Source organism: Flavobacterium sharifuzzamanii (assembly GCF_003254585.1).
In the GTDB taxonomy this organism is placed as follows: domain Bacteria; phylum Bacteroidota; class Bacteroidia; order Flavobacteriales; family Flavobacteriaceae; genus Flavobacterium; species Flavobacterium sharifuzzamanii.
Genome location: NZ_QJGZ01000039.1, coordinates 230,685 through 346,027 on the forward strand (window position 1 = coordinate 230,685; position 115,343 = coordinate 346,027).

84 protein-coding genes (2 of these 84 cut by a window edge) are annotated in these 115,343 nt (G+C 34.2%); 40 read left to right on the forward strand and 44 right to left on the reverse strand.

Annotated elements, in window-relative coordinates; genetic code table 11:
* A protein-coding gene (locus DMA14_RS13865; RefSeq protein WP_111425213.1) for a BatD family protein crosses the window boundary here: on the forward strand, positions 1-1,614 show its 3' portion. It extends 132 nt beyond the left edge of the window; only the last 1,614 of its 1,746 coding nucleotides appear in the window; its start codon lies beyond the left edge, outside the window; its stop codon occupies positions 1,612-1,614.
* Positions 1,615-1,671: 57 nt separating this feature from the next.
* A complete protein-coding gene (locus DMA14_RS13870; RefSeq protein ID WP_111425214.1) occupies positions 1,672-2,418 on the forward strand; it encodes a tetratricopeptide repeat protein in 747 nt (248 codons plus the stop codon).
* An 83-nt stretch (positions 2,419-2,501) separates the two neighbouring features.
* On the opposite strand, the gene DMA14_RS13875 is transcribed toward DMA14_RS13870, so the two are convergent.
* The 3 genes from DMA14_RS13875 to DMA14_RS13885 all read right to left on the reverse strand — a co-directional run bounded on the left by DMA14_RS13875 (position 2,502) and on the right by DMA14_RS13885 (position 6,056).
* Positions 2,502-4,055 carry a vWA domain-containing protein gene (locus DMA14_RS13875; protein WP_111425215.1) on the reverse strand — a complete coding sequence of 518 codons (1,554 nt, stop codon included), beginning with the start codon at positions 4,053-4,055 and terminating at the stop codon, positions 2,502-2,504.
* 464 nt (positions 4,056-4,519) lie between these two features.
* The gene (locus DMA14_RS13880) at positions 4,520-5,092 is read right to left on the reverse strand and encodes a 5-formyltetrahydrofolate cyclo-ligase (protein ID WP_111425216.1); all 573 of its coding nucleotides are present in this window, start codon (positions 5,090-5,092) and stop codon (positions 4,520-4,522) included.
* Positions 5,079-6,056 carry a succinylglutamate desuccinylase/aspartoacylase family protein gene (locus DMA14_RS13885; protein WP_111377522.1) on the reverse strand — a complete coding sequence of 326 codons (978 nt, stop codon included), beginning with the start codon at positions 6,054-6,056 and terminating at the stop codon, positions 5,079-5,081. The genes DMA14_RS13880 and DMA14_RS13885 overlap by 14 nt, the downstream gene beginning before the upstream one ends.
* Positions 6,057-6,161: 105 nt before the next feature.
* Here DMA14_RS13885 and DMA14_RS13890 point away from each other — a divergent pair, with 105 nt between their 5' ends.
* The 10 genes from DMA14_RS13890 to DMA14_RS13935 all read left to right on the forward strand — a co-directional run bounded on the left by DMA14_RS13890 (position 6,162) and on the right by DMA14_RS13935 (position 18,299).
* Positions 6,162-6,689 (forward strand): hypothetical protein, encoded by a 528-nt coding sequence (locus tag DMA14_RS13890; protein ID WP_157957708.1) that lies wholly within the window; start codon positions 6,162-6,164, stop codon positions 6,687-6,689.
* A gap of 106 nt (positions 6,690-6,795) precedes the next feature.
* The gene (uvrC, locus tag DMA14_RS13895; protein WP_162536288.1) at positions 6,796-8,592 is read left to right on the forward strand and encodes an excinuclease ABC subunit UvrC; all 1,797 of its coding nucleotides are present in this window, start codon (positions 6,796-6,798) and stop codon (positions 8,590-8,592) included.
* Between the two features lie 2 nt (positions 8,593-8,594).
* The gene (locus DMA14_RS13900; RefSeq protein WP_111425219.1) at positions 8,595-9,110 is read left to right on the forward strand and encodes an XAC2610-related protein; all 516 of its coding nucleotides are present in this window, start codon (positions 8,595-8,597) and stop codon (positions 9,108-9,110) included.
* Positions 9,111-9,334: 224 nt separating this feature from the next.
* Positions 9,335-11,527 (forward strand): patatin-like phospholipase family protein, encoded by a 2,193-nt coding sequence (locus DMA14_RS13905; RefSeq protein ID WP_394336016.1) that lies wholly within the window; start codon positions 9,335-9,337, stop codon positions 11,525-11,527.
* A gap of 318 nt (positions 11,528-11,845) precedes the next feature.
* Positions 11,846-13,003 (forward strand): homogentisate 1,2-dioxygenase, encoded by a 1,158-nt coding sequence (locus DMA14_RS13910; RefSeq protein WP_111425221.1) that lies wholly within the window; start codon positions 11,846-11,848, stop codon positions 13,001-13,003.
* A gap of 223 nt (positions 13,004-13,226) precedes the next feature.
* Positions 13,227-14,387 (forward strand): 4-hydroxyphenylpyruvate dioxygenase, encoded by a 1,161-nt coding sequence (hppD, locus tag DMA14_RS13915; RefSeq protein WP_111425222.1) that lies wholly within the window; start codon positions 13,227-13,229, stop codon positions 14,385-14,387.
* 298 nt (positions 14,388-14,685) lie between these two features.
* Positions 14,686-15,456 (forward strand): DUF3108 domain-containing protein, encoded by a 771-nt coding sequence (locus DMA14_RS13920; protein WP_111425223.1) that lies wholly within the window; start codon positions 14,686-14,688, stop codon positions 15,454-15,456.
* On the forward strand, positions 15,456-16,397 hold the full coding sequence (locus DMA14_RS13925; protein WP_111425224.1) for a tryptophan 2,3-dioxygenase family protein: 942 nt from the start codon (positions 15,456-15,458) through the stop codon (positions 16,395-16,397). Before DMA14_RS13920 ends, DMA14_RS13925 begins: the two co-directional genes overlap by 1 nt.
* 25 nt (positions 16,398-16,422) lie before the next feature.
* Complete coding sequence (locus DMA14_RS13930; RefSeq protein WP_111425225.1) at positions 16,423-17,643, forward strand: peptidoglycan DD-metalloendopeptidase family protein; 1,221 nt, start codon at positions 16,423-16,425, stop codon at positions 17,641-17,643.
* Positions 17,644-17,678: 35 nt separating this feature from the next.
* A complete protein-coding gene (locus DMA14_RS13935) occupies positions 17,679-18,299 on the forward strand; it encodes a hypothetical protein (protein WP_111425226.1) in 621 nt (206 codons plus the stop codon).
* 16 nt (positions 18,300-18,315) lie between these two features.
* Here DMA14_RS13935 and DMA14_RS13940 read toward each other — a convergent pair whose 3' ends face one another.
* The gene (locus tag DMA14_RS13940) at positions 18,316-19,158 is read right to left on the reverse strand and encodes an AraC family transcriptional regulator (protein WP_111425227.1); all 843 of its coding nucleotides are present in this window, start codon (positions 19,156-19,158) and stop codon (positions 18,316-18,318) included.
* Between the two features lie 95 nt (positions 19,159-19,253).
* On the opposite strand from DMA14_RS13940, the gene DMA14_RS13945 reads away from it, so the two are divergent.
* From DMA14_RS13945 to DMA14_RS13970, 6 genes are all read left to right on the forward strand, one after another.
* A complete protein-coding gene (locus DMA14_RS13945) occupies positions 19,254-19,814 on the forward strand; it encodes a short chain dehydrogenase (RefSeq protein ID WP_111425228.1) in 561 nt (186 codons plus the stop codon).
* 10 nt (positions 19,815-19,824) lie between these two features.
* Positions 19,825-20,310, forward strand: coding sequence for a lipocalin-like domain-containing protein (locus tag DMA14_RS13950; protein WP_111425229.1), 486 nt, complete (start codon positions 19,825-19,827; stop codon positions 20,308-20,310).
* 117 nt (positions 20,311-20,427) lie between these two features.
* Complete coding sequence (gene pgi / locus DMA14_RS13955; protein WP_111425230.1) at positions 20,428-22,071, forward strand: glucose-6-phosphate isomerase; 1,644 nt, start codon at positions 20,428-20,430, stop codon at positions 22,069-22,071.
* A gap of 330 nt (positions 22,072-22,401) precedes the next feature.
* Positions 22,402-25,191: a TonB-dependent receptor gene (locus DMA14_RS13960; protein WP_317047258.1), complete on the forward strand. Its 2,790-nt coding sequence runs from the start codon at positions 22,402-22,404 to the stop codon at positions 25,189-25,191.
* Between the two features lie 107 nt (positions 25,192-25,298).
* On the forward strand, positions 25,299-25,721 hold the full coding sequence (locus DMA14_RS13965; RefSeq protein ID WP_111365605.1) for a hypothetical protein: 423 nt from the start codon (positions 25,299-25,301) through the stop codon (positions 25,719-25,721).
* A gap of 91 nt (positions 25,722-25,812) precedes the next feature.
* Positions 25,813-26,301 (forward strand): septal ring lytic transglycosylase RlpA family protein, encoded by a 489-nt coding sequence (locus DMA14_RS13970; RefSeq protein WP_111425232.1) that lies wholly within the window; start codon positions 25,813-25,815, stop codon positions 26,299-26,301.
* A gap of 31 nt (positions 26,302-26,332) precedes the next feature.
* Here DMA14_RS13970 and DMA14_RS13975 read toward each other — a convergent pair whose 3' ends face one another.
* Entirely contained in the window at positions 26,333-26,788 is a 456-nt protein-coding gene (locus DMA14_RS13975) for a DinB family protein (RefSeq protein WP_111425233.1), read from the reverse strand.
* A gap of 79 nt (positions 26,789-26,867) precedes the next feature.
* Here DMA14_RS13975 and DMA14_RS13980 point away from each other — a divergent pair, with 79 nt between their 5' ends.
* The 4 genes from DMA14_RS13980 (at position 26,868) to nadD (ending at position 29,538) form a co-directional block, all read left to right on the forward strand.
* A complete protein-coding gene (locus DMA14_RS13980; RefSeq protein WP_111425234.1) occupies positions 26,868-27,215 on the forward strand; it encodes an arsenate reductase family protein in 348 nt (115 codons plus the stop codon).
* 104 nt (positions 27,216-27,319) lie between these two features.
* Complete coding sequence (locus tag DMA14_RS13985) at positions 27,320-28,180, forward strand: YicC/YloC family endoribonuclease (protein ID WP_111425235.1); 861 nt, start codon at positions 27,320-27,322, stop codon at positions 28,178-28,180.
* Between the two features lie 94 nt (positions 28,181-28,274).
* Entirely contained in the window at positions 28,275-28,847 is a 573-nt protein-coding gene (gene gmk, locus DMA14_RS13990) for a guanylate kinase (protein WP_111425236.1), read from the forward strand.
* Positions 28,848-28,956: 109 nt separating this feature from the next.
* A complete protein-coding gene (gene nadD, locus DMA14_RS13995) occupies positions 28,957-29,538 on the forward strand; it encodes a nicotinate (nicotinamide) nucleotide adenylyltransferase (RefSeq protein ID WP_111425237.1) in 582 nt (193 codons plus the stop codon).
* 247 nt (positions 29,539-29,785) lie between these two features.
* Here the strand turns inward: nadD and DMA14_RS14000 are convergent, their stop codons facing one another.
* The 12 genes from DMA14_RS14000 to DMA14_RS14055 form a co-directional block, all read right to left on the reverse strand.
* Positions 29,786-31,255: a nicotinate phosphoribosyltransferase gene (locus tag DMA14_RS14000; protein WP_111425238.1), complete on the reverse strand. Its 1,470-nt coding sequence runs from the start codon at positions 31,253-31,255 to the stop codon at positions 29,786-29,788.
* Positions 31,256-31,266: 11 nt separating this feature from the next.
* Positions 31,267-32,205: an ADP-ribosylglycohydrolase family protein gene (locus DMA14_RS14005; RefSeq protein WP_394336017.1), complete on the reverse strand. Its 939-nt coding sequence runs from the start codon at positions 32,203-32,205 to the stop codon at positions 31,267-31,269.
* A gap of 1 nt (position 32,206) precedes the next feature.
* Complete coding sequence (locus DMA14_RS14010) at positions 32,207-32,938, reverse strand: metallophosphoesterase family protein (RefSeq protein WP_111425239.1); 732 nt, start codon at positions 32,936-32,938, stop codon at positions 32,207-32,209.
* Positions 32,939-32,940: 2 nt separating this feature from the next.
* Entirely contained in the window at positions 32,941-33,780 is an 840-nt protein-coding gene (locus DMA14_RS14015; RefSeq protein WP_111425240.1) for an ADP-ribosylglycohydrolase family protein, read from the reverse strand.
* 19 nt (positions 33,781-33,799) lie between these two features.
* Entirely contained in the window at positions 33,800-34,348 is a 549-nt protein-coding gene (locus tag DMA14_RS14020) for an RNA 2'-phosphotransferase (protein WP_111425241.1), read from the reverse strand.
* Positions 34,341-34,988 carry a DUF4291 domain-containing protein gene (locus DMA14_RS14025; protein ID WP_111425242.1) on the reverse strand — a complete coding sequence of 216 codons (648 nt, stop codon included), beginning with the start codon at positions 34,986-34,988 and terminating at the stop codon, positions 34,341-34,343. Before DMA14_RS14025 ends, DMA14_RS14020 begins: the two co-directional genes overlap by 8 nt.
* Before the next feature lie 55 nt (positions 34,989-35,043).
* Positions 35,044-35,514: a macro domain-containing protein gene (locus DMA14_RS14030; RefSeq protein ID WP_111425243.1), complete on the reverse strand. Its 471-nt coding sequence runs from the start codon at positions 35,512-35,514 to the stop codon at positions 35,044-35,046.
* A 94-nt stretch (positions 35,515-35,608) separates the two neighbouring features.
* Positions 35,609-36,139, reverse strand: coding sequence for an NADAR family protein (locus DMA14_RS14035; protein ID WP_111425244.1), 531 nt, complete (start codon positions 36,137-36,139; stop codon positions 35,609-35,611).
* A 138-nt stretch (positions 36,140-36,277) separates the two neighbouring features.
* On the reverse strand, positions 36,278-37,165 hold the full coding sequence (prs, locus tag DMA14_RS14040; protein ID WP_111425245.1) for a ribose-phosphate diphosphokinase: 888 nt from the start codon (positions 37,163-37,165) through the stop codon (positions 36,278-36,280).
* 73 nt (positions 37,166-37,238) lie between these two features.
* Positions 37,239-37,931 (reverse strand): NUDIX hydrolase, encoded by a 693-nt coding sequence (locus tag DMA14_RS14045; protein WP_111425246.1) that lies wholly within the window; start codon positions 37,929-37,931, stop codon positions 37,239-37,241.
* A 107-nt stretch (positions 37,932-38,038) separates the two neighbouring features.
* Positions 38,039-38,395: a PKD domain-containing protein gene (locus DMA14_RS14050; RefSeq protein WP_111425247.1), complete on the reverse strand. Its 357-nt coding sequence runs from the start codon at positions 38,393-38,395 to the stop codon at positions 38,039-38,041.
* Between the two features lie 67 nt (positions 38,396-38,462).
* Positions 38,463-39,368 carry a LysR family transcriptional regulator gene (locus DMA14_RS14055; RefSeq protein WP_111425248.1) on the reverse strand — a complete coding sequence of 302 codons (906 nt, stop codon included), beginning with the start codon at positions 39,366-39,368 and terminating at the stop codon, positions 38,463-38,465.
* Between the two features lie 86 nt (positions 39,369-39,454).
* On the opposite strand from DMA14_RS14055, the gene DMA14_RS14060 reads away from it, so the two are divergent.
* From DMA14_RS14060 to DMA14_RS14070, 3 genes are all read left to right on the forward strand, one after another.
* On the forward strand, positions 39,455-40,216 hold the full coding sequence (locus DMA14_RS14060; protein WP_162536289.1) for a type 1 glutamine amidotransferase domain-containing protein: 762 nt from the start codon (positions 39,455-39,457) through the stop codon (positions 40,214-40,216).
* Positions 40,217-40,395: 179 nt separating this feature from the next.
* On the forward strand, positions 40,396-41,553 hold the full coding sequence (locus DMA14_RS14065) for an iron-containing alcohol dehydrogenase (RefSeq protein ID WP_111425249.1): 1,158 nt from the start codon (positions 40,396-40,398) through the stop codon (positions 41,551-41,553).
* A 346-nt stretch (positions 41,554-41,899) separates the two neighbouring features.
* Positions 41,900-42,895 carry an NAD(P)H-dependent glycerol-3-phosphate dehydrogenase gene (locus tag DMA14_RS14070; protein WP_008465393.1) on the forward strand — a complete coding sequence of 332 codons (996 nt, stop codon included), beginning with the start codon at positions 41,900-41,902 and terminating at the stop codon, positions 42,893-42,895.
* A 144-nt stretch (positions 42,896-43,039) separates the two neighbouring features.
* Here DMA14_RS14070 and DMA14_RS14075 read toward each other — a convergent pair whose 3' ends face one another.
* The 4 genes from DMA14_RS14075 to DMA14_RS14090 all read right to left on the reverse strand — a co-directional run bounded on the left by DMA14_RS14075 (position 43,040) and on the right by DMA14_RS14090 (position 45,636).
* Positions 43,040-43,447, reverse strand: a complete 408-nt coding sequence (locus DMA14_RS14075) for a hypothetical protein (protein WP_008465394.1) — start codon at positions 43,445-43,447, stop codon at positions 43,040-43,042.
* A 92-nt stretch (positions 43,448-43,539) separates the two neighbouring features.
* Complete coding sequence (locus DMA14_RS14080; RefSeq protein ID WP_111377554.1) at positions 43,540-44,559, reverse strand: phenylalanine--tRNA ligase subunit alpha; 1,020 nt, start codon at positions 44,557-44,559, stop codon at positions 43,540-43,542.
* Positions 44,560-44,643: 84 nt separating this feature from the next.
* Complete coding sequence (locus DMA14_RS14085; protein ID WP_238989975.1) at positions 44,644-45,093, reverse strand: hypothetical protein; 450 nt, start codon at positions 45,091-45,093, stop codon at positions 44,644-44,646.
* 186 nt (positions 45,094-45,279) lie between these two features.
* Entirely contained in the window at positions 45,280-45,636 is a 357-nt protein-coding gene (locus DMA14_RS14090; protein ID WP_111377556.1) for a hypothetical protein, read from the reverse strand.
* A 241-nt stretch (positions 45,637-45,877) separates the two neighbouring features.
* Here DMA14_RS14090 and DMA14_RS14095 point away from each other — a divergent pair, with 241 nt between their 5' ends.
* Positions 45,878-46,423 (forward strand): CvpA family protein, encoded by a 546-nt coding sequence (locus DMA14_RS14095; RefSeq protein ID WP_111425251.1) that lies wholly within the window; start codon positions 45,878-45,880, stop codon positions 46,421-46,423.
* A gap of 271 nt (positions 46,424-46,694) precedes the next feature.
* On the opposite strand, the gene DMA14_RS14100 is transcribed toward DMA14_RS14095, so the two are convergent.
* The 12 genes from DMA14_RS14100 to DMA14_RS14155 form a co-directional block, all read right to left on the reverse strand.
* Positions 46,695-49,091 carry a glycoside hydrolase family 95 protein gene (locus DMA14_RS14100; RefSeq protein WP_111425252.1) on the reverse strand — a complete coding sequence of 799 codons (2,397 nt, stop codon included), beginning with the start codon at positions 49,089-49,091 and terminating at the stop codon, positions 46,695-46,697.
* A 265-nt stretch (positions 49,092-49,356) separates the two neighbouring features.
* Entirely contained in the window at positions 49,357-51,303 is a 1,947-nt protein-coding gene (locus DMA14_RS14105) for a sialate O-acetylesterase (protein ID WP_111425253.1), read from the reverse strand.
* Between the two features lie 114 nt (positions 51,304-51,417).
* Entirely contained in the window at positions 51,418-52,917 is a 1,500-nt protein-coding gene (locus DMA14_RS14110) for a cellulase family glycosylhydrolase (RefSeq protein WP_203418306.1), read from the reverse strand.
* A gap of 95 nt (positions 52,918-53,012) precedes the next feature.
* Complete coding sequence (locus tag DMA14_RS14115; protein ID WP_111425254.1) at positions 53,013-55,250, reverse strand: glycoside hydrolase family 3 C-terminal domain-containing protein; 2,238 nt, start codon at positions 55,248-55,250, stop codon at positions 53,013-53,015.
* 98 nt (positions 55,251-55,348) lie between these two features.
* A complete protein-coding gene (locus DMA14_RS14120; RefSeq protein WP_111425450.1) occupies positions 55,349-56,914 on the reverse strand; it encodes a GH39 family glycosyl hydrolase in 1,566 nt (521 codons plus the stop codon).
* A gap of 258 nt (positions 56,915-57,172) precedes the next feature.
* Positions 57,173-59,179 carry a glycoside hydrolase family 97 protein gene (locus DMA14_RS14125; protein WP_111425255.1) on the reverse strand — a complete coding sequence of 669 codons (2,007 nt, stop codon included), beginning with the start codon at positions 59,177-59,179 and terminating at the stop codon, positions 57,173-57,175.
* 215 nt (positions 59,180-59,394) lie between these two features.
* On the reverse strand, positions 59,395-61,794 hold the full coding sequence (locus DMA14_RS14130; protein WP_111425256.1) for a glycoside hydrolase family 31 protein: 2,400 nt from the start codon (positions 61,792-61,794) through the stop codon (positions 59,395-59,397).
* Between the two features lie 131 nt (positions 61,795-61,925).
* Positions 61,926-64,412 carry a glycoside hydrolase family 2 TIM barrel-domain containing protein gene (locus DMA14_RS14135; protein ID WP_111425257.1) on the reverse strand — a complete coding sequence of 829 codons (2,487 nt, stop codon included), beginning with the start codon at positions 64,410-64,412 and terminating at the stop codon, positions 61,926-61,928.
* Between the two features lie 137 nt (positions 64,413-64,549).
* Positions 64,550-65,404, reverse strand: coding sequence for a hypothetical protein (locus DMA14_RS14140; protein WP_111425258.1), 855 nt, complete (start codon positions 65,402-65,404; stop codon positions 64,550-64,552).
* 17 nt (positions 65,405-65,421) lie between these two features.
* Positions 65,422-67,002, reverse strand: coding sequence for a RagB/SusD family nutrient uptake outer membrane protein (locus tag DMA14_RS14145; protein WP_111425259.1), 1,581 nt, complete (start codon positions 67,000-67,002; stop codon positions 65,422-65,424).
* A gap of 12 nt (positions 67,003-67,014) precedes the next feature.
* Complete coding sequence (locus DMA14_RS14150) at positions 67,015-70,104, reverse strand: SusC/RagA family TonB-linked outer membrane protein (RefSeq protein ID WP_111425260.1); 3,090 nt, start codon at positions 70,102-70,104, stop codon at positions 67,015-67,017.
* A 44-nt stretch (positions 70,105-70,148) separates the two neighbouring features.
* Positions 70,149-70,316, reverse strand: a complete 168-nt coding sequence (locus DMA14_RS14155; protein ID WP_157957709.1) for a hypothetical protein — start codon at positions 70,314-70,316, stop codon at positions 70,149-70,151.
* A 427-nt stretch (positions 70,317-70,743) separates the two neighbouring features.
* Here DMA14_RS14155 and DMA14_RS14160 point away from each other — a divergent pair, with 427 nt between their 5' ends.
* The 5 genes from DMA14_RS14160 to DMA14_RS14180 all read left to right on the forward strand — a co-directional run bounded on the left by DMA14_RS14160 (position 70,744) and on the right by DMA14_RS14180 (position 76,094).
* Positions 70,744-71,460 carry an NUDIX hydrolase gene (locus tag DMA14_RS14160; RefSeq protein ID WP_111425262.1) on the forward strand — a complete coding sequence of 239 codons (717 nt, stop codon included), beginning with the start codon at positions 70,744-70,746 and terminating at the stop codon, positions 71,458-71,460.
* 35 nt (positions 71,461-71,495) lie between these two features.
* On the forward strand, positions 71,496-72,197 hold the full coding sequence (locus tag DMA14_RS14165) for an NUDIX hydrolase (RefSeq protein WP_111425263.1): 702 nt from the start codon (positions 71,496-71,498) through the stop codon (positions 72,195-72,197).
* 163 nt (positions 72,198-72,360) lie between these two features.
* Positions 72,361-74,157, forward strand: coding sequence for a translation elongation factor 4 (gene lepA / locus DMA14_RS14170; protein ID WP_111425264.1), 1,797 nt, complete (start codon positions 72,361-72,363; stop codon positions 74,155-74,157).
* A 241-nt stretch (positions 74,158-74,398) separates the two neighbouring features.
* Positions 74,399-75,016, forward strand: a complete 618-nt coding sequence (locus DMA14_RS14175; protein WP_111425265.1) for an outer membrane beta-barrel protein — start codon at positions 74,399-74,401, stop codon at positions 75,014-75,016.
* A gap of 118 nt (positions 75,017-75,134) precedes the next feature.
* The gene (locus DMA14_RS14180) at positions 75,135-76,094 is read left to right on the forward strand and encodes a helix-turn-helix transcriptional regulator (protein ID WP_111425266.1); all 960 of its coding nucleotides are present in this window, start codon (positions 75,135-75,137) and stop codon (positions 76,092-76,094) included.
* 38 nt (positions 76,095-76,132) lie between these two features.
* Here the strand turns inward: DMA14_RS14180 and DMA14_RS14185 are convergent, their stop codons facing one another.
* The gene (locus DMA14_RS14185) at positions 76,133-76,630 is read right to left on the reverse strand and encodes a DinB family protein (protein WP_111425267.1); all 498 of its coding nucleotides are present in this window, start codon (positions 76,628-76,630) and stop codon (positions 76,133-76,135) included.
* 47 nt (positions 76,631-76,677) lie between these two features.
* A complete protein-coding gene (locus tag DMA14_RS14190) occupies positions 76,678-77,157 on the reverse strand; it encodes a DinB family protein (RefSeq protein WP_111425268.1) in 480 nt (159 codons plus the stop codon).
* Between the two features lie 427 nt (positions 77,158-77,584).
* Here DMA14_RS14190 and DMA14_RS14195 point away from each other — a divergent pair, with 427 nt between their 5' ends.
* From DMA14_RS14195 to thiL, 3 genes are all read left to right on the forward strand, one after another.
* A complete protein-coding gene (locus DMA14_RS14195) occupies positions 77,585-79,021 on the forward strand; it encodes an MBOAT family O-acyltransferase (protein WP_111425269.1) in 1,437 nt (478 codons plus the stop codon).
* A gap of 3 nt (positions 79,022-79,024) precedes the next feature.
* Complete coding sequence (locus tag DMA14_RS14200; RefSeq protein WP_111425270.1) at positions 79,025-79,972, forward strand: hypothetical protein; 948 nt, start codon at positions 79,025-79,027, stop codon at positions 79,970-79,972.
* Between the two features lie 140 nt (positions 79,973-80,112).
* On the forward strand, positions 80,113-81,159 hold the full coding sequence (thiL, locus tag DMA14_RS14205; RefSeq protein WP_111425271.1) for a thiamine-phosphate kinase: 1,047 nt from the start codon (positions 80,113-80,115) through the stop codon (positions 81,157-81,159).
* Positions 81,160-81,281: 122 nt separating this feature from the next.
* Here thiL and DMA14_RS14210 read toward each other — a convergent pair whose 3' ends face one another.
* The 5 genes from DMA14_RS14210 to DMA14_RS14230 all read right to left on the reverse strand — a co-directional run bounded on the left by DMA14_RS14210 (position 81,282) and on the right by DMA14_RS14230 (position 87,192).
* Positions 81,282-81,980 carry a response regulator gene (locus DMA14_RS14210; RefSeq protein WP_111425272.1) on the reverse strand — a complete coding sequence of 233 codons (699 nt, stop codon included), beginning with the start codon at positions 81,978-81,980 and terminating at the stop codon, positions 81,282-81,284.
* The gene (locus DMA14_RS14215; RefSeq protein ID WP_317047259.1) at positions 81,970-84,021 is read right to left on the reverse strand and encodes an ATP-binding protein; all 2,052 of its coding nucleotides are present in this window, start codon (positions 84,019-84,021) and stop codon (positions 81,970-81,972) included. Before DMA14_RS14215 ends, DMA14_RS14210 begins: the two co-directional genes overlap by 11 nt.
* Positions 84,022-84,115: 94 nt before the next feature.
* Positions 84,116-84,385, reverse strand: a complete 270-nt coding sequence (locus DMA14_RS14220; RefSeq protein WP_111425274.1) for a hypothetical protein — start codon at positions 84,383-84,385, stop codon at positions 84,116-84,118.
* Positions 84,386-84,562: 177 nt separating this feature from the next.
* Complete coding sequence (locus DMA14_RS14225) at positions 84,563-85,381, reverse strand: LytR/AlgR family response regulator transcription factor (protein ID WP_111425275.1); 819 nt, start codon at positions 85,379-85,381, stop codon at positions 84,563-84,565.
* A gap of 269 nt (positions 85,382-85,650) precedes the next feature.
* Entirely contained in the window at positions 85,651-87,192 is a 1,542-nt protein-coding gene (locus DMA14_RS14230) for a glycine--tRNA ligase (RefSeq protein ID WP_111425276.1), read from the reverse strand.
* Positions 87,193-87,290: 98 nt separating this feature from the next.
* On the opposite strand from DMA14_RS14230, the gene DMA14_RS14235 reads away from it, so the two are divergent.
* On the forward strand, positions 87,291-87,971 hold the full coding sequence (locus DMA14_RS14235) for a ComF family protein (RefSeq protein WP_238989976.1): 681 nt from the start codon (positions 87,291-87,293) through the stop codon (positions 87,969-87,971).
* Between the two features lie 17 nt (positions 87,972-87,988).
* Here DMA14_RS14235 and DMA14_RS14240 read toward each other — a convergent pair whose 3' ends face one another.
* Positions 87,989-90,658: a zinc-dependent metalloprotease gene (locus tag DMA14_RS14240; protein WP_111425278.1), complete on the reverse strand. Its 2,670-nt coding sequence runs from the start codon at positions 90,656-90,658 to the stop codon at positions 87,989-87,991.
* A gap of 193 nt (positions 90,659-90,851) precedes the next feature.
* On the opposite strand from DMA14_RS14240, the gene DMA14_RS14245 reads away from it, so the two are divergent.
* The 3 genes from DMA14_RS14245 to DMA14_RS14255 all read left to right on the forward strand — a co-directional run bounded on the left by DMA14_RS14245 (position 90,852) and on the right by DMA14_RS14255 (position 93,311).
* Positions 90,852-91,799, forward strand: a complete 948-nt coding sequence (locus DMA14_RS14245; protein ID WP_111425279.1) for a bifunctional riboflavin kinase/FAD synthetase — start codon at positions 90,852-90,854, stop codon at positions 91,797-91,799.
* A 98-nt stretch (positions 91,800-91,897) separates the two neighbouring features.
* Positions 91,898-92,335, forward strand: a complete 438-nt coding sequence (locus tag DMA14_RS14250) for a hypothetical protein (RefSeq protein ID WP_111365494.1) — start codon at positions 91,898-91,900, stop codon at positions 92,333-92,335.
* Between the two features lie 109 nt (positions 92,336-92,444).
* Positions 92,445-93,311, forward strand: coding sequence for a cupin-like domain-containing protein (locus DMA14_RS14255; protein ID WP_111425280.1), 867 nt, complete (start codon positions 92,445-92,447; stop codon positions 93,309-93,311).
* Between the two features lie 41 nt (positions 93,312-93,352).
* On the opposite strand, the gene DMA14_RS14260 is transcribed toward DMA14_RS14255, so the two are convergent.
* The 3 genes from DMA14_RS14260 to DMA14_RS14270 all read right to left on the reverse strand — a co-directional run bounded on the left by DMA14_RS14260 (position 93,353) and on the right by DMA14_RS14270 (position 110,671).
* Positions 93,353-100,216 (reverse strand): T9SS sorting signal type C domain-containing protein, encoded by a 6,864-nt coding sequence (locus DMA14_RS14260; protein ID WP_111425281.1) that lies wholly within the window; start codon positions 100,214-100,216, stop codon positions 93,353-93,355.
* A gap of 430 nt (positions 100,217-100,646) precedes the next feature.
* A complete protein-coding gene (locus tag DMA14_RS14265) occupies positions 100,647-104,459 on the reverse strand; it encodes a T9SS sorting signal type C domain-containing protein (RefSeq protein ID WP_238989977.1) in 3,813 nt (1,270 codons plus the stop codon).
* A 191-nt stretch (positions 104,460-104,650) separates the two neighbouring features.
* Positions 104,651-110,671, reverse strand: a complete 6,021-nt coding sequence (locus DMA14_RS14270; RefSeq protein WP_162536290.1) for a GEVED domain-containing protein — start codon at positions 110,669-110,671, stop codon at positions 104,651-104,653.
* Between the two features lie 285 nt (positions 110,672-110,956).
* On the opposite strand from DMA14_RS14270, the gene DMA14_RS14275 reads away from it, so the two are divergent.
* Both DMA14_RS14275 and DMA14_RS14280 read left to right on the forward strand, forming a co-directional pair.
* Positions 110,957-111,439 carry a regulatory protein RecX gene (locus DMA14_RS14275; protein WP_111425284.1) on the forward strand — a complete coding sequence of 161 codons (483 nt, stop codon included), beginning with the start codon at positions 110,957-110,959 and terminating at the stop codon, positions 111,437-111,439.
* A gap of 406 nt (positions 111,440-111,845) precedes the next feature.
* Positions 111,846-115,343 carry the 5' portion of an Ig-like domain-containing protein gene (locus DMA14_RS14280; RefSeq protein WP_111425285.1) on the forward strand. 768 nt of this gene lie beyond the right edge of the window, so 3,498 of the gene's 4,266 nt are visible here — the first part of the coding sequence; it begins with the start codon at positions 111,846-111,848; the stop codon falls past the right edge of the window.

A 115,343-nucleotide genomic window follows, 5' to 3' on the forward strand; every position in this document is an offset into this window, starting at 1 on the left:
GACGGAGATAATTTCGAGCAACCTTCTTTTGATGGATTTAAAATGGTTGCGGGACCAAGCCAACAGATTAGCCAGTCTTGGATAAATGGCCGTAGCTCTTTTCAAAAAATATATTCTTATATCATACAGCCTGAGCGAAAAGGATCCATTACAATCAAACAGGCGGCAATAGAATTTAATGGCCAGGTTTACAAAACCAATCCGATAAAAGTTACAGTAACCAATGCAGTTGCTCAGGAAAGAGATCCAAATGACAGACCTCAAGGATCTGGAAATGAATTATTGGAACTTGTTGCAGAAATCTCAAAAACAAATCCGTACTTAAACGAACCAATCACAGTCGTTTATAAATTGTATTTTAATAATATTGGTGTTAATGGTTTTAAAGAATTAGCAAAACCTAAATACAATGATTTCTGGAATCAGAATATTGATGTAAAACAACTTTCTGTACAACAAGGATCTTATCAAGGTCAACAGGCTTACTATGTAATCTTAAAAAAGACGATTTTATACCCTCAGAAATCAGGAAGACTTACTATTGATCCTCTTTCATTAGATATTGAAATAGAAATGGCTTCTAATCGTCGTGATATGTTTGGTCAAATGATTACGACACAAGGTAATAAAATAGTTACTGCTGGAGCTAAAGCAATCAATGTAAGACCGCTTCCTGAAAGCACTCAACCAGAAGGATTTACAGGCGCAGTTGGAAAATTAAATTTTACAGTTACTCCATCAAAAACAACGCTTAAAAATGGCGAAGGGCTTGATTTAATTGTAAGTGCACAAGGAACTGGAAACATGAAATTATTCACGCTTCCTAAACCAGTTGTTCCAAATGCATTAGAAATGTATGATCCTGTTCATGATGAAAGTGTAACGACTTCGCTTGCAGGAATGTCTGGAAGAATTACGGATAAATATACAATCGTTCCGCAATACAGAGGAAAATATGCCATCAAACCGATGCAATTTTCGTATTTCGATTTGAGTACTGGGACTTATAAAACCATCACTTCAAAAGAAATTATGATTGACGTTTTAGATGGTCCAACTCCTGCAGAAGCAAACACAGGAACGACATCTAAAAATGCAATGGCGCAAACGGATCATTTCAAAAACATTAAACCTAAAACAGCTTTAATTCCGATTGAGAAAAAAGATTTTTATGATTCAAATCTATATTTAGGATTACTGTTTGCACCATTTATCATTATTCCGATCATCATTTTAGCTAGAAAGAAAAAAGAGGCTATGGATAGTGATGTTACTGGAAACAGAATTAGAATGAACAATAAGCTGGCTAAAAAATATTTATCGCAAGCGAAGAAACATCTTAACAACAAAGAGCCTTTCTATATCGCACTTGAAAAAGCAATGCATAATTTCTTGAAAGCTAAACTGCATATTGAAACCTCAGAAATGAGTAAAGACAATATTAGAGAATTGCTATTATCTAGAAATGCAAATGCAGAAACGGTTCAGAATTTTATTGCTTTGACTGAAAACTGCGAGTTTGCACGTTATGCACCAGCATCAAGCGCTTCAATTCAGCAGGATTATGATAAAGCGGTTATGATTATTTCTGAATTAGAAAAACAAATTGTTTAAACGTAATAAAACAAACCTGACAGGTTTTGAAAACCTGTCAGGTTTAAACAAAATAAGATGAAAAACATACTATATCTCTTTTTATTCATCTCACAGGTTTTCTTTGCGCAAGGTCGTTTTGAATCGGCCAATGCATTGTACCAAAAAGGGCAATATAAAGAAGCAGCACAGGTTTATGAGAACATCATAAAGGAAGATAAATTACATTCTGCCGAAGTGTATTTTAATCTTGGAAATTGTTATTACAAACTAAATCAGGTTGCGCCTTCGATTTATAATTATGAAAAGGCTTTGGTGCTTAAACCAAATGATCCTGAGACTTTAAACAATTTAAAGTTTGCAAAAAAACTAACTATTGACGAAATCAAAGAAGTTCCGAAAGTAGGTTTTGCAAAACTGATTCAGAACTTTACTTCCATTTTTGATTATAATACTTGGGCTAAAATTTCTGTTGTACTTGGTTTTGTGTTTTTGTTGAGTTTTATTGGATATTATTTTTCGAGCGCTACAATTGCAAAAAGAATTTATTTTGTCGGAATGTTTATCATTTTGGTAGCTTTTGCTTTAAGCATTTCAGCTGGAATGTCTGAAAAAAGTCATTTTGAGAATGATCGTGTTGCCATTGTTTTTTCTGAATTAAGCCAAGTGAGACATGAACCTCAAAAATCTTCAAATGGAATTATTTTATTACACGAAGGAGCAAAAGTTTATGTTTTGGAAAGTGTTGCTGGCTGGAAAAAAATCGAACTAACAGATGGAACTCAAGGTTGGATTGACTCTTCAACCATCAAAGAAGTAAAATAAGATTTTAAAAATATTCAAATAAAAAATTCCAAATTCCAATTTTAAGTTGGAGTTTGGAATTTTTATTTTTTGGAATTTAATGATTAATTCACCGCATCAACCAATCTTACAAACTCAGATCTATAACCATCTTCGTCATTTGACAAACCAGATTTTGCTAATCTTTTAATATCAGAACTTGAACTGTTCGCAATATATTTTGATTCACGCAATTTTAATCCGAACCAAGAAACAGCTGTTGTAAATTTGAAATCTTGAGAGCTATTTTCTAAGTCAGTTTTCTTATCTGCTATAAAATTAACGATTTCAATACTTTTATTGCCATCAGGTTTTTTATATCTAAACTTTACAGTCGCCAACTCATCACTATGATTTTCAGTTACTTTTTGCGTTTTAGTATATTTTAAATCTGAAGGAACATAATCGCTTTCTACACCCACCGGAACAATCTCATACAAAGCCGTAACCGAATGTCCGCTACCTAATTCTCCCGCATCAATTTTATCATTTTTAAAATCTTCTGCATTCAGTTTTCGGTTTTCATAACCAATCAATCGATACGCTTGAACGTGATTTGGATTAAACTCAATTTGGATTTTTACATCTTTCGCGATAGCAAACATTGATCCTTTAAATTCTTTTCCAAGAAAACGATTTGCTTCTTGAATGTTGTCGATATAAGCGTAATTTCCATTTCCTTTGTCTGCTAAAATTTCCATTTTAGAATCTTTATAATTTCCCATTCCAAATCCAAGAACAGTTAAGAAAACTCCAGATTCTCTTTTTTGTTCAATCAATTTTAGCATATCATCATCAGAAGAAGCGCCAACATTAAAATCACCATCTGTAGCTATTACTACTCTATTATTTCCTTCTTTAATAAAATTTTGCTGTGCTAGTTTATAGGCTAATTCTATTCCTTCTCCACCTGCCGTGCTTCCGCCTGCATGTAAATCGTCAAAAGCATCCATAATTTCGTCTTTATTATCTCCAGAAGTTGGTTCTAAAACTACTCCTGCAGATCCCGCATAAACTACGATCGAAACTTTATCAATACTTCTTAGCTCTTTCACTAAAACCTTCATAGATTCTTTCAGCAATGGCAATTTATTTGGTTCATCCATAGAACCCGAAACATCCACTAAAAAAACTAGATTAGTAGCCGGCAAATTTGCCATTGGAATATTTTTTCCCTGCAAACCAATTTTTAGTAATCGGCTGTTTTTATTCCACGGACAGTCGCTATATTCCGTATTAATCGCAAACGGATGCTGTCCATCTGGCTGCGGATATTTGTATTTAAAGAAGTTTATCATTTCTTCCACACGAACTGCGTCTTTCGGAACTTTCTGTCCTTCGTTTATAAATCTACGGATATTGGTATACGATGCATTATCAACATCGATAGAAAAAGTAGATAAAGGTTCTTTTAGCGGAGATTCAAATGGATTTTCTTCTAATCCTGCGTAGCTTTCCGTATTGGTTTCAGGAATATAATTTTCCTCTTCAATTAAATCGGTCGTTGCTACCACAACTGCGGTAGAATCTGCAGACTCCGCAACAGCATAATCAGCTTTCTTACAGCCGAAAATAGTAAGTACGAGGAATGCCATCATAAAGAAATTAAGATTTCTCATAAAGTAAGTTTTTAAAAAATTAATAAAAGGTTATAGGCTTCAAATAAGGACTAGCATTCCGGATTTACTAGAGGCGATTATTTGCAATTTTTCGAGTATCAAAATCGTGCCAAATTTTTTACAAATATTTTTCTTACGTGAAAATAAAATGAGAAACCCTTATTTTTAAAGGGTTTTGGTGCGGAATATTTTTTGTGAAATGCAAATATTTTTTTGCCACAGATTAAAATGATTGAATGGATTATTTTCTTGTGGGATAATTTTTTTTATGCCTTTGAATTGTAGAAACGCACTGAACGTCTAACACAACGTTTGCCGATATACTAGACATAGACGCACTGCAATGCGTCTCTACAGAACATTGGGATGTAAAAATTAAATATTTTTATGCCACAGATTTTAATTATTAAATAGATTATTTTTTAGAAATCCTTTTTAATCCTTTTAATCTGTGGCATTAATTTTTATTTAAACTGATAAATTTTCTCTGGCGTTACGCAATAATCCAATTTGATATCCGATTCAAAAACGTCATCAATTTGGTTTACGGCTTCAAAAAAAGAAAGTCCGATTTTGATAGTTTCTGGTTTACATTCGGCAAGGAATTTATCATAAAAACCTTTTCCGTAACCTATTCGATTTCCATGAATATCAAAAGCTAAAAGCGGCACAAACACAACTTCAACTTTAGACGAAGGAACTTCGATTCCGTCAACTGGTTCTGGAATATTGTATTCGTTCTTTTTGATTTTAGTATTATCCGTTAAGAGAAAATGAGTCATTTTTCTGGTTTCAAAATCACTTTTCGAAATCAAGATTTCTTTGTCTTTTCCAGAAAGCAAATGCAGAACATATTCGGTATTGATTTCCTTATGCTCTTCAATTGGAAGAAAAACATGATAATAACTTTTATCCCAAATCGGCATTTGGATTAATTGGTTTGCAATTGCCAAACTTTTTTCTTCTATATCTTCAAAAGAAAGTGTTTTACGGAGATTTTTATATTCTGTGCGAAGTTCCTTTTTACTCGTCGGCATTGTCTGGAGTTTTAGATAAATGATAAATGGCATCGCCTTCGTAAACAATCGGCGAATGGTTTGCATTAATTACATAACCATCATGTGGCGCTTTAATTTTTTGTTCAAACTTCCCAAACGGATCCGTAATTATGGCTAAGATTGTGCCTTTGGTTACGAACTTTCCAACGAGATTAAAATCATGCAGCAGTCCAGAACATTTTGCACGAAGCCAAACTGATTGTTTAATATAAATTGAAGGTGTTAATGCAGGTTCCATAATTTGTTTAGAATCTAGCATTCCTAAATAATGAAGCAAACGTTTTGTTCCTAAAACACCTTGATTTGCAATTTCATTATTGATGTCTAATGATTTTCCGCCTTCAAAAAGCAGCATTTTCACATTGGCACTTTCAGAAGTTTTTCTAAAAGATCCATTTATATTTTTAGAATACAGCGTAAATGGCGCATTAAAAATATCGGCCAAAACTTTCAGTTCGGGATTGTTTTCGGTAATTCTAATTTGTGGCGCGTTAAAACGGCTTGCCCCTCCAGCATGAAAATCGACTGCATAATCTAAAATTGGCAAAATCTCTTCAACAATATGATAAGCAAATCGGCTGGCAAGCGAACCTTTTTTACTTCCTGGAAAAACGCGGTTTAAATCACGACCGTCTGGAAACTCTCGAGATTTGTTCACAAAACCGTACATGTTGATAACGGGAATGCAAATTATTGTGCCACGTGCAGGTCTGTTAATTTTTTTACTGATAATCTGGCGAACGATTTCAACTCCGTTAATTTCGTCACCATGAATTCCAGCAGAAAATAAAACAGTCGGTCCTTCGTGTTTTGAACGACGAACAATAACAGGAATATTCAACTTAGTTGTAGTATGCAGTCGGGCAATTTCGACGTTTATGGTTCTATGTTCTCCCGGCAAAATCGATTCGCCGAAAATAACCAATGGAGCATTATTTTTCATGTGAATTATAAAATCTAAATATAGAAATTATATTTTAAATTCATACTTTTGGATTTAATACACAAATTCCTATATAAACAAAATAATAACCTATTTACCAAAAGAATGAAAAAGACTTTAATATTACTTAGCGTGTTAACCCTTATGGTTTCATGCATGAGCAAGGAAGAAAAAATGAAAGAAGCAGAAGAAGATGGAAATGAAGTAATTGCTGTAAAATCTAAATTAATTGAAGGCGCAGGAAAAGCGCTTCAAGATGAAGGAAAAGCAGCTGCAAAAAGCGCTTCTAAAGGTATTGGAGATGTGATAAAAGGAATAAATTCTGGAGTGAATGAAAGCATAAATCAATCTGATGTAATTGCTGAAGCCTCTTTTAAAGCAAATTTTGAAGATTGCAAAGCCGAAAAAATTTATGCTTCTAGCGAAGACAAAGAAAAAAAAGTAACAATTTATTTAATAGCTAAAAATGACTTTAAAGGCGATCTAATTTTAAAAGCTTTCAATGCTGATAAAAAAGAAATAGGCAGAAGCCGATTAAAAGTAGACATTAAAAAAGATGATGCTAAATATGTAGATTTTACTTTTGACGAAAGAACACATTTACTGCAAACAGAATATTTTTCGATCAAATAAAATATGTTTTACAAAAGAGCCCTTTACAAAATAAAGGGCTCTTTTTTTTAAATAAGAAACTCAAAAGAATTTTAAACTTTAAGCTCAATAGCTTAATTTTGTAATTATGCAGAGTCCTCTTGAACTTCAAATTATTACCTTACCCGATAATCCTGGCGTTTATCAATATTATGATAAAGACGGGAAAATCTTGTATGTCGGAAAAGCCAAAAATTTAAAAAAAAGGGTTTCATCCTATTTCAATAAAATTCACGATACTGCCAAAACCAATGTTCTGGTAAAAAAAATCGTGACGATAAAACACATCGTAGTTCCAACCGAAACCGATGCGCTTTTATTAGAAAACAATTTAATTAAAACACTTCAGCCGAGATACAACGTTTTGCTTCGCGATGACAAAACGTATCCATGGATTTGTATTAAAAAAGAACCTTTTTCGAGAATATTTTCAACTCGAAACATGATTAAGGATGGCTCTGAATATTTTGGTCCATACACCAGTTTCAAAACAGTACATACTATTTTAGATTTAATTAAAGAATTATATCCGCTTCGAACTTGCAACTATGATTTGAGCGAATCGAATATTAATTCAGGAAAATTTAAAGTTTGTCTGGAATATCATATTGGCAATTGCAAAGGACCTTGCGAAGGTTTGGAACCTTTGGAAGAATACCAAAAACAAGTCAATGCAATTCGCGAAATCCTGAAAGGAAACTTCAAAGAAAGTTTAAAGGATTTCAAGAAATTGATGAATACTTATGCGCAGAATTTACAATTTGAAGAGGCGCAAAAAATAAAAGAGAAAATTGAGGTTTTAGAAAACTATCAATCAAAATCGACAATCATCAATCCGAAGATTACCAATATTGATGTTTTCTCTATTGTTTCCGATGAAAGTGCGGCTTTTGTCAACTTCCTTCAGATTTCTCACGGTTCGATTATTCGTTCGCACACTTTAGAAATGAAGAAAAAATTGGACGAAAGCGATGAAGAATTATTAGAATTAGCTATTGTAGAGCTTCGTGAACGTTTTCAATTATTATCAAAAGAAATTATTGTTCCTTTTGAAATGGATTTGGGCGAAAATATAAAAATCACTGTTCCGCAGCTTGGAGACAAAAAACAGATTTTAGATTTGTCAATTCGAAATGCGAAATTCTATCGAATCGAACAATTAAAACAATTGCAGATTGTAGATCCCGATCGTCATGTGAATAGAATTATGGCACAGATGCAGAAAGATTTACGTCTTCCGTCCGAACCTCGCCATATTGAATGTTTTGATAATTCGAACATTCAGGGAACAAATCCTGTTGCGGCTTGTGTAGTTTTTAAAGACGGAAAACCTAGCAAAAAAGATTATCGTCATTTTAATGTCAAAACCGTTGAAGGACCAAACGACTTTGCTTCGATGACCGAAATTGTGTATAGACGTTACAAAAGATTATTGGACGAAAAGGAACCGCTTCCGCAATTGATTATTATTGATGGAGGAAAAGGACAGCTTTCGGCAGCATTAAAAAGTATCGACGATTTAGGCTTACGCGGAAAAGTGGCTATTATCGGAATTGCAAAACGTTTGGAAGAACTTTTCTATCCTGGCGATTCGATTCCGTTATATCTCGACAAAAAATCAGAAACTTTAAAAGTGATTCAGCATTTAAGAAACGAAGCGCACAGATTCGGAATCACATTTCATAGAGATAAACGAAGCAAATCGGCACTTAATTCTTCGGTCGAAAGCATTCCTGGAATTGGCGAAAAGACCATGACAACATTAATACAACATTTCAAAAGTGTTAAAAGATTGAAATTGGCTACAGAAAAAGAAATTTCAGCCGTTGTAGGTGTTTCTAAAGCCAAAAAAATTGTCGACTTTTATCACAATAATCAATCTTAAGAATGAAAACAGCAATATTGTACATCCTTATTTTAGTTTCTGCAAATTGTTTCAGTCAAAAAAATATTGAGTTTTATCAAAAAGATCAAACAAAAATAAAAATAAATCTACCGAAAGATTCTGAAAAATTAGAAGTGCACACTTCTAAAAACAATAAGCCACAGGTTATACTTAACATCGAAATTTCAGGTTCGATTACAGGTAAAGAAACAAATATCGAAATAGAAGATTATAATTTTGATGGTTACAAAGATTTTTCCGTTTACCATACAGATGATGGAATGGGAGTTTACAGGGTTTACCAAATCTTTATTTACAATCCGACAAATGGTTTGTTTAAAGAAGCACAGATACCATCAGACTCTAGTCCTGAATGCAGTGAATTTTGTGATGTAGTAATAAATAAAAAAGATAAAACGTTTGAATCTACCTGCAGAGGCGCCGCAAGATGGCACACTGACAGATGGAAATTTGACAAAAACAATAAGTTAAAACTTCTAAAAAGTAAATCAGAGTAATACAACATATTAAAGTCAAAAAATTGCCGACTTTTACAAAAACAATTAGCTAATAGTTTATGCGCCTAAACCAGCTGTCCATTTCAAATACTCGGTCAAAAGGATTTTTTTCCAATCCCAAAAAAGGAGCTTCTTGGGTCGCTCTTTTTTGGCAGGAAAAAATAACCTTTTGTCTCTCGCAGTTTTCCATTTCCATCTGGGGCGTGTCAGCACTTATTTTCATAATGACATTTTTATTTTCGCAGGAAGCATTTTCGCAGGAAATGAAAAAAGATAGTGTTAAAAGACCTAAAATCGGATTGGTTCTAAGCGGTGGAGGCGCCAAAGGTTTTGCCCATATCGGAGTTTTAAAAGTTCTGGAAGAAGCCGGAATCAAAATTGATTATATTGGCGGAACCAGCATGGGTTCTGTAATTGGCGGACTTTACGCTTCTGGCTATAATGCCTCACAAATTGACTCGATTTTTAAAAAAACCAATTTTGACGAATTAATAAACGATTATATTCCGCGTTCATCCAAAAACTTCTACGGCAAAAAGAATGACGAATTATATGCGATTGTTTTACCGTTTAGTAATTTCAGAATCGGCATTCCTGAAGCTCTTTCAAAAGGAATGTACAATTATAATCTATTAAGCAGTTTGACTAGAAACGTTCGTCATGTTCGTGATTTCAACAAACTGCCAACTCCGTTTTTATGTATCGGAACCAATATTGAAACTGGCGAAGAAGTTTTATTAAACAAAGGAAATCTCGTTCAAGCCATGATGGCAAGTGCGGCTTTTCCTTCCCTATTTACTCCCGTAGAAATTGATGGGAATCTTTTGGTTGATGGCGGCGTGGTAAATAATTACCCAATACAGGAAGTTCGCAATCTTGGTGCTGATATTATCATTGGGGTTGACGTTCAGGACGACTTGCTGAAAAGAAAAAACCTGAAAAATGCCACGAGAATTTTGGTTCAGATTACCAATCTGCAATCTATCGAAAAAATGAAAAACAAAAGAAAAGATACCGATGTTTATATCAAACCAGATATTCGTGACTTTGGTGTTATTTCATTTGACCGAGGAGAAGAAATCATCAGAAAAGGAGAAGAAGCATCTTTTGCTGTTTATGAAAAACTCAAAACCTTGACAGATGAAAATAATTTCTACAAAAAACCAAAACTAAAACTGGCTTCAGATACTCTTCATATTCAAGATATAAATACTGACAAATTAGAAAATTACACCAAAGAATATATTCGAGGTAAACTTCGTTTTAAACCAGGAAGCACTATAACTTATGACGGTCTTAAGGCTGGAATAAACAACTTAAATGCAACACAAAACTTTAGTACAATCTCATATTGTCTTCAACCAGATGGCGATAAAGACGACTTGGATTTAGTTTTAAGAGAAAACCCAACTCAGACTTATTTAAAACTTGGACTTCATTATGATGGTCTTTACAAAAGTGCCGTTTTATTAAATCTAACGCATAAAAAGACTTTCTTAAAAAATGATGTTACTTCTCTCGATATCATTTTGGGTGATAATTTCAGATATGATTTTAACTATTATGTTGAAAATGGTTTTAACATCAGTTTTGGTTTCCGCTCGAGATTGAATCAATTTAATCGAAATGTAACTACTAGCTTGAGTGGCGTCCTCAAAGAGAATCCAAATGTTAACCTTATTAATGTTGACTTCATGGATATAACCAATCAGGCCTATTTCCAGACTATTTTTGTACAGAAATTTTTAATGGGTGGCGGTTTAGAATATAAATATTTAAAAATCAATTCGCCTACACTTGCCAACGAAGAGAATATAATTGAGAAAAGCAATTATTTTAGTGCCTTTGCTTATTTAAAATACGATTCGCTAGATGAAAAATACTACCCAAATTCTGGATTATATTTTTCTACAGATTTGCAAACCTATATGGCATCATCAGATTATACGAAACAATTTAAGCCTTTCTCAATTGCGAAAGCTGAAATATCAGTTGTAAGGCCGCTATTTAGAAAAGCAACTATAAAATTTGGAGCTGATGCTGGATTTAATATTGGCAGCGACAGTGTTCCGTTTTTTGATTTTATATTTGGAGGTTATGGCTACAACAAAATAAACAATTTCAATTATTTCTACGGATATGACTTTTTAAGCATTGCTGGCAATAGTTATATTAAAACTGATATCAATATTGATTATGAAATATTCAAAAAAAATCATATCAATGTATCAGCAAATTTTGCCAATTTGGGAGATGATATTTTTTCTTCCGTCGATTGGATTTCAATGCCAAAGTATACAGGATATGCAATTGGTTATGGCTTAGAAACTATCATAGGTCCTATCGAAGTAAAACAATCTTGGTCTCCAGAAATGTCAAAAAGCTTTACATGGTTTAGTATTGGGTTTCAATTTTAGTAGTATAAACGAGAATACTTCAATAAATTCTGCCTATTTTTTTACATCATAAAAATTATATCAAAAAAACTAAGTTATTTTATAGTTATAAATAATATAATTTTTATTTTTACTTCGAAAAAATTACGACATTTGTTATAATGAAAACAAATTGGACAGGTTTATTAGAGTATCTTCAATTCCTCATCAAGAGAAATCCTGAGTAATGGCTCTATCGAATTGAAATAATCAGTCAATTAAAAAAATTGAACTGATTATTATCTCTGCAATTCAAATTTTCGAATTATCTAATTTACTAATTATCTAATTGAAAAAGCCATGCCACTATATCATAAACTTGGGGATTTTCCTCAAAAGCGACACACCCAATTTGAAAAACCAAATGGAGGTTTTTACTACGAACAATTGTTTGGAACCGAAGGTTTTCACGGACATTCGTCGCTATCATATCATGTACACAGACCAACACAGGTTAAAGAAATTTTAAACTCTTATTCGGTTGAACCAAAAATTGCAATCGGAAAAAACATAAAATCACTTCTTTTTAAAGGTTTTGAATTAAAACCTGAAAATGATTTTCTAGACAGCCGAAAAGCAATGTTAGTTAATAAAGACTGTATTATTGGTTTGGCTGCGCCGAAAGAATCCCTTCGAAATTATTTCTATAAAAATGCCGATGCCGATGAAATGCTTTTCATCCATAGAGGGAAAGGGAAATTAAGAACCATGTTAGGAAATATTCCGTTTGAATATGGCGATTATTTGATTATTCCACGCGGCATTATTTATCAGATTGATTTCGAAACAGAAGACAACCGATTATTTTATGTAGAATCATATTCTCCTTTTTACACTCCTAAACGTTATAAAAATCAGTCAGGACAGCATTTAGAACATTCTCCATTTTGCGAGCGTGATTTTATTCTGCCAAACGAATTGGAAACACATGACGAAAAAGGTGATTTTTTAATTAAAATCAAAAAAGAAGGCATGATGCACGAAGTGGTTTATGCCACACATCCGTTTGACGTTGTAGGCTGGGACGGCTACAATTTTCCATACGGATTTTCAATTCATAATTTCGAACCTATAACTGGACGTGTTCACCAACCGCCACCAGTACACCAAACTTTTGAAACAGCAACTTTTGTTGTTTGTTCATTCTGCCCAAGACTTTACGATTATCACCCAAAAGCTATTCCAGCACCGTACAATCATAGCAATATAGATTCTGACGAAGTACTGTATTATGTTGATGGTGATTTTATGAGTCGTAATAATATCGAGCAAGGTCATATCACTTTACACCCAAAAGGAATTCCGCACGGACCAGCGCCTGGCGCAATGGAACGCAGTATCGGTCACAAAGAAACTCAAGAATTAGCCGTTATGGTGGATACTTTCCGCCCATTAATGGTTACTGAAGAAGCGATGGGTCTGGATGACGGGAAATATTATAAATCTTGGACGGAGTAACTAATCGAATTTAACCGCAAAGTTCACAAAGGATTTTTCGCAAAGTTCACAAAGTTTTTTTTTGAGAAAGTTTTATCAAACAAGTTCACGAAGCTTTGCGTTCTTAGCGATTTTACAAAATCTAACTTAAAAAAATCTTTGCGCTCTTTGCGGTAAAAAAAAACTTAAACACAACATTTCGGAAAATCAATTAAACGATTAACCGATTAAACAAATAAACATCATGTCAAAAGAAGTAAAATCAGTAGAATACGGATTAGAAAAAATATTTGAAGGAGCACAAGATTTCCTTCCATTATTAGGAACAGATTATGTAGAATTTTATGTAGGTAATGCAAAGCAAGCAGCACATTATTATAAATCTGCATTCGGATATCAGTCATTAGCTTACGCCGGATTAGAAACTGGAGTAAGAGATAGAGCATCTTATGTTTTGAAGCAAGACAAAATCAGAATTGTTTTGACAACGCCTTTAACAGCAGATTCTCCAATCAACGAGCATTTGAAAAAACATGGCGACGGAGTAAAAGTTGCAGCACTTTGGGTTGAAGATGCTACAAAATCTTACGAAGAAACTATGAAACGTGGCGCGCGTTCTTTTATGGAACCAACGATTGAAGAAGATGAATTTGGTCAGGTAGTTCGTTCTGGAATTTACACTTACGGAGAAACCGTTCACATTTTCGTTGAAAGAAAAAACTATAATGGCGTTTTCTTGCCAGGTTACAGAGAATGGAAATCTGATTTTAACCCAGAATCAACTGGTTTAAAATATATCGACCACATGGTTGGAAATGTAGGTTGGAATGAAATGAATACTTGGGTAAAATTCTACGAAGAAGTTATGGGATTTGTGAATTTCCTATCTTTTGATGACAAACAAATTACCACAGAGTATTCTGCTTTGATGAGTAAAGTAATGTCAAACGGAAACGGAAGAATTAAATTCCCAATCAACGAACCAGCCGAAGGAAAGAAAAAATCTCAAATTGAAGAATATTTAGACTTCTATGGTGGACCTGGAATTCAGCATATCGCTATCGCTACAGATGATATTATTAAAACAGTATCTCAATTGAGAGCACGTGGTGTTGAATTTTTATCTGCTCCTCCTCATACTTATTACCAAGCAATTCCTGAAAGATTAGGTGTTCATATGGACATGATGAAGGAAGATTTAAATGAAATCGAAAAATTAGCGATCATGGTTGATGCCGACGAAGATGGCTACTTATTGCAAATTTTTACTAAGCCAGTTCAAGACAGACCGACGCTTTTCTTCGAAATTATTCAAAGAATGGGAGCAAAAGGGTTTGGTGCAGGTAACTTTAAAGCACTTTTTGAGTCTATCGAAAGAGAGCAAGAATTGAGAGGAACATTGTAAATTGTTAATTTTCATATAGAAAACCGCATAATTCTCCAAAAAACGATGCTTTTTTTGCAAATGTTATGTTAAACTTGACTTTCGCTATTTGATTTTTGAACTTTCTATCTATCTTTGCACTCGCAAATCAGGAAGGGGTGGTTTCCTTCCGAATTGATATAAATTTCATAATTTATAGTTTTTTGGTTAGTTAATAGCATAAAAACTCAGTCATCTTTGACTGAGTTTTTTTGTTTTGGTACATTTGGAATAAAATTTGCATTTATCTACCTTTATAATTAAATGTAAAGATTGTACTATGAAAAAGCTCATCCTCATTATATTAGCACTAACCCTATTTGCTTTCAGCCCTCAAAAAGAAGATGCTTTCGACACAGGAGAATATTTCAAATTTAGAATACATTACGGATTTGTAAATGCCGGATACGCAACACTTGAAGTTAAAGATGCCACTATCAACAACAAAAAGGTATATCATTCTGTTGGAAAAGGTTACACAACCGGAATGTCCAAATTTTTCTTTAAAGTAGAAGATTTATATGAAAGTTATTTTGACAAAGAAACAGGAAAACCATACCGATATGTTAGAAAAATTGATGAAGGCGGTTACACCAAAAATCAAGAAGGTTTTTTTAATCAAGCAGAAAATAAAGTTTTAGTAAAAGACTACAAACGCAAATCAGAAAAAACTATCATGGTTTCAGAAGAAGTGCAGGATATTGTTTCTGCATTTTATTTTCTGAGAAACCACCCAAATATCGACAAACTTAAATCGGGTGAAGCCATTACAATTGACATGTTTTTTGATGATGAAATCACAAAATTTAAGTTAAAATATGTAGGTCGTCAAGATATTACGACTAAATTTGGGACGGTTTCTACGATGGTCTTCAAACCATTGGTGCAGACAGGCAGAGTGTTTAAAGAAAAAGAAAGTTTAACACTCTGGATAACAGACGATGTAAACAAAGTTCCAATTAGAATTAAAGCAGATTTGGCGGTAGGATCTCTTAAAGCCGATCTCGATGAATATAAAGGATTAAAAAGTCCACTAAAAGCAAAAAAATAATGAACCCTACAGATCATTCTGAAGCAATTTTAAAAGAAATTGACCTAAAATTTCAAGCCATAAATCAAAAAACTGACGTTCAGTTAGAAGGATTGCTTTGGGCCAAACCAATTACTTATTGGGATTACATTCAAACAGATGCCTTATTAAATTTACAAATTCAGCGCACTACGCTTCCTGATGAAATGGTTTTTATCATGTACCATCAGGTAAACGAATTAATCTTTAAAATGATCTTGTGGGAAATTGACCAGATTGCTGAAACAGAAAACATTCAGGTTGATTTTTTCAGCGAAAGATTATCAAGAATCACCAGATATTTTGACATGCTTACCAATTCGTTTAGTATTATGGAAAACGGAATGGAAGTCGATCAATACATGAAATTCAGAAATACTCTTACTCCAGCAAGCGGATTCCAAAGCGCTCAATATAGAATGATCGAATTTGCTTCGACTGATGTTATCAATTTAACTGACAGAAGATACAAAGCAAACTTTGATGAAAATACCGATTTGGAAACCAGCTTCGAACACCTTTATTGGCAAGCTGCCGGAAAAGATTATCACACTGGCGAAAAATCATATTTATTAAATGAGTTTGAAAAGAAATATAAAGAGCAGTTTTTAAGACAAATGGCTTCGTTTAAAACGAAAAATATTTGGCAAAAATTCACTCAATTACCAATTGAAGATCAACAAAATACAGAACTGATCGCTGCTATGCGCCATTACGACAAAACGGTAAATATTACTTGGGTAATGCAACATCTTAATACTGCAAGAAAATACATCTTGGAAAGTGGAAAAGGAAACGGAGAAGCGACTGGCGGAAGCGACTGGCAAAAATATATGCATCCAAAATACCAAAGACGCATCTTTTTTCCTAAATTGTGGACCGAAGAAGAATTGTCCAATTGGGGAAATGAAACCGAAGTTTAATTTCACCACAAAAATTTTATAAAGTTTGAAAAAAGCAGTCGTAATTTTAATTGTCTTGTTTTCTATTTTTTCATGTAAAAAAGAAGAAGAAAAAATAGAAGCAAAAATTACTAAACCAGCAACCAAAAAAATAGAATTCGGTTTTAATTACGCAGACTTTAATATTGTTAATGATACTATTTCAAAAGGAGATTCTTTTGGCTCAATTTTGCAAAGCCAAAATATTGGAGACAAAAAAGTGCATGATATTGTTGAGCAAGTAAAAGATTCTTTCAATGTTAGAAGCATTCGTTACGGTAAACCTTTTACTTTACTTCGTGCCAAAAATAAAACCAACAATTTGGAGGTTTTTATTTATCAGCCAGATGCTTTAAGCTATTATGTTATTGATCTAAGAGACAGCATTGCCAAAGCATACAAAAAAATAAAGCCCGTCACTTTAAAAAGAAAAATGATTGGCGGCGTTTTAAAAAGTTCACTTTCTGAAACTTTAGGAAACGAAAGTGTCGAAACCGCTTTGGCCAGCAGAATTACAAAAGTCTTTTCTTGGTCTATTGACTTCTTCAAACTTAAAAAAGGAGATCGTTACGGATTAATTTTCAAAGAACGATTCATCAATGGAAAAACCTATGATGGTGTTGAAGAACTCGAAGCTGCATTTTTTGAATATAAAGGTAAAATCGTTTATGCTTTTCCTTTTGAAAGAGATACTACTTCTGGAAAGATTGAATATTATGACGATCAAGGAAAAACACTTAAAAATTTCTTCCTAAAAACTCCAATCAAATTTAGCCGAATCACTTCAAGATTCACGATGAATAGATTCCATCCTGTACAACATACTTGGAAAGCTCATAAAGGAACCGATTATGCTGCGCCAACAGGAACGCCAATTTCTACTACTGCTTCTGGAGTTGTTGAAACTACTGGATATACTGCAGGTAACGGAAATTTCGTAAAAGTAAAACACAACGGAACCTACTCTACTCAATATTTACATATGTCTAAAATCTTGGTTCGCCGCGGACAGCGCGTTACTCAAGGTCAGACAATTGGTTTGGTTGGAAGCACAGGTTTAGCTTCTGGCCCGCATGTTTGTTATCGTTTCTGGAAAAACGGCGTACAAGTAGATGCACTTCGATTAAATTTACCGACTGGAGAATCTTTGACAGGAAACGACAGAACTCGTTTTATGACACAGATTGAACCTCTGAAAAGAGAATTAGACAGCATTGGGAATTTGTAAACAATCCATTTTGCAATCTTTTTGAATTGAAAGTCATGAAAAATGAACGCCTCAAAACCATTTACCATGAAACTTTTTCTGGTCTAAAATTATTTTATAGGGACACAAATCTTCCTGAAAATCTAATTTTAAACTATAAAGTCGGACAGATTATTCAAGAAAAAGGATTTACCGACATGAGTTCGATTGGTGGAGGACTTTCGGGAAATTTGAGATATTTGATTGCAAGCGCGCACGCAAAAGATTTGTCAAAATTTAATCCTGATTCGGCAAAAATCGGACATTTTCTTTTAGACTCAATTGCGTATTTCAAAGTGTTGGACATTCAGAAAATTGGAGATAAAACACAAATTTTTCTTTTGAATATTCCAGACAATTCGATCTCCCTTTTTAAAAATTCGTCTTCAAACTTAGAAGAAGAAATTATAGAAAAAGCTCAAAAACGCTTTCGCGAAAAAATCGATACTGATTTAATTCCCGAATTACAAACTGAAAACTGGAAAGAAAGAACCAAACTTCCACTTGGAATGAGTGATAATGGCGAACTTTTTTTTGATGATTCTAAAATTAAAGCCGAATCTCCAAAAAGAATTGATGTCGATGTTTCGAAGAAAATCATAGAGATCAATAAAAAACCTTGGTGGAAATTTTGGTAATTAAATCTCTTAATTACTAAGAATATTTTTTTCTAAATTCCGAAGGATTCATTCCTTTATGTTTTTTAAAGACTTTATTTAAATGGCTTTCGTCAGAAAAGTTTAATTCATCTGCGATTTCATTAATTCGCATATCGCTGTTCAAAAGTCTAGCTTCAATTAATCTCAATTTGTAGTTTGCAATATATTCTTGCAGTGTTTCACCCGTTTGCTTTTTAAAATATTTACCTAAATAATTAAGCGTAATATTGAAATGTTCGCTTATTTTTTCTGATTTTAATTCTTTTGGATCGTAAATATTCTCTTGAATATAATGCAGAATTTCAAGAACCATTTCTCCAGTTGTTTCTTTAATATTCTTCGGGAGTTTCAAAGCAATATTTCTCGCCACAATTGTAATAATTGTATTTACAATCTGCTCAATAATCTTTTGATGGTAAATCTGCTGATTGTTTTGCTCACTGATTATATTTTCTATCAATGAAGCAATTAACGGTTTATCAATATGATTTTTCAAAATACAACCTGGTTGATGACTTGCATTTTGCAGAATATACTCCATTCGCAAAACTGCTTCAGATTGCCCATTTTGAGAACCTGCTTTTACGTAATATTCATTAAATCGAAGAAAAAAGAATTTTGTTGGTGTTATAATTTCAAACGAATGCACATCTTGCGGCGTCACCAAAAATAGATTTCCGTTTCGATATTGAAACTTATTGTCATTAATAACTTGAATTCCTGTTCCATCAACAATATAAATCAATTCAAAGAAATTGTTTTTCCGAACTGTTTTCGGAAACTGCTCCAGTTCTTTAAAATCAACTTCAAAAGGAAGATATAAATTCTTGTTTGTCATTATGTAAAAATACAATTTTAGTACCAATAAGTACAATTTTCGGCGAATGCTAACTTCTTAATTTTGTTTCAGATAACAAACTAAAAATCTGCAAAATGAAAATACTTTTAATTGGAGCAAATGGAGAAATTGGCAAAATACTGCATCCAGCTTTCGCAAAAAATCATGAAATAATTTCGGCTGGAAGAAACAGCGGAGATTTTAGAATCGACTTATCAGATTCAAATTCGATTGAAAAATTATTCGAAGAAGTCAAAAACATTGATGCTTGTATTTGTGTTGCGGGCGATTGCTACACAGGAGATTTACTTTCGCTTGACGAAAAAAAATTAAATATTGGCATTCAGAACAAATTACTTGGACAAGTTAATCTGGTTTTAATTGGACAAAAGTACTTAAACGATAACGGATCATTTACACTCACTTCAGGAAAAATGGGCGATAAACCTGTAAAAAACAATATAAGCAAAGCTATTGTAAATGGCGGAATCAACAGTTTTGTTCTTGCAACTTCGTTAGAACTAGATAGAGGAATCAGAATAAATGCTATTAGTCCAGCAAAAGTTGCAGATATTCCGACTGAAGATTTAATAAACGCTTATGCGAAGAGTATTGAAAAAACTTTAAATGGAGAAATTATTAAAGTAAACTATTAAATTTTAAAAGATGAAAAACGCAATTTTGATTATACTGCTTTTAATTTTAAATTCAATCAATGCTCAAAAAAAATCTGAATTTTCAGGTTCATGGACTTTGGTTTCGGTTGAAAACACCAATTCTGACGGAACAAAAAACCTTCCCTATGATGTAAATCCGAAAGGCTTTTTGTTATTTGATGAAAAAGGGAATTATGCAGTTCAGATTTATAAAGATAAAAGGGCAAGAATTGCTTCTGGAGATAAAAACAAATGTACGCCCGAGGAAAATGCTACAATTGTACAAGGAAGTAATTCGCATTTTGGTGAATATGAAATTGACGAAACAAATAAGACTATAACTTTTAAAATAAAAACGGCATCTTTTCCAAACTGGGAAGGAACAATTCAAAAGAGGTCGTACACTTTTGCAAACAACGAACTTAAATATGCTGTAACCAATACTACGCAAGGCGGAAAATCAGTAACAGCAGAAGTTGTCTGGAAAAAGTTATGATGAAGTTTTCATAAAACGTTTTCGTAACTAATTGTTATATAATTGCAAACCGCTCCCCTTTTAAAAGTTATTTCAGTATTTTTGTGTTTCAGAAAACAAACTCAATTATAGATAAAAATGGCTTTAAACACAACAAACCCAACTGGGACTGAAGCGTGGAAAAATCTACAAAACCACTATAACGCAATTCACGAAACCACAATACAAGAATTGTTTCAACAAGATAGTGCCCGTGCAGAAAAATTCAATTTACAATGGAATGATTTTTTAGTAGATTATTCTAAAAACAATATTAGTCAGGAAACGGTTTCTCTTTTACTAGAATTAGCAAACTCAATTGGATTGAAAGATGCAATTGCACAATATTTTGGAGGAGAATTAATCAATCAGACAGAAAACCGTGCAGTTCTACATACAGCATTACGTGCTCCAGAATCGGCAGTTATTAAAGTAGACGGAGAAAATGTAATTCCAGAAGTATTCGAAGTAAAAAACAAAATCAAAAATTTTACTGAAGAAGTAATCTCTGGACAAAGAAAAGGATATACTGGAAAAGCTTTTACAGATGTTGTAAATATTGGTATTGGTGGTTCTGACCTTGGTCCTGTTATGGCTGTTGAAGCTTTACAATTTTACAAAAATCACCTAAACACACATTTCGTTTCAAATGTTGACGGTGACCACGTAAATGAAGTCATCAAAAAACTAAATCCTGAAACGACACTTTTCGTGATTGTTTCTAAAACTTTTACTACTCAGGAAACACTTTCGAATTCAGAAACTATAAAAGAATGGTTTTTAAAATCGGCTTCTCAAGAAGACATTGCAAAACACTTCGTAGCGGTTTCTACAAATATTAAAAATGTAACAGAATTCGGAATTAATCCAGACAACGTTTTCCCGATGTGGGACTGGGTTGGAGGAAGATTTTCTCTTTGGAGTGCAGTTGGTTTAAGCATTGCTTTGGCTGTTGGATTTGATAATTATAATGATTTATTAAGTGGCGCCTATGAAATGGATGAACATTTCAAATCGGCAGAATTTGATGAAAACATTCCCGTTATTTTAGCTTTGTTAAGTGTTTGGTATAATAATTTTTATGGCGCTGAGAGCGAAGCTTTGATTCCATACACACAATATTTACACAAACTTGCTCCTTATTTACAGCAAGCTTTTATGGAAAGTAATGGAAAAAGTGTTGGTCGTGATGGAAAACCTGTTAACTATCAAACTGGAACAATCATTTGGGGAGAACCAGGAACAAACTCACAACATGCTTTCTTCCAATTAATTCACCAAGGAACAAAAAGAATCCCAACAGATTTTGTGGGATTTGTAAAACCTCTTTATGGCAACGAAGATCACCACAATAAATTGATGTCAAACTTCTTTGCTCAAACTGAAGCTTTAATGAATGGAAAAACAGAGGCACAAGTTCAAGCAGAGTTTGACAAACAAGGACTTTCTGCTGACAAAGCATCTTACTTAAGACCGTTTAAAGTTTTTACAGGAAACAAACCAACGAATACCATTTTGATTCAAAAACTTACACCAAAAAGCTTAGGATCATTAATTGCCTTATACGAGCATAAGATTTTTGTTCAAGGAGTTATCTGGAACATTTTCAGTTTTGATCAATGGGGAGTTGAGTTGGGTAAACAATTGGCAAATTCTATCTTAGACGAAATCAATTCTAAGACTGTTAAGAGTCATGATAGTTCAACTTCATTTTTGTTAAATCATTTCTTGAAAAACAAATAGAAACATTTATTTAAATATTCTATAACTTTTGAAACGTCCTAATTTCTAGTAAAATTAGGACGTTTTTTACATAAAATACCGACAAAAAGCAGAATTATTCGCCAATTTGCCTGTTTACACTTACAACGTTATTCAAATAATTACATTTTTAACAAAAAAGCTTCGCATAAATTCAAGAAAACAATATTTTTTTTAACGAAAAAAGAAATATTCATTTTAATGCGCAACACAAAAGACAAAACTGTTTTTTCTTAACATTTCGATAACATTATCTGAGTTATTTGTTATAATTTTGCCAAAAACAATAAACTCAATAACAAAATGAAGAAAATGAAAAATTGGTTACTGACTGGACTATTTTTTATGATAGTTTCGACCGTATTTTCTCAAGGAAAGGTTACTGGTAAAATTACCGACGGAACAGGCGGATTACCAGGAGCAAATGTAGTAATCAAAGGGTCTACTACAGGAACTTCAACAGACTTTGATGGTAATTTTTCCCTTACCTCAACATCAAGCACAGGAGAGATTGTAATCTCTTTTTTAGGTTATGACAACCAAACTGTAAAATTTACAGTAGCAAATGGCTCAACTGCAAACTTAGGAACTATCACTTTGGTAGCTTCAAATTCTAACGAATTAAGTGAAGTTGTAGTTACAAGCAGTATTATTGACGTTGCAAAGGACAGAAAAACTCCTGTTGCAGTTTCTACAATTAAAGCTGCTGAAATTCAAGCAAAATTAGGATCTCAGGAGTTTCCTGAAATCTTAAAAAGCACTCCATCTGTGTATGCTTCAAAAGCAGGTGGTGGATATGGAGATTCAAGAATTGCAATTCGTGGATTTGACCAAAAAAATATTGCCGTTATGATCAACGGTGTGCCAATCAATGATATGGAAAACAGCTCTGTTTACTGGAGTAACTGGGCAGGTATCTCTGATGTAACTTCTGCAATGCAAGTTCAAAGAGGTCTTGGAGCTTCTAAATTAGCTATTTCTTCTGTTGGAGGAACAATCAATATTGTTACAAAAACATCTGATATGAAAGAAGGTGGATCTGTTTCTTCAAGCTTTGGTAACAATAATTACTTAAAAACACAAGCTTCTTACAATACAGGAGTTATGAAAAACGGACTTTCAGCTTCTGTTTTATTTAGTAGAACAGCTGGAGACGGATACGTTAACGCTACTGAATTTGAAGGATACAATTATTTCATTGCTTTAGGTTACAAAGCTAGCGACAAACACAACTTCCAGTTCACATTTACAGGAGCTCCTCAATGGCACGACCAAAGATCTAACTCTCCTCTTTTAAGTGATTACTTAAAATACGGAAGTAATGGTACAGACCCAAACATTAAATACAACTCTGATTGGGGAATGAGAAATGGTGAGCAATATAATTTAAAAACAAATTATTACCACAAACCTGTAATGTCTCTTAACTGGGATTACGATATCAACTCTACAACAAAATTATCTACAGTTGGTTATGCTTCATGGGGACGTGGAGGAGGTACTACTACAAATGGTGGTATTAGAGGAAACAATCCTTACTCAACAAACAACTCTTTAAGAACAGCTGACGGTCTTGTTAACTTTGATTTAATTCAAAACTGGAATTCAGGTCAACCAACAACTTTAGGAACAAGAGTACCTGTAAATGGTAGATATGAAAACAGCTCTGACACAGGTAGTAACAGAGTTAATGGTGCAACAGTTATCAACAACATGTCAGGTATTTCTCAAATTGCTTCTGTAAACTCACACAACTGGTATGGTGCAGTAATCAATTTAGACAAAAAATTCTCTGAAAACCTTACATTCGATTTTGGAGTTGAAGGAAGAATGTACCAAGGTATCCACTTCCAAAACTTAATTGATTTACTTGGAGCGGATGTTTACAAAAACACTGCTGACGTAAATAACAATCCTGGTTATTTTAACACTACTTATGCTCCAAGACCAAATGGAAACCCATTTGTTAGCACAGACTACCAAGAGAGAATTAACTACTGGAATGACAGTAAAGTTAATTACTACGGAGCATTTACTCAATTAGAATATACTACTGGTAACTTTACTGCTTTCCTTCAAGGAGCTATTTCTCAACAAGCTTACCAAAGAATTGACCATTTCAAGTATACTTATGATAGCCCTCTTGCTAAAACAGGTTTCAAAACTATTACTGGTGGAGATATTAAAGCTGGAGCTAACTACAACATTAATGAGCACCATAATGTATTTGTAAATGGAGGTATATACTCAAAACAACCGTTTTTCAATGCAGTATACCCTAACAATGCTTCAATTGTTAACCCTAACCTTACAAACGAAAAAATCAAAGCAGTTGAAGTTGGTTACGGTTTCCGTTCTGGAATCTTCAATGCAAACTTAAATGCTTATTACACAACTTGGGATGACAGATTTACAACTGCAACAGATCAGGCAGCTACTAACCCAAGCGGATACTACACTTTCCAAGGTGTTAATGAAATACATAAAGGTGTAGAGTTAGATGTTACAGCTAAACCAATTGACAAGTTAAAATTAAACGGGATGATCTCTATTGGTGACTGGAAATACAGCGGAAATGCTACAAGTAGTCGTTTTGATGTTGCTAACAACCCAATTAGTGGAGACCAGCCTTTATACTTAGATGGAGTTAAAGTTGGAAACAATGCCCAAACTACAATGGCAATTGGAGCAGCTTACGAAATCATTAACGGTCTTAATGTTGATGCAAACCTTAACTACTCTGAGAAGTTGTATGGAAACATTGATGTATCTAAATTTTCGGCAGCAAACAACAAAGGAGCAATGGAATTGCCAGGTTTCGCAACTACAGATGCTGGTGTATCATACAAATGGAACATCTCTCCTAAGATCGGTGCATTAAACTTTAGATTAAATGTAAACAACGTTTTTGATAAAATTTTCATCAACGAATCATTTACAAACATTTTTACAAGTGATTACAAAACAGCTCCTACTACAGCAAACCCTGCTGGTGTAACTTATGCACAAGCTGGAGAAGTTTACAATGGAATTGCTACTGCAAACAAAGTTTACTTTGGTTACGGAAGAACTTGGAACTTTAGTTTACGTTACGATTTCTAAAATTTAGAATCTAAATAAATAATAAAAACGGCATTGACTTTTAAGTTTAATGCCGTTTTTTTATGGCCTTTTTTGTTATATTTGTTTTTGAACAAAAAACACCCCTTATGTATAATTTTCTACAAAAATTTCACTCTGGCTGGGCATACTTAGCGCTACTACTTTTAGTTGTTGCGGTTGTTAATGCCATCATTGGAGTAACTTCAAAAAAAGAATTTACAGCTAAAGATCGTAAAATTGCTTTATTTGCTTTAATTGGCACACACACTCAATTATTAATTGGCTTAATCTTATATTTTGTTTCTCCGCTTGGAAAAGCAGCGTTTGGACAAATGTCTAATGCAGAACTAAGATTAACATCATTAGAGCACCCTCTAATTAACATTATTGCTATCATCCTAATTACTATTGGATGGTCTAAACATAAAAAATTAGTTAATAGTGAAGCTAAATTTAAAACCTTTGCTATTTTTTACACATTAGGATTATTGCTTATTTTAAGTAGAATCCCATGGAACCTTTGGTTCTAAAAAATACCAATTAAAAGCCCTATATCAGGGCTTTTTTTATCTCGGCATATTATTTGTACAAACTCCCCCCAAGTCTGAAAAAGAATAACCCATGAGAAATAAAAAAAACATTTTATTCGCCACAATCGCCTTAACCTTAATTAGCGGCTTTACTTATGTGATAAGCCAGACCAAACCTACAACAGAACCTAAAATCATTCAAGATACTGTTAAAAATGTAAAACCAACTATTATCCCATTGCCGGATTCAGTTTTTACAGACAAAGGTTTAAAACTTAGACCATACAAGAAAAACGCTCATGCCTCCTACTATGCAGATCGTTTTAATGGAAAAAGAACCGCTAACGGAAGCCGATTCAACAACAACAGCTACACAGCAGCTCACAAAAAACTTCCTTTTGGAACTAGAGTAAAAGTAACCAATGAAGCTAATGGCAAATTTGTCATCGTAAAAATTACAGATCGCGGTCCATTTGTAAAAACCCGCGAAATCGATTTGTCTAAAAGAGCTTTTATGGACATTACAAAAAGTAAAGGTGCCGGAGCAATGAAGGTTACCATCGAAACCATAATCGAATAAAAAAAATCCCGCTTAAAGCGGGATTTTTTATTTAAACCAATTTTCGTAAAGCCATTGCAACTCCTGTATGAAGACCTTCGTGATAATTATTAAAATCTAAGGCTCCTTGAACATGACGAAGCGTAAAGCCTACGCTTGTAGTATACTCATTGTAGTCAACAAATAAACCACTTTCAAAATCATTTTTTGTTTTTTCTAGAGTTGTTGAAAGTAATGTTCTTATCTCATCAACCTCAGCTTGAGAAACATCTCCTTCTGGTTTGGTTCCTTTTCTGTATTTGTTAATGAACTCTTCAGAAACCATTGTTGGAAGACCTGATAGCTTGTAAACTAAAAGCTGTTGTGAAGAAATACAATGGCCTATATTCCAAATGATATTATTGTTAAAACCATCTGGAATTTTGTTTAATTGCTCTAATGAATGACTATCTAAGAGTTTCAAAAGAATTTCTCTAATTGTTTTTTGTACATCAAAAACTGAACTCATAATTTTATTTTTTTTCTAAAATTAGTCATTTTTAAGTTTCAAATGGATTTTCTTTGCATTCTAACAAATTCATAAAATAATGGACAAAATATATTATTTATCATCTTGCGATACTTGCAGAAAAATCATCAAAAGTTTACCTGAAAACAATCTTGTTTTTCAAGATATTAGACAAGACCCAATTACTGAGGAACAATTGGAAGAAATGCACAAACTTGCAGGTAGTTACGAAGCATTATTCAGCAGAAAAGCGCAATTATACAAATCGATGGGGTTAAAAGATCAATCTTTGACTGAAGCCGATTTTAAGAAATACATTTTGGAGCATTATACTTTTTTAAGTCGTCCTGTTTTTATTATTGATGGCAAAATTTACATCGGCAACAGCCAAAAAAATGTAGCTGAAGTGATAAATGCTTTGAGCTAAAGAGCTATTTTCTTTTCTGTTAAATTGAAAACTGCGACTGAACACTAATTTCCAATCAAATAGAGCAAACTTTTATTTATCTTTGCGCCTTTATACTCAATTATATGATACAATCTATGACAGGGTTTGGCAAAGCTTCTTTGCAATTGCCTACAAAAAAAATTACCGTTGAAGTAAAATCCCTAAACAGTAAAGGTTTAGATTTGAATGTAAGAATGCCATCTGTTTACCGCGAGATGGAACTTGGTTTACGAACTCTTATTTCGACTAAACTGGAAAGAGGTAAAATTGATTTTGCGATCTATGTAGAAAGCACTGCAGAACAGACTTCAACTAAAGTAAACGTACCTGTTGTAAAAAATTATATCGCACAGTTAAAAGAAGTAAATCCAGATGCCGATGAAACTGAATTAATGAAAATGGCCGTTCGTATGCCTGACACATTAAAAACAGAACGTGAGGAAATCGACGAAAATGATTGGGAGCAAATTCAGGTAATTATTGACGAAGCACTTCAAAATATTTTAAATTTCCGTAAAGACGAAGGAGAATCTCTTGAAAAAGAATTCAATTTAAGAATTGGAAACATTCGTCAATTCATGAACGACACATTGGCTCTTGATCCAGAACGCGTACAAGCTATTAAAGATCGTCTTCAGACTGCAATTTCAGAATTACAGGTTAATGTTGACGAAAACCGCTTTGAACAAGAATTAATCTATTATTTAGAGAAATTAGATATTACCGAAGAAAAAGTCCGTTTAGGCAATCACTTAGATTACTTTATAGAAACCCTAAATGGAACCGAAGCTAACGGAAGAAAACTTGGTTTTATCACTCAGGAAATGGGACGTGAAATCAATACAATGGGATCTAAATCAAATCACGCACAAATGCAGAAATTGGTCGTAATGATGAAGGATGAATTGGAGAAAATTAAAGAACAGGTTTTAAACGTTTTATAAGGCTATAAGCCTTAAGCAATAAGCTATAGGCAACAAAATACCGCACAAATATTAAAGCTTAAAGCATACTGCTTAAAGCCTAAAGCACAAACTAATGAACAAAGGAAAATTAATTGTTTTTTCGGCACCCTCAGGCTCAGGAAAAACAACTATCGTAAAGCATTTACTTGGGAAAGAAGATTTAAATTTAGAATTTTCGATCTCTGCAGCTTCACGCGACCCGCGCGGAGAAGAAGTCCACGGAAAAGATTATTATTTCATTTCGCTGGAACAATTCAAAAAACATATCAAAGCAGAGGAATTCTTGGAATGGGAAGAAGTTTACCGTGATAATTTCTATGGCACTTTAAAATCAGAAATAGAAAGAATCTGGGCTATGGGAAAAAACGTGATTTTTGATATTGATGTCGCTGGAGGATTACGTATTAAACATAAATTTCCAGAACAAACTTTAGCCGTTTTCGTAAAACCACCAAGTGTTGACGAACTAAAGCGCAGATTAAAACAGCGTTCTACAGAAAGCGATGATAAAATCAATATGCGTATTGCAAAAGCTTCGGTTGAATTGGCAACTGCACCTCAATTTGACACTATTATCAAAAACTACGATTTAGATACAGCTAAAGAAGAAGCTTACCAATTAGTAAAAGAGTTCATAAATAAGTAATCTTATTACACGGAGATTTACAAAGAAAAAACACAGAGATTCGCAAAAGGTTTTTTAAACTTTGCGAATCTTTGTGCTATCTTAGCGACTCTCGGTGAAACTGTAAAAAATGAAAATAGGTCTTTACTTCGGAACATATAACCCTATACATGTTGGTCATTTGATCATTGCCAATCATATGGCAGAGTTTGCAGATTTAGATCAGATTTGGATGGTTGTTACACCTCATAATCCGTTAAAAAAGAAATCGACATTATTAGATGATCAGCAGCGTTTGCAAATGGTTTATCTGGCAACAGAAGATTACACAAAGATAAAACCATCTGATATCGAATTTAAGCTACCTCAGCCGAGTTATACCATAATTACACTTGCTCATCTTAAAGAAAAATATCCAACTCATGAGTTCTCTTTAATTATGGGTGAAGACAATCTAAAAACGCTTCATAAGTGGAGAAACTATGAAGTAATTTTAGAAAATCATGATATTTATGTTTACCCAAGAATATCTGACGAACCTGAAAATGTCGAATTAAAATCGCATCCAAAAATTCATGTAATTGATGCGCCTATTGTTGAGATTTCTTCGACTTTTATTCGAAACAGCATTAAAGAAGGTAAAAATATCCAGCCTTTATTACCACCAAAGGTTTGGGAATATATTGATCATAATAATTTTTATAAAAAATAATGAATTTGAATTGCCTCCAGTTTTAACTGGAGGTTTTTTGTTTTACACAATCTTGTCATTTCGACGAAGGAGACTCGAGCGATAGCGAACAGGCGAAGCAAATCTTCACAACTAACTCCATATAGTAAATCAATCTTTGTAGAGTTTCTAACGAAGATTTCTCCTTCGTCGAAATGACAAACAGAACGTAAAAAACTCAAATCACAAAAAAAGCCTGAATTTAAAATTCAGGCTTTCGTTTTTATAATTAAGCTTCGATACTTACTTCGCTTTTTACTCTCGTTCTGATTTCACTCAGCGATTGATCTATCAAAAGTTTTCCATCTCTAAAAACTTCTTTCAATTCGCCTTGTTTTTCTTCTTCCCAAGAAACATTATCAGTTAAATGATACTTGCCATCAATTAAATCAATTTTCATTAATCCTTTAGCCGATTTTTTCGTTCCGTCGTCTGTAATCGGATCTTTGAAAATCGCTCTTCCCTCCCCATTTACTTCTCCGTAAGTTGCTTTCATCGCAAATCCGAAAGTATCTCTGGTGTTATATTGATAAGTAAAAGATCCAATTCCTAAAACAACATTCGTAGAAGCAAATCCTTTTTCTTTTAATCTTTCGCAGATTTGAGTTGCTCTGGCTACTGTAATACTATCTCCGTAAATAGCTCCGATTTGCGGAACCAATTCTTTGAATCCTTTCGCATTTGTTGTTCCACCAAAAACATCCCAAAGCAATTCGATAACACCTTTTTTCTCTTGTTCTGTTTTTCCGTTTGGATTTCCGCAGATAATATCAACTGGATCACCACTATCAGGACGAATTACGACCTTTCCTTCTCTTGAAACGATATCTTCTCTTAATCTTGGCAGATAATCCGTTAAAACCTTCCATAAATCCCAAGTATCAGAAACGATAGAAACAATTCCTTTTTGGTAAACTTCTGTAATTAATCTTTTGAAGGTTTCATACTCGCCTTCTGTAGTTCCCATACACATAACAGAATGTTCTGTTGCAGCAACTGAACCTGCAACCAATTCCTGATCTGAGTTGGCTTTGTAATATTCTTCTAAGAAATCAATCGCTGGAATCGTATCAGAACCTGTGAAGCTCAATAAGTGTCCTGATGCAGAAGTTAAAGCCGCTTCAATTCCACCCATTCCTCTCATTGAGAAATCGTGCGCTTGCCAATCTACAAATTCCGGAACAGATGAAGTCTGATCTGCATATTTATCTAAAACTTTTCTATACTCTTTTGCAATTGTTGCTGAATTGCAAGGAAGCCAGATTACAGCAGATAGTAAAGTTTCGAAATAATTGGTTAGCCAGAAAAACTCTGGAATGGTATTATACATTGTAAACATTGGCACTCTCAAGGGAACACTTGCCCCTTCTGGCAAAGCTTTAAAAACCATCGGAATGTAACCTAAATCATGTAAATCTTCAATATGCTTAGTTCCAACTTGATTTTCGTCTAAATAATTATTGATTCTGCGAGCGTACTTTGCAACAACTTCTTCTTTTGATTTTTTAAAAAAATACTCTTCAAAGTCATGAATAATATATTTTTTGATGAAATACTGTAATCCGAAGAACACAACTTCATCAACTTCTTCTAATCTAGATTTTCTTGGTGTCCAGTTAGAATATACTAATGTTGTTCCGTCTGGATATTGTCTTCTGTGGTCAACTTTGTAACCGTCGGTTAATAATAGTGGGTTCATATATTTTCTATTTATATTTTTTGTGATAATCGTATTGCTAAATCTTTAATATCATTAGATCTGACCAAATTGTCAATCCATTTTTGTGGCACGCTTTCAATTCTGTAATAAATTCCCGCCAAGCCTCCTGCAATTGCACCTGTTGTATCTGTATCTTCGCCTAAATTAACAGCTTTCAAAACAGTTCCCTCATAAGAATCGGAATTTAAAAAACACCAAAAGCTCGCTTCTAAACTATGAAGAACATAACCCGATGAATAAATTTCATTCTCTGGATATACAGAAATATCATTTTTCAAAATCCTATCAAACAATCCAATTTCCATCAGATTAAACTCTTTGCTTTCTAGAAATTTTGCAACAACAATTTGCATTTCTTTATAAGCTTCGAATTTATCTTTATCTTTTAGAATCTCCAAACAATAAATAACATAAATAAAACAGGCAAACACCGAACGGAAATGAGCATGCGTTATTGACGAAACTTCTTTTACTTTTTTATAAATGACTTCTATATCTTTCTCTTTCTGAAGATAAAAAACCAATGGCAAAATACGCATTAAGGAACCATTGCCATTATCGCTTTCAGAAAATCCTCCGCATAAATCTGGCTGATGCCCTTTCGCTATATTGTGAATCGCATGAGTAGTCGCTATTCCAATATCGAAAACTCGTCCATGCGGTGTCCACATTTCTGCGGAATACCATTTCACAAAATTCTTAGCGATATCAGTTAAATCATAACCCGAGCATAAACTTTCCGCTAGACAAAAGGCAAGTGAACTATCATCACTCCAAGTTCCAATTGGCTGATGATGTGTTCCAAAACCAAACATTTCAGTAACTGGATTTGCTTTTAAATAGGCTCTCGACTGAAATTCTACCGGAACGCCCAAAGCATCACCAACCGCTAATCCAAATAAACCTGATTCTATTTTACTTTTCATCATCTTATTTATTTCTTCCTTTTTCGTTTGAATAAAATGTCTGTACAGCATCACTCTGCCAAAAGACTTTTGTTTCAACATCCAAACAAGTTAATTTACCATAAAACCCAGCACCCGTATCAATATTCCAAACATTACAGCCCTGCATCGGAATCTCAACGTCATAATGCAATGTTGGTGTGTGACCAATATAAATTTCATTAAAAAGCAGTAATCGTTTCGGGTATGAAAGTGAATCTTTTTGAATTCTTTTATCCATTGTCAAAGCCATTTCCCATAACGTTCTATCCCATGAATAATTGGTTTTGTAATGTTCTTTTTCTGGACCGTGCATCGATGAAAAACCAGCGTGAATGAATAAATTGTTATTTTCATCGACAAAATAGTCTTTCATTTTATTGAAGAAATTACGATGCTTTTCTTTTTCAGAAATAGCAATATCTTCATAACTTTCTATAGTCGATTTTCCTCCGTGCAGAAACCAAATATCGTTTACGACATTTTCTTCCAGCCATTCCTGACACCAAGCATCATGATTTCCTTTTATAAAAATACATTCTTGTTTTTGAGATAACTCAATAAGAAAATCAATCAATTGTTTCGATTCACTCCAACCATCAACATAATCACCTAGAAAAATAAAACGATCATTTTCTGAATATTCAGTTCTTTCCAATAACTGAATTAATGCTTTTAATCCGCCGTGAATGTCTCCAAAAACTAAGGTTCTTTTCATGATTAACTAAACTTGTTATTCAGAGCTACATCCAGTTTCATGAGAAAATCTTTTCCGAATTTATCATTTTCCAACTCTTCATACAGAAACGACGGCAATGTCTTCTCACAATTCTGTTTCTGACTTAAAATTGCCATCGACAATGCTGCAACTGTATCAGTGTCTCCACCATAACCAATTCCTGTCTTTAGGCAATCTTTCATAGAAACAGCTTCAGAAACCATTTTAATTACAGCTTGTGTTGTTGGATATCCATGCATATCAATTGGAGAAGTAATTCTATAATTTTCATTCTCCTTTAAAGTCTGGTTCAAAAAATCTATCAAAGTAGATCCATCACCAAGATTATATTTAAAATAATGAACTGCCAGCGCAATACGTTTTGCACAACTTATTCCTTCAACCGTATTGTGCGAAGTCTTAGCCTGAATCTCACAGAACTCAAGTATTTGTTTGATATCTTTTAAATGTCCAATTGAATATGCTCTCATGGCAGAGCCATTTCCGCTGCTTCCATTATCAATTATTTTGATAAAATCAGAACCATTTTTACTGGCATCCAAAGCATTGTAAACTCTATCCGAATAACCGCGTCTTTTATCTCTGTGAAATACTTCTACAAATTTATCGGCAACTTTTATTTCGTTCCAATTATCATCTTCAAGCAGCAATTCCGAAATTGCAATTGCCATTTGAGTATCATCAGTATATCTTTTATAAATCTCTGTGTACATTCCGTGTTTATCATACTGAGTCAGATTATTGTTTTTAGAAATAAAATCTAAATCTCTAAATTCAAAACCCGCACCGTATGCATCACCTATTGCTGCTTCTAAAATCATAATTGTTGTTTTTGATTATTTAAGATTTAAACTCGATATACTTTGAAGGAACTTCATCTGTCAGCCAAACATTGTTTTCTGACAAATAAAATTTAAATCCGTCTCTGTACATAGCACCGCTTCTAACAGTTAAAATTTGCGGAACTCCTCTTCTGCTTCCCACTTTTGTTGCGGTTTCTTTGTCTTTGGAAAGATGCACATGCTGACGGCTCATTTTCTTTAAGCCCTCTTTCTGAATACTTTCCATGAATTTTCCAACAGTTCCGTGATACAGATATTCTAGAGGTTCTGTTTCTGCTAAATTTAATTCAACCGAAATCGAATGTCCCTGACTTGCACGGATTCTAGTTTTATCTTCGTTATAAGCAAAACGCTTTTTATCGTTATTTTCTACTACGTAATCTAAAAGTTCGGCATCGAGACGATTCCCTTTTTTAGTACATTTTTCTATCAATTCATTGACATCTGCCCAACCGTTTTCGTCTAATTTTAATCCGATTTTTTCTGGCGAATGTCTGAGCACTAAACTTAGAAATTTACTTACTGTTTTTGCTGTATTTTCATTCATGATTTCCAGAAATTTTTAGTTTTTTATTCAATTCCTCGTCTTGAAAAACTAGAGGCTTTTCGGCAGGAATCAAAAGGTTTTCCAATTGTCTTTTCTGCACAAACTCATATTGTTCTTGTACAAAATCCGAAATATCTTCAATCAACAGAATATCTTCTTTCGAAAATGATCTTGTAAATTCATCTCGTAAACCAATCTGAATGGCTCTTCTTTCTAATTTTGATCCGTAAGGGTCGTGATCCGGATCCCACTGTAATCTCACCGAAGATGTTTTTACTTCAATCTGCCATTCTTCATAGCTTTTTCCAAGTGAAGAATCGTGAGTAGAATAAACCGCATTTTGCAAATATTTTTGAAATGCTTCTCTTTTAAGATGAATTGCCAAAACAACTTCTTGTCCTTCTTTTGTTCCCCAGCCGTTTCTGTACATCATCCAAAGAAAATTAGGTTTGATCCACGTCATTCTTTCCAGACTAAATGCACCTCCAAAAAACTGATTTTTTACAGCAAATTCACCGATTTCTTTTCGATACGACTGATAAACAACTATTTTTTCATCGTCATATTGAGCCATTATATGATGACCAGATTTTGGCCATTCTTTTATTTGCTCGTTATATTTTTTTAATTCTATTTTCATTTTATAAATACACAATAGCTTGATTGTGTTTATTTTCTAATTATTTTTTTGTGATTTAAAAATCATAGACCACAGCTTCTATATTCTGATCAGACAGTGTTCTAAGAATAATTGGTTCAATCATTTCCCATTTTCCTCCAGCTAATCCGCAACCAATTCTAGGCATATGAACCGATGCATTGTTTGTTTTTGCGAAATCAGAAACAGTTTTTAACCCTTCTTCAATAGCATTATATCGAATTGGCGCACCTCCATTTTCATCTTTATTGATTTTATACTGACCAATTAAATTTGCCACCCATAAATCTTCTTCAACCTGAACAAACTGCACTTTTCCTAATTCAAAATCATTTTTAGATTTAAACCATTCACGATATTGCTTTTCTGGTGTTTTCCATTTTTTTGAAATTGCCATTACAAACCCTTTTCCCCATGCACCAATATCATTGCAAACGTGAACAATTATCTTATTTTCTGATCCTTCAGGAGATGTAGCATCGCCTTTTATATATTGAATATCTTTCATTTTTATATTTATTTTAATCAAACGTTCCTACGGAACGTAAATTCGATTAATCGATATTTTTTTCTACCGACCAAATGTTCCTAGCGGAACATCTTTAGGATTTTAATTCATCCCTAACCTCCATTAAAGCAAAACCTAAAAGATTCAAACCTTTCCACTTCTCAGGATTTGAAACATCTGTATGATCACTTGCCATTCCGATTCCCCAAATTGGATCAACAGGACTTGCTTCTACAATGACTCTGTCGTTTGTGCTTAACAGAAAGGTTTTCAAGTCGAGATTTTGGCTGAACTTATGAAAGTTCCCTTCTTTTACGATTTCAAATCGGTTTTCTAACCAGATTTTATCATCGTAGTTTCTTACTTTACGTCCTAATTTTTTAGCTTCAGCAGGCGAATTGCATTTTATAATCTTTTCTAAAATTTCCTGATCATTAAATAATTCAGCCTTTTTTGCCATCATCCAATGTTCGGCTGTTTTGTAAGTCACACCATTAACTTCGAAAGAACTTAACCACCACTGGCTGAAGCAGGTTTTAGTAATCGTTCCATCTTTACTTGGCTGATGTCCCCAGAAAAATAAAAATTTACTTTCTGGAGCTATATTGTCTATATTGTATTTCATTTTTTCTATTTTTTGTTTCAGGTTTAAAGTTTCAGGTTTTTCACTGAACTTGAAAACTGTTTTTAACTTGAAACAGTTAGCTTTTTTTGTTTCATGTTTACGTTACACAGAGAACTTGAAACCTGAAACTTGAAACATTTAAATTAATTGATCCAATCCAATTACCTGAACACTTTCTCCTTCAAAATCTTTAAAAGAATTTGTGGTAAAAATTCCGTCGAAGCAGTTTAAAACTTCAAAATCTTTAAAAGAATTTGTGGTAAAAATTCCGTCGAAGCAGTTTAAAACTTCAAAACCTTTATTAAAAATTCCGTGGCTTACCGCTAAGTATAATTTTCCGGCATTTTTCTTTTTTAGTTCTTCTGCTAATCCTACGAAAGTTCCTCCTCCATCGCATATATCATCCACAATTAAACAATCCATTCCGTTTAAATCATCCTCGTAAACTTTAAAGCCAGATAATTTTCCTGTTTTTACATCGCGACTTTTACTGCATTCTACCACTTCAACTCCGCCTAAAAACTCAGAAACTTTGTAGATCTTTTTTAAAGCGCCACCGTCTGGAGAAATCAATTTTACATTTTGACCAATTCTATTCAACACTTCTTTGATGAAAGTATAGTTTGGAATCACTGTACTATTATTCAACAAAGCCGGAGTAACCTCAGAGTGCGCATCAAAAACAAAAACTTTGTTCAATTGCATTGCATTTATAATATCAGCATATACTTTAACAGATAACGGTTCGCCAGGAATCATAACACGATCTTGTCTCGCTGCCGGGAAATACGGAATAAAGAGTTCAATGATTTTAACGTCCATTCTGCGTAACGCATCAACTGTAACACACAATAAACCTAAATCGTTGAAAGAGTTTAGTCTGTGTGTAATTGTCACTTTTCTGTTTACATCAAAATCTAGAGCAATTTTAATGTGTGGTTCTCCACCAGAAAATGTAAAACTTTGAAATTTGATTTCTTCCTGATTTTGAAATGGAGCAAATTTTGGGTCGAGATTTAGTATCATAGTTTTTATTTTGCGTTAATTATACGCAAATGTAGAATTAAATTTTAAATAAACAATTTATTTTGTGTAAAAATTACGCAAACTTTATTTCGAAGTGAAAGCCTTTCTGAATTAACTCATTATATTTCAACTTATTGAACTTAAAAAGTTTTGCTGGACGTCCCGTTTTAATTGGTGAAAATTTTTCAGTTTCTTCTAAAATACCATAACTGAGTATTTTTTTTCTGAAGTTTCTGCGGTCTATTTCTTTTTCTAAAATAGTGCAATAAAGGTTTTCAAGATCTGAGAACAAGAATTCTTCCGGAAGTAAATCGAAACCAATTGGTTCGTATGTCAATTTGGCTTTAAGCCTTTCTATTCCTTTCTTTAAGATTAAATTATGGTCAAAAGCCAAAGGCGGAATTTCATCTATCTTAAACCACTGTACTCGTTCAGCATCTGTATCAGCTTTAATCTCCAAATTCGAAGCGTCAACTAAAGCATAATACGCGACTGAAATCACACGATTTCTCGAATCTCTATGAATGTCATCGCCAAAAGTGTACAATTGTTCCATAAAAGTCAACTGCACATTTGTTTCTTCATGCAATTCACGTATTACTGCATCGCTAAGAGATTCATCATTCTGAACTAAACCTCCTGGTAATGCCCAATATTTATCTGCTGAGCCAAATTTCTGCTCAATCAACAGTGCATATAAACCATTGTTTTTATATCCAAAAACAATCGCATCTACAGCAATTCTAATATTTTGTAATTTTTCCATAATCCTCAATCCTATCAAACAAATATAACGAATGAGAGCCAACTTTATAATTTAATACAAAAGCTTAAATTATAAAATTGACTCTCATCAATATCTTTTAACTTTTCCTAGTTAACCGTAACGGTTCTTTTGGGAACAGAAGTACATTCTGCACCATCTTTTTTAACGGTAACTTCAGCCTTAGCTTCATATGTACCAGCAGCTGCGTAAGTATGCGTTACTGCAGTACCAGTTCCTGTAGTTCCATCACCAAATGTCCATTTCACTCCAACCAAAGTTCCTGTTCCTGTGTACTCAACCGAGTAGTTCATTAACTTCGGATTAGTCGCATCGGTTGAATTATGTAATTTAACAAAAATCGATTCTGCCAAACAATCTACTATCACTTCATCATCGTGTTTACTGCACGAATTGTTCAAAAATACAGTAACAATAAGGATTAACACTGTCGCAATCTTTTTCATTTTTGAAAATTTTAGTGGTTTCTTTATCAAAATTACTCTTTTATGCTACGTGAACAAATGATTGAAATCATAATCTATTTCCGAAAAACAGCTTTAATTCTTTTTCAATAATATCAAAAAAAGACTTTAAGTTATTATTCTTTGGAGTCAATAAATACACAAATTCTTCGGGAACATGAAAACTGTTCCAAACTAACTGCAGTTTATTTTCTTTAATATAATGTCTTGCATTGCAATTCCAAGTTGCAGCGATTCCTTCATTTTTAGCTAAAAGCCTCAACATTTCAGATTCTGATGGAATAATGTAATTCGGAACCATCGAAGGCCTTTTTTTATTAAAAGCATGCAACCAAAATAATTTTATATGCGGAATTCGAGCATCATGACTGTACCATTTTTGTGCATTAAGCCATTGCTCTATTTCATTATAATTATCTGCTTTCAATTTCTGGCGGAATTCTGTTATGTCCAAAGAGGTTGGAGCAACCAGAATCAATTTAATCTTCCCTACGATTTCGTAAGTTGTATCAAAAGTGTCAAATCTTTTTGTGGTAATAGCAAAATCTAATTTTTTAGCATCCACTAAAGCAAAAAGCTCATCATTTTCTGCAAAAGTAAAATCGATTAAATCAAACTTCGAAATCAAAAGATTTCCAATGCAGTCAAAAAGATGTTTTGAGACTCCAACAGAAATTAACCGAGTAGCATCTTCTGCCTTTGCACGAAAACCAGTTTCGACACTTTCCAGACGATCAAGCGCATCTATTATCAAATTATTCAGTAACTTAGCGTATTCGGTTGGCTCTACCCCTTTTGACTTCCGATTAAATAATTTATTTCCAACATGCGCTTCAAGCATTGAAATCTGCTGACTTACGGCAGGCTGACTCATAAACAATTCTTTTGCAGCGATCGAAAAATTACCATTTTTATAAACCGCTTTAAATGTTCTGTACCATTCTAGATTTACCATGATATAATTTTATTTATAACAAACATAGTTTATTTTATTTTTACTGATATCACTTTCGACGTAAATTTGTTCAAAATTTAATATTTATGAAGAAAATAGCATTACTCGCAATAGTTGCATTTACGGCTTTAGGCACATCTGCTGAAGCTCAAAAATCAAATAAAAAAGGGATGAAAAAAGTATTATTTGTTGTAACCAGTAATGATAAGCTGGGCAATACAGGAGAAAAAACAGGATTCTGGTCAGAAGAATTTGCTGCACCGTATTATGAATTATTAGATCAAGGAGTTGATATTACCATTGCTTCTCCACTTGGAGGCCAGCCGCCAATTGATCCAAAAAGTGCTGATCCGGCATCGGCAACTGAAGACACAAAACGTTTTGACGCCGATAAAGTTTTACAGGAAAAGCTAAAAAATACTTTAAAACTTTCGACAGTAAACCAGAAAGATTACGATGCTGTTTTTTATCCCGGAGGTCATGGTCCTCTTTGGGACTTAGTCGAAGATAGAAACTCGATAGCTTTAATTGAATCTTTTTATACTCACAATAAACCGGTAGCTTTTGTTTGTCATGCTCCTGCTGTTCTGAAAAACGTAAAAGTAAACGGCCAATATTTAGTTAAAGGTAAAAAAGTTACCGGATTTACAAATGCCGAAGAAGAAGCGGTTGGTTTAACTAAAGTAGTTCCATTTTTATTGGAAGATGTTTTAGCTTCAAATGGAGCAATTTTTTCTAAAGGGGAAAATTGGCAGCCTTACGCTGTTGCTGATGGACTTTTGATTACGGGCCAAAACCCTGCATCGTCTAAATTGGTAGCTGCAAAATTATTACAAGAGTTGAAATAAAAGGGACTAAGGGACTGAGATGTTAAGGCTCTAAGGTTTTTCTTAGTTGCTTAAAAGCTTAATCTCTTATTTCATTACTATTAAAAAAATTAAACAAATAACAATTGCTAGGTTGCAGATAAGTTCAAAGAAAAAAACTTAGAACCTCAGAATCTTAGCATCTTAGAACCTAAAAAAAAATGCTAAACTTTGAATTATACAATCCGACAAACTTAGTTTTCGGAAAAGGACAAATTGAAAAACTTTCTACTTTAGTACCAAAAGGTGCAAAAATTCTTTTAGCTTATGGCGGTGGAAGTATTTTTAAAAACGGAATTTACGATCAGGTAATTGCGAATCTAAAAGGTTTTGAAATTGTAGAATTTGGCGGAATCGAACCAAACCCAAGATTTGAAACTCTGATGAAAGCCGTTGATGTTATAAAAGCAGAAAAAATCGATTTTATTTTGGCTGTTGGTGGAGGATCTGTAATTGATGGTGTGAAATTTATTTCAGGTGCCGTTCATTTTGAAGGAAATCCAATTGACATTCTTCAAAAACGAATTTTAATTAAAGAAAATGCAATGCCGTTTGGAACTGTTTTGACACTTCCAGCAACGGGAAGCGAAATGAATTCTGGATATGTGGTAACAATTGAAGCGACTCAGGAAAAATTATCTTCTGGAGGAAGTGCTTTGTTTCCGAAATTCTCTATTTGTGATCCGACTGTAATTTCGTCTTTACCAAAAAGACAAATCGAAAATGGTGTTGTAGACGCCTACACACACGTTATGGAGCAATATTTAACGTATCCAACAGATGCTTTTCTTCAGGATAGGATTGCCGAAGGAATTTTACAGACTTTAATTGAAGTTGGTCCTGGCGTTGTACAAAATCCAACCGACTATACTTTGGCTTCTAATTTTATGTGGAGCTGTACAATGGCTTTAAACGGATTAATTCAGAAAGGTGTCCCAAGCGATTGGGCGACTCACATGATTGGTCACGAATTGACAGCACTTTACGAAATTGATCATGCTAGAACTTTGGCGATAATTGGGCCAAGTCTGTACCATGTAATGTTTGAAACTAAAAAAGCAAAACTAGCACAATACGGAAGAAGAATTTTCAACTTAACTGGTTCTGATGAAGAAGTAGCAAAAGAAGCAATAAACAAAACCGTTGAATTTTTCCATACAATGGGAATGGACACTAAACTTTCTCAGTACACAAAAGACTATTCTAATACAGCAGATTTTATCGTAAATCGTTTCGAAGAAAGAGGCTGGAAAGGTTTAGGCGAAAATCAATTGGTAACTTTAGACAAAGTAAAATCAATTGTTGAGCTTAGTTATTAAAAAAGTAATCAGTGTTCAGTTTTTAGTGATCAGTACGCACTTTACTGAATACTAAAAACTGAATACTGCCAACTAAAAAAGGCGTTCTTAACAAGTTTAGGAACGCCTTTTCAAAATACTAAAACAAAACTAACTAACTCAATTTTTTTTAAATTCATTAAAATTCTAATTTATAAACTATTATAACGGAAGGTGATTATTTTTTATTGTATCGCATTTTAAAAAAATATTTTACGCTTAAACTTCTTGAAAGTATTGCAATTAAAGAGCTCTTTCAAAATTTCTTAAAGTAGATTTTGCTTTATTAGCACATTATTAAGTACTTTTGTTTCAAATTAATAAAATAATGAGCGAAAAGTTAAAATTTGCAGTAATTGGAGGAGGAAGTTGGGCAACGGCAATTGCCAAAATGTTATGTGTGAATCTTTCAGAAATTGCGTGGTATATGCGTAATGAATCTGCAATTGAACATCTTCAGAAATACAAACACAATCCGAACTATTTAAGTTCTGTTGAATTTGATACCAACAAGCTTAAACTGACAAGCAATATAAACGAAGCAATAGAATATGCAGATTATATCATTTTTGCTATTCCTTCAGCTTTCTTAGATGCCGAATTAAAAAACATGACGGTTTCTCTAGCCGATAAAATCATTTTTTCTGCTATTAAAGGTATCGTTCCAGAAACAAGCTTAATTGTCGGCGAGCATTTCCATATTCAATACGACATTCCATATTACAACATTGGAGTTATTACAGGACCTTGTCACGCAGAGGAAGTTGCTTTAGAAAGACTTTCTTACTTAACAATTGCATGCGGTGATCCAGAAAAAGCTTGTACTGTAGCAAAATCGCTTTCAGGAAATTATATCAAAGCCAAAATTTCAGACGACATTATCGGAACTGAATATGCAGCGATGCTGAAAAACATTTATTCAATCGCAGCCGGAATTGCACATGGTTTGGGTTATGGCGACAACTTCCAGTCAGTTTTAATGAGTAATGCTATTCGCGAAATGAAAAAATTCATTAGAAAAGTGCATAAAATGAAACGTAACATCAACGATTCGGCTTATTTGGGCGATTTATTGGTTACAGGATATTCTGTTTTCTCTAGAAATAGAATGTTCGGAAATATGATCGGAAAAGGATATACAGTAAAAAGTGCCATGATGGAAATGAGCATGGTTGCCGAAGGATATTACGCAACAAAAAGTGCTTACAAACTAAATCAAGGTTACGGCGCGAAAACGCCAATTATAGATGCTGTTTATGCTGTTTTATATGAAGGAAAAGATGCTAAAACGGTTTTCAAGAAATTGACTGAGTCTTTGGATTAAGTATTCAGTGGTCAGTTTTTTAGTGATCAGTTAAAACAAAATAAAAAAGTCCGAAAAAATATTTTTCGGACTTTTTTATTTTACGCTTAATTTCAATTTAAACCGAATACTGAGACTGATCACTAAAAAACTGACCACTGAATACTACTTCACCATAACCCCTTCAACAAACAAAATTGGCACTTCTTCCGTATTGTTTTCGTCAAGCGAATTGGCTTTAAAAATAAACTTCTTATCGTATAAAGTATTTCCGATGAAGAAAGTCACCATAAACTCGTTATTAAGCGCTAAAAGGCTTTTTTCTACCAATTCTATCTTCACAACAGAAACCGAAGGAACCTCAACAAATGCATGACGCAGAATTGACGTTTTTTTCATTTCTCCATCAATAGTTCCAAATGCTTTTGAAACCACCATTACGCTGTCTAAGTTAAAATCACTATCATTAACCAAGTAAGCGTACCATACTTTTTCCATAAAATCGTCACTCCATTCCTGCACTGCTGCTAGAAATACATTTTCAACTTCTGGAATTATTATATCTTTTTTCATATGAGTCAAAAGTTTTAAAGTCGAAAGTCGAAAGTCAAAAGCCATCACTCTGAGACTTTTGACTTTCGACTTTACAACTTTATGACTTAAAATTAAATATTTGCTTTAAACTGCTCTAAGAAACGAACATCATTTTCGTAGAACATACGAATATCGCCAATTTGGTATAAAAGCATCGCAATACGCTCTACTCCCATTCCGAAAGCAAATCCGTTGTATTCGTCTGGATTGATATCACAGTTTTTCAAAACGTTTGGATCAACCATTCCGCAACCTCCAATTTCTAACCAACCAGTTCCTTTTGTGATACGGTAATCAGTTTCTGTTTTTAGTCCCCAATAAATATCAATTTCGGCACTTGGCTCTGTAAATGGGAAATATGACGGACGAAGACGAATCTTAGATTTTCCGAACATTTCTTTTGTGAAATACAATAATGTCTGCTTCAAATCAGCAAAAGACACATCTTTGTCAATGTATAATCCTTCCACTTGATGGAAAATACAGTGCGAACGAGATGAAATAGCCTCATTACGGAAAACGCGTCCTGGAGAAATGGTACGGATTGGCGGTTTATGATTTTCCATATAACGCACCTGAACAGATGATGTATGCGTACGCAACAACACATCAGGATTAGTCTGAATGAAAAATGTATCCTGCATATCACGCGCTGGGTGATATTCTGGTAAGTTCAATGCTGTAAAGTTATGCCAGTCGTCTTCAATTTCTGGTCCTTCAGAAACGTTGAATCCGATATTAGCAAAAATATCTATAATTTGATTTTTAACGATAGAAATTGGGTGGCGAGAACCGATAATTACAGGTTCTGCCGCACGTGTTAAATCTCCAAAAATTCCTTTAGACTCTTCTTTACTTTCAAGCTCTTCCTGAATAACTCTAACTTTTTCTTCAGCAACCGATTTTAAAGTATTGATTACTTGTCCAAAATCTTTTTTCTGGTCATTTGGAATATTTTTAAATTCAGTAAAAAGTTCTTTCAGCAAACCTTTACTTCCTAAATATTTAATACGGAATTGTTCTAACGATTCTTTATTCTTCTCATTAAAGGCTTTAGCTTCCTCTATGTGCTGTTTTATCTTATCTATCATTTTCCTTCGATAATTGAGAGTACAAATTTAGTGTTTTTAGTTGAAACTGTGCGGTCACAGTCGCAGTTTTCGGTTTTCCGTAAATTATTTTATCAGATTTAACTTTTCTTCAATTTGTTTAATCTTTACATGCCAATAATCTAAACCTTCCTGATTGGTTACGATTTCCTTTTTGTAGTTAGGAGAAATACTGCTTAATTTGTGCCAGTTCTTATTTAAATCTCGTTCTCTTTCTTGTTTATTTGTGGGTTCAATTCTGTTGCGCCAAAAATCCATATTTTTAAAATAGGTCTTTTTTATGCCTTCAAAATACTCTACTAATTTTTCTTTTGAATTCGGAATATAACCTGGTCCACTGCATCCGCAAGAGTGAAACGTAATTCCAACAGAAAACAAACTTTTTATATGTTCCCACTTTTTGACATCATCTTTTTTAGGCGATTCAAAATCTAGTCCCATATTTGCCATAAATTCACCACATTGCGGACATTTGGCTTCAAAAACCGATGCTTCTCCTTTTTTTATATCAACCATCAATCTTCTTTTAAATGTTTTTCGACAATTAAAACAAGCATAATGAGGTTTATAAGATGTCATGGCGTATCTGCACATTTTTTTTAGTGGTCAGTGGTCAGGTTTTTAGTGGTCAGTTTCCGCTTGCTTAGTTACAATTTACAGCACTGAACACTAGGCAACTGAATACTGAACACTAAAAAAAATCTATTCAATAAGCTTTCTTTCTAAAAAATAACTTACAATCGCTTCTTTCATTAAAACCGATTGTTCACCGGCTTTTAACGGCGGTAAATTTTCTTTTACTTTGTAATGAGGCCAGCCTTCGTCGTCGAAATATTCGAATTCGTAAAAACCGTATGGCTCCAACAATCGACAGATGGCAATGTGCATTAAATTTAGTTTTTCATCTTTCTTGTATTCGCGGTGCACTTTTCCGTATTCCTGAACTCCGATTAGGTAAATTATAGCATCCAAATCTAAATCTTCGCCTTGCGAAAACTGATTGGAAAGTATATCAACGAGCTTTTCCCATCGCTCTTTTAATTGTGTATCTCTAGACATTTAATTTATGATTTTTGATTGTAGATTTTAGATTGCTGATTAAAAATCAATTCTGAGGGGGCAGAATCGCAATCTATATTCTAAATTTGATTTGCAAAGATACAGAGTTCGAACTCAATGTGCCTAAAAAAATTAAACACTAAAATTACATCTCCCACAAAACCTTTGAACCTTTGCCTCTCTGCACCTGTGAACCTTAAAAAAAACATATCTTTGCGCCTTTATTAAACACCCGTAAAAAATGAGTTTTTTTGATATTATTGTAGCCGCACTTTTAGGATACAGTTTGTATAAAGGCATTAAAAATGGCCTTTTTGTAGAGGTTGCTTCTTTTATTTCTTTGTTGCTAGGAATTTACCTTGCGATTAAATTTTCTTCGTTAATGACAGGATGGATTTCAAAACATGTTTCGTGGAATCCGACTAATATTCAGATTACGGCTTTTATCTTAACTTTTATTCTTGTTGTAATTGGAGTTTATTTCTTAGCAAAAATTTTAACTGGAATTGCCGATTTTGCCATGCTAGGCTGGATGAACAAACTTGGAGGCGGATTTTTCAGGATATTAAAAACGATTCTTATTCTAAGTATTTTTATTGCCTTGTTTGAGAAAATCAATTTCAATAATACTTTCGCTAAAAAGGAAACTTTAGATAATTATATTTTTTATAATCCAGTAAAGAAAGTTGCTGCTTTTGTATATCCTTCAATTGAGAAATGGTACGAAACGTTTAAAAAAGATCATTCAGAGAAAGCAGAAGAAGAAAAAAAACAGACAGAAAAATAATCGATAAATCGTTTATAATTAAACCCGACAGGTTTTCGAAACCTGTCGGGTTTACTGTTTTATGCAATTTACACATCTAAATAAAGCCCCACCGGGGCAAAATATTTATAGAAATAATTTCCGTAAAGAAAAAAAGCTCCAGCGGAGCGACATATTTGATTATTAAAATTTTATGTCGCTCCGCTGGAGCTTTATTTTGTAACTATCTATTTTACTCTATAAATATTTCGCTTCTCCGAAGCTTACCTACTTATAAAATCAAACATTATTTTTAAAAATTGATTTCTTTCTTTTCTCCCTTTTTCAAAACAATTTCTTGTTTTTTATCTCCATAAATCAACGTTGTTTTTCCTCCATTTTTAGAAGAAACAATTACTTTTTCTGGTTTTTTATCTCTCCACGTCATTTCAATTTCAAATCCGCCTCTTGCACAGATTCCTTTTACAGAACCTTCTGACCAAGCGTCTGGTAAAGCAGGCAATAATCGAATTTCATTTTCATCTGACTGAACCAACATTTCGGCAACTGCTGCTGCACCACCAAAATTACCGTCAATTTGAAATGGCGGATGCGCGTCGAATAAATTCGGATACGTTCCTCCTCCTCTTCTTGGTTTTTCTGTTTTCTTTCCGTCCGGATCAACGTAACGAAGTAATTCTCGGAACATTTTATAAGCACGATTTCCGTCCCAAAGTCTCGCCCAAAGATTGATTCTCCAGCCTTTTGACCAGCCTGTAGTTTCGTCTCCTTTTATTTCTAAAGTCTTTTTTGAAGCTTCTGCCAAATCTGGAGTTTTTAATGGCGTAATAAGATCGCCAGGGAAAAGTCCGAATAAGTGTGATTGATGGCGATGTTTCGGTTCATTATCTTCCCAATCAAAATACCATTCCTGCAAATTTCCTTTTTTTCCAATTTGATACGGATGCAATTTTGAAAGTGCTGTTTCCAGTTCTTTTCTAAAACCAGCATCAGTATTCAACACTTTTGACGCTTTTATGGTTTTATCAAAACATTCGCGAATCATCGCTAAATCAGCCGTTCCTCCGTATAATGTTGCACCTACAAAACCATCAGCCAGTTTATATTGATTTTCTGGTGAAGTTGATGGTGAAGTAATTAAATTTCCGTTTTTATCGGTAACCATCCAACCTAAACAAAATTCGGCTGCGCCTTTCATTAACGGATAACCTTCTTTTTTCAAATAAGCTAAATCTTGCGTAAAAGTATAATGTTCCCAAATATGTGTACTCAGCCACGCCTGCGCCATTGGCCAGCAAGCCCACATTGGATCTTCTTTTCCAAACTGTCCAACCGGATTGGTCATTGCCCAGATATCTGAATTATGAGCAGCTGCCCAACCTTTATCTACTCCGTAAAAAGTCTTTGCCGTAACTTTTCCTGTTACCGAAAGGTTTTTAATAAAACTCAAAAGTGACGAATGCATTTCGGAAAGATTGGTATTTTCTGCCAACCAGTAATTTTCTTCCAGATTGATATTCATTGTATAATTACTGCTCCAAGGCGGACTCAAATGCGGATTCCAAAGTCCTTGTAAATTGGCCGGAACGCCCAAAGTTCTTGACGAGCTGATTAATAGATAACGTCCGAAATTGAAATATAGAATTTCGAGATTTTTATCTTCTTTTCCGTCAGCATAACGTAATAAACGTTCGTCGGTCGGCAAATCTGGGGCGCTGGTTTTTCCTAAATCTAAATCGACACGATTGAAGAATTTTTGATAATCGGCAATGTGAGATTCTTTTAGTTTATCGAATGCTTTTGCGTATGCATTGTTCAGATTTTGTAAGGCGATCGAAACCTCGTCTAATCCTTCTGATGCTGGATTTTTGTCAAAACCATTAAAACTTGTTGCAACAGAAACGAAAATAATCGCCTCTGTTGCGTCTTTTAAGGTCAAGGTTTCTCGAGAACTTGTAACCGTTCCGTCTGTTTTTTTGATTTGGACTAAACCCGTAAATCTTGTTCCTCTTTCTTTTAAGCTCAAATATTTTGGCGAAACATTGTACCCTGCATTTTCATGAATTGGTGCAGAACCTTTTAAAACCAAGATATTATTTCGCACTTCAACATTTGATTTTAGCAGGCTTTTTAGATTTATATCAAAGTTTAAAGCTCCTTTTTGGTCTGCCGTCAATTTGATAATCATAACTTTATCTGGAGCCGACACAAAATATTCTCGGGTATATTTTATACCTGCCATTTCGTAACTTACTTTCGAAATGGCGTTCGAAAGATCCAATTCTCTATGGTAATTTACTGCTTTTCCTTTCTCAGAATTATTGATTTCTAATGTTCCTAAAGGCGCATACGATTCGGAGTTTTTTCCCTGAACTTTTTTATTGAGTTCTTCTGCCAGTTTGTAATTTTCCTTTTGTAAAGCTTCACGAATTGCTGGAATGTTTTTATACGCTTCCGGACTCATATTGGCATTTACGGGTTCGCCCGACCAAAGTGTAATATCGTTCAGATAAATTTTATCTGAATTAGCACCTCCAAAAACGGTTGCTCCCATTTTTCCGTTTCCTAAAACTAAGCTTTCTTCAAAGAATTCTGCGGGCTGTTTGTACCATAAAACATTTTTGGATTGCGCCGAAATGTTCGTGTAGTAAGATGTGAGAAGTAAAATGAAAAATGTTTTTTTAATCATATTTGGTTATATTATCCTAACAGGTTTTCAAAACCTGTTAGGTATTTATTTTTTATCTAAACTAATAAAAAAACTATTTGACACCTAACAGGTTTTGAAAACCTGTTAGGATAAAAAACATCAATGAGATTTATAGCCATTTTATGCGCGTGAGGGATAGGAGCAAGCTACCGAAGTAGCGCGGATAGCCCGACCCCGATAAGATAAGTGGGCGAATAATGACAAAGTATGTTTGCCCACTTATCTTATCGGGGTCACGCCCAAATTATTTACTCACTTTATATTTCTCATTCGCCGTTAGCATTTCCCAATTATCAGTTCTAAAAGGCGATGCAGGAAATTTTTCTTTATTGAAAAGATTAATTGCCGTATCGTCGTCTGCCCACCCGTAATGAACTGCTACTGGATTTTGAACTTTATCACTTGAAACGATTATTTTATTGTCTTTTATTATCGCTTTCGCGGAATGAAAAACTTTGTCTGCACCTGCAATTTCGAAACCTTTTAATTCCTCATTATTTGGCGTTGATAATCTGCTGCCGATGTTATCGAAAGTAAGGATAATTTCGTTTCCTTTTATTGTTTGAGATTTATAAGTCGGTCCGCTGTGAACTTGTTTTTTGCCATAAAGGTTATTCATTGCAATCGCTGCCAAGCGCAAACCAATGTCTTGTTTGTTGGTTGGATGAATGTCTTTTGCATTTCCAATATCAGTTGTAACAGCCATTCCAGTGTTTGGCAATTTTAAAGTTTCAGATTGTGCTTCGCGAAGTTCTGCCCAACGGCTTCCTTTTTGGCTGTTGCCTCCAAATTCGTCAAAAGTGGATAATTGAACGAAATAGAAAGGGAAATTTCCTTGTTTGAATTTGGTTCTCCAATCGTTGATCATTAAAGGAAATGATTTTTTGTATTCTGCCGCTCTCCAAACATTCGCTTCTCCCTGATACCATAAAGCACCTTGAATAGCATAAGGTACTAGCGGATTTACCATGGCATTGTACAATAATGACGGATAACTGTTTGGTGAAACTTCAATTCTCACTTTTACAACATTGAATTTCCAAAGTCCTTCTAACGGAAGACTCGAATCTTTAAAGTCGATTTTTAAATCTTGTGGATCGCCATAAATTCCGCCGCCACCGCTGTAATCTGTAATTCTTACGGCGATTACGTTTGTTCCTTCTTTTAAAACGTTTGCCGGAATTTTGTAAATTCTTTTGGCATCCCAAAGATTATTGGTTCCGATTTCAACTCCGTTTACATAAGTTTTGTCTTCGTCATCAACTTTTGCTAAATGTAAAATGGCTTCTTTTTTGGCTTGTTCTGCTGTTAAAACAATGGTTTTACGCATCCAGACAATTCCGTCGATATTTCCAATTTGCTGATTTTCCCAAAGTGACGGCACTTTTATTTCTGGCCAGTTTTTATCTTGGAAGTTTGGATTTTTAAATTGCTCTTCGTTTTCCATCGAAACATCAAAACCTTGCACTTTTTTAAGATTGTCTAAAACCGATTTTTTATAGGTTTCAAAAATGGCATTGATATCTACGGTTGGAACATCGGCAATCATGGCTTTAAAATCAGGACTGTTTTCGAAAGCTTCACGGCTTGTCCAGGTTTCCACATTGGTTCCGCCCCAAGAAGTATTGATTATTCCGATTGGAATTTTTAGTTCTGAATATAGTTTTCTGGCAAAATAATATCCGACCGCTGTAAAGTTGCCTACATTTTCTTTATTGGCTTCTTCCCATTTTCCTTGTTTTAAATCGTCTTTTGGTTTTCCGCTTAAATCTTGCGCCACACCAAAATGACGAATCATTGGGTAATTTGCACTTGCAATTTCTTTTTCGGAATTCATCGTTTTGAAAACCTGAAATTCCATATTCGATTGTCCGCTGCAAATCCAAACTTCGCCGACCAAAACATTTTTGATGGTGATTTTATTTTTTCCGATGATAATTAATTCAAATGGTCCACCAGCTTTTTCAGCACTTAAATTTACCGTCCATTTTCCGTTTTTATCGGCTGTTGTTTTCTTGATTTGTTTGTTGAAATGAATTTCAACATTCTCATTTGGATCAGCAAAGCCCCAAATCGGAATTTGCTTGTCTCTTTGCAAAACCATTCCGTCAGAGAATATTAAAGGCATTCTTACGTTAGCGCTAGATATTACGCTAAATATCAATAAAATAAAAACTATTGATTTTTTCATTTTTTCTAATTTATTTATTTTGAAACCATATAAGTGATATAAGTAAATATAAATTCTTAAAATAGATTAAACTTAAATTATCTTATATCACTTATATGGTTTAACCACATTTTTTTACTTTAATCCGTCAATTAAAGCGTTTAAAGCTTGTGTATCGAAGACGGTATTATTGCTTCTATCCATGATTCCGAAACCATTGTTCCCTAAACTTCCTTCATCCCAATAAAAAGGTAATAATCCGTTTGCCTTTGCTGTTTTTACCACCGTTTTTAAATAATACGCTCTTGAGTTTAAATGTAAAGTCAGCGCGTCTCCCGTTAAAGTTGTTCTGCGGATGGCTCCAAATTCTCCCAATAAAACTGGAATCCCTTTGTCTACAAACTGGGTTTTCATCAATTTGAAATTTTTCTCTAAATCGGCTTCTTCTCCCCAAGTTGCATTTCGTTCTGTATCGGTTGTGGAGTGAAAACCAGCTCCCCAATAATAGAACATTTTGCCCCAAGTTTCGTCTTTGGTTAAACCAGCAAAATTCCATGGAGAATAATAATGTACTTCGACCATCATTCTTCCAGTCGCTTTATCTACTGGCAATGTAGTCATTAATTTGTTTGTTTTTTCGATATCTGTTGTTGGACCTTGTACAACTAAAACACGCGTTGCGTTTTTTCCTCCTGTAGAACGAACCGCATCGATAAAAGTTTGATGATACGAAGTTAAAACTGCCATTTGTGTTGCATCTTCAACTGCTGGTTCATTAGCGCTTGCAAAAAGCAAATGTTCGTCGAATCCCCGTAAATGTGTGGCAATTTGTTCCCAGAAGGCTTTTTGTTTGGCGTTGTTTTCTACTTTTTTAGCTTCGGTAATATTGTTTTCCAGCCAACCGCCGTCCCAGTGAATGTTTACTACAACATACATATCGTTATCCACACAGTATTGTACGACTTCTTTCACTCGGTTTAACCAATCTACTTTGATTTTTGCTGTTGTAGCGTTTTCTAAATTTTGATTCCATGAACACGGAATTCTAATCGCATTAAAACCATTTGCTTTTACAGCGTCAATTAGGGATTTGGTTACTTTTGGATTTCCCCAAGCGGTTTCCCTTCCAGTTGCTTCCAAAGTATTTCCGATATTCCAGCCTAATTTGATTTTTGCAGCCAATTCAACTGCAGAACTTCCCATTCCGGACGCATCAGCTGCAATTGGATTAGCGTTATAACTTGGATATAAACTTGTTGCAACCACGGCTGCTTGAGAAATTGTAATTGTCGAAGTAAATCCTTCGATAGAAGTTAAAGCTAAAGTTGTATTTCGAACTGAAGTATTTGCATTTTCTAAAGCTGTAATTTTTATGATTGTACTTCCAGAAGTTCCAGAAGTAGAACTTAGCTTTATCCAACTGGCAGAATTACTCAAAGTCCATGCGACACCATTAGAATTAACCGTTATTTCAATTGTATTTTCTTTACTTTCAAAATCAATTTTATTTGTACTTGCCGAAAGTGTTTTTATACTCACTGGATTTTCTTCTTTATCTGAACTGCACGCTAAAACTCCGAAAAAAGCAAAACATAAAATGAAAGACAAGAAATAATCTTGGATTGATTTTTTCATTTGGTTTGGTTTAAGTTAAGTGTAAGTTTTTAAAATCAACGCCAGCTTTTAGTGGGCTGGCGTTGATAGTTTGGTTATTTTATAGCAATAACAATTTATTTAACTGTTACCTGAATTTCTTTTTTAATATCTCTAGAAGAAGTTCCTAACTTAATAGTATATTTTCCAGATTCAACCGTCCATTTTTTAGAAGCAACATCATAATATGCCAATTCTTTTACTGGAACTTTGATTGTTACTTTTGCTGAACTTCCAGCTTTTACTTCTGCTTTTTTGAAGCCTTTTAATTCCTGTGCTGCACGTGTAATTTTAGAATCAGATTTCGCAGTATATAATTGAACCACTTCTTTTCCGTCTACTTTTCCTGTGTTTTTAACGTCAACAGTAACTTCGATTACATCGTTTTGAGCATATGAATCTTTATTTGCTTTGGCATTATCAAGCGCAAATGTTGTGTATGATAATCCGTAACCGAAAGGATATAATGGCGCTACGTTTTTCGTATCAAACCAACGGTATCCAATTAAGATTCCTTCAGCATAATTTACCGCTTTGTCTCCAGGGAAACTATTTGTTGCGTGTGCAGGAGAATCTTTCAATTGTTTAGGCATTGTCCAAGGTAATTTTCCTGAAGGATTTACTTTTCCTAAAATAACATCTGCTAAAGCATTTCCTCCTTCAGATCCGTTAAACCAACTCCAAACTAAAGCTGAAGTTTTTTGGCTTACTTCGTTAATATCAAATGGAGCACCAGCCACCATAACTACAATAGTTTTTGGATTAACAGCCAATACTTGTTTGATTAATTCTTCTTGTCCAAATGGCAAGTGTAAATCTCTACGATCTGAAGCTTCTGTTTCGTAATCACGGTTTGAACCCGCAAAAATAATCGCCACATCAGAGTTTTTAGCCGCTTCGACAGCTTCTTTAACTTTTGCTGGATCTAATTTGTCAATTGTAACTGGACCATTAGCTGTAATATTTCCTAAGTTTCCTTTGTTTTTCTCATCGTAACGTTCCAAATATCCTTCCGCATAATTGATTTTGATTGAAGAAGGAAGTCTGTTTTTAAGACCTTCAAGAGGCGTAACTTCTCTTTTTGTTTTTACACCAGCTCCAAATCCGCCCAAAGCATTTTTCTTTGTCGCGTTGTTTCCAATAACAGCAATAGATTTTACTCCGTCTAGTTTTAAAGGCAATGCATTGTTTTCGTTTTTCAACAATACAATTGCTTCTGCAGCAATTTTGTACGCATCTTGATAATGTGCTTCTGTCGCAATGCTTCCTTTTGCACGCTCGCCTCCGCCCATTGCTTTCACTTGGAATAAAACTCTTAAAATACGTTTTACATGCAGATCAATTTCTTTTTCAGAAACTTCTCCAGATTTAACTGCAGCGATTAATTTATCGGCTAAGAAAAATTCATTGAAAGGTTTTGGTGTTCCCATTTCAATATCTAAACCATTTTTCAAAGATTTTGCTGTAGAATGAACGGCAGCCCAATCTGAAACTACAATTCCTTTAAATCCCCATTCGTCACGAAGGATTTTATTCAGCATATAATCATTTTCACATAAATATTCTCCTCTAAATTTATTGTAAGCTCCCATAATACTGTAAGCTTTTGCTTCTTTTACAGTAGCTTCAAAAGCTGGAAGATAAATTTCGCGAAGTGTACGCTCGTCAATTTGCACATCTACAAAATCACGATTCGTCTCCTGATTATTTGCTGCATAATGTTTTACGCATGCCATTACATCTTTTTCCTGTAAACCAACAACCAAAGGCACGGCAATTTTTTTATTTAAAAATGGATCTTCCGACATGTATTCGTAAGTTCTTCCTCCAAGCGGTGTTCTAACCATATTGATCGCTGGCGAAAGTAACATGTCTTTATCTCTTGCACGTAATTCTTCTCCTAAACTAGTTCCGAAAGTGTGTGCCATTTCGGCATTCCACGTAGCTGCCAACGCGCCTCCTGCTGGATAATATGTTGCAAAATCGTTTGTCCATCCGGCTGGAGCCCAATTGTCTCTTGAAATTTCTTCACGAACTCCCAACGGACCATCGGCCATTTTTAATTCTGGAATTCCTAAACGTTTTACGCCTGCATTAGCAAACATGCTGTTCCCGTGAAGCATTCCGATTTTTTCTTCTAATGTCATTTGCGAAATCAATTTATCGATTTCTGCATCATGGTCTGTACTTATTTCTTTTCCAACGTATTCTTCGGTCTGTGCCGAATTTGAAGCTGTTGTCTGAGCATCGTTTTTACATGAAGTAAAGAATGCAAAAACTAAAGCTGATGAAAGGAATATCATTTTGTTTTTCATAGATAGTTAGGTGTTTTTTGATTTAAAGACTTTTGATTCCTCACGCATCCTCTTTAAATACCGTTAATACTATTTTTATGTTTGTGGTTTTATCTCTATTATTGTTTGATTAAATTCAGCATTACAACATCATTTTCATTGATTTTGAATTCTCTGCTGAAAGTTCCTTTTCCGTCAATTGTAATTTTTTCTGTCGAAATTGGCGCGCCGTTATTTTTCTCTTTTATTGAATTGACTTGCACGCGTGTTAACTGACTTGGCTTATTCATTCTTAAATAATCAGCATACGCATCGTTTACTTTATAGCCAACTTTATATATTTCTAGTACATATTTTCCTTTCTGCATTCCGTCTACTTCAATTTTGACTTTTCCTTTTTCTTTTGATGGAAGATCTTTAATGTAATACGTCTGATTCAGCTCTTTATCACCAGGATGTGTATTGGTAAAATCCCACAATAAAACTTGTACGTCGCCTTTTGCATTTTTGGAAGTCCAAGATGACTTATCTGAATTTTGAAGCTCTGTTTCTCCCAATTTATTCATTAAAAAATAAGAGAAATAAGCCGGTTTTTTAATTCCCTGTGTATTCAATAATCCGAAACCACCGTGAAATGGTGTAAATCTTGGCCCTGCTTCTTCAAAAATATCGGTAAAAACCCAATACGACATGGAATTTGCAGCATTACCAACTTGTTTTAATTTCTGCAAAATATAAGCTGCAGAATGATAACTGTCGTGAATTGGATCTGCTGGTGTGTAAGACGCACTCCATTCTGTATAATGCAATTCTAAATTTGGTTTAGCCGACTCCGTAATCAATTTTCTAGAATTGATAATTTCTCCGCTCACACTCCATTCGTCCTGATTTAAAATTGTTCCCGAAGTTCCGAATTCATCTAAATAACCATGTTTTACGCCATAAGTATGTGTCGAAACAAAATCCATCGGAACATTATTCTTCGCACAAAAATCAATTGTTTCTGAAACCCATCCAGATCCCGCTGTTGCAGGTCCGCCCACTCTGTAAGCTGGATTTACTGCTTTTACACCGCGAGCTGCGTAATCATATAATTTGAAATATTCTTCCTGAGTTCCTGTCCAAAATCCTGGAGATAAATTTGGTTCGTTCCAAACTTCAAAATACCATGTTTTTACTTCTTCTGCTCCATATCTTTCTGTGAAATGCTGAGTTAAGTTTTTAACTAAATCTTCCCATTTTTTATAATCTTTTGGAGGCGTAACATTTCCTTTCCACCAAAAAATGGTTTCTTTTCCGCTTGCTAAAGCATTTGGCATAAAACCCAATTCCACAAATGGTTTCATTTTTAGACTAATAATATAATCGAACAAAACGTCTACATATTGGTAATTGTATTCTGGATTTCCTTTTTCGTCTTCACGATAAACGGCCATATCATCGGTCAATAAACCATGAAATCGGATGTATTTAAAATCGCATTCTTTTTTTACCAATGCCAATTGCTGCTGCCAATCTGCACGAAGACCTTCATTTGCTCTTCCCGCACCGATGCATTCTTTAAACATGTTGTTTAATTTTCCAGCAGTTTTATTGAAATCTACTTTTATGATTCGGTTTTCATTTTGCCCAAACGAATAGATTGAACTAAATAAAACTCCTGCTAGTATTAAAAGTTTTTTCATCTGAAAATGGCTTTGTTTATTTTTTGCCACAGATTAAAAAGATTCAAAAGGATTTCTTTTCTCTCGCAGATTTAGCAAATCATGCAGATTTAAATCTTTTTAATCTGTGGCAAAATATTTTATTTTCTAATTAATATGTTAGACGCACTGCAGTGCGTCTCTACAGATTACGTTGTGCATAATCGTTGTGTTGAGTAAACCCGACAGGTTTTAAAAACCTGTCGGGTTTAACATCTAACTTTTAACTTCTCACTTACATTACAATTTCTTGAATCTTACAGCTCCACCGCCAGCTCCACCTAAATTCAATTTTAGAGAATCTGTAGATTTTACTGTTTTCTTAGAAATTGCTACGGCTTCTGGATTATGTGTTTGATCTGTTCCTTCAGCATCAACATAAATTTGTGCTTCGTAAGTTGCATTTGGATCTAAGAATGATAATGAAACATTTACGTTTCTTGGATTTTCATTTGTTAATGTTCCTAAATACCAATCAGCGCTATTTCTATCTTTTCTTGCTGTTGTGATGTATTCCCCAATTTTTCCTTCTAAGATTTTAGTATCTTCCCAATCTGTTGGAACATCTTTTAAGAATTGTAAAGCTGGTTTTCCTTCGTAATTTTCTGGAAGATCTGCCAACATTTGAATCGGAGAATAAATCGTCACATACAAGGCCAATTGCTGTCCAACTGTTCCTTGAATTCTTTTTCCTGGATAACCTTGTTTTACCTCAACATCAAAAATTCCAGGCGTGAAATCCATTGGGCCAGAAAGCAATCTTGTAAACGGAATAATGCTTAAATGGTTTGGTGGATTTCCTTCGCTCCAAGCATTATATTCTTGTCCGCGCGCTGCTTCTCTTGAAACCATATTTGGATACGTTCTTCTTTCTCCTGTATCTTTAATAGATTCGTGGTATAAAACCGCCAAATCATATTGTGCTGCTTTTTCTAAAATATATCTGAAATAATTTACTCCAAATTGTCCGAAGTGCATTTGTTTCATGTTTAATTTAGAACCTACGTGACCAATTTTCACGGTATGAATTCCAAGTTTTTTGTATAAAGCAAAACCTTCATCAACTTCTTTTAAATAGTTAATTAAGTTTGAACCTGTTTCATGGTATCCGATTAATTCGATATTCTTTTTCTTTCCATATTCAACCACTTTTTCTAAGTCGAAATTGTCAGCGCTTTTCGTAAAACTGAACATGTGCATACGGTTTTCATACCAACCCGGTGTCCATCCTTTATTCCATCCTTCGATTAATAAATGGTGGAAACCTTCTTTTGCTGTAAAATCCATATATTCTTCAGCATGTTTTGTAGTTGCTCCTTGTTTATCACTTTCCCAAAAAGTATATTTCCCGATGTGCATTCCCCACCAGATTCCTAAATATTTGTATGGTTTGAAATAACTGTTTGTATTCTTTAATTTGTTTGGTTCGTTTAGGTTTAAAACCAAATAAGAAGTAATCAATTCTCCCGGATTTTCTCCAATTTGAAGCGTTCTCCAAGAAGAAGTGAACGAATCTTTCACACGAACTTTTACTCCATCAGCCCACGGCACTAAATCAGATTTTAGTTCTGTTCCTTTTGTGTTTACCAAAGTCATACTGGCAAAATCGATCAAGTTTGCTTCATGGAAACTTAACGCTAATCCACTTTTGCTTTCGATTGTTAACGGAGTTAAAACAGTATCTAAAGTACTTACTGGCGCATCTTTGAAAAGATATTCGTCACGGTTTTCTCTGTTTGCCGGAATCCACCAAGCTTTTCCGTCTTCTTTTAAGTTGAAAGTCGTTTTTTCATCCATGATGAAAATACTGTCTTTTACATTTTGTTTCGGATAAACATATCTAAAAGCCACCCCGTCATCGAAAGCACGAAACTGAATTTGTAATTTTCTTTTGTTTCCAGTTTTCTGCTGTAAATCAACTACCAATTGATTGTAATGATTTCTGATGTTTTTCTTTTCTCCCCAAACTTGTTCCCAAGTTTCATCAAACGTTGAAGTCTTTGCTCCTTTGATTTCAAAGTTTGAACTTAAATCTTCGTTTCCTTTTAATACAAATCCCATATCTGACGGAGAAATCACTTCGGTCTTTCCGTGAGAAACTGCATATTTTGGAGCGTTTTTTACTAACTCAAATTTGATTGTATTCTTTCCGTTTGGCGATGCCAATTCGTAAGCGTTTTTAGTTTTTTGACTGTAGCCAACTGCTATTGAAAACAGTACAGCTGGGAGAACTAGATAGTTTTTCATGTTTTTTGGTATTATATTTTTTTTGCCACTGATTAAAAGGATTAGAAAGGATTTTTTCTTTATGATTTTTTCACGCAGTCCCAAAAGCTATCGGGAGCAGATTTTATTTTAATCTTTTTAATCCTTTAATCTGTGGCTATATTTTTTCGCTACGAATTACACCAATTAACACCAATTCAATTCGTGGGAATTCGTGAAATTCGTGGCTAACTTTTTTATTTTACCCACTCCGTTTTAAAAGTGGTTTTTCCGTTTAGCGGATTTGCTACTACATCGAAATTGTTTCCAGTTTTATTCACTTTTATTTCTTGTACTGCATCGCCTTCTGGTAAAAATACTTTGGCTGTTGCCGAAGTGGTTTTGTCGCTTGCGTAAACTTTCAACGTTAATTTGCTCCAATCCATATCTTTTGTAGACTGCGCTAAACCGATGTGTGGAATTGCAGTTCCGTCTTTAATTAAAACTACGATCGGTACTTCACCCGCTTTAATTTTATGCCATCCCGATTGATATACTTTTTTAGTTTGATAATCAATCCAAGTTCCTTCTGGAAGGTAAACGTCTCTTTCTTCAACTTCTTCAAAAAGCGGCGCAACCAAAATACTTGAACCAAATAAATATTGATTATCTACTAACCAAGCTCCCGGATCGTTTGGATATTCTACAAAAAGAGCACGCATCATTGGCAATCCTTTTTGAGAACTTTCTTTTGCTTGAGCGTAGATGTATGGCATTAATTCGTAGCGCATATTATCAGCTTTTCTAAATCCTTCCAAGAATTCTTTGCTGTACAACCAAGGTTCGCGAGGCGGTTCTCCGTGGCTTCTTACGTGCGATGTGAACATTCCGAATGGCGTCCATCTTCTGTAAATATTCTCAGGAGATTTAGTTGCGAAACCTCCAACATCATGGCTCCAGAAACTAAATCCACTTAATCCTAATGAAAGTCCGCCACGTAATTCTGCCGACATTGCTCCGTTTGAAGTTTCAGAATCTCCTCCCCAATGTAAAGGATAACGCTGAGATCCTGCCCAAGTACTTCTAGCCCAGATTAAAGTATATCCTTTTTCTTTCTGAGTAATTTCTGCAACGGCTTTGTTGTATCTTAATGGATATAAATTGTGCTCATAGAAACCTGTTCTTCCAGAATGGTAAATTCCGTCCGGCGGAGCTGCTTCTCCAAAATCTACTTTGAAAACTGCAACACCTTCATCAAATAACTTTTTCAATTTTCCTTGGTACCAAGAAATCGTTTCTGGATTTGAGAAATCTAAAACAGCATCTTCGTACGGAAGATTTCCTTTTCTGTCTCTTACCGCTAAATTTTTATCCATGATTTCAGGAAACAAAGTGTTCTTTGGCGTGAAATAAGGCAACTGCCAAAGACAAACTTGGAAACCATCTTTCTTTAAATCAGACATCATTTTTGTTGCATCTGGAAAACGAGATTTTGCAAACTCATAGTTGTTTCTCCAATCTACATCAAACCAGCCTGTATCAAAGTGAATAACGTCGGTTGGAATTTTGTATTTACGTAAATCTCTGGCAACGTCACGTCCTTCTTTTTCTGAGAAATACGTAATACGACTCATCCAGAAACCGAATGACCAAAGTGGCGGCATTGCGGCTTTTCCTGTCAAATTCGTGTATTGATCTAAGATATCTTTTGGTTCTCCGATAAAGAAAAATAAATCGGCTTCGTCGTCTCCAATGTACATTTCGTTGGCACTTGAAAAATATTTTCCAAAGTCAACTGTAATTGGTGTTGAATGGTGCATGAAAACTCCATAACCACGGCTGCTCATGTAAAACGGAATCGGTTTGTACATTGTTTCATTTTGGATTCCGTTGGCGTCATCTGTCCATAAAACTACTTTTTGTCCGCGTTTGTTGAATTGTGTAAATGATTCACCACAACCAAATATTTTTTCGTCTGGTTCTAAACTGAACGCCGCGCCCATACTTCTTGAATAATCGCTATTTCTGCGAACATAAGAAAACGGAAGTGTTGGTGTATACGTGTTTTTAAAATCAGTATCGTGAAGTGTGCTTGTCAGTAATTTTCCTTTTTCATCATAGATTTTTACGTGCCACGGTTTTGTCAAGATTTCAACTCTTCCGTGTTTGCTTGTATAACTATGACCTCCTTCGATTTTAGCATATTTCCATAATTCAGGATGATTTGGAGCAACGCCGTCAACCAGCATTAAAGACTCTTTTTGCGGATGAAATTGTGGTCCAGAAGTAGTTTTTATTCTAACTGTTCTATCTGAAACAAACTGAATTTCGAATGGCAAAACAGGAGATTCTGCATATTCTGTTGTTGGAAATTCGTTTGCTTTTTCAACATCTGGTTTCATCATCATGTTGTTGAAAGCCTGACGTGTTTTATAATTGTATCTTAAATATTTAATCGTTCCTTTTCCTGTTGCAGGATCAAAAGAAGCTAATTCGTCTGCAAAATAAAAAGTGTTAAGATAGTTCTGAAAATCTTTACTGATATCGATTGGAGCATTTAATACATCTGCATTTTGAATTTGAGCATTAGCATTTGGAACTGCTAAAAATCCAAACATGACAGCAGAAAATAATGCGGTTAGTTTTGAGTTTTTCATTGGTTAATAATCTAGATGTTAGTTTATCCTAACAGATTTTAGAAACCTGTTAGGTGTTTTATTTATATCTTAATAAAAATTTATTGATACCTAACAGGTTTTGGAAACCTGTTAGGATAGATCGTAACTTATTATTCTGTTGTAATTACAATTGTAGATTGTTTCAATCCGTTTGCACTTGCGGTTAATTCCAATCTTCCTGATTGATCTCCCGATTGTACAATTACCAAACATTTTCCAGCCAAAGCTGTATGTTTAGTTCCTTTATAAGGTTCATGGCTAACTGGATCTCCGCTACAAACGCCTACGATTTTTCCGTTTCCTTTTAATGAAAAGTTGATTTCGTTATTTGCGTTTGGAGCTATCGTTCCATCAGCATCTAAAATATCTACTGTGATAAATGACAAATCGTTTTTGTCTGCTTTTATAGTACTTCTATCCACAGTTAGTTTTAATTGAGAAGGATTTCCAGCTGTTTTGATTTCCTTTTCTAAAACCACTTTTCCATCTTTACGAGAAATTGCTTTTAGAGTTCCAGCTTCAAAAGGAATTCGCCACATTACGTGCAAATCGTCTCCTTTTTTGCTTCTTTTTCCAACTGATTTTCCGTTTACGAAAAGTTCAACCTCATCGGCTTTATTATAATAAGCCCAAACATCAACAGTTTGTCCTGCTTTCCAGTTCCAATGCGGAAAAATGTGCAAAACCGTTTTGTCTGTCCATTCGCTTTGGTACATATAATACACGTCTTTCGGGAAACCGGCTAAATCAACAATTCCGAAATACGAACTTACTGATGGCCATTCGTACGGAGTTGGTTCTCCAATATAATCGAAACCAGTCCAAACGTACATTCCTGCCAAGAAATCATGTTTTTTAATGATTTTCCAAGTCGCTTCGTGTGTAGATCCCCAAGGCGTTTGCACTTGGTCGTAAGCCGAAACGGTATTTCCAGGATTTCCTTCTGTAAATTTAAGATCCCATCTTACTGGCCATTTTTTGATAGTATCTGAAACAGCATCGTAATAACCTCTTGTCTGCAAACCTGAAGTAGTTTCAGTTGCAATGAAAGGCGTGTTTGGGAAATTTTTCAAATGATGTTCGAATGTCTGATGCGCATAATTGTATCCTATTAAATCTAAAACTCCAGATCCCGCAAGCGGATTAATGGATACATCCTTTTTCTCAAATTGTAAAGTCACGGCATCAATATTCATATTTACAGGAGGATTCATCCCTGCAGTCAACGGTCGTGTTTTATCATATTGACGCGTAATTGCCGCCAATTCTTTAGCAATTTCAACACCTGTTTCACTCCATTGTTCCGGAATTTCATTACCAATACTCCACATAAAAATGCTTGCATGATTTCGGTCGCGCAACAATTGATCGATTAAATCTTGTTTGTGCCATTTGTCCCAATCGTTTCCGTAATCGTATTTGGTTTTGGTCTGTTTCCACATATCAAAAGCTTCATCCATGACAATGAAACCCATTTTGTCGCAAAGTTCTAAAAGTTCTGGAGCAGGCGGATTATGAGAAGTTCTGATTCCGTTTACTCCCATTTCTTTCAGAATCTCCAACTGACGTTCGATCGCACGTGTGTTGATTGCAGAACCTAATGGCCCTAAATCGTGGTGCATACAAACACCTTTTATTTTAACCTGCTTTCCATTCAAAATGAAACCTTTGTTCAAATCGAATTTAAAATCTCTGATTCCGAAAGTGGTTTTATATTGATCAATGATTTTATCGTCAAGTGAAATTTCGGTAACTGCGGTATACAATTCCGGGTTTTCATCTGACCATAAAATGGGATTTTCAACTTCCGCCGATTGATTCAGCGTTTGGTTTTCGCTGGCATTGATTGTTATATCTTGAGTAACCGATGTTACTTTTTTGTCTTCTTTAAAAATTGTGGTAGTTACCGTTGCTTTTTTATTTTCTTTGTATTGATTTTTTATTGTGGTTTCAATACTTACAGAAGCTTTTTCGGCTGTAACTTTTGGAGTTGTAATATATGTTCCCCATTGTCCCACATGAAGTTTGTCTGTGGTTTCGATCCAGACATTTCTAAAAATTCCTGAACCCGAATACCAGCGTGAATTAGGTTGCTTTGAATTGTCAACCTTAACAATTATTTCGTTGTTTTTGTCTCCGTAATTTAAATATGGTGACATATCATATTGAAAACCTATGTATCCGTTTGGACGTTTTCCTAAGTAATGACCGTTTACCCAAACTTCGCTATTTTTGTAAACGCCGTCAAAAGTAATTGAAGTGATTTTGGTGCTGTCTTCTGCAGCTACTTTGAATGTTTTTTTGTACCAGCCCAAACCTCCGTTAAGCGATCCTCCGCCATAACCGCCAGGACTTTTTTCATCAAATTTTCCTTCAATGCTCCAATCATGCGGAACATCGAGAGTTCTCCATTTTGTTGAAGCTCCAATAGTATCTTTATCAACAATGCTGTCATTAAGATGAAAGCTCCAGTCTGCATTAAAAGAAACTTTTCGGTTTACAAATGCATCTTCTTTTTTAGTGCAGGAATTCAAGAAAAAAACTCCAGCTGCGATTGCCCATAAACTTATATTTTTTATGTTTTTTCTAATATGCATAGGTACTTTTTATTTTTTTGGAATTTGAAGATAGAAATAAAAAACGGTTTCATTTATTTCCTCATAAAATAATTTAAGTCTCAGTCTTAAAGAACATTACGAATGCTTTTAGTACTGAGACTTCAAAACTAACTAACTTACGATTTCGGCTTGTAGTGGAATACAATTAGACAAACTCCTTCACCAGTTCTACTTTGGTCACGCACTACTGCTAATCTTAAAGATGTTGCTGTAAGCTCAACCACTTTTACACTGATCCAGTTGCTGCAGTCTCCATAATAGTCTCCACCGTAAAGCATTTGTACTCCACCGTTAAAAATCAATTTATTATTTGCAATATCAAATGAATAGGTTCCTTTTTTTGTTGTTTGATTGTTGTTTGCAATCGCTGTTTGAGTTACCGATGTATTGTAATTTCCATTTAAATCAAAATACATTTCTCCCCAGTTTTTATTAGCCATTACCCAAGAGTTGCTTGCGTAATCTGGCAACCAGCTCCAGTTATCTCCAGACGTAGCTGGGTAGTCTAAACCTGCCCATCCTACTGGATCTGTAAAATCTAAAACCCAAGTTTTTCCGTCAACACCATTTGTAAGCATTTGCCATTTTGGGTCTCTAAAATAAGTTTCGTCATTTTCTGCAATATTAACTACAACTGGTGCGGCTTCTACAGAACCTCCTCTTGTGTAAGCAGTGTAATAAATAGTATATTTTCCGGCAAAAGGCAGAATTACTTGATCGCTGCTTTTGTTAGAATGTCCTAATTCATTTCCTGCTGCATCTACATATTTCCAAAATGGAATAACAGTCGGATCATCACTTTTAAAATTTACAAGATTTTTGTTTGTAGCATCTTGCGTGATAGAAAACTTAAGTGTCTCTGGTGTCAAGGTAACTGCTGGAAGGCTTTCGCGATCCTCAATTGCCTCACAAGAAAATAACAGCGAACCAATTGTAACAGCTGCTATTAAAATATATAATATACGTTTCATAGTCATTTTGTTTTGAATTAATTCCAGCCTGGATTTTGAGTTATTGTACCATTTGAAAGAATGATCTGCGATTGCGGTAATGGCAACCAGCCTTGAGTTTCTGTTCTAAAAGTAACTGCAAACTGAGAACCTCCAGCAGTGTTATCAATAGCTGCTTTCATTGCAGGCATTCCTTGTCTGATTAAGTCGAAGTAACGAAGTCCTTCAAGAGCCAATTCTAATTGACGCTCTTTCATGATGTTTTCTATACTAGCTGTTTTTCTGTGAGTAGTATTTTTAAATGCACGATCACGTACTCTGTCAAAATCTGCTTGCGCTAAAGCTGGATTAGATGATAAATTCAATTCAGCAGCCATCAATAATACATCAGAGAAACGAATAATAGCATAATCTTGGTAGTTGTCAATCTGGAAGTTTCCTCCGTTTGCTTCTACAACAGCTGTTCCTGCCGCGTTAGTAATTGGACAATATTTTTTCCAAGAATATCCTGTGTACTGACGCTGTTCTCTAGCTTGTGCATCAAAATTCAAACCTTCGCCTGCATAATCAATAAAAGAAGCTGCTTTTCTAGTATCACCGGCTTCATAAGCATTTACTAAAGCAGGATTAACTGTAGCTCCTCCCCATCCTGTTGCATATTTTCCAATTGAACCTCCACGCGGTGCGATGTTTACTTGGAAACGGTTTCCTTCGTGAAGATCCCAATTTCCTTTTCCTGAACCGTTAAAACGAACCGCCCAAACCATTTCAGTATTATCTTCTCCAGCAAAATTTTCAAAAGAAGCCGCTAACCAAAGATTTGCAAAATCAGCCACTAAACCGTGTCCGCTATTATTTACTGCATCATTAATGTAAGCTGTTGCTTCTGTTTTAGAAACCACACCAGCTAAATCTGCTTTACCATAAGTTCCTGTATAAAACAAGAATGTTCTAGCCAAATATGCTTCTGCTGCCCATTTTGTAATACGCCCGTAATTAGCATTTCCTGCTTGTGAATAGTTTTCTGGCCCTAAATTATCTGCAGCAAATTTTAAATCTTTTGCAATTAAAGCATAAGTAACTTCTGGAGCTTGTCTTGGCAATTCGAATTCGCTTGTTGTTACAGTATGATCAAGAGGAATGATATCTCCAAACATTTTAGCTGCTGTAAAATGGAAGTGCGCTCTTAAGAAACGTGCTTCAGCTTCGTAACGAGTTTTTAAAGCTGTATCAGAACCCCAGTTTACTTTGTCTATATTTTCTAACAAAATATTAGCTCTGTAAATTCCTAAGTAAGCATTAGCCCAAACATCTTTGTTCATGTCTTTGTCTGAAACGTACAAGAAACGATCCCATTCGATATCCGTTTGAGCATCGGCAATACCATAACCTCCAAAGCAATCATCAGAAGCTTGTTCACTTATTAATAACGGTCCGCCGTAAGCCTCGCGCTGTAAAACATCGTAAACTGCCACAAGACCTTCAAAAGCATCAGAAGGTGTTTTATAAAAATTGTCAGTTACCTTATCTGTATATGGTTCATTTTCCAAGAAATCCTGCGAGCAAGCACCTAAAGTAAGTAAGCTTGAAAGCGCAAATAATTTTATATATCTTTTCATGATTTTCAAATTTTAAAAGTTAACATTCAGACCCATCAAATAGGTTCTTGGCTGAGGATAATATCCAACATCAATTCCTTTAGCCCAAGACTGATTTACGTTTCCGAAACCAATTTCTGGATCCATTCCTTTGTATTTTGTGAATGTATAAAGGTTGTTTCCTGCAACATATAATCTGAATTTACTGAAGAAACTAAGTTTTGTTGTTAGTTTCGTTAAATCACATCCGATTGTAGCATTTTTAATTCTGAAGAAATCTGAATCCTGAATATATAAATCTGAGAATTTAGTGTAATTCCCATTTGCATCAGTTCCGTAAGTTACTCTTGGAATTCTGTTCGAAGTTCCTTCAGTTGTCCATCTTCCTAACACATCTGTAGTGTTGTTTGTATAAGCACGTGTGTAATCGTGAACTCCAAAAACGTTTTGTCCTCCTGCGATACCGTAAGTATTAATAGAGAAATCAAAAGCTTTGTATGATAATTCTAAATTAACACCATAGTTAATATCTGGGTTTGGATCACCAATTTTAGTTTTATCGTTTGCATCGATTTTTCCGTCATTATTTAGATCTACGAAACGAACGTCTCCTGGCTGTGCATTTGGCTGAACACCTGCTGCAACTTCAGTAGCATTTTGGAAAATTCCGTCTGTTTTCAATCCGTAGAAATAACCCATTGGTTTTCCAACCTCAACACGGTTCATCTCGTCTAAACCTTGAAACAATACGTTTGATTCTCCGTGAATGATTCCTTCGTTGTTAGCAATTTTCAACACTTCGTTTTGGTTACGAGAAAGGTTTGCATTGATGGCAAAATTCCAGTCTTTTCCAAAACGTGTGCGGTAAGATAAACCAATTTCAAAACCTTTGTTGCTTACGTCACCACCATTAATATAAGGTGCAGTTGCTCCAGCATACGTTGGGATAGATGCCAATACTAACCAATCTTTGGTTTTCTTGTCATAGTAATCGAAAGTTAAAGTAAAGTTGGTAAACAATGTAGCATCAAAACCTAAGTCTAACTGCTCAGAAGTTTCCCATTTTAAGTTACGGTTTGCCAATTGGTCAGGGCTTGAACCTACTAAAAGAGTTTCATCACCAGTTCCGAAATGATATGTTTTATCAGTAGAGTTTACAGTTGACATATATGCAAATCTTCTTGCAAATTGGTCGTTACCATTTTGTCCCCAGCTTGCTCTTAATTTGAAAGTATTTAAAACTTTGTTTTCTTTGAAGAAAGCTTCTTTATCTAAATTCCATCCCGCAGAGAACGATGGGAAAATAGCGTATTTATTATCTGGACCAAATTCTGATGAACCGTCACGACGAACTGTTGCAGAGAATAAGTATTTATTGTTGTAATCATACAATAAACGCCCGAAGTAAGACTGGATTGAGTAATCTTTACGATTTCCTTTTACCACATTAGATGTCGGGTCTTTTGCATTATCTAAATAGGCATGTTCAAAATCATCAAAAATTAAGTTTCTTCCTTGCCCTTCCATATAATCAGATGTATTCTTTTTAGCAGAAGTACCCACTAATACATCAAAATTATGAGCATCGGCAATGTTGAATTTGTATTGAAGTGTATTCTCAAAAATCCATCCTAAAGATTTTGTAGCACTTTGAGTTACGCTAGAAACTGTATTATTATCATTTGAAGAAAGCGAATAAACTGGTCTGAAAGAACGGTAATTGCTGTCTGTCATATCAACACCATAACTAGTTCTGAAAGTAAAGTTTTTTGCAAATTTCAATTCAGCAAAAATGTTACCTACATAACGATTTGTTTTTGTCTGATTGAAGTTGTTGTAGTATAAAGATCCAACCGGGTTGCTGATATCTTGAGAAATAATAGAATGTGCAAAATCTCCATTTTCGTCATACGCCTGATCTATCGGAGCTGCGTTTAAGAAACTTCTAATTGCGTTGCTGTAAATACCATCATCTGCAACACCGCTAGATTTGATATTTGATAAAGTGAAGTTTTCACCAATTTTTAAATATCCTTTAATTACTTCAGAAGTAGAGTTTACTGTAAAAGTAACACGATCGTATTGAGATTGGTTAGTCGATCCTCCAATCATACCTTCCTGTCCGTAGTAAGATAAACCAGTTGCAATAGTAGATTTTTCATCACCTCCAGTAATCAAAAGAGAGTGATTTTGTTTCATTGCACCTTCGTTGAATAAATCTTTTTGCCAATCATGATCAGGAAATGAAGCAATTTGCTCTTTAGTATATAGTGGCGCATATCCAGAATTTACACGAGCTTCGTTCATGATTGTTGTATATTCCTGTGTATTCATCAAATCTAGTTTTTTAGCAATCTGCTGAAAACCTGTATAAGAACTAAAAGACACATTCATTTTACCATCTTTTCCTTTTTTAGTTGTAACCAAGATAACTCCGTTTGCTGCTCTTGCTCCATAGATAGAAGCTGCAGAAGCATCTTTTAAAACGTCAACCCTTTCAATAACAGATGGATCAAGATATCCAATTCCGTTATCTACCACTACACCATCAACTACATAAAGCGGATCACTGTTTCCTGCTGTACCTGCTCCACGAATATTTACCACCATATTCGCTCCTGGCTGCCCAGAAGATGAAGTTACAGAAACCCCAGAAGCTTGACCTTGTAAAGCATTTACAACATCAAGACTCGCAACCTGCTGAATGTCTTTTCCAGACACCAAAGAAGTTGCCGCAGTATTTACTTTCTTCTTTTGAGTACCGTAACCGATTACTACAATTTCTTTAAGTTCTGCCGTTTCTGGCTGTAAAACCACATTGACAACTTTTTGAGTTCCAACCGTAATATTTTGCGCCTTGAAACCTACAAAAGTGATTACCAAAACATCTCCTGTTTTAGCCTCAACTTTATATTTTCCGTCAAAATCGGTAACAGTACTCGATTTTGTTCCCTGTACTTGTACAGTTGCACCTGGAACTCCAAATCCGTCTTCGGAAGAGGTAATTGTCCCACTTACAGTTTTAGATTCTTGAGCAAATCCAAACTGCATCATAAATACGCTAAGCAGCACCGCCATAAAATATGGAAGCTTTGTTGTTTTAATACAATTTTTGCTTTTCATAATAAGAATTGATTAAGTTTAAGTTATAGTTAGTGTTTCTTACCCTAAGAGAAATCTGGAAAACTTCCCAAGCAGGTCATGCCAAAAATGAGGGCCTGAATCTCATTTCCAACATTTAGTACTTGCTGACTATAAACAGGCGTTTTAAAAACAAGCATTTCTAAAACTTCAAAATCAATTCTTTTGGCAGAATTTGACGATGGTAATCTCATCAAAAAGCTATTAAAATCAATTTTTAGAAAAAACATTTGTGGTAAGTTTAAGTTAAGTGTAAGTTTGTTCTTTTTTTGCTTATGGTCAATTTGAATTTATCTTATGGTAAATTTGACTACAAGTGTAAAACAAATTTTCTATATTAACAAAATATTAGGGTTATTTTTTTTTGATTCTGATTAATCATAATCCATTTTTATTAATGTTGTAAAATCTGAAGTAGAATTGAAATAAAAAATATATAAAAATCAAAGATTTATAAAATTGACAATCAGTCGTTTAAGAAACTACCTGAATTGAAGAGCTTTTCTTACTTGTATTTAAAAGACTGATTATCAATTTTTTGTTTCGTTAAAAAAAATATAAGGCTTTCAAAAAGGCTAATAATCATTTTATTTATTTAATTTGTCAAAATTTATCTCATATATGGTTGAAAATGTAGACGACAAAACTGCCCAAAAAAATGAAAACAGCGCGATGAATGCTATCACGATTGACTGTGTTATTTTTGGTTTTGACAAAGGCAGTCTTGAAGTACTTTTGGTGCAACATGCCGAAGGTATCAGTAAAGGAAAATGGGGACTTCCGGGTGGATGGATTTATAAAAAAGAAAGCACAGACAATGCTGCTCACCGCTTATTGAATGAGCTTACTGGTCTTGATAATATTTATTTGGAACAGCTGAAAGCATTTGGAGATCCAGACCGTTTTCCGCTGAGACGTGTTATTACAATTGGGTATTATGCTCTTGTAAAAAGAGAAGATTATAACATCAAAGCAGGTTTTACTGCGGCAGATGCTCAATGGTACAAGATCGAAAATATTCCAGATTTGATTTATGATCATAATGAAATTTTAGATTACAGTATAAAACATCTTAGAAATAAAGTTCGTCAGACACCAATAGGTTTTAATCTGCTTCCAGAAAAATTCACCTTATTGCAATTAATGCAACTGTATGAAGAAATTTTAGGAATCGAAATGGACAAACCCAACTTTAGAAGAAAAATTCTTCATATGAAACTATTGGTTGCATTAGACGAAAAACAGCAAGATGTTTCTCATCGGGCAGCTCAGTTGTACAAATTTGATCCCGAAATCTATAAAAAACTCACTGAAAAGGGATTCAATTTTGAGTTCTAATTTTCAATGCAAATTACTAACAAGACAATAAAAAATTGACAGAAATAAGTACTAACCATCACAAACCAGCCGTAGACGGCATCACAATTGACTGCGTTTTCTTCGGATTTAATAAAGAGAGTCTCGAAGTTCTCTTGGTGCAGCATGCCGAAGGTGAAAGTAAAGGCAAATGGGGACTTCTTGGCGGATGGCTTCAAATAGACGAAAGTGCAGATAATGCTGCTCAACGAATTTTACAGGAACTTACTGGTCTTGAAAACATCTATTTGGAACAGTTAAAAGCCTTTACAGATCCGCAGCGTGTTCTGGAAAGACGCGTGGTTACTATTGGTTATTATACTTTGGTCAATAGAGAAGATTATAATATTAAAGCCAGCTTAAAGGTTTTCGAAGCAAAATGGTTTAAGATAAATGAAATTCCTGAGCTGATTTTTGACCACAATGAAATTTTAAATTTCAGTTTATTACAGCTTCGAAACCGTGTACGTCAGGCACCAATTGGGTTTAATCTTCTTCCAGAAAAGTTTACTTTACTGCAGTTGATGCATTTGTATGAAGAAATTCTTGGAATCGAATTGGATAAATCGAATTTTAGACGAAAAATTCTTCACATGAAACTCCTGACAGAGCTGGATGAAAAGCAAAAAGACGTTTCGCATCGAGCTGCTAAACTTTATAAATTTGACGATCAGATGTACAAAAAATTAACTGAAAAAGGGTTTAATTTTGAATTTTAACGTCAATTTTAATTCACATCTTTCAACTATCGAAGAACAGCATTCCAGAATCCAAAACTTTGCGCTATCTTTGCGCCTTAATAACATGCTTTAAAGCAATTGTTTTGAAGCAGATTATTCCCAAAAAAAGACTTAAAATCGATTAGAGAACCGATATATTAAAATGAAGAAGATACGTAATTTTTGCATTATTGCACACATTGACCACGGTAAGAGTACATTAGCAGACCGATTACTAAGTGCGACACAAACCGTTACAGCTCGTGAAGAAAAAGCGCAATTGCTTGACAACATGGATCTGGAGCGCGAGCGTGGAATTACCATTAAGAGTCATGCCATTCAGATGGAATACAAATACAAGGGTGAAGAATATATCTTAAACTTAATTGATACTCCTGGACACGTTGACTTTTCATACGAAGTTTCGAGATCAATTGCTGCCTGCGAAGGAGCACTTTTGATTGTTGACGCTGCACAAAGTATTCAGGCACAAACCATTTCAAACTTATATTTAGCTCTTGAAAATGACTTGGAAATTATTCCAGTTTTAAATAAAGTCGATTTGCCAAGTGCAAACCCTGAAGAAGTTAGTGATGATATTATTGATTTACTTGGTTGTAAATTAGAAGATATTATTCATGCTTCAGGAAAAACTGGTTTTGGTGTTGAGAACATTCTTGCTGCCATTATCGAAAAAATTCCTGCTCCAAAAGGAAATCCAGAAGAACCATTGCAAGCTTTAATTTTTGACTCGGTTTATAATCCATTCCGCGGAATTGAGGTTATCTTTAGAGTTGTAAATGGGGAAATCAAAAAAGGCCAGAAAATTAAATTCATGGCTACAGATAATGAATATTTTGCTGATGAAATTGGAACTTTAAAACTAAATCAAGTTCCTAAAAATGTAGTTTCGGCAGGAGATGTTGGATATTTGATTTCTGGAATTAAAGAAGCTCGCGAAGTAAAAGTTGGTGATACGATTACAGATGCAAAAGTTCCAACGACAAACATGGTTGCTGGTTTTGAGGATGTAAAACCAATGGTATTCGCAGGTATTTATCCTGTTGATACAGAAGATTACGAAGATTTACGTTCTTCAATGGAAAAATTACAATTGAACGATGCTTCATTAGTATTTACTCCTGAAAGTTCTGCGGCATTAGGATTTGGTTTCCGTTGTGGATTCTTAGGAATGCTTCACATGGAAATTATCCAAGAACGTTTAGAGCGTGAGTTTGATATGACTGTAATTACTACGGTTCCTAACGTTTCGTATTTGGCTTACACTAAAAAAGAGCCAGAAAAAGCTATTGTTGTAAACAACCCTTCAGATTTACCAGAGCCTTCAAAACTAGACAGAGTTGAAGAGCCTTTTATTAAAGCTACCATTATTACAAAAGCTGATTTCGTTGGAAACGTAATGAGTTTATGTATTGAAAAACGTGGTTTAATTACGAATCAAACGTATTTAACTACAGAACGTGTTGAGTTAAACTTTGACATGCCATTGGCGGAAATTGTATTCGATTTCTACGATCGTCTTAAAACAGTTTCTAAAGGTTACGCTTCTTTCGATTACTCTCCTATCGGAATGAGAACTTCAAAATTAGTTAAACTTGACGTTCTTTTGAATGCTCAAACTGTTGATGCACTTTCTGCATTGATTCACGAAGATAACGCTTACAACATCGGTAAAAAAATGACCGAGAAATTACGTGAGCTAATCCCAAGACAGCAATTCGATATTCCGATTCAGGCTGCAATTGGAGCTAAAATTATTGCTCGTGAAACGATTAAAGCACTTCGTAAAGACGTCACCGCAAAATGTTATGGTGGAGATATTTCGCGTAAGCGTAAACTTCTTGAAAAACAGAAAAAAGGTAAAAAACGTATGCGTCAAGTAGGAAACGTTGAAATTCCGCAAGAAGCATTTATGGCTGTTTTGAAATTGAATGACTAAGCTTTTCTTTCTAAAGTAGAAGAAAGAAACAAGAATATAGACTTAACCCGATGACTTACGTTGTCGGGTTTTTTATTTGAATGTAATCCGTTTCTGTTCTTTTAAAAAGTGTAGGTTAAAACTTATTTTTTACAAAAATATTAACTTAATCGATTGTTTTTTAACGCTTTTACAAAAACTTAAAGTTAATTTTAAGATAAAATTGTATTTTTAATCTTACAACTTTAAAAAATAAAAGATTATGAAAACCAAATTTTCTGTTATTCTAGCGTTATTTACATTTTACTTTGCAAATGCTCAGCAAGATCAAGTTGATTCAGAAATGAATTCTGCAAAAGGTATTACTTTTCAACATGGAGATATGTTTATAGAAGGTTCTATCCAAATCACTACTGGTGGAGATCGAGACTATTATGCTTTTAATCCCAAATTTGGATATTTTCTTAATGATAAATTTGCCGTTGGAGGACAATTGAGCTATTCTAGCAATAAAGTTGAAGCAACCGATGAAAAAACTAATATTTTTGGAATCGGTGGTTTCGCAAGATATTATGTATTGGAACTCGATAAAAAACGATTTAAAGCTTATGGAGAAGCAGGTTTAGGATACGGCAGAAATAAATACGAAAGTCCAATCACTGGTACAGATAATAGCAATAGTCTTACTGCAAATATTAATGTTGGTTTGAACTATTTCCTAACTAAAAACATAGCGGTGACTTTCACTTTGGCAAATATCCTATCCTACAATAGTGTTTCTCCTGAAAATGGCCCATCTTCAGACACTTTCCAATTAAACATCAACTTATTTGAAAACATCTTCGACCAACCAAAATTTGGATTATTGTTTAGATTTTAATTCGTTTTAACGATTTACGCATAAAAGCTGTTCTAGTTTAGAACAGCTTTTTTTATTCTTTAAACAGCAAACCTTTGTAACTTTGAACCTCTAACCTTTGAACCTAAAAAAAGAAAAAATGCTCGACGAAACCCCAAAACGATTTGACCGAATTGTAGCTATTCTTATTCAATTGCAATCTAAAAAAATTGTAAAAGCGCAAGAATTAGCTGATCGTTTTGAGTGCAGTTTGAGAACAATTTATCGAGACATTCGAACTTTGGAAGCTTCGGGAGTTCCTATTTATAGCGAGGCTGGAGTTGGTTATGCATTGATGGATGGTTATCGTCTTCCGCCGGTTATGTTTACACGTGAAGAAGTAAGCAGTTTTATTGCGGCCGAAAAATTAATGCAGAAATTTACCGATCCTTCTTTGGGAACACATTATGCTTCGGCGATGTACAAACTGAAAGCTGTTTTAAGAAGCAACGACAAAGATTATCTTTCGAACATCGAATCTAGAATTGTAATGCAGAATGCAGAACCGATGTTTAATGATAATTCGCCTAATACTTTGGCTGTTCTTTTTGAAGGAATCGCAGAGAAAAAACAAATTCTTTTGACCTACAAAACTTTTGAAAAAGACGAAACTACTGAGCGTAATCTTGAACCTGTGGGAGTTTTTCATGACAATAATAATTGGTATTTTCTTGGATATTGCCATCTTCGAAAAGATTACCGTCAGTTTAGAACAGACAGAATTCAGGGAATTAAAAAAACAGATGTTGATTTTACAATCGAACACGATGCTTTGGAAACCTATTTAACTAAAACAGATGCTCATCCAACAACAAAAGTTCGTCTTTTAATTGACCGAAAAATAGCGAGATATTTAGCAACTGAAAGAAAATACCATGGTTTTATTTCGCAAAAAGATGTAGGAGAAAAAATCGAAATGACTTTTATGTCTAGAGATATTAATAATGCTTTTCCGAGATGGTTTTTGATGTTTGGAGATTATGCAGAAATTCTCGAACCTGAAACATTAAAAACCAATGTTCTGGAATTATTGGAAATCAATAGAAAAAGACTTTTATAAAAAAACTCCTGAGAGCAGTATCTCAGGAGTTTTTTCATTTATTTCTGTTTTACCACATTATAAAAATTATAATCGGTGTTGGAAGCATCCGTAATTCCGATATTTCTTCCCATGGTTACAATCTGTCCTCTATGATAAGTGCCATGATTGATAACTTGAATTAAGTATTCAGAAATTGGCAGTTCACATTCAAACCACGGATTCGTAATTTTTACTTCTTTCATCAAATCTTCTTCTGACAATGAGTTGATAAGGTGTTTCAATCTAGTAGACGAATTAAGCAATCCTTCAAATATTTCTTCTTTTGACAATTCGCTTTCTGCCTTCTTTTCTGCCATTTCATTCTCAGAAATTACAGAAAACCAATATTCTTCTGTAGACCAGATATGGTCTAGCGTTTTCATTATGGTTGGAAAACTCGATTGAACTTCTGCATAAAGCAATTCATCAGCTTTTGGCGAAAGCCAGTTTACAAATTGCTGGTTTACCCATAAATTATAATCTGCAAAATTGGACATTATCTTTTTTAAACTCATAGACTTAGTTTTAGATTTCTGATATTAAGTTAGTAAAAAATTATCAATTATCTTTCCCAGAAAAATGGTGGTTCGATATTTAATACTCTTAAATACACATAAGCTTGTCCACGGTGATGTACTTCATTATCGATAAAATATAAGATATTTTGAATAACAGGAAATTCATATTGTCCAAAAAGGTTAAAGGTCTCACTAAAATCTTCAACCGATAATTGTTCCCAATATTTGTTGATTTCTTCTGTAGCTTCATCCCATTTTTCAAGATATTGTGCTTTGAAAATTAGTTTTTCAGTTCCTTCTGAGAATGGTGCAGTTTCTTTCGTTACAATACCCTTTAGGCCTGGAACTGCAATAGCCAAAAGTTCATCTACTAGTTTTGAAAAAGTTCTCATTCCGCCAATTGAAAATTCGAAGAAATCTTTCTCTGGGAAAATCTCAATTAAACGACGTGTAAGTGCTCTGTGTCCTTGCCAGTGTTTCAATAAATCTTCTGAAGTAATAACTTGTGCTTCTAATGTTTTCATGGTTTTAAAGTTTAAATATTTTTAATACTTCAAAAGTAAAATGGGCTGGTGACAACAGTTTGTCAGCAGTAAAAAAAATATTTTAAAAAATATTTCCTATTTATTCTTTAAAAGGAAATTTATTTGTCTTCATATTCTATACTTTTGCCAATTACCAATACTGTTTTTAAGTAAAACGAATCTCTAATTTTTTAACTTTGTTTCCATTTAGCAGATGCATTTGCTACTCTGCCACCGGCAATGAGACAGCTACTTTTTGTTACCAAATTTTACCAATTAAGAAAAACAAAAACTATTAAAAAAATGAAGCAAAAAAAACTATTTGGCGTAATAGCTGGAATGGAAACAAATTATATTCAGAATGTGATGTAAAAGGAATATTACAAATTACACTTAAAAATAAACATTACAGAAAATAGATTATAATATGCTCTTTAACTCATTAAACTTTGCAATTTTTCTTCCTATTGTATTCTTACTATATTGGTTTGGGACAAACGGAAAATTAAAGTACCAAAATATTTTACTACTTATTTCGAGTTATTTCTTTTATGCTTGTTGGGACTGGAGATTTTTATTTCTTTTAATGTTTTCAACGCTACTTGATTACTTTACAGCAATAAAGATATCAAATACTAAAAATCTAAATTTCAAAAAAACTTGGTTTTGGTTAAGCATCTCCATTAACCTTGGTTTTCTTGGTCTTTTTAAATATTACAATTTTTTTGCTGAGTCCTTCTCAATTGCATTGAAAAATATAGGATTACATGTTAATCCATGGACATTAAAAGTTATTCTCCCTGTCGGAATTTCTTTTTATACATTCCATGGATTATCATATATAATCGATATTTATAAAGAGCGAATAAAAGCAGAAAAAAACTTTATAGATTATTCTCTTTTTGTAAGCTTCTTCCCTCTTTTAGTTGCAGGACCAATAGAACGAGCTACTCATCTCCTACCACAAATTCAAAAAAAGAGATCTTTTTGCTATGCCAAAGCTGTAGATGGATTAAAACAAATTTTGTGGGGATTATTCAAAAAAGTCATTATTGCCGATCAATGTGCAGATTATGCAAATCAAATTTTTAATAATTCTGCAAATTATTCTGGAAGCACACTATTATTAGGGGCTGTATTTTTTGCTTTTCAAATCTATGGTGATTTTTCAGGTTATTCCGATATTGCTTTAGGAACTGCAAGATTGTTTGGATTTGATTTATTAAGGAATTTTGCTTTCCCATATTTTTCAAGAGATATTGCTGAGTTCTGGAGACGTTGGCACATCTCTCTTTCAACTTGGTTTAGAGATTACTTATATATTCCGTTGGGAGGCAGCAAAGGAAGTACTTGGCAAAAGATAAGAAATACTTTTATTATATTCATTGTCAGCGGGTTTTGGCATGGAGCAAATTGGACTTTTATTGTTTGGGGACTACTTAACGCTCTCTATATTATGCCTTCAATACTATTTAAAACAAATAGAACCAATCTTGAAATTGTGGCAAAAGGAAAATACTTTCCAAACTTAAAAGATCTTTTTTTTATTGGAATGACATTTAGTTTAACTGTTTTTGCCTGGATCTTTTTTAGAGCAGAAAATTTGGGTCATGCAATGCAATATCTTTCTCAAATATTTTCAAAAACACTTTTTTCTATTCCAAGCAAAAAGCCAATATATTTATTTGTACTAATATTTCTATTTATTGTCATCGAATGGATTGGGAGAGAAGGAGAGTATGCTCTTGAAAATCTTTTTAAAAATCAACGAAGAGTAAAAAGATGGTCATTTTATTTATTTATCTCAATCCTCATTTTCCTATTCCAAGGTAAACAGCAAGAGTTTATTTATTTTCAATTCTAGATTATGAAAACATTTATAAAAAATGTAATTATATATATTTCCCTTTTTTTTGGATTAGTTCTTCTAATAGAACTTTCAACAGCATTAATCATTAATAGACATGCTAATTTTAAATTTGAATTAAAACCGAAATATTTAGTGTTAGGCCATTCACACCCAGAATGTGCTTTTAATGATTCGATTATATATAAGTTAAAAAACATAGCTCGTTCTGCTGAACCTTATTATTATACTTATTTTAAACTAAAAAAAGTTTTAGAGCAAAATTCATCAATAGAAACCATTTTTATTGAATACACAAATAATCAAATAAATCCTGAAATGGATGATTGGACCTGGGATGATGAGCATATTTCTTCTCGTTATGTTAATTATTCACCATTTATTCCTTTAAATCATCAATTTATACTTTTATTAAACAATCCGACAGGTTTCTTTAATGCTTTTTCATACTCAAATAAATCAAAATTTATTAACATAGTAAAAGAAGATTATGATTATACAAATAAACTGGGAGGCTATTTATATTTAGTACGTGATAAAACAGATTCAATATTAAAAAATACTTCCAAAATTGATCCAAAAAATTCAATTACAATCTCTAAAACAAATATATCGTACTTAGAAAAAACAATAGAATTAATTAAAAGACACAAAAAAAATGTGTTTTTAATAAGGAGTCCGCAACACCCAAAATGTGTTGATTATAAAAATGAAACTATTTATAAGCACATTCTTTTCAGTCGTTTCAATGATGTTGAATATCTAGACTTTTCAAATTTCCCACTTTCAAATTCAGAATTTGGAGATTTAGAACATTTGAACCATAAAGGAGCTAAAAAGTTTTCAATTTGGTTTAACAAACTAATAAAGGATGGATTATTGTTAAAGGCAAATAAGCAAGAATTCATTAATATAAATATTCAAAAAAATAAGAAAACCATACTTTAAAAGTGTTTGGCAAAAGAAATCAAATTCAACAATTAATTGAATATATTTCTGCTTCTAGATAATAATAGAGATAACAATTATAGTTATTAAATCCTCAACTTTGTACCTTTGCACCTTAATAACTTTGGAACTTAACAGAAATGATAGAAGATAAAAATCAGCAGAGAACTAGTATAGCTCAATTGGGCGAATTCGGCTTAATTGACCATTTAACCAAAAACTTTGACGTTACTCAGGAATCGACTTTAAAAAGTATTGGCGATGATGCTGCTGTTCTTGATTTTAAAGACAAAAAAGTAGTAGTTTCAACCGATTTATTAATTGAAGGAGTTCATTTTGACTTGGCTTACATGCCATTGAAACATTTAGGATACAAAGCCGTTGTAGTAAACGTTTCTGACATTTGTGCAATGAATGCAAAACCGACTCAAATTACAGTTTCGGTTGCCGTTTCCAATCGTTTTCCACTTGAAGCTTTAGAAGAATTGTTTGCAGGAATTACACATGCTGCAAAAGAATATAAAGTTGATGTTATTGGCGGAGACACAACCTCATCTCAAAAAGGACTAATTATCAGCATAACTGCAATTGGAGAGGCTGATGAAAATGAAATAGTTTATAGAAACGGAGCCAAACAAACTGATTTATTAGTTGTAACTGGTGATCTTGGAGCAGCTTACATGGGATTGCAGGTTTTGGAACGCGAAAAACAAGTTTTCCAGGTTAATCCAAACAATCAGCCAGATTTAGATCCTTATACTTATTTGGTAGAACGCCAATTGAAACCTGAAGCACGAAAAGATGTTCGAACTTTACTTCATGCTTTAGACATAAAACCAACTGCAATGATTGACATTTCAGATGGATTGTCTTCTGAAATTATTCATATCTGCAAACAATCTAAAGTCGGCTGTAACTTGTATGAAGATAAATTGCCATTAGATCCGCAATTTATTTCTACTTGCGAAGAATTTAATATTGACAGCACGACGGTTGCTATAAATGGTGGTGAAGATTACGAGCTTTTATTTACAATTGACATTAATGATTTCGACAAAATAAAAGGAAATCCGAATTTCTCTGTTATTGGACACATGGCGGAAGAAAATGAAGGAATCCATCTTGTAACCCGTGCCAACACAAAAATTGCCTTAAAAGCCCGCGGATGGGATGCACTTAGCGAATAAATTTTAGAACTTCCAATAAAAAAATTCCAAATTCCAATACTGTGATGACATTATTGGAATTTGGAATTTTCTATTTCGCTTTTTTTATTGGAATTTGGAATTTCAACATTGGGATTTTTCCCCTAAAAAAGCCCTTTGCTTTTTGCTTCTTTTACTAAATCGTGATCCGAGCCCGTCTTTATTTTTAGCAGTTCCATTAGATGCTTTTTTCGCTTCACGATGGCATTTAAAGAAATTGGAATATTTTGAAGCACTTCATGAATTGGAGTTCCCTTATCTAAATGAATTAAAATCTGTTTATCGTACTGATCTATTTCAATTGCATTATGCGTCGATTGATTGAGCATTTTTACGACCGATTGACTATAATACTTTTCATTTTTCATTACCATATCAAAAGCCAAGAGCAATTCATCAAAAGTAAGGTCATTTTTAATGATTAATCCATTAGGTTGAATTGTTCTGATAATGGTTTTAATTTTCAGCAATTCGGTATACATTGTCAAAAGAATGATCTTGCATGAAGGCATTTTTTTCAAAAGCAATTTTGCCAGATCTTCACCCGAAAAAATCTCTTTTTCCTCATAAGAAGGCATACTGATATCCAAAAAAGCAATATCAAAATCTAATGTGTTATCATTCTCAATTATATCATAACCCGATCTGCAATCATGCGCCTGAGAAATAAAAAACTCATATTGTTTTGGATTATAACGAGTTATAGCATTTTTATATCCTTCAATAATAAATGGATGGTCATCTACTATTAAAATATTCTTTTTAACTAATTGTGGAACCGAGGCTGTTAAATCAAATGTCATTATGCAGGTTATTATTTGGCTCTATTGGGACTTTTATAGTGAGAATTGTTCCTTCTCCTTTGGCAGATTTTATGGTAACTGTTCCCTTACATTCTGTTGCTCTGTATTCTATATTATTAAGACCAATTCCGTTTTTAGTTTTATTGGTCTTAAATCCAATTCCATCGTCTTCGATGATTAAGACTAGACTTTCATTTTCATTTTTAAACTCCACTTTAATAATGTCGGCCTTGGCATATTTGTTACAATTTTGGAGTCCTTCTTGAACAATTCTATACAAATTGATCTTTTCAATATTACTTATCAAATCCCATTTAATTTCAGGGTCAAAAAAAGTTATCAATTTCGAACTATATGTATTCCTCTGATCTTCAAATAGTTTATTCAAAATCGAAACAAAATTATTAATTAATTCCGATTTTTCTCTATTTAAGTCATGCGAAATTTCCCGAATATCCTGCTCAACATTTTTCAATTCGTCAAGATATTTTTTCCTCTTAGAAATTGCTTCAGATTCATCTATTTTATCCAAGCTGTCCAAACTTATCCTAATGCCGAACATACGCCCTAAAACACCATCGTGCAATTCCTGTGCTACCTTTTTCTTTTCTTTTATTCGCGTAAGCTCAATTTCATTCTGCTGCGAAATCATCAAATTGTAAATATCTTCGTTTGCAATCTGCTGCTGCTGTTTAAAAAGAAGCTCACGATTTTTGGCTTGCTGTGTTTTGTAAACATAGAAAAACAACCCGAGCAATGTACAAATACTAAATACATAAATCAAGGTTTTATTTTTTTCCTGAAGACTAGAGTTTTGATCTTTAATTTCGTTGGTTTCGTACTCGATGCGAGAGAATTTTTCTCCCATTTTGCGTTCTGCTTTTAACATTTTTTCGTTAAGTTCAATATATTCCTTAGAATATTGAGAAGCATTTTTAGCATCAACTGCTGCGGTTTGTTTGAGAGCCTCTAAAGTATTTATAATTCTTGTAGTTGTGCGAGATAATGTCAAAGCTTGTTTTGAAAATTGAATCGCTTTAAGAGTATCTTTTTTTAAAGCGTAATACTCCGACAAGTGTATTTTACTTGATACCATTCCAGAAGTAAGGTCAAGGCTGTCTCTAATTCTTAAAGATTCATAAAACAGGTCAGGCATCTGGCCACGTTCATTTAGTTTTAACTTAGCATATCCTAAATTATCAAGTAAAATTGCATACAAACTTGATCTATTAATGAAGAGATTTTTTTCTTGGAGACCTTTTTCAAAAAAAACTTTGGCACGTTTATAATTCCCCATGCGCATATATATGTAACCCAAGTTATTTAAAGATGCGGCTTTATATTGAAAGTCTGAAGGGATTTTTTTATCATCCAGAATATTCAAGGCTTTATTCTGAAATTCTAACGCTTTGGTAAATTCTTCTCTTTCATTATACAGAATACCCAATAAATTATAGCTTTCATAAAGCAATTCATTGACATCTTTCTTTAATTTTAAAACACTCAAAGCTTTAAAAACTGTTATTTCACTTTCAAAAAAATCACCTTCGTTATATTGCAAATTCGCTTTATTCAAAAAAGTCTTGACCAAATTTAGTTGATCATTAATTTTCTGATACGTTTTTTCGGCTTTATAATAATTCATAAAAGCACTATCAGAAATAGATTGAGATAAATAGTAATCACCTAAATAAACATAGGCTTTTGCCATATGTGCCGAATCCTTTGATATCCGGGCCCTTTCTAAAATTAATTTAGTTGTTTTAAGATAGGCTTTCCAATCGCTCATATTATAATAACGATTAGCAACCTTAAAAAGATTTACTTTATTAAGCGAGTCATCTTTTTGCTCTAAAATGATATTTAATGCTTTCTGAGCATATTCTTGTTTAATGTGTAAAGGCAGATTATCCTCATTTGCTAAAGTCAGATAAGCAGGAAGGCTGTCTCTAGAAGAAGTCATCTCTAAGTTTCCTGCTTTCTTGGTACATGCCAATACAACAAAGAATAAAAACAGCAGTATTTTTTTTAGTTTCTTCAATTGTGCCTTTGAATTTTATCAAAAATAGTAAAACTATAGACACAAAAAAAGCTGCCAAAAATTGACAGCTTTGATTATATATTTTTTATTTCTTTTAGTCTACTTTTTTATCGTGTCCGAAAGCTTGGTTCACACTGGCAAAGTTTGCATTACTGTTTTTCTGGAATGATTCTGCACCTCCATGAAAATCATGTTTTCTAATAACTCCACCTGCTGCACCACCACCAGTTGTAGTAGTACCATCTATTGGTAAAACTTTAATAGAATCGTTAGATGCTAAATATGTTGGAACTTCTGTTGATGCAAAAGAAGTTGCTACTACTACTAAAGAAAATAATCCGATTGTTAAAGCTGTTTTTTTCATGACCTGAGGTTTTTAATGTTTGTTTAATTTTTTTGGAGAAGATCCGCCGTTTGCTTGCGAATCAGAGTGTAAAACTAACACCAGTATGAAAAAAAATTTATACGAAAAATTGAGTTTATAGTCAATCATACCCAATTGATAGTCAATGAGTAGCAAATCAATGTAATTATCTAATTTTTAGACTTCTAGATAATTTCCTGCCGCAAAATCGGCAATTATCTGCTCAACATTTGCTCGATAGGTTTTAGAAAAAGGTATTTTTTTCGTGGAGTTTTTTATGTAACAGATTGAGTTTCCGCTATGAATCCTCGAAATATAATTTCGATTTATTACATAACTATTATGAATACGGATAAAAGGATACGTCAAAACACTTTCAAAATGCTTTAATGTTTTAAACGCCGTAATCATTTCGCCAGTATTCAAATAAATATCTGTAGAGTTATTATCGGCTTGGAAATAACAGATGTCCTCAGCATTTAAATACCGGTAATCTCCATACGATTTTATACAGATGGTTAATGGTTTTTCAATATTTTGGGGCATTGTAACATTATTGACATTGTCAATTACAATTGAAGTCTGCTCATCTATTGCATTTGCTGTTTTTGGGGCTAAATTGGCTTTTTTAAGCTTCAAAACAGTTTTCAGCAGATCAATATGTGCAACGGGTTTTAAAAGATAATCAAATACGCCATATTGAATAGCATCGAAAGCTTTCTCTTTTGTATTTGTAGTAATTATAATTTTGGGAATTTCCTGAAAGAAACGGTGCAATTCGCTAATAAAAGTCAAAGACAAATGACTTGACGGGTTTTTGGATTCGATTTCTAAAAAAACCAAATCTGGTTTGTGTTCTAAAACCAATTCTAAACCTTCCTGAAAATTTGAAGCCGAGGCCGTAAAAGATAATTCTGAAAAACCTGAAGTGGCTGTTTGGGTTTTCAAAATACTCTCAGCATCATCATCAATTATAATATACGAATACTTTTTCAATTTCAGGTTTTATTGGTTTTCTCACGGCGCAATCATAATCAAAAAAATACTTTTAATTGCTATGTAAAGAAAAAAAATTGGTCTTTATCGTAATACAAATTTAAAATTACGGATTTAAACACCTTAATCAATTCATTGTTAATACATTACACTAAAATGTTGATACATAAGGATGAAATGCAAAAAAAGCCGACAAAATACCTCTTTTTAAAATCAAAAATCCCAAACTCCTTTACGGAATTTGGGATTTCTATAATAGACTGTAAAGATTACATTTTCATTAACCAGTTTTTCATCGAAACTTCGTTTTCGATAATACCTCTTAATTCAGTAATTTTTACACGATCTTGTTTCATTGTATCTCTATGACGAATTGTTACTGTTTCGTCTTCAAGCGTTTGATGATCTACTGTAATACAGAAAGGCGTTCCAAGAGCATCTTGTCTTCTGTAACGACGTCCTACAGCATCTTTTTCATCATAAGCCACATTGAAATCCCATTTCAAATCTTCAATGATTTTTCTTGAGACTTCTGGTAAGCCATCTTTTTTAACCAATGGCAATACCGCTGCTTTAGTTGGCGCTAAAACTGCTGGTAATTTTAAAACCGTTCTTGTAGAACCGTCTTCTAAAGTTTCTTCTTTTAATGAAGTAGCAAAAACTGCCAAGAACATACGATCTAAACCTACTGAAGTTTCAACTACATAAGGAACATAGTTTTCATTTAATTCAGGATCAAAATATTGTAATTTTCTTCCAGAATATTCTTCGTGCGCTTTCAAGTCGAAATCAGTACGAGAGTGAATACCTTCTAATTCTTTAAATCCAAATGGGAAATTAAATTCGATATCAGCTGCTGCGTTTGCGTAGTGAGCTAATTTTTCGTGATCGTGAAAACGGTAATTTTCTTTTCCTAATCCTAAAGATAAATGCCATTTCAAACGAGTTTCTTTCCAGTACTCGTATGATTTCATTTCTTCTCCTGGACGTACAAAAAATTGCATTTCCATTTGTTCGAACTCACGCATACGGAAAATAAACTGTCTTGCCACAATCTCATTTCTGAACGCTTTACCAGTTTGAGCAATTCCAAAAGGAACTTTCATACGACCAGATTTCTGAACGTTTAAGAAGTTTACAAAAATACCTTGAGCGGTTTCTGGACGCAAATATAAATCCATTGCATTCTCTGCAGATGCACCTAATTTTGTTCCAAACATCAAGTTAAATTGCTTAACCTCTGTCCAGTTTTTAGAACCCGTTTCAGGATCAGAAATTTCAAGCTCTTCAATTAATGCTTTTACATCAGCCAAATCACCTGCTCCCAAAGAACGACCTAAACGCTCTCTGATTTCTTTTTCTTTAGCTAAATATTCAATTACACGAGCATTTGTAGTCACAAATTCTTGTTCGTTGAATGCATCACCAAAACGAGCTTTTGCTTTATCAATTTCTTTTTGTGCTTTTTGGTGAATTTTTTCAGCGTGATCTTCAACCAAAACGTCTGCTCTATATCTTTTTTTAGAATCTTTATTATCAATTAATGGATCATTGAAAGCATCAACGTGACCAGAAGCTTTCCAAGTTGTTGGATGCATCAATATTGCAGCATCAAGGCCGACAATATTTTCATTCATCTGAACCATTGATTTCCACCAATATTCACGGATATTCTTTTTTAATTCGACACCGTTTTGTGCGTAATCATATACAGCACTTAAACCATCGTAAACTTCGCTTGACGGAAAAATAAATCCGTACTCTTTTGCGTGCGAAACCACATTCTTAAATATATCTTCTTGTTTTGCCATAGTGATGCAAAAATATAAAAACTAGCTTTATAAAAAAGAAAAATTATAAAGATTGAAGCTTTGATTTTGTTACTTTTGTAAATAAAATCTCTCTTTTTGTGATTAATTATCTAATAAATCTATTTTTCCCTAAAGTCTGTAGCGGATGCCGCTCACTTTTACTTCAAAACGAAACGGTTTTCTGCACCATCTGTCGACACGAAATGCCTCTAACCCAATATCATTTAAATCCCAGAAATGAAGCTGTAAAAAAGTTCTACGGTAAAATTGACGTTCAATTTGCATCTGCTTTTTTGTATTTCAATAAAAAAGGAATGGTTCAGGAATTAATCCATAATTTAAAATACAAAGGTCATCAAGAAATCGGAACCGTTCTGGGAAATTGGTACGCTGAAGACTTAAAAGAACTTTGTCTTGAAATTCCTTTTGATGCTGTTATTCCCGTTCCGCTACATAAAAGAAAATTTAAGGAACGAGGTTACAACCAGGTAACTACTTTTGGAAAGGCAATCGCATCAGGTTTTGAGGTTCCTTTTGCAGAAAATATCCTTGTTAGGAAATTATATACCAAAACACAATCCAAGAAAAACCTTTTGGGAAGATCTGAAAATATTGAAAACATTTTTGATGTCAAATTCAGCAAATCTGATCACGATAAACATTTCCTAATTGTTGACGACGTACTTACAACAGGTGCAACGCTTGAAGCATGTTCAAAAGCTTTGCTAAAAATACCTGGCGCTAAGATCAGTATAATCTGTATGGCGATGGCACACTAAACTTTCAAACTCAAAAATTAATTTACCAATATTTTTTTCACTTCTCTTCTGTTACCATCAGTAACCGTTACAAAATAAAGACCCGAAGGCACATCTGGCAATTGAATATCTTGAATAAAATATCCCGAACCTTGGAAGGTTCTATCGTAAACATATTTTCCATTAATATCATTAACGTAAACTTTAATCTCGCTTACTGAATCTCTATCAAATTGCACTGTAAAGGTTCCTTTGTTTGGATTTGGATAGGCAACAAAATCGACATTTTCAAAATCATCATTTCCTAATGTATAGGTTTTAGTACAAATATTTACCGATGCAGAATTTATTGTTCCTAAAGACCCTACCTTATCATCAAAAACTCTAAAAGTCCAATTCCCTTCTGGATTTTCTCCATTAAAAGCACTTAGAGCAGTTGAAGGAATAACAATCTGGCTAGTAGTTGTATTACAATTTAAGGCAGTTCCACTATCATCAAACTGCAAAGCAAAAGTTGAATTTGTACTTCCACAGTTTTTATTAAATAAAGTAACCACTGTTCCACTTGGACTTATGATTTTCATAGTCAAATCTGAAAATCTCGCATGCGTTACATTTACCGAAACATTGACATCAGAAACTAATCCTGAAGAAGCAGGCACAGCAACACTTTTATTTACATTGACATTGACGTCAGTTGAATATCCACCACCAAAATTATATGACACACAAGATGTCGAAACTATATATCCTACCGCAAATGGTTTGCTATTTATAGCATAATAAATATTATTAACTGGTTCTATCAAAAGTCTGCAGTTGGTTGAAGCATCAATTTCTGGAACCAATATTGTTTCAGAACCATCGTTTGGAGTATTACTAGCCAAAACCACTGGATATGTTAATCCACCATCTACAGATAATTTTATATTTACGTTTGCTGATCCGGGCAGTGTATTCGTATTATTTACACTCCACGTAATCGTTTGTGCCGATCCTTTTGCCCACCCCAGATTATCGTCTGCTTGCGAAGTTACTGCAAACGGTCCAGCTGCGGCAGTTACAGTTACCACCATAGCATCTGTATTGGTTTGTCCCTTTCCTAAAGCGGCATTGTCCCTTCCTGTAAGCGTAAAATTCATTGTTTTTGCAATAGAAGAAACAGATTCCCAACTTGTAGTCAATTGATTATTTAATACTGAACTTAAAGCCGGCATATAACGAACTGGTAAAGCTGTAGGCGGAAAAGATCTAAACATTGGTCCATCTGGTTTTGTAGAATACGTTAAACTATTACCTGCAAAAGCTGTCGTAGCACTGTCAAATTGCTCCCAAGTATAAGTTATAGAATTTCCTTCAGGATCAGAACCTGTTCCTGTTAAAATAAATGGCGTACTAATTGGAATAGTATAGTCTGAACCCGCATTTATGACTGGAGGATTATTATCAACTATAGGTGTAGACACGGGACAAGTTTTTGCTGCTAGATTATTCTGTATTTGGCTAATGCTTGCATAAGAAAAATAATCATCAGAATGATTCTGAACATCATAATCTGTTACTCCAGCATATCCCATAATGGTTGAACCGCTTCCTGGTTCGTAACATGCTCCATAACCTTCATTTTGAAAAGAAAAAGTATGTGTACCCCCAAGCTGATGCCCCATTTCATGCGCAACAAAATCTATATCAAAATTATCTCCTTGTGGTCTTGCATCTGCTGGAGATGTAAATGCGCTACCTTTTCCAAGAGGTTGGCTAGAAGTTGGACTAACACATACGCAGCCAATGCAACTTGCATTTCCTCCGCCACCTGAAGCGCCAAATAAATGGCCAATATCGTAATTGCCCTCACCCACTATGTTTGTTAATGTCGTTTGTACTTCTTTTGGCCAAGTAGGATTGTTATTATCAGCACCTACTGATGCAATAGAATAAGGATCTGTAGAAGCATCTGTATAAATAACAGCGTCATTATTTGCAATTAAAACTAACTGCACTGCAAGATCTCTATTAAAAATACCATTTACTCGAGTTAAAGTAGCATTCATTCCAGCCAAAGCTCCTTCTTTTGTTCCGCCGAAATAAGCTGTATATTCTCCTGTACAGGATAATGCCAATCGAAGCGTTTTAAATTGTTTGGCATTAGATGCTGTTTTTGCAGTAATCGTACTTTTATTTTCAAAAATTTGATTGGTTGTTTTACAGTTCAACAACATTTTTGATGCTGCATTGTCTGCTGATTTAAACAAAACGTATTCCGATTTATTGTCTGGGTTCTGTTCAATGTATTCTGTTGGTTTTGCTGTTCTAAAAACCATAGTCTGCATTCCGATTGGAGCAACGCTAAAATGTATTTTCGCATTTTTATCGTCTATTCCGCGACCTTCATAAGATCTGATTTCTGGATATTTTGCTTGTAATTCTGGATCAAAATTTGAAGATTCCCAAACCGAAAAACGTTCTAAAATTCCATCCGTATTTGGAATAGTAATTTCCGATGTAGTATTTTTTGCTGTTTTATTTGATGCCGAAGCGAGCTTTGAACTCAAAAGGCTCGCATTTAATTTATAATATAATTTATTGGAACTTATCCCATCAGCTTTTCGCGAAAGCGATGAAGAAGCTACTTTCTGCCATAAAGCATCTTGTGCATTAATTGTTGCAGAACAGAAAATTAAAAATATATAAAGTAGTTGTTTTTTCATACTCTTAAAATATAATAATCAAAATTACTTCAATTAATTTGAAATTATATTATCTACGCAACAATTATTGTTTTTTAATCGTCGAGTCCTCTTATTTCTACAAAAATATCCAGTATACATTAAAATTCGATTTAGCATAGTATTAAATTTAAAAGAGAATAGTATAAATTTGCAGCATCTTAAATAATTTGTTTTGAAGCTCTTTCATTCTATAAACGATTTTCAGTCAACCAAGAAAACAATTTTAACTCTTGGTACCTTTGATGGCGTACATATTGGTCATAAAAAAATTCTGGAACGAATTACTCAGAATACTGAAAATGGAAAATATGAAAGTCTGGTCTTAACCTTTTTTCCGCATCCTAGAATGGTTCTTCAGGAAAAATCTGAAATAAGATTGCTGAATACCATTGAGGAAAAAATAAAACTTTTGGAAGCAACGGGCATAGAAAATCTTGTTGTTCATCCTTTTAATGAAAGTTTTTCAAGATTAACTGCTGAAGAATTTGTTCGAACGATTTTAGTTGAAAAATTCCAGATTCAAAAAATTATTATTGGTCACGATCATCGTTTTGGACGCAATAGAACTGCAAATATTGATGATTTGATTGCTTTTGGAATCGAATACGGATTTGAAGTGGAACAAATTTCTGCTGAAGAAATTCAGGACGTTTCGGTAAGTTCGACCAAAATCAGAAAAGCTTTAAATGAAGGAAACATGGCTTTGGCCAATGAATATTTAGGTTATAGCTATTTCTTGAACGGAACGGTAGCAAAAGGAAAACAACTAGGAAGAACTATTGGCTTCCCTACTGCAAATATTCAGATTGAAGAAGATTACAAACTTATTCCAAAAATTGGTGTTTATGTTGTAAAAGCCATTGTAAACGGAGAAATTGTTTTTGGAATGATGAATATTGGTTTCAATCCGACTGTCAATGGTGAAAAACAGACTATTGAAGTCCACTTGTTCAATTTTGACAAAGACATTTACGACCAGAAGATTGAAGTTTCTTTACTTCATTATATCCGTGAAGAACAAAAATTTGGTTCGTTAGATGCCTTAAAGGCCCAGCTTCATCAAGATCAAGTCGATTCTTTAGCTTTTATAGGCTCTTCTTTAAAAAATCAAACTGCATAGTTTTTACCGTTTTTAAATCATCGTAGTTATTTTTTTAGTAAATTTGATAGAACACTGTTTTTCAAATATTTACTATTAACTTCTAAAAAATAACCACTATGAAATTACCTAAAGAAATTACCAACGGGTTTTTGATTTTCCTCGGAATTGGCATTTATTTTTTATTAATGAATGTACTAGGTTTGGCAGATTTGTTTTATTTGAGAACACTCAACGTTTTCTTTATATTCTACGGTGTTAACAGGACAATGCAGATGAATCTTCATGAAGGAGAAACCAATTTTTTATCTAATGCCATTTCTGCAATGACAACTTCTGTAGTTGGTGTCTGCATGAGTGTGTTTGGCTTATTAGTATATAGTTACGCTCGAGGCGGAGATGCTTACGTAAGAACTTTATCTGAAACATTTATGTTCGGAGGAAATCCATCAGTGCCAACTTATTGTATTTGTCTATTATTTGAAGGAATTGCGTCTTCTGTAATAGTTACTTTAATGATGATGCTGTACTGGAATAACAAATATGCAGCTGATTAATTTTGAAATCGATTAGATTAAAAAATTAGTCTAAAGAGCTCTATAATTTCAACAAAAATTTTTAAATTGCTTATAACTCAGACTATAAGCAATTTTTTTATTTAATAAAATGAAGTTAAAACAAATAGAAAGGGTTAAAAAAATCTCCAAAGAAGATTTTGTTTCCCATTATGTAAAAAAACAAATTCCTGTTGTTATTGAACAATTGACCGAAGACTGGCCAGCTTATAACAAATGGAAATTATCTTATATAAAAGAAATCGCAGGAAATTCAATCGTTCCTTTATATGACGACAGACCTGTTAACCACGAAGACGGATTTAACGAGGCTCATACCACAATGAAAATGAGTGATTATATTGACTTATTGGAAGAAAAGCCTACTAATTACCGTATTTTCCTTTATAATCTAATGAAAGAAGTCCCTTCTTTAAAAAACGACTTCTTATGGCCCGATATTGGCTTAAAATTAGTCAAGCAAATGCCTATGTTATTTTTTGGAGGAGAAAATTCGAAGGTTTTTATGCACTATGATATTGATTATTCAAACATTCTTCATTTTCATTTTCATGGCGAAAAACAATGCATGATTTTTCCTCCAAGCCAGTCAAAATTTATGTATAAAGTTCCCCATGCCTTAATTTCAAGAGAAGATATTGATTTTGACAATCCGGATTATGAAAAATTTCCAGCACTTAAAAATGTTGAAGGCTATATCACTAATTTAAAGCATGGCGAAATGCTATACATGCCTGAAGGATACTGGCACTATATGAAATATTTAACCCCTGGTTTTTCGATGAGTCTTCGCTCTTTTCCAAAAAACATAGTCAACTTATCTAAAGCGGCTTACAATGTTTTCATTATGCGTCATTTTGATATTATGATGCGAAAAATTCAAGGTCAAAAATGGATAGATTATAAAAACGAAAAAGCTATTAAAGATACGCATCAAAATCTACAGCGTGCACTTTAATAAAAAAGCGGTTGAGGGAAATTCTCAACCGCTTTTTTATTTTATCTGAATACTATTTTTCTAGTGACTGTTTTTCCGTTATCTAAAGTCATTTTTACTAGTAAGATTTGAGGACCCGACTGAAAATTGTTTACGATCCATTCCTTATTTCCTATTCGTTTTTTAAGATAGAGCTGTTTTCCTCCCATGTCATAAATAACAACTTCTTGAAGATTTTCCTGCTCAGAAATAGATTGCAGTCTGATATTTTTATCTTTAACAGAAACAACAATGTTTTGATCTTGATTTTCAAAATCTTCATTCCCAAGCGATTTATCATCATCATTATTTGTGTAACGCAAAACAAAACGTTTAAGGAAAGTTCCTGGCGCTGACCTAAATGTATAGCCTCCAGTTTTAAGATTATGAATCGTGTTCGTTACATTATCTTGCAAATAAATATTCTGAGTGCTCAAACTTCCGTCAGTGTGATCAATAGCAATTGTAAAATTACCTTCCGGAATAGTAGACTTATATCCGATAGGAATTGTATCTGTCACAACAAAAGGCACTGCTCTCCCCTGAATAACTAATTTTTTATCTTCATTAATGCTATAAAAATCAACATAAGGATTTGCATTCAGTGTGACTGCATCATAATTATAATCAAAAGAATTTGTTGCTCCAGTTATATACCCAATTAGTAATTGTTTAAAAGCACCTTCTGTATTTGTTAAATTCAACCATACACGATGTTTTTCAATTAGAGTTGTATTTGCAGATTTATAAAACTGACTATTATTATTAGCCACTCGCATTGAATTTGTATATACGGGATTCTGTCCTGTTCGGGATTTAGCAAAAAAACCTTGTCCTGTAGCAATATATCCCTTTGGTTCACTTTGATTTCCTGGAGACGTTGCTCCAGTTCCCTCCATTGTTCCTACCTCTGTGAGTCCCGATAAATTATAATAAGCAAAATCACTACCAGTATAAGTATAGGTATTGGTACCAGGAATTAAAGTAGGAGGGCTATTATGTGTCCAAAAATACAGTGTCCCGTAAAGGCGATCTGCATTGTCATGAATAAATTGGTCTGCATAAATTGCTGAAGGATATGGATTTCCTAGAAATATTAATTTTTCAGCTGCGCCTGAAGGACCTAAAATTGTTCCGTTATTTGGCACTCCTTTAAATTGTCCACCAAAAATTTGAGTCGAATTCAAGTCATAAAATTGAGGAGATCTAATACTATAGCCATTTCCTTTGACCATTTCTTCTGCTCCATTACTAATTAGTATCCATTTTTCCGTTGCAGAATTGAACTTATGATATTTGTCCCAAAGAGTATTTGGCGATAAATCATGTAATGTGAAAGCTGGTACACGGGTTACTGGCGAAGACCAATATGTAACATCATAACGTCTTACTGGCGTTGTATTTCTTTTGTAAGTAATATTTCCTGTATTATCTACGTCATTAATTTGAACTAAGCTTGAATTGTTTTCAAAAATTAAAGTTCCATTACCAAGTACATTTACTTCATTTGTTACAGTAATTGCATTTGTGCCTTGCACAACGAGAGACCCATTATTCTCAACCGTTAATCTGCTTACAAAAAAACTGGCATTAGTTCCAGAGATAATCGGATCAAACCCTACTTTTGGAATGTCTACACAATCAGAAGTAATAGGAACTCCTGTTGGTGTCCAATTTGCAGGATTTCCCCAATTGCCATCAACACTTCCATTCCATGCTTTAGTAACAAAAGCATTTATCATGATTGGTGTAGCTTGTGATACACAGCCTGATGTACTATTTCTTACTTGTACATTGTAACCTCCAGAAGAAAGTCCGGCAAATACTCCAGAAGTATTACTAAAATCTACTCCGTCTATACTATAAGTATATCCAGTTCCTGAAGCTGGAGAAGTAACTGTTATCACACCTGTATTATTTACACAGGTTGGCAATTGGGTTACAGAAGCTGTCGGCGCAGCTGCAACTGCATTTACTGTCAAAGAAACATTTTGACTCGCTTGGCAACCTCCTGAAGTTGTAATGGTCATTATTCCGTTATAAGTTCCTGCAGTGGCATTTGCTGGAACATTCACATTTATAATGTCTCCAGATCCCGAACTAAAAGGAAATGGAGTAGTTCCTTGGTCTGTCAAGGCAACCCAATCAATAGCATAATTAATTGGAGATCCTGTGGTTGATGAATAACTTAAAGTAGTCGTTTGAGCTGATAAACTTTGGCAAACTGGAGTAAAGACTCCTGCTGTGTTTATAGTTGGAAGACTATTAATCTTCAAAGAAATTGCTTGTGTTGTTTGACAGTTATTTGATGTGAAAATTGTCATTACACCGCTATAAGTTCCAACGGCTGCGTTTGCAGGAACAGTAATATTATTGATAATTCCTCCTGCAGAATCAAAAGAAAAAGTAGTAGCTCCTTGATCATTTAATACAGCCCAATCAATTGAATAACTGATTGGAGTACCAGTTGTTGCAGAATAAGGTAAAGAAGCCGTTTGCACTGACGCATTTTGACAAACAGAGGTTAGATTCCCTGATGTAGTAATTGTTGGGGTTTGATTAACAGTTACTGTAAAATTACTTGGCGTCGAAATGCATCCATTAGCATTTTTTACTGTTAAAGTTCCTGTATAAGTGCCCGAAGCTGTCCCAGCAGGAACCGCAATATTTATCGGACTGGCAGTTAAAGTTGCATCTGTAATATCTGTAAAACTGTTTGCTGGACTTGCATTCCAAGTTATACTATAAGTAGTTGGAGAGTTTGTCACGGCACTATATGGCAATACTGTATTCTGTGAATTTGAACTTGTACAGACAGCTGTTGTGGCTCCTAATGCTATTGTTGGTAAAGGATTAACGGTAACAGTAAAATTATTTGTAGCGGACACGCATCCTGCGGCATTGCTTACTGTTAATATTCCTGTGTAAGTGCCTGCTGCTGTGTTTGCCGGTATGGAAATATTAATTGGACTTGCAGATAAAATATCATTCGAAACCGGTATAAAATTATTTGCAGGAGATGCATTCCAAGTTATGCTGTAAGTAGTTGGCGAGTTTGTTATTGCACTATAGGGCAATGTGGTACTCTGAACATTTGAACTTGTACAGACAGCTGTTGTGGCTCCTAATGCTATTGTTGGCAAAGGATTTACGGTTACAGTAAAATTATTTGATGTTGACACGCATCCTGCCGCATTGCTTACTGTTAATGCTCCTGTATATGTTCCTGCGGCAGTATTTGCTGGGATAGAAATACTAATCGGACTTGAAGATAAAGCCACATTTGAAACCGGCGCAAAACTATTGGCTGGGGATGCATTCCAGGTTATGCTGTAAGTTGTTGGTGAATTTGTAACTGCACTATAGGGCAATGTGGTGCTCTGAACATTTGAACTTGTACAGACCGCGGTAGTTGCGCCTAATGTTATAGTTGGCAAAGGATTTACGGTTACAGTAAAATTGTTTGATGCTGACACGCATCCTGCCGCATTGCTTACTGTTAATGTTCCCGTGTATGTCCCCGCTGCTGTATTTGCTGGGATAGAAATACTAATCGGACTTGACGGTAAAGATGCATTAGTAATTACTACAAAGCTATTTGTAGGACTGGCATTCCATGTAATGCTGTAGTTTGTTGGCGAATTGGTTGTTGTCGTGTAAGGTAATGCCGTAGTTTGCGAATTTGAACTTATACATACAGCTGCCGAGGCGCCTAATGTTATAGTTGGCAAAGGATTTACGGTTACAGTAAAATTGTTTGATGTTGACACACATCCTGCCGCATTACTTACTGTTAATGTTCCCGTGTATGTCCCCGCTGCTGTATTTGCTGGTATGGAAATATTAATTGGACTTGCCGGTAAAGCCGCATTTGAAACTGGTAAAAAACTATTTGCAGGACTAGCATTCCATGTAATGCTATAGTTTGTTGGAGAATTGGTTGTTGCCGTGTAAGGTAATGTGGTAGTTTGCGAACTTGAACTTACACATACAGCTGTCGTGGCACCTAATGTTATAGTTGGCAAAGGATTTACGGTTACGGTAAAATTGTTTGATGCTGATATGCATCCTGTCGCATTACTTACTGTTAATGTTCCTGTATATGTTCCTGCGGCAGTTCCTGCTGGAACCGCAATACTGATCGGACTTGCCGGTAAAGCTGCATTTGAAACTGGCAAAAAACTATTTGAAGGACTGGCATTCCATGTAATACTATAGGTCGTTGGTGAATTTGTTGTAGCACTATAACTCAAATTTGAAGTTTGAGCCGAAGTGCTAACACAAACTTGTGTTGCCGTACCAAGGGTAATAGTTGGAAGCGGATTAACAGTGACTGTAAAATTATTTGCTGTTGATACGCATCCTGCTGCATTTTTCACTGTTAATGTTCCTGTGTATGTCCCCGCTGCTGTATTTGCTGGTACAGAGATATTAATTGGACTTGCTGATAAAGCTGCATTTGAAACTGGTAAAAAACTATTTGCAGGACTGGCATTCCATGTAATGCTGTAAGTAGTTGGCGAATTTGTTACTGTACCATAAGGTAATGTGGTGCTCTGAACATTTGAACTTGTACAGACAGCCGTCGTGGCACCTAATGCTATTGTTGGCAAAGGATTTACTGTTACAGTAAAATTGTTTGATGTTGACACGCATCCTGCCGCATTACTTACTGTTAATGTTCCTGTGTATGTTCCCGCTGCTGTATTTGCTGGTATGGAAATATTAATCGGACTTGCCGGTAAAGCTGCATTTGAAACTGGTAAAAAACTATTTGCAGGACTGGCATTCCACGTAATGCTATAGTTTGTTGGTGAATTGGTTGTTGCTGAGTAAGGTAATGTTGTACTCTGCAAATTTGAACTTGTACATACAGCCGTCGTACCACTTAATGTTATTGTTGGCAAAGGATTTACGGTTACAGTAAAATTATTTGTTGAAGATACACACCCAGTTGCATTTTTAACGGTTAAAGTTCCTGTATAAGTTCCGACAGCAGTTCCTGCAGGAACTGCAATACTGATTGGACTAGATGTTAATGATGCATTTGAAACTGGCAAAAATGTATTTGTCGGACTTGCATTCCATGTAATACTGTAAGTCGTTGGTGAATTTGTTGTAGCACTATAACTCAAATTTGAAGTTTGAGCCGAAGCGCTAACACAAACTTGCGTTGCCGTACCAAGTGTAATTGTTGGTATTCCACTCACTGTCACTGTAAAATTATTTGTTGCAGATGTGCATCCAGCAGCATTTTTTACTGTTAATACTCCTGTATATGTTCCTACAGCTGTGTTTGCTGGTATTGCGATATTAATCGGGCTTGCAGGTAAAGCTGCATTTGAAATAGGCAAAAAAGTATTTGTTGGACTTGCATTCCATGTAATACTGTAGGTCGTTGGGGAGTTGGTAACTGCAGTATAAGGCAACGTTGTACTCTGTGCACTTGAACTTGGACAGACCGCCGTAGTGCTACTCAATGTAATTGTCGGTAACGGATTTACAACAACTGTAAAATTATTTGTCGCAGATACACACCCAGCATTGCTCACAGTAAGTGTCCCCGTATAAGTTCCAGCGACAGTTCCTGCTGGAACTTCAATAGTAATAGGACTTGCTGGTAAAGTTGCATTTGAAACTGGCAAAAAAGTATTTGCAGGACTTGCGTTCCACGTAATACTGTAGTTTGTTGGAGAATTTGTCGTCCCAGTATAACTTAAATTAGTTGTTTGTGCACTTGCACTTGTACATACTGCATTAGCTGTTCCTAAAGTAATTGTTGGCAGAGCTGTTATATTAATTTGTGTTGACAAACCTATTGAAGAGGTACAATCAACTGATGTTAAAGTATTAAGCACAATATTACTATTTCCAACATTGATAAATCCAGCTGCATCAAAACTTCCAGATCCTGCTGTTGTGACAACCATTGTTGTTGTTAAATTTGAAGCTGAAGGGTTACTTCTGTGATAGTTTACCGTATATGTTCCTACTGGTAAATTCGCAGGTGTACTTAACACTTGCACATGAGAGATATTTCCTGATGCTGTACAAACATTTGTTGCCGAAATTGATGTTACGCTATAGGTTTTACAAGTGTAGGTAATATTAACTTGTCCTCTTGCGCCAGCACCACCATTTTGTGCATTACTAGCACTTATAGCTCCTCCTCCTCCTCCTCCGTTAGTTCCACCATTAGTTCCAACTAAATCTGTCAATAATAGAGTAGATTGTACAGCTCCACCAGCTCCAGCTCCAGCTACTGAACTATAACCGCCAGCATTTCCACCCCCACCTGATGAAAGAAGCAAGCCTAATGCGGCAACTTTACCAATTGTACCATTTGCTCCTGGCGCTGTTGCGAGATTTCCAATAGCTCCGGTTCCTCCTGCTCCACCAGTTGGAGTAGAAGTCGTTGCAATGTTAGCATTTCCTCCTAAACCTCCAGGGGCATTGAAAGCAGCTGTAAATCCTGTTACATATGATGCTCCGCCTGCGGCGCCATCACCAGCTCCTCCCGTGGCGGTTGCTCCAACAACGACTCCCAAACTCGAAAATCCTGTCGTAGTAATCGTTCCTTTTGCATAAGCTCCGCCACCGCCTCCGCCGCCACTTCTGCCTTCTCCTGACGTTACTTTGGCTCCACCTCCAGCTCCCCCTGCACCCCATGCTTCTACAGTAACAACATCCATCCCTGCAGGAAGAGGAAGAGAGCCACTAGTTGTAATTGGATGCGAAATTTGCGCTTTGGAAGTAGTATAAAAAATTGAGAAAAATAAAATAAGAAGAAATTTAAATCTCAAATTGAAATTAAGTGGTTTCCCTAAATAAGTTACTAAAGTTGAAAAACTGAAGAAATTCAGTATAGCAAGTAAATCTTTTTTCATCTTGTGGCATTTTAGTAATTGAAAAATAAATTCAAACTCAACAAGATTAATTGCAAAATCGAGTAATACAGAATAAAAACAAGTGCTCCAGTTTTACAATCAATCGAAGGCAGATAAAATGGCAGTTATTGAAAGTGTGATTTTGAAGAAAAAAATAATTGCAAGGCTTATAGAAAAACATTTAATCGATTTAATATGCATTTAATCGATTAAACTTTACTACAAGGTACGATTTTATTTACATTGAAATTAACGCTATAATATTAAACCGTAATTTTAACATGCTAATGTCAAAAAATACAAAAAATAGGAAAAAACTGTTAAATAAGAAATAAACAACACTAAATCAATATGTTACACGTATGTTTAAATAAAAAAAATCCTTTTGTAAAAATTACAAAAGGATTACGAAGTCATTTCGTTACATTTTTTAAAAAATCACCTTTTTTGAAGTTGATTTGCCATTTTCAAAAATGACTTTTACTAATAAAACCAGATGCGGAGAAAACAAATTTTGAACAGTTACTTTTCTAGTTTCAAGCTTATCTTTTTTATATAATTCATTTCCAGAAATATCAAATATTACAACCTTTTTAATGTTTTCATCAAATGACTCAATATTTATGATTTGATTTTTGACATATATCAGAGTAGTTTGAGAATCTTCTTCAAAAGTTACTTTCCCTAAAGTTTTATTAGAATAAACTATTGAGAAACGATTATTAAAAGTTCCTACTTCAGAATCAAATTGATATGGCTCTTCAGAAAGATTATGAACTTTATTTAAAGTTTGATCCACTAAAAAAATATCAATTCCATTAAACAACACGTCCTGATGATCTATCTCTAATTTCAAAGTAGTTTTAGCAGTCGTTTTATATCCTAACTTAAAAGAATCGCTTTCTATCCAAGGCATTGCTTTTCCTTGAATTACTAGTTTTTTATCTTCCAAAATGCTATAAAAATCAATCTCTTGACTTGAGCCGAAAGATAAAGCATCATAATAATCTAATGTGTTCGAAGCTTCTTTAGCGTAACCCAATAAAATTTGCTTTAAGGCATTTTTTCCATTATGAAGATTCACCCAAAATCGAAGTCTATCATTTTCTTTTCCAGCCTGCGCAATATTGCTTGGTCTAAAAAAGGAACTGTTGTTAGCTTTAATTCTCATACTATTGTTAAATTGAATAAAGCCTTCTCCTTTACTTTGCACAAAAAAGCCTTGTCCAGAAGCTATTGTGCCATCTGGCGTTGTAGTATAGTTTTCCGAATTTAAAGAAGAACTTATTCCAACGCCCCCTAAAAGATTATATACAACACAATCATCTGTTGAATATTTGCCATTAGAAGGCGGTGTACTGTGTGTCCAAAAATAAAGCGCTCCATGTATTTTTGAGGCATTTGATTTTATAAAAAGATCTGCACTTATAGCAGAAGGATACGGGTTTCCTATCAGATAATAACCATCCTTAACTTTAAATTCCGCGTCTATTTTGCCATTATTCGGAATCCCTTTAAAAGTTCCTTCAAACACTTCCCGCTCTGTAATAGAATAATTTTGTGGTGCCCTAATACAATAACCTTGCCCAGGAATCATGGTCATTGTTCCGTCATAATTTACGATCCAACGAGAAATTGGGTCATGCCAATAATATTTATCTCTAAGAGTATTCGGCGAAAAATCTGCCATTGTCTGTCTATCGACTGGCGAAGACCAATATGTCATATCGTAGCGAATTACTGGTTTTGTTTTTCTTATTAAATGAATAATCCCAGTATTTACTATCTCATCATCTGACTGGTATAAACTCGCTGAATCTTCCAAAACCAAAGTTCCCAATCCTGTATATCCAAACTCTATAGAAAGGGCATTTTTCTCTAGCAAGGTTACTATTTTGCCCTGATCAATATGACACCCACAAACAGCAGTAGTAGTTAATTTCGGAAAATTTTCTTTAAAATACACATCTTTTCCCACAGAGGGCAAACCATTTGACCATGAGGTTCCATTCCAAACCGTAGTATTTACACAAAGTTTTAAACGTGCAATTCTATGCTTTGAAATACCTGAAACCGAATTAAAATTACCTCCAATGAGCAATTTATACTCGTCAGTAAATTTCATGTCAAAAAGTGTATTATTTAGAAGCGAAGTAAACGAATTATCAATAGCTCCTGTAGACATTAATCTAATAAGTCTGGAAGAAGCGTTATTTTTATATGTTCCTGAAAAAGAGCCTCCGACCAAAATTCGGTCATCAGGCTGTACTAAAATAGAACGAACATCTCCTTTACTAAAACCTGTTCCTGACTCAAATGTTGGGTCAAGACTTCCATCACTGTTCAATCTAACTATTCTTTTTTGAGAATTTCCATCAAAAGTTAAAAATGAGCCTCCAACAATAATCTTTTGATCCGATTGAAGTGCCATTGCGTAGACATATTTATCAAAACCACTTCGAATATTAAAACCAGAATCAATAGTTCCATCAGAATTTAAACGAACCAAACCTGAAAAAGACTGTGCATTAAATGTTTTAAAATGTCCTCCAAGAAGAATTTTCCCATCGGGTTGTATGACTATCGTTTCAATAGTACCATCTGCGCCCAAACCAATATTGAAACTGTTGTCTTTTGATCCATCTGACAGAAGTCTAACAATCCTATTCGTATTTACATTTGATCCATTATATTTTGTGAAAGCGCCTGCAACAATTATTTTTTGATCAGACTGAATGGCCAGTGCATAAACTTGAGCATTAAAACCATCTCCATTATTAAAAGAATTATCTATTTCTCCATTTGAAAAAATCCTAACTAGCCTATTATTGAGTACATCATTATATCTTGTAAAGTTTCCTCCAATAATTACTTTCCCATCTGACTGTAATGCTGTTGTTTTTACCAAACTATTTGCTCCAGATTTTCCTGTATTAAAAGAAGCATCAGCAGAACCATCTTCTAAAAGACAAGTTATTTTTGAAACCGATACTCCATTAAATTTACTGAAATTACCAGCAACAATTGTTTTCTGATTTGGAAGAGGTAAAATATTCAAAACAGAATTATCAAAACCAATACCTGAAGACAAATACCCAATATCATGTTCCCCATCACTGCTAATTTTAGCTAACCTTCCTTGATTTTGTCCATTAAAAACAGAAAAAGAACCTCCAACAAACCAAGAACCTTCTTCATCAAATTCCAAACTTAAAATAGATGCAGAAGCAGGTCCAGAGCCAATATCAAAATCCGATTTTAGGGTTCCATCTGCATTAAGAAAAACTAATCTATTAACTTCACTGTTGTTATAAAACCCTGTAAAAGATCCGCCCACCATTAAATTTCCATACGAATCCATTTTGAGCGTTTGCACACCTTCCTTACTAAAACCGGAGCCCGTTTGAAAACTTTCATCTTTCGTTCCATCAACATTCAAACGAATAAGACGATTGGATATAATATCATTGAAGGCAGTAAAGTTTCCTCCTAATACAATTTTTCCATCAGGTTGCAGTGCAATCGCGTTAACATCATCATTGAAGCCAGTACCGCAATTAAAAGTCGAGTCGAAACTTCCGTTACTATTTAGACGCACAATTTTATTTGCAGGAGCTCCGTTAAATGTGATAAAATTTCCAGTAAGAATTATTTTTTCATCATCAGTTATTTTCGCATGTGTTATATTTAATGCCGAACCAGAACCTGTCAAAAAAGAAGAATCCAGCGTTCCGTTTGGAAACAAACGTGCCACTCGATTTACAGTAGAATTTGCATATTTTGTAAAACTTCCAACAATTATTATTTTTCCATCTGACTGCGTTGCCATATCATAAACAATTCCAGTTGTCGCACCTATCGCAGTATTAAAAGTAGGATCATAAGATCCGTCAGAGTTTAAGCGAATTAGCCTTCCTGCACTAATTCCGTTGTACATTGTAAAACTTCCAGCCAAAATAATCTTCCCATCTGGCTGCAAACATGATGCATAAATTTTTCCATTAAACCCTGTACCTGTATTAAAACTCTCATCAATGGAACCATTAGAATTTAAACGAGTAAGATAAGAAACTGGGGATCCGTTTAAGCTGAGATAATCGCCACCAACAATTAAGCTGCCATTGTTTTGCAAAAGAAGAGTTCGTACAGCACCATCAAAACCATCTCCATTTTGTCCATCGTCAAGCACATTAAATAAATGGTCAACCTTACCTTGCTGTGCTAGAAGGTTTGAATTTGGCAAAAATAAAAATAGAATTAGGCAGTAGAATAAATTTCTAGTCAAAACAATGCAATTAAAGTTAATACTGTAAGAATTAAGCTAAAATTACAAAGTTGAAGCAGAGCACACAATACCAAGATTTAGGGATATTTTTATGCATAAAAAAAGCCCACTCTTTTAAGGAATGGGCTTACAAATATTTTGGCAATCATTTACAGGTTAGAAAAAATAGCTTTCTTAGTGAAAGTATGACCATTCTCCAAGGTTATTTTTACCAATAATACCTGATCTGTAGAATGCAAGTTTTTAATTTGTAAATCTGAAGCATTTACTTTGCTATTAGAGTATAATAACTGCGCTCCAATGTTATAAACATTTACTTCTTTTATTGTTTCTTTAGACGAAGTAATATTCACTGTTTTGTCTTTAACAGAAACTAAAACTGTATTTTCAAGATTTTCAAACTCACCTGTTCCCAAAGTTTTGTTTGTATAACGAAGTGAAAAACGAGTTGTATTTGTTTCTCCAGCACTAAAGAAAGTATAATTTTCTTTTCTTAAGTCCGTTACTTTACCCGTTACTTTATCTTCTAAGTATACAGCTTGAGTATTAAAGAATCCGTCTGCATGATCAATAGAAATTGTGAAGTTACGATCTCCCTTATCGTCAACACCGCTTCTGTATCCTAAAGGAATTACTTCTGTATTATCAAAAGGAAGTGCTCGGCCTTGAACTATAAGTTTTTTAGATTCGTTAATACTATAAAAATCGATGTAAGAGTTGCTTCCCATAGTCGTTGCATCATAAAGTGCATCATTACCATTTGTTGCTCCCTCAATATAACCAATTAATATCTGTTTGAAAGCACCTTGTGAATTGGCAATATTTAACCAAAGACGATTTTTTTCAACTTCACTAGTTTTATCCGTTTTATAAAACTGCGTATTCTTTGAGCTTCCCTCACGAAGGCCATTATTAAATTTAATTACAGTTGCAGTTGGAGGTGCATTTGTAAAAAAAGCTTGTCCTGCCCCGATGAATCCATTAAATTCATCTGCACCTGAAACAATCTCACCACTTACTCTCACCGAACCTGTCCCATTATAAATAACAAAATCTGAACTTAGATATTTAAAAGTATTAGTTCCTGGTTCAACTTGTGGAGGCTGATTATGCGTCCAAAAATATAATGATCCTATATGATCTTTATTCTCCAGCATTAACTTAGCTGCATTTATCGGAGAAGGATATGGATTTCCTATTAAATTTAACTTATCATGCTCTACTGGAACTGACCAATCCCCATTGTTTGGAATACCAACAAATGTACCATCAAATACCGAAGGAGATACTAAATCAAAATATTGTGGAGCTCTAATAGAGTAACCTTTTCCTATTTTCATAACGTCTATACCATTATTACTCAAAACCCATTTTTGATTAGTCGGATTCCAATAATGATATTTATCCCATAAAGTATTTGGCGAAAAATCATGCATCGTAAAACTTCCATTTGTCACTGGACTTCCCCAATAAACAACATCATAACGGCGCAAACTAACTTTTCTTTTATAAGAAATACTACCTGTGTTAACAGCATTTGCTCCCTGCAATAAACTAGATCCACTTTCAAATATCAATTTACCATTGCTTGATATTCCGTTTGTAATAGTCAAAGTCATTTCAGACGGAATAATTACGTTAGGATCTGTTGTCCCATTTGGAACATTGATATTTAGAGAACATGCTGTTATGTTTGGTTTAGCAGCAGAAAAAGGTTGATTTGGCACAACTGACGAAATCGTTACACTCTTACTTCCGTCTGGTTCACCATTAGACCATCCTGAACCATTCCATGTTGTGTTTGAACTAATGTCGTTTATAGTAACAGTAGCTGTACTTGAAGTACAATTTAAATCATTTGTAACTGTAAAATAATACGTCCCTACTACTAAATCTTGAATAGGAAGAGTAGAAGTTGTACCAGAAAATGATCTCGGCAATGTAGTCGTTCCTGTCTGATTAATTGTCCAATTTCCAGATAAACCTGTTAGTGTTATACTTCCAAAACTTCCGCACGACACATCGTTGTTTTTTGTAATTGATGGTGCTATAGGTGCTTGTTTTACTGCTATTGTACCTGTTGTTGAAATATTTCCACAACCATTAGTTAAAGTTACTGTATAATTAAATGGGCTACCCACTTCTGTAGTAGGAGTACCGCTAATTGTAACTACATTTCCTGACCAACCTCCAGTAACTCCGCTAGGCAGACCAGAAAATGTTGCTCCTGTAGCCCCTGTTGTAGTATATTTAATATCTGAGATTGCAGTATTGGCACAAACAGTTTGCGAGTCTGTACCTGCTGCAGAACTCAATGAAACTGTATTGTTTGGGTTCACTGTTAAAGTTTGTGTAGAGCTATTTGAACACCCTCCATTTGTAACTGTATAAACAACTGTAACTGTTCCTGAGGCTACTCCTGTCACAATACCAGCCGAAGTAATACTTGCATTTCCTGTAACATTTGTTATCGACCACGTTCCTCCACCAGTACTATTTGTAAAAGCAGGGGTTGTAGCACCGATACAAACCGAGCTAGAGCCACCGCCTATTGTTGCAACTGTTGGTAATGCAGCAGTTGTTACTGAAACTACATTAGATGCTACAGCATAAACACCACATGAATAAAGCGGATAAACTCTATAATAATATGTTGCACTAGGCAAAAGACCTGTTACTACAAAAGAAGAAACATCTCCAACATCTTTACCATTAAAGCCAGTAACAAAAGAACTAAAAGTATTAGAAGTAGAAACATCCAATAAATATTTACTTGCACCCGTTACTTTATTCCAATTAGCAGTAAAACCATTGCATACTATTAAAGTAGATAATGCAGCAGTCACTTTTCCTGTTGTAATACTTCCTATTGATGAATAAACAGAAGAACAACTTCCGCTTTTTACTAATGCTCGATAATAAGTTGTAACGTTAACATTTGAAACTGTTAAACTAGTTGTTGTATTTCCTATTGGCGTACCAGCAGTATTAAAATTATCTGTTGATGACTCCCATTGCACTACACTACCTACATTTCCTGTTAATGTGAAAGTTGTTCCGCTTGAAGCTGTACATCCAGAAATACTTCCTGATACTGTACCACCAACACTTGTAGGATTTACTGTTATACTACCTGTAGCTGTAATAGTTCCGCATCCGCCTGTCAAAGTAACCGTATAGTTATACGGACTTGCCTGACTTGCCGTTGGAGTTCCGCTTATCGTCACTACATTTCCTGACCAGCTTCCTGTAACTCCTGCAGGAAGACCTGAAAATGTCGCTCCCGTTGCACCTGTTGTGTTATACTTAATATCTGTGATTGCAGTACTAATACATACAGTCTGTGCATTTGTTCCAGCAGCTGAAGTTAATGAGACAGTATTGTTTGGATTAACAGTAACAGTCAATGTAAAAGGTACACCTGAACAACTTCCTGTAATTGGAGTAACGGTATAAGTTGCTGTTTGAGCTGTAGATGTGCTATTTGTTAATGTTCCTGTTATAGAAGATGCCGCAACCGTATTTGCTGCCCCACCAGTTAAACCTCCAGTAACGGTTGGTACTGTCCATGTATATTTTGTATTAGCTGGAATTGTTCCATTTGTACCGTTTGTTGGTGTCTCAGAAAAAGCAACTCCTGTACATGCATTACTTATCATTGGAGTAATTGTTGCTGATGTTACATCTACCGTTACAGTAGAGGAAGTAACTGTAGCGTTTCCTCCACAACTTATTTTTGCTCGATAATATGTTTTTACTGTTTGAGAAGTAGAAAATGTAGATTTTGAACCTGTCGTATCTAGAAAATTAATTGACACATCATCTATACTATGTCTATCATTTTCACCTCCTGTACGTGCAGAAAATTTGAATTTCCATAAAGATTTATCAGCTGTACCATAGCCTGGTAAGAAAAGCTCTGAAACAACAGTCGTTCCCCCAATTACCAGAGATAATTTTGCATTAGCATCTACTCTTAAAACTAAATTTTGATAAGATGAATTTCTCAATGGGATCACATTAATAGCAGAAGTAAAATACATTACGTTATTATACAAAACTCTAACACGACTTCCTCCATTTAAACCTTCATTATCATAAGTATCTAATTGAATAATAATACCATTACCTTCACCATTTTCTCCTCCGCCCGCTCCAGCAAAAACATTATTCCCATAACTAAAACTCATACCATCAGCTCCTTTACCTCCTGTTGTTGTATCCCAAATTCTAAATTTAAAAGCTGCTGTAAAGGCATTTATATTAGCATTTGGAGACTTGTTTATAAAGAATCCACTATTATGACCTGCTTGAGTTGTACCAGTTAAAACTAACTCACCGCTTCCATTTATTAAACAATCATCACCAGACAGAACTATAATCCCATCTGAACTTGAACTGTTTGGAGATTGAGGAGTAGAAAAATCACTAGAGAAAAAATTTATTGTTGTCGGAGTTGTATTTGACCAATTAGTTCCGTCTGTAGACTTTTCCCAAACATAAGTCGAACCATCAATAAAAGTACTTCCTAAAGACAATACAAAAGGCTCGTTAGGACATACCGATGGTAATGATGAAACAGTAGTACTAGAAGTTGGATTTCCAGAACAAGAATTCAAAACGGTAACAGTATATTCCTCAATTTGCCCTGCACTATTGTTTGCAACACATGGGCTACTAGAAGAATCGTCCATTCTTCCTACAATCCTCATCTTAATATTTCCCGCAACAGCTCCTGTAGGAACTGTTAAATAAACAGATGCTGCTTTACCATCTGCCCCTGTTGAATTATAAATCGTTCCTATTGGAAAACTTTCACCAGAATCTGTAAAAACTCCATTATTATTCCAATCAAAGTAGGCCATATAATAGCCATTTGTGTAACCAGTCGTATTTCCTTTTACAGTCAAAGCATACTTCTCTCCTTTAACAAGTGTTGTAGGAGTGTCAGCAGTAAAATCCTCATACGTTAAACCTGTAGTAAGATTAGGGCTAGTTTTGTCCAAGGTATTTAACATTACCTCAGTAATCGGATTGACGCTTGTAAAATAAGCACATGTAACATTCAATATTCCTGTTGCTGAATTACCAAAGTAAGTATTGTTTTTATTGAATGCTGAAGAAGCTGTACTCCCCCAAGAAGAAGCTGTAGGTGCATTTGTTCCACCATATGTTAGAGAAACAGCAGTATGATTTTGAGTGCCTAAATTTGCATTAACATTAGTATTAATAACCAAAGCATTCGCAATAATAGTTCCTGCGGTAAAGCTTTTTGTGCCACTTCCGGCTAGTGTTAAATTATAGAAATTTGAAACATTAAAAGATTGTGCTCCAGATTTGTTAAATGTAACTGTTGCTGTTCCTGGATTAAATGTTCCTGTATTCGTAAAGTTTCCTGCAATTGTAAGGTTGTTAGTTCCTGATGTTAAGCCTCCCCCTGTAATTGATAAATTTCCATTTATTGTCAATCCTGTTCCTAATGTAGTAGTTCCTGAGCTAACGGTTAGATTGTTGAATGTTGTAAATAATGTTGATGGCAAATTATTCGTAGCACTCATTATTACTGTCCCTGCTCCTGGACTCCAACTATTTCCTGATACTGTCGTTACAGCAATTCCACCACCGATGTTCATTGTACCTCCTGCACCCATATCTATTATACCAGCGGCTCTTGTTCCACCATTTGGATTTCCTACATTTAAACTACCAGTATTAAAGACTGAACCACTTGAAAAAGTTATTGTACCTGTTCTAGCTGTAGATCCATTTCCTCCAAATGTAGAATTTCCAGAAACTGTTAATGTATAGGCACCATTAAAATCAATCGCTCCATAATCATTACCACCATCTATTCCAGGGCTTCCCACTTGTAATGTCGCACAAGCAGAATTAGTATTAATGGTTACAGTATAACCCCTTTCAATAATAACAATATCTCCTGCAACAGGGAACGTTCCAGCTGGCACCTGACTTCCCCCACTATTATATGACCAAGTTGATCGAGCATTCCAATTGCCTGATCTCCTAGAAAAAAATGTATCTGCATTAGCAGAAGAAATCACAAAAAACATCCCAACACAAAGCAATCCTAAATTGGGTGTGCTTAATCTTTTGGGAAAAGATTTAGAGGAAATAAAAAATAAAAACGAGTAAAGTAATTTTCTCACCATATGTTAGTAGGTATTTGTTTTAAATTTGTTTTTGGTTTGCTAAAAAGCAAAAAATGGCAATCTATTTTCAAAAAAAAATAAATATTCATTTGGGTATTTTAATGGAAACTAAATGTTAAATTCTTGATTTTTACCAGAATATGAAAACTGTTAAAATTCCGTACAAAAATATTTAAATTAGCCTAATACACAAGGTTATAATTTATTTCTTTTTATAATATATTAACAATTTTTAGAATTGTTTTACAACTAATTGACTATAACCTGATTTAAACGTTAAAATGCATGAAAAAGCCGACAAACAGCACTTATACCATCAAAGAAGCTTTACAAAAGCTAGAGCATTTTTGTGCCTATCAAGAGCGCTGTCATGATGAAGTAGTTTCAAAATTATATGACCTAAAAATGACTCGTGACGAGATTGACAGTATTGTCGTACAGCTCATTGAAGGGAATTTTCTAAACGAAACTCGTTTTGCATGCAGCTTCGCCAGAGGCAAACACAGAATCAAGCATTGGGGAAAAATTAGAATCACAAATGAACTTAAAGCAAGAAACATTTCATCAACAAATATTACTTTGGCTTTAAAAGAAATTTCTTCTGAGGAATATTTCGAAACTTTCGAAAACCTAGCCGAAAGAGGTTGGAATAGCATCTCTGAAACCAACCAACTTAAAAAACGCAAAAAGTTCTGTGACTATATGTTGCGAAGAGGTTATGAAAGCAATCTAGTTTACGAAAAAGTTAAAGAACTAGAAGAAAACTAAATTCCCTTTTATCTTAAAAAAGAGCCCTTTTTTATCCTTTGCAAACCATTTCGATTTTTGTCCAAAAATCATCAAAAATTACTCCATAAATCAAACAGCTTTTGGTTATAAAATATTCCATTTTTTCGGAATTTATAACTAACTAGACGTTTTTCACTCTAAAACTTCAAAAAACAGTCTCCAAAAAATAAATTTAACACAATTATTCCTGCAAAAAAACTAAGCCTTTTATAAGAATATTTGTCTAAGATTAAAATTTTAAATGTGCTTCATCGAGTATTTTTTTAGTTCATCGATTATATCGGGGTTCTCAAAACCGCGCCATAATTGGGCTCGTAAATGTATATACCTTTGTTTGATTAAGAAGTCCTATACCAGCATAACAAATTGATAAAAAACATTTAACATGAAAAAAACTCTACTTTTATTCTTATTATTGCCTTTTTTTGGATTTGCTCAAACTGCTTTAATAAAATGGGACGCAGCAAATTCTGGCAATAGATTTGCTCCTGTTCCAATAGGAACAATTAACGGTTCTGATTTATCAGCAACTGTGACTAATGTATATACCTCTAACAATGCAGCAAACACTTTTTTTGCCAGTAGTGGCTGGCCGACACCTCAAACCAAAGGTGGCCAATATGATCTGACAAAATATGTACAATTTGCTCTGGGACCTAAAACAGGAAATAAGGTGAATTTAAGCACATTCGTTTTTGAATGTAAATCTCCAGGTTCTCAAAAATATACAATTAAATATTCCAAACAATCCGATTTCTCATCTGGTGTTTATAATCTTCTTACAGCAACATCAGTTTCGAGTGATTGGATACAATACACATTGAATTTTTCTGAAGAAATAAACCCTGTTCTACCTACTGAAAAAGTTTATGTTAGAATTTATGCTTATTACACTAATAACGACTTCCAAATCAGAACCGGAAGCGGAAATATTGTACCTACCATCAATGGTGAAGTATTAAGCTTTGATGCAACTAAAATATTAGCTATCAATGATTACGTTACCACTAGAAAAGATGTAGCTATTAATATAAATCCGTTAAACAATGACGTAAACAAAGCCAACGTAAACACTTTAGTTATTTCTACACCTCCATCTGCTGCCGAAGGAACTGCGATACTTAATCCTGATAAAACTATAACTTTTAATCCTGCTGCAGGATTTATTGGCACTTCTGTTTTCAACTACACCATCTCAAATGCAACGGAAACATCTACAGGAACCATAAAAGTAACAGTAAATCAAGACACAACAGACTTTCTATCGCTTTGGGATGGAGCCGATGACACATTTAATCCCGTAACCAAACAATATGTAGACCCAAACTCTCCAATTACAAAGGCGGGCACTAACATAACTTTAGATTATATATATCAAAACCAAAATAATGCATTTTTTCAAACTAACGGCTGGCCTACTCCTTCTAATAACCCTAATGTTGTAAATACAGCAGACGAAACTAAGTATATTCAATTTAAAATCGCACCCGATTCTAAACACAAATTAAATCTTAAACAATTTAATTTTACTTACAGAGGAAAGAATCAAAAGTTTCTTGTAAAATATTCTAAGAATCCAGATTTTACAAGTGGTGCTCAGACATTAATACCAGAGAGTAATGCTGCCTCATCATGGACGCCGTTAACTAATAATATCGCATCAGGCCTAAACACCTTATTGCCTGGAGAAACCCTGTACATTAGATTTTATGTTTATGCTAGCAACAATACTTTTGAAATTAAAAATGGCAATGGAAGTCCAGAAGGTCCAGTAATCACTGGAACAATCGAAGATGTTTTTACCTTAACAGCAAAGAATGATATCGTTTCAACTCCATCAAATCAGGCCGTAACCATTCCTATTTTAGATAATGATGTTATTGGTGGCTATCCTCTAGAAGCCATAACGGTAACACAACCTAGTAATGGTATTGTAACTGTAAACGGCCTTAACAATGTAACCTTTACACCAGCAGCAAATTTTACTGGATCTGCAACATTTACATACACTCTTAAGAATACTAATTCTAATTATTCTTCTGCTACTGTAACTGTTAATGCTACAGCACCTGTTTGTAATCCAGGTGACCAAATTAAATACGGAGATAATAAATGGATAGGATATGTGTATAAAACAACAACTTTGCCACCAACTGGCAGTCCTGCAGATCCAAATCCTGCAACGCCTACGACTATTCCGATTTCAAACATGACTTATATTGGACAAGTTGAAGAAAACAAACTATTTAATCGTGATGTTGTACAAGGAACTATTACTGGGTTAAATCCGCAATTGTGTGAAACTCCTTCAGACTATTTCTTTGTTCGCTATAAAATGAAAGCCAAAGTTGATGTAACGGGCACTTACAATATCACTGTTGGAGGTGACGATTATTATCGTTTGTATTTAACTACAGCTTCCGGAACTACCAAAATAATTGATCAATGGTCTGGTGTAAATTATTCTCAAAAAGCAGTAAATATGCAATTGACAGCTGGTGTAGACTATACTTTTGACTTAGAATATTACGAAAAAACAACCGATTCAAGAATACAGTTCTCTATGGGGTTAATAGCAGGAAGCAATACTGCGCCTTATCCATTTGGAGATAATTTATGGAAAGTTTACGGATTTACGACTGCAGATAGTGGTAATAATTTTACAATTCCACAAGGAAGTTACGCTGGATATTATAGTGCAAATCCTGTAAATATTAATACAACAGATTCATTTGCTCTTGCAGAATCACCTTCTTTTGATACTGCTAAATCTGGCTGGCAAGGTGCTCCCGTTCCACAAGATTACTTCACTCTAGTTTACAAAAGACAAGGATTTCCTTGCGGAACTTACCAAATACAAATTACAAACTGCGATGACCAAGTACAAATTTTCATTGATGATGAAAATGCTACAACTCCAGTTTACACTTCGCCAGGAAACATTAATGATAATGCACCTGTAAACAATGTATTAACCACTCCTAGAGTTTTAGGCAAAAATTCTAAAGTCGAAATTCGCTTAAAAGATTACAAACAAAGTTCAAGGCTGAATTTAAATTTTATTAAAACCCAAACAGACTATAATGGTGTAGCTACTCCAAATGGAAGTTCGTTATTGATCAGTTCAAATACAGCATTAACTGCGGATCTTACAGTTTGCTCTTGTACAATAAACGACAAAGTTACTTTGACGGTTCCAAAAGACATAACTTTAACTGTTGATGAAGATATAAATGTTCTTGGAGAAGGAAAACTGCTGATTTTAGATGGAGGATCTTTGCTTCAAACTTCAACAGCCAAAAATATGCTTACGGGAAGTGCAAAAACTTTTGAAATACAAAGAACAACCAGCGTAGTTCGATACGACGTAACATACTGGTCATCGCCTGTAATTGGTTTGTCTATGCATGATTTATCTCCGCAAACTTTGTTTGACAAATATCATTATTGGAATGCAACTACCACAAAATGGGTTCCTAGCTACTATGGTGAAAAAATTATGGAAGCAGGATACGGATACAGTATTAGAGCACCACAAACATATGATCTGGCAATTCCAAGCAATTTTACTGCGAAATTCACAGGGGTACCAAATAATGGAAACATCCCAATTCAAATTGTAAGCGGAAAATTAAATTTATTAGGCAACCCTTACCCATCTGCTATTGATGCTGAAAAGTTCATTACAGACAATGGAGATGTTGGACCTTTATATTTCTGGTCACATAATACGCCACCTAAAAGAATTGAGGGAACTAACACATTTACTTATGATAGTGCCGATTTTGCTGTTTTCACATTAATGGGACAAACACAGCCATCGCCAAAAGGACAAATTCCTAACGGTTATATTGCTGTTGGACAAGGATTTTTTACGCAACCA

Coding starts and splice junctions, on each gene's coding strand:
- DMA14_RS13870 (WP_111425214.1), top strand. CDS start 1,672: ATGAAAAACATACTATATCTCTTTTTATTCATCTCACAGGTTTTCTTT.
- DMA14_RS13875 (WP_111425215.1), bottom strand. CDS start 4,055: ATGAGAAATCTTAATTTCTTTATGATGGCATTCCTCGTACTTACTATT.
- DMA14_RS13880 (WP_111425216.1), bottom strand. CDS start 5,092: ATGCCGACGAGTAAAAAGGAACTTCGCACAGAATATAAAAATCTCCGT.
- DMA14_RS13885 (WP_111377522.1), bottom strand. CDS start 6,056: ATGAAAAATAATGCTCCATTGGTTATTTTCGGCGAATCGATTTTGCCG.
- DMA14_RS13890 (WP_157957708.1), top strand. CDS start 6,162: ATGAAAAAGACTTTAATATTACTTAGCGTGTTAACCCTTATGGTTTCA.
- uvrC (WP_162536288.1), top strand. CDS start 6,796: ATGCAGAGTCCTCTTGAACTTCAAATTATTACCTTACCCGATAATCCT.
- DMA14_RS13900 (WP_111425219.1), top strand. CDS start 8,595: ATGAAAACAGCAATATTGTACATCCTTATTTTAGTTTCTGCAAATTGT.
- DMA14_RS13905 (WP_394336016.1), top strand. CDS start 9,335: ATGACATTTTTATTTTCGCAGGAAGCATTTTCGCAGGAAATGAAAAAA.
- DMA14_RS13910 (WP_111425221.1), top strand. CDS start 11,846: ATGCCACTATATCATAAACTTGGGGATTTTCCTCAAAAGCGACACACC.
- hppD (WP_111425222.1), top strand. CDS start 13,227: ATGTCAAAAGAAGTAAAATCAGTAGAATACGGATTAGAAAAAATATTT.
- DMA14_RS13920 (WP_111425223.1), top strand. CDS start 14,686: ATGAAAAAGCTCATCCTCATTATATTAGCACTAACCCTATTTGCTTTC.
- DMA14_RS13925 (WP_111425224.1), top strand. CDS start 15,456: ATGAACCCTACAGATCATTCTGAAGCAATTTTAAAAGAAATTGACCTA.
- DMA14_RS13935 (WP_111425226.1), top strand. CDS start 17,679: ATGAAAAATGAACGCCTCAAAACCATTTACCATGAAACTTTTTCTGGT.
- DMA14_RS13940 (WP_111425227.1), bottom strand. CDS start 19,158: ATGACAAACAAGAATTTATATCTTCCTTTTGAAGTTGATTTTAAAGAA.
- DMA14_RS13945 (WP_111425228.1), top strand. CDS start 19,254: ATGAAAATACTTTTAATTGGAGCAAATGGAGAAATTGGCAAAATACTG.
- DMA14_RS13950 (WP_111425229.1), top strand. CDS start 19,825: ATGAAAAACGCAATTTTGATTATACTGCTTTTAATTTTAAATTCAATC.
- pgi (WP_111425230.1), top strand. CDS start 20,428: ATGGCTTTAAACACAACAAACCCAACTGGGACTGAAGCGTGGAAAAAT.
- DMA14_RS13960 (WP_317047258.1), top strand. CDS start 22,402: ATGAAAAATTGGTTACTGACTGGACTATTTTTTATGATAGTTTCGACC.
- DMA14_RS13965 (WP_111365605.1), top strand. CDS start 25,299: ATGTATAATTTTCTACAAAAATTTCACTCTGGCTGGGCATACTTAGCG.
- DMA14_RS13970 (WP_111425232.1), top strand. CDS start 25,813: ATGAGAAATAAAAAAAACATTTTATTCGCCACAATCGCCTTAACCTTA.
- DMA14_RS13975 (WP_111425233.1), bottom strand. CDS start 26,788: ATGAGTTCAGTTTTTGATGTACAAAAAACAATTAGAGAAATTCTTTTG.
- DMA14_RS13980 (WP_111425234.1), top strand. CDS start 26,868: ATGGACAAAATATATTATTTATCATCTTGCGATACTTGCAGAAAAATC.
- DMA14_RS13985 (WP_111425235.1), top strand. CDS start 27,320: ATGATACAATCTATGACAGGGTTTGGCAAAGCTTCTTTGCAATTGCCT.
- gmk (WP_111425236.1), top strand. CDS start 28,275: ATGAACAAAGGAAAATTAATTGTTTTTTCGGCACCCTCAGGCTCAGGA.
- nadD (WP_111425237.1), top strand. CDS start 28,957: ATGAAAATAGGTCTTTACTTCGGAACATATAACCCTATACATGTTGGT.
- DMA14_RS14000 (WP_111425238.1), bottom strand. CDS start 31,255: ATGAACCCACTATTATTAACCGACGGTTACAAAGTTGACCACAGAAGA.
- DMA14_RS14005 (WP_394336017.1), bottom strand. CDS start 32,205: ATGATGAAAAGTAAAATAGAATCAGGTTTATTTGGATTAGCGGTTGGT.
- DMA14_RS14010 (WP_111425239.1), bottom strand. CDS start 32,938: ATGAAAAGAACCTTAGTTTTTGGAGACATTCACGGCGGATTAAAAGCA.
- DMA14_RS14015 (WP_111425240.1), bottom strand. CDS start 33,780: ATGATTTTAGAAGCAGCAATAGGTGATGCATACGGTGCGGGTTTTGAA.
- DMA14_RS14020 (WP_111425241.1), bottom strand. CDS start 34,348: ATGAATGAAAATACAGCAAAAACAGTAAGTAAATTTCTAAGTTTAGTG.
- DMA14_RS14025 (WP_111425242.1), bottom strand. CDS start 34,988: ATGAAAATAGAATTAAAAAAATATAACGAGCAAATAAAAGAATGGCCA.
- DMA14_RS14030 (WP_111425243.1), bottom strand. CDS start 35,514: ATGAAAGATATTCAATATATAAAAGGCGATGCTACATCTCCTGAAGGA.
- DMA14_RS14035 (WP_111425244.1), bottom strand. CDS start 36,139: ATGAAATACAATATAGACAATATAGCTCCAGAAAGTAAATTTTTATTT.
- prs (WP_111425245.1), bottom strand. CDS start 37,165: ATGATACTAAATCTCGACCCAAAATTTGCTCCATTTCAAAATCAGGAA.
- DMA14_RS14045 (WP_111425246.1), bottom strand. CDS start 37,931: ATGGAAAAATTACAAAATATTAGAATTGCTGTAGATGCGATTGTTTTT.
- DMA14_RS14050 (WP_111425247.1), bottom strand. CDS start 38,395: ATGAAAAAGATTGCGACAGTGTTAATCCTTATTGTTACTGTATTTTTG.
- DMA14_RS14055 (WP_111425248.1), bottom strand. CDS start 39,368: ATGGTAAATCTAGAATGGTACAGAACATTTAAAGCGGTTTATAAAAAT.
- DMA14_RS14060 (WP_162536289.1), top strand. CDS start 39,455: ATGAAGAAAATAGCATTACTCGCAATAGTTGCATTTACGGCTTTAGGC.
- DMA14_RS14065 (WP_111425249.1), top strand. CDS start 40,396: ATGCTAAACTTTGAATTATACAATCCGACAAACTTAGTTTTCGGAAAA.
- DMA14_RS14070 (WP_008465393.1), top strand. CDS start 41,900: ATGAGCGAAAAGTTAAAATTTGCAGTAATTGGAGGAGGAAGTTGGGCA.
- DMA14_RS14075 (WP_008465394.1), bottom strand. CDS start 43,447: ATGAAAAAAGATATAATAATTCCAGAAGTTGAAAATGTATTTCTAGCA.
- DMA14_RS14080 (WP_111377554.1), bottom strand. CDS start 44,559: ATGATAGATAAGATAAAACAGCACATAGAGGAAGCTAAAGCCTTTAAT.
- DMA14_RS14085 (WP_238989975.1), bottom strand. CDS start 45,093: ATGGTTGATATAAAAAAAGGAGAAGCATCGGTTTTTGAAGCCAAATGT.
- DMA14_RS14090 (WP_111377556.1), bottom strand. CDS start 45,636: ATGTCTAGAGATACACAATTAAAAGAGCGATGGGAAAAGCTCGTTGAT.
- DMA14_RS14095 (WP_111425251.1), top strand. CDS start 45,878: ATGAGTTTTTTTGATATTATTGTAGCCGCACTTTTAGGATACAGTTTG.
- DMA14_RS14100 (WP_111425252.1), bottom strand. CDS start 49,091: ATGATTAAAAAAACATTTTTCATTTTACTTCTCACATCTTACTACACG.
- DMA14_RS14105 (WP_111425253.1), bottom strand. CDS start 51,303: ATGAAAAAATCAATAGTTTTTATTTTATTGATATTTAGCGTAATATCT.
- DMA14_RS14110 (WP_203418306.1), bottom strand. CDS start 52,917: ATGAAAAAATCAATCCAAGATTATTTCTTGTCTTTCATTTTATGTTTT.
- DMA14_RS14115 (WP_111425254.1), bottom strand. CDS start 55,250: ATGAAAAACAAAATGATATTCCTTTCATCAGCTTTAGTTTTTGCATTC.
- DMA14_RS14120 (WP_111425450.1), bottom strand. CDS start 56,914: ATGAAAAAACTTTTAATACTAGCAGGAGTTTTATTTAGTTCAATCTAT.
- DMA14_RS14125 (WP_111425255.1), bottom strand. CDS start 59,179: ATGAAAAACTATCTAGTTCTCCCAGCTGTACTGTTTTCAATAGCAGTT.
- DMA14_RS14130 (WP_111425256.1), bottom strand. CDS start 61,794: ATGAAAAACTCAAAACTAACCGCATTATTTTCTGCTGTCATGTTTGGA.
- DMA14_RS14135 (WP_111425257.1), bottom strand. CDS start 64,412: ATGCATATTAGAAAAAACATAAAAAATATAAGTTTATGGGCAATCGCA.
- DMA14_RS14140 (WP_111425258.1), bottom strand. CDS start 65,404: ATGAAACGTATATTATATATTTTAATAGCAGCTGTTACAATTGGTTCG.
- DMA14_RS14145 (WP_111425259.1), bottom strand. CDS start 67,002: ATGAAAAGATATATAAAATTATTTGCGCTTTCAAGCTTACTTACTTTA.
- DMA14_RS14150 (WP_111425260.1), bottom strand. CDS start 70,104: ATGAAAAGCAAAAATTGTATTAAAACAACAAAGCTTCCATATTTTATG.
- DMA14_RS14155 (WP_157957709.1), bottom strand. CDS start 70,316: ATGAGATTACCATCGTCAAATTCTGCCAAAAGAATTGATTTTGAAGTT.
- DMA14_RS14160 (WP_111425262.1), top strand. CDS start 70,744: ATGGTTGAAAATGTAGACGACAAAACTGCCCAAAAAAATGAAAACAGC.
- lepA (WP_111425264.1), top strand. CDS start 72,361: ATGAAGAAGATACGTAATTTTTGCATTATTGCACACATTGACCACGGT.
- DMA14_RS14175 (WP_111425265.1), top strand. CDS start 74,399: ATGAAAACCAAATTTTCTGTTATTCTAGCGTTATTTACATTTTACTTT.
- DMA14_RS14180 (WP_111425266.1), top strand. CDS start 75,135: ATGCTCGACGAAACCCCAAAACGATTTGACCGAATTGTAGCTATTCTT.
- DMA14_RS14185 (WP_111425267.1), bottom strand. CDS start 76,630: ATGAGTTTAAAAAAGATAATGTCCAATTTTGCAGATTATAATTTATGG.
- DMA14_RS14190 (WP_111425268.1), bottom strand. CDS start 77,157: ATGAAAACATTAGAAGCACAAGTTATTACTTCAGAAGATTTATTGAAA.
- DMA14_RS14195 (WP_111425269.1), top strand. CDS start 77,585: ATGCTCTTTAACTCATTAAACTTTGCAATTTTTCTTCCTATTGTATTC.
- DMA14_RS14200 (WP_111425270.1), top strand. CDS start 79,025: ATGAAAACATTTATAAAAAATGTAATTATATATATTTCCCTTTTTTTT.
- thiL (WP_111425271.1), top strand. CDS start 80,113: ATGATAGAAGATAAAAATCAGCAGAGAACTAGTATAGCTCAATTGGGC.
- DMA14_RS14210 (WP_111425272.1), bottom strand. CDS start 81,980: ATGACATTTGATTTAACAGCCTCGGTTCCACAATTAGTTAAAAAGAAT.
- DMA14_RS14220 (WP_111425274.1), bottom strand. CDS start 84,385: ATGAAAAAAACAGCTTTAACAATCGGATTATTTTCTTTAGTAGTAGTA.
- DMA14_RS14230 (WP_111425276.1), bottom strand. CDS start 87,192: ATGGCAAAACAAGAAGATATATTTAAGAATGTGGTTTCGCACGCAAAA.
- DMA14_RS14240 (WP_111425278.1), bottom strand. CDS start 90,658: ATGAAAAAACAACTACTTTATATATTTTTAATTTTCTGTTCTGCAACA.
- DMA14_RS14250 (WP_111365494.1), top strand. CDS start 91,898: ATGAAATTACCTAAAGAAATTACCAACGGGTTTTTGATTTTCCTCGGA.
- DMA14_RS14255 (WP_111425280.1), top strand. CDS start 92,445: ATGAAGTTAAAACAAATAGAAAGGGTTAAAAAAATCTCCAAAGAAGAT.
- DMA14_RS14260 (WP_111425281.1), bottom strand. CDS start 100,216: ATGAAAAAAGATTTACTTGCTATACTGAATTTCTTCAGTTTTTCAACT.
- DMA14_RS14270 (WP_162536290.1), bottom strand. CDS start 110,671: ATGGTGAGAAAATTACTTTACTCGTTTTTATTTTTTATTTCCTCTAAA.
- DMA14_RS14275 (WP_111425284.1), top strand. CDS start 110,957: ATGAAAAAGCCGACAAACAGCACTTATACCATCAAAGAAGCTTTACAA.